74 protein-coding genes (1 of these 74 only partly in view) are annotated in these 96,238 nt (G+C 69.1%); 54 read left to right on the top strand and 20 right to left on the bottom strand.

Translation table 11 applies throughout. From position 1 onward, the window contains the following. Positions 1–801 precede the first annotated feature (801 nt). From ACWESM_RS23675 to ACWESM_RS23635, 9 genes are all read left to right on the top strand, one after another. Positions 802–1,350 carry a hypothetical protein gene (locus ACWESM_RS23675; RefSeq protein ID WP_452493697.1) on the top strand — a complete coding sequence of 183 codons (549 nt, stop codon included), beginning with the start codon at positions 802–804 and terminating at the stop codon, positions 1,348–1,350. A gap of 11 nt (positions 1,351–1,361) precedes the next feature. Beyond that, positions 1,362–2,987 (top strand): hypothetical protein, encoded by a 1,626-nt coding sequence (locus ACWESM_RS23670; protein WP_412806608.1) that lies wholly within the window; start codon positions 1,362–1,364, stop codon positions 2,985–2,987. A gap of 39 nt (positions 2,988–3,026) precedes the next feature. Next, entirely contained in the window at positions 3,027–4,493 is a 1,467-nt protein-coding gene (locus tag ACWESM_RS23665; protein ID WP_452493695.1) for a PPE domain-containing protein, read from the top strand. A gap of 22 nt (positions 4,494–4,515) precedes the next feature. Then, positions 4,516–4,851 (top strand): YbaB/EbfC family nucleoid-associated protein, encoded by a 336-nt coding sequence (locus ACWESM_RS23660; protein ID WP_355072163.1) that lies wholly within the window; start codon positions 4,516–4,518, stop codon positions 4,849–4,851. Further along, positions 4,851–5,576 (top strand): hypothetical protein, encoded by a 726-nt coding sequence (locus ACWESM_RS23655; RefSeq protein ID WP_355072165.1) that lies wholly within the window; start codon positions 4,851–4,853, stop codon positions 5,574–5,576. The genes ACWESM_RS23660 and ACWESM_RS23655 overlap by 1 nt, the downstream gene beginning before the upstream one ends. After that, on the top strand, positions 5,573–5,956 hold the full coding sequence (locus tag ACWESM_RS23650; protein ID WP_355072167.1) for a hypothetical protein: 384 nt from the start codon (positions 5,573–5,575) through the stop codon (positions 5,954–5,956). Before ACWESM_RS23655 ends, ACWESM_RS23650 begins: the two co-directional genes overlap by 4 nt. A gap of 36 nt (positions 5,957–5,992) precedes the next feature. Beyond that, positions 5,993–6,313, top strand: a complete 321-nt coding sequence (locus ACWESM_RS23645) for a hypothetical protein (protein WP_355072169.1) — start codon at positions 5,993–5,995, stop codon at positions 6,311–6,313. 7 nt (positions 6,314–6,320) lie between these two features. After that, positions 6,321–8,882, top strand: a complete 2,562-nt coding sequence (locus ACWESM_RS23640; protein ID WP_452493692.1) for a hypothetical protein — start codon at positions 6,321–6,323, stop codon at positions 8,880–8,882. Positions 8,883–9,029: 147 nt separating this feature from the next. Beyond that, positions 9,030–10,964: a type VII secretion target gene (locus ACWESM_RS23635; RefSeq protein ID WP_452493690.1), complete on the top strand. Its 1,935-nt coding sequence runs from the start codon at positions 9,030–9,032 to the stop codon at positions 10,962–10,964. Positions 10,965–11,417: 453 nt separating this feature from the next. Here the strand turns inward: ACWESM_RS23635 and ACWESM_RS23630 are convergent, their stop codons facing one another. Continuing rightward, the gene (locus ACWESM_RS23630; RefSeq protein WP_452493688.1) at positions 11,418–12,536 is read right to left on the bottom strand and encodes a hypothetical protein; all 1,119 of its coding nucleotides are present in this window, start codon (positions 12,534–12,536) and stop codon (positions 11,418–11,420) included. A gap of 176 nt (positions 12,537–12,712) precedes the next feature. Between ACWESM_RS23630 and ACWESM_RS23625 the strand changes: the two genes are divergently transcribed. The 18 genes from ACWESM_RS23625 to ACWESM_RS23540 all read left to right on the top strand — a co-directional run bounded on the left by ACWESM_RS23625 (position 12,713) and on the right by ACWESM_RS23540 (position 40,888). After that, on the top strand, positions 12,713–13,660 hold the full coding sequence (locus ACWESM_RS23625) for a C40 family peptidase (protein WP_452493686.1): 948 nt from the start codon (positions 12,713–12,715) through the stop codon (positions 13,658–13,660). Between the two features lie 24 nt (positions 13,661–13,684). After that, positions 13,685–15,355 carry a WXG100-like domain-containing protein gene (locus tag ACWESM_RS23620; protein ID WP_452493684.1) on the top strand — a complete coding sequence of 557 codons (1,671 nt, stop codon included), beginning with the start codon at positions 13,685–13,687 and terminating at the stop codon, positions 15,353–15,355. Between the two features lie 543 nt (positions 15,356–15,898). Further along, positions 15,899–17,659 (top strand): type VII secretion AAA-ATPase EccA, encoded by a 1,761-nt coding sequence (eccA, locus tag ACWESM_RS23615; RefSeq protein ID WP_355072181.1) that lies wholly within the window; start codon positions 15,899–15,901, stop codon positions 17,657–17,659. A 103-nt stretch (positions 17,660–17,762) separates the two neighbouring features. Beyond that, the gene (eccB, locus tag ACWESM_RS23610) at positions 17,763–19,319 is read left to right on the top strand and encodes a type VII secretion protein EccB (RefSeq protein ID WP_355072183.1); all 1,557 of its coding nucleotides are present in this window, start codon (positions 17,763–17,765) and stop codon (positions 19,317–19,319) included. Then, positions 19,316–23,320: a type VII secretion protein EccCa gene (gene eccCa / locus ACWESM_RS23605; protein WP_452493682.1), complete on the top strand. Its 4,005-nt coding sequence runs from the start codon at positions 19,316–19,318 to the stop codon at positions 23,318–23,320. Before eccB ends, eccCa begins: the two co-directional genes overlap by 4 nt. A 454-nt stretch (positions 23,321–23,774) precedes the next feature. Then, entirely contained in the window at positions 23,775–24,083 is a 309-nt protein-coding gene (locus tag ACWESM_RS23600; protein ID WP_355072187.1) for a WXG100 family type VII secretion target, read from the top strand. 43 nt (positions 24,084–24,126) lie between these two features. Further along, complete coding sequence (locus ACWESM_RS23595) at positions 24,127–24,444, top strand: hypothetical protein (RefSeq protein WP_412806615.1); 318 nt, start codon at positions 24,127–24,129, stop codon at positions 24,442–24,444. A 368-nt stretch (positions 24,445–24,812) separates the two neighbouring features. Continuing rightward, positions 24,813–25,124 carry a hypothetical protein gene (locus tag ACWESM_RS23590; RefSeq protein WP_355072191.1) on the top strand — a complete coding sequence of 104 codons (312 nt, stop codon included), beginning with the start codon at positions 24,813–24,815 and terminating at the stop codon, positions 25,122–25,124. Between the two features lie 30 nt (positions 25,125–25,154). Continuing rightward, positions 25,155–26,519, top strand: coding sequence for a PPE domain-containing protein (locus tag ACWESM_RS23585; protein ID WP_452493679.1), 1,365 nt, complete (start codon positions 25,155–25,157; stop codon positions 26,517–26,519). 56 nt (positions 26,520–26,575) lie between these two features. Then, on the top strand, positions 26,576–27,406 hold the full coding sequence (locus ACWESM_RS23580; protein ID WP_452493678.1) for an ESX secretion-associated protein EspG: 831 nt from the start codon (positions 26,576–26,578) through the stop codon (positions 27,404–27,406). Between the two features lie 34 nt (positions 27,407–27,440). Beyond that, positions 27,441–29,003 carry an AAA family ATPase gene (locus ACWESM_RS23575; RefSeq protein ID WP_452493676.1) on the top strand — a complete coding sequence of 521 codons (1,563 nt, stop codon included), beginning with the start codon at positions 27,441–27,443 and terminating at the stop codon, positions 29,001–29,003. Further along, positions 29,000–30,523 carry a type VII secretion integral membrane protein EccD gene (gene eccD, locus ACWESM_RS23570; protein ID WP_412806617.1) on the top strand — a complete coding sequence of 508 codons (1,524 nt, stop codon included), beginning with the start codon at positions 29,000–29,002 and terminating at the stop codon, positions 30,521–30,523. Before ACWESM_RS23575 ends, eccD begins: the two co-directional genes overlap by 4 nt. Beyond that, a complete protein-coding gene (gene mycP / locus ACWESM_RS23565) occupies positions 30,523–31,881 on the top strand; it encodes a type VII secretion-associated serine protease mycosin (RefSeq protein WP_452493674.1) in 1,359 nt (452 codons plus the stop codon). The genes eccD and mycP overlap by 1 nt, the downstream gene beginning before the upstream one ends. Next, positions 31,878–33,599 carry a type VII secretion protein EccE gene (gene eccE / locus ACWESM_RS23560; RefSeq protein ID WP_412806618.1) on the top strand — a complete coding sequence of 574 codons (1,722 nt, stop codon included), beginning with the start codon at positions 31,878–31,880 and terminating at the stop codon, positions 33,597–33,599. The genes mycP and eccE overlap by 4 nt, the downstream gene beginning before the upstream one ends. Positions 33,600–33,615: 16 nt before the next feature. Then, positions 33,616–33,969: a helix-turn-helix domain-containing protein gene (locus ACWESM_RS23555; RefSeq protein ID WP_039804933.1), complete on the top strand. Its 354-nt coding sequence runs from the start codon at positions 33,616–33,618 to the stop codon at positions 33,967–33,969. A gap of 77 nt (positions 33,970–34,046) precedes the next feature. After that, positions 34,047–35,096, top strand: coding sequence for a discoidin domain-containing protein (locus ACWESM_RS23550; protein WP_355072205.1), 1,050 nt, complete (start codon positions 34,047–34,049; stop codon positions 35,094–35,096). Position 35,097: 1 nt separating this feature from the next. After that, positions 35,098–35,778: a hypothetical protein gene (locus tag ACWESM_RS23545; protein WP_355072207.1), complete on the top strand. Its 681-nt coding sequence runs from the start codon at positions 35,098–35,100 to the stop codon at positions 35,776–35,778. Between the two features lie 169 nt (positions 35,779–35,947). Beyond that, a complete protein-coding gene (locus tag ACWESM_RS23540) occupies positions 35,948–40,888 on the top strand; it encodes an NAD-glutamate dehydrogenase (protein WP_452493704.1) in 4,941 nt (1,646 codons plus the stop codon). A gap of 35 nt (positions 40,889–40,923) precedes the next feature. Here ACWESM_RS23540 and ACWESM_RS23535 read toward each other — a convergent pair whose 3' ends face one another. After that, a complete protein-coding gene (locus tag ACWESM_RS23535) occupies positions 40,924–41,988 on the bottom strand; it encodes an SPFH domain-containing protein (protein WP_355072211.1) in 1,065 nt (354 codons plus the stop codon). 212 nt (positions 41,989–42,200) lie between these two features. Here ACWESM_RS23535 and ACWESM_RS23530 point away from each other — a divergent pair, with 212 nt between their 5' ends. Together ACWESM_RS23530 and ACWESM_RS23525 are read left to right on the top strand one after the other, a co-directional pair. Then, entirely contained in the window at positions 42,201–43,733 is a 1,533-nt protein-coding gene (locus ACWESM_RS23530; protein WP_364431886.1) for an amino acid permease, read from the top strand. A gap of 258 nt (positions 43,734–43,991) precedes the next feature. Next, entirely contained in the window at positions 43,992–46,295 is a 2,304-nt protein-coding gene (locus ACWESM_RS23525; RefSeq protein WP_379254592.1) for a serine/threonine-protein kinase, read from the top strand. A 6-nt stretch (positions 46,296–46,301) separates the two neighbouring features. On the opposite strand, the gene ACWESM_RS23520 is transcribed toward ACWESM_RS23525, so the two are convergent. Next, positions 46,302–46,658 (bottom strand): DUF1707 SHOCT-like domain-containing protein, encoded by a 357-nt coding sequence (locus ACWESM_RS23520; protein WP_356966539.1) that lies wholly within the window; start codon positions 46,656–46,658, stop codon positions 46,302–46,304. Positions 46,659–46,862: 204 nt separating this feature from the next. Between ACWESM_RS23520 and ACWESM_RS23515 the strand changes: the two genes are divergently transcribed. The 4 genes from ACWESM_RS23515 (at position 46,863) to ACWESM_RS23500 (ending at position 53,718) form a co-directional block, all read left to right on the top strand. After that, positions 46,863–47,597: a MerR family transcriptional regulator gene (locus ACWESM_RS23515; protein WP_355072219.1), complete on the top strand. Its 735-nt coding sequence runs from the start codon at positions 46,863–46,865 to the stop codon at positions 47,595–47,597. Positions 47,598–47,838: 241 nt separating this feature from the next. Beyond that, positions 47,839–48,414 carry a dihydrofolate reductase family protein gene (locus ACWESM_RS23510; RefSeq protein WP_355072221.1) on the top strand — a complete coding sequence of 192 codons (576 nt, stop codon included), beginning with the start codon at positions 47,839–47,841 and terminating at the stop codon, positions 48,412–48,414. Positions 48,415–48,529: 115 nt separating this feature from the next. Next, on the top strand, positions 48,530–51,058 hold the full coding sequence (locus tag ACWESM_RS23505; protein ID WP_452493670.1) for an ATP-binding protein: 2,529 nt from the start codon (positions 48,530–48,532) through the stop codon (positions 51,056–51,058). Between the two features lie 107 nt (positions 51,059–51,165). Then, a complete protein-coding gene (locus ACWESM_RS23500; protein WP_452493668.1) occupies positions 51,166–53,718 on the top strand; it encodes an ATP-binding protein in 2,553 nt (850 codons plus the stop codon). Between the two features lie 45 nt (positions 53,719–53,763). On the opposite strand, the gene ACWESM_RS23495 is transcribed toward ACWESM_RS23500, so the two are convergent. The 5 genes from ACWESM_RS23495 to ACWESM_RS23475 all read right to left on the bottom strand — a co-directional run bounded on the left by ACWESM_RS23495 (position 53,764) and on the right by ACWESM_RS23475 (position 59,826). Beyond that, a complete protein-coding gene (locus tag ACWESM_RS23495) occupies positions 53,764–54,306 on the bottom strand; it encodes a hypothetical protein (RefSeq protein ID WP_355072227.1) in 543 nt (180 codons plus the stop codon). Between the two features lie 149 nt (positions 54,307–54,455). Further along, positions 54,456–54,830, bottom strand: coding sequence for a hypothetical protein (locus tag ACWESM_RS23490; protein WP_364431897.1), 375 nt, complete (start codon positions 54,828–54,830; stop codon positions 54,456–54,458). Positions 54,831–55,767: 937 nt separating this feature from the next. Next, the gene (locus ACWESM_RS23485; protein WP_364431900.1) at positions 55,768–56,517 is read right to left on the bottom strand and encodes a DUF6008 family protein; all 750 of its coding nucleotides are present in this window, start codon (positions 56,515–56,517) and stop codon (positions 55,768–55,770) included. A gap of 181 nt (positions 56,518–56,698) precedes the next feature. Next, complete coding sequence (locus ACWESM_RS23480) at positions 56,699–57,319, bottom strand: TetR/AcrR family transcriptional regulator (RefSeq protein WP_364431903.1); 621 nt, start codon at positions 57,317–57,319, stop codon at positions 56,699–56,701. Positions 57,320–57,357: 38 nt separating this feature from the next. After that, complete coding sequence (locus ACWESM_RS23475) at positions 57,358–59,826, bottom strand: phosphoketolase family protein (RefSeq protein ID WP_452493665.1); 2,469 nt, start codon at positions 59,824–59,826, stop codon at positions 57,358–57,360. 208 nt (positions 59,827–60,034) lie between these two features. Between ACWESM_RS23475 and ACWESM_RS23470 the strand changes: the two genes are divergently transcribed. The 7 genes from ACWESM_RS23470 to ACWESM_RS23440 all read left to right on the top strand — a co-directional run bounded on the left by ACWESM_RS23470 (position 60,035) and on the right by ACWESM_RS23440 (position 66,377). Continuing rightward, on the top strand, positions 60,035–60,610 hold the full coding sequence (locus ACWESM_RS23470; protein ID WP_355072237.1) for an FKBP-type peptidyl-prolyl cis-trans isomerase: 576 nt from the start codon (positions 60,035–60,037) through the stop codon (positions 60,608–60,610). 263 nt (positions 60,611–60,873) lie between these two features. Further along, entirely contained in the window at positions 60,874–62,250 is a 1,377-nt protein-coding gene (gene tig / locus ACWESM_RS23465; RefSeq protein ID WP_355072239.1) for a trigger factor, read from the top strand. Between the two features lie 235 nt (positions 62,251–62,485). Beyond that, on the top strand, positions 62,486–63,073 hold the full coding sequence (locus ACWESM_RS23460) for an ATP-dependent Clp protease proteolytic subunit (RefSeq protein WP_355072241.1): 588 nt from the start codon (positions 62,486–62,488) through the stop codon (positions 63,071–63,073). A gap of 70 nt (positions 63,074–63,143) precedes the next feature. Next, positions 63,144–63,812, top strand: coding sequence for an ATP-dependent Clp protease proteolytic subunit (locus tag ACWESM_RS23455; RefSeq protein WP_355072243.1), 669 nt, complete (start codon positions 63,144–63,146; stop codon positions 63,810–63,812). Positions 63,813–64,242: 430 nt separating this feature from the next. Further along, positions 64,243–65,523, top strand: a complete 1,281-nt coding sequence (gene clpX / locus ACWESM_RS23450) for an ATP-dependent Clp protease ATP-binding subunit ClpX (protein WP_195131826.1) — start codon at positions 64,243–64,245, stop codon at positions 65,521–65,523. A gap of 149 nt (positions 65,524–65,672) precedes the next feature. Next, positions 65,673–66,083, top strand: coding sequence for an STAS domain-containing protein (locus tag ACWESM_RS23445; RefSeq protein WP_364431915.1), 411 nt, complete (start codon positions 65,673–65,675; stop codon positions 66,081–66,083). Positions 66,084–66,110: 27 nt separating this feature from the next. Continuing rightward, positions 66,111–66,377, top strand: a complete 267-nt coding sequence (locus tag ACWESM_RS23440) for a ribosomal protein L7/L12 (RefSeq protein ID WP_355072247.1) — start codon at positions 66,111–66,113, stop codon at positions 66,375–66,377. A 99-nt stretch (positions 66,378–66,476) separates the two neighbouring features. On the opposite strand, the gene ACWESM_RS23435 is transcribed toward ACWESM_RS23440, so the two are convergent. From ACWESM_RS23435 to ACWESM_RS23420, 4 genes are all read right to left on the bottom strand, one after another. After that, positions 66,477–67,358, bottom strand: a complete 882-nt coding sequence (locus ACWESM_RS23435; protein WP_364431919.1) for a hypothetical protein — start codon at positions 67,356–67,358, stop codon at positions 66,477–66,479. Between the two features lie 218 nt (positions 67,359–67,576). Beyond that, the gene (locus ACWESM_RS23430) at positions 67,577–68,146 is read right to left on the bottom strand and encodes a carboxymuconolactone decarboxylase family protein (protein WP_355072251.1); all 570 of its coding nucleotides are present in this window, start codon (positions 68,144–68,146) and stop codon (positions 67,577–67,579) included. 108 nt (positions 68,147–68,254) lie between these two features. Continuing rightward, positions 68,255–68,632 (bottom strand): nuclear transport factor 2 family protein, encoded by a 378-nt coding sequence (locus ACWESM_RS23425; RefSeq protein WP_356966518.1) that lies wholly within the window; start codon positions 68,630–68,632, stop codon positions 68,255–68,257. A gap of 39 nt (positions 68,633–68,671) precedes the next feature. Continuing rightward, entirely contained in the window at positions 68,672–69,466 is a 795-nt protein-coding gene (locus ACWESM_RS23420; protein WP_355072255.1) for an AraC family transcriptional regulator, read from the bottom strand. A 484-nt stretch (positions 69,467–69,950) separates the two neighbouring features. On the opposite strand from ACWESM_RS23420, the gene mihF reads away from it, so the two are divergent. Further along, positions 69,951–70,265, top strand: a complete 315-nt coding sequence (gene mihF / locus ACWESM_RS23415; RefSeq protein ID WP_039796616.1) for an integration host factor, actinobacterial type — start codon at positions 69,951–69,953, stop codon at positions 70,263–70,265. Between the two features lie 104 nt (positions 70,266–70,369). Here mihF and ACWESM_RS23410 read toward each other — a convergent pair whose 3' ends face one another. From ACWESM_RS23410 to ACWESM_RS23395, 4 genes are all read right to left on the bottom strand, one after another. Beyond that, on the bottom strand, positions 70,370–70,909 hold the full coding sequence (locus ACWESM_RS23410) for a hypothetical protein (RefSeq protein ID WP_412806626.1): 540 nt from the start codon (positions 70,907–70,909) through the stop codon (positions 70,370–70,372). A gap of 80 nt (positions 70,910–70,989) precedes the next feature. Then, positions 70,990–71,829 (bottom strand): formate dehydrogenase accessory sulfurtransferase FdhD, encoded by an 840-nt coding sequence (fdhD, locus tag ACWESM_RS23405; protein ID WP_355072260.1) that lies wholly within the window; start codon positions 71,827–71,829, stop codon positions 70,990–70,992. A gap of 49 nt (positions 71,830–71,878) precedes the next feature. Then, positions 71,879–74,176, bottom strand: a complete 2,298-nt coding sequence (locus ACWESM_RS23400; protein WP_412806628.1) for an FdhF/YdeP family oxidoreductase — start codon at positions 74,174–74,176, stop codon at positions 71,879–71,881. Positions 74,177–74,578: 402 nt separating this feature from the next. Beyond that, positions 74,579–75,835: an FHA domain-containing protein gene (locus ACWESM_RS23395; protein ID WP_356966507.1), complete on the bottom strand. Its 1,257-nt coding sequence runs from the start codon at positions 75,833–75,835 to the stop codon at positions 74,579–74,581. Positions 75,836–76,172: 337 nt separating this feature from the next. On the opposite strand from ACWESM_RS23395, the gene ACWESM_RS23390 reads away from it, so the two are divergent. Continuing rightward, complete coding sequence (locus ACWESM_RS23390; RefSeq protein ID WP_364431939.1) at positions 76,173–76,844, top strand: TetR/AcrR family transcriptional regulator; 672 nt, start codon at positions 76,173–76,175, stop codon at positions 76,842–76,844. Positions 76,845–76,887: 43 nt separating this feature from the next. Further along, positions 76,888–77,406 carry a GNAT family N-acetyltransferase gene (locus tag ACWESM_RS23385; protein WP_364431942.1) on the top strand — a complete coding sequence of 173 codons (519 nt, stop codon included), beginning with the start codon at positions 76,888–76,890 and terminating at the stop codon, positions 77,404–77,406. Positions 77,407–77,428: 22 nt separating this feature from the next. On the opposite strand, the gene ACWESM_RS23380 is transcribed toward ACWESM_RS23385, so the two are convergent. Beyond that, positions 77,429–78,970, bottom strand: coding sequence for a glycerol-3-phosphate dehydrogenase/oxidase (locus tag ACWESM_RS23380; protein ID WP_452493659.1), 1,542 nt, complete (start codon positions 78,968–78,970; stop codon positions 77,429–77,431). 42 nt (positions 78,971–79,012) lie between these two features. Next, a complete protein-coding gene (locus tag ACWESM_RS23375) occupies positions 79,013–79,648 on the bottom strand; it encodes a TetR/AcrR family transcriptional regulator (RefSeq protein ID WP_364431948.1) in 636 nt (211 codons plus the stop codon). A 178-nt stretch (positions 79,649–79,826) separates the two neighbouring features. On the opposite strand from ACWESM_RS23375, the gene ACWESM_RS23370 reads away from it, so the two are divergent. Together ACWESM_RS23370 and ACWESM_RS23365 are read left to right on the top strand one after the other, a co-directional pair. Beyond that, complete coding sequence (locus tag ACWESM_RS23370; protein ID WP_364432099.1) at positions 79,827–81,404, top strand: FAD-binding oxidoreductase; 1,578 nt, start codon at positions 79,827–79,829, stop codon at positions 81,402–81,404. Continuing rightward, the gene (locus ACWESM_RS23365) at positions 81,401–82,345 is read left to right on the top strand and encodes a diacylglycerol kinase (RefSeq protein ID WP_364431951.1); all 945 of its coding nucleotides are present in this window, start codon (positions 81,401–81,403) and stop codon (positions 82,343–82,345) included. Before ACWESM_RS23370 ends, ACWESM_RS23365 begins: the two co-directional genes overlap by 4 nt. Before the next feature lie 27 nt (positions 82,346–82,372). Here ACWESM_RS23365 and ACWESM_RS23360 read toward each other — a convergent pair whose 3' ends face one another. Together ACWESM_RS23360 and ACWESM_RS23355 are read right to left on the bottom strand one after the other, a co-directional pair. Further along, positions 82,373–83,071, bottom strand: coding sequence for an AAA family ATPase (locus ACWESM_RS23360; RefSeq protein WP_452493656.1), 699 nt, complete (start codon positions 83,069–83,071; stop codon positions 82,373–82,375). A gap of 122 nt (positions 83,072–83,193) precedes the next feature. Then, positions 83,194–83,787, bottom strand: a complete 594-nt coding sequence (locus ACWESM_RS23355; protein WP_355072278.1) for a helix-turn-helix domain-containing protein — start codon at positions 83,785–83,787, stop codon at positions 83,194–83,196. A gap of 91 nt (positions 83,788–83,878) precedes the next feature. Here ACWESM_RS23355 and ACWESM_RS23350 point away from each other — a divergent pair, with 91 nt between their 5' ends. The 9 genes from ACWESM_RS23350 to obgE form a co-directional block, all read left to right on the top strand. Further along, positions 83,879–84,805 (top strand): NAD(P)/FAD-dependent oxidoreductase, encoded by a 927-nt coding sequence (locus tag ACWESM_RS23350; RefSeq protein ID WP_452493654.1) that lies wholly within the window; start codon positions 83,879–83,881, stop codon positions 84,803–84,805. A gap of 300 nt (positions 84,806–85,105) precedes the next feature. Beyond that, positions 85,106–87,784 carry a valine--tRNA ligase gene (locus tag ACWESM_RS23345; protein ID WP_452493652.1) on the top strand — a complete coding sequence of 893 codons (2,679 nt, stop codon included), beginning with the start codon at positions 85,106–85,108 and terminating at the stop codon, positions 87,782–87,784. Positions 87,785–87,861: 77 nt separating this feature from the next. Then, positions 87,862–89,247 (top strand): bifunctional tetrahydrofolate synthase/dihydrofolate synthase, encoded by a 1,386-nt coding sequence (gene folC / locus ACWESM_RS23340; protein ID WP_452493701.1) that lies wholly within the window; start codon positions 87,862–87,864, stop codon positions 89,245–89,247. A gap of 106 nt (positions 89,248–89,353) precedes the next feature. Beyond that, positions 89,354–89,770, top strand: coding sequence for a DUF4233 domain-containing protein (locus ACWESM_RS23335; RefSeq protein ID WP_355072284.1), 417 nt, complete (start codon positions 89,354–89,356; stop codon positions 89,768–89,770). Positions 89,771–89,898: 128 nt separating this feature from the next. Continuing rightward, on the top strand, positions 89,899–90,315 hold the full coding sequence (gene ndk / locus ACWESM_RS23330) for a nucleoside-diphosphate kinase (protein ID WP_355072286.1): 417 nt from the start codon (positions 89,899–89,901) through the stop codon (positions 90,313–90,315). Between the two features lie 470 nt (positions 90,316–90,785). Next, the gene (locus ACWESM_RS23325; RefSeq protein ID WP_452493650.1) at positions 90,786–94,022 is read left to right on the top strand and encodes a translation initiation factor IF-2 N-terminal domain-containing protein; all 3,237 of its coding nucleotides are present in this window, start codon (positions 90,786–90,788) and stop codon (positions 94,020–94,022) included. A 332-nt stretch (positions 94,023–94,354) separates the two neighbouring features. Beyond that, entirely contained in the window at positions 94,355–94,666 is a 312-nt protein-coding gene (rplU, locus tag ACWESM_RS23320; RefSeq protein WP_039796660.1) for a 50S ribosomal protein L21, read from the top strand. Between the two features lie 22 nt (positions 94,667–94,688). Further along, a complete protein-coding gene (rpmA, locus tag ACWESM_RS23315) occupies positions 94,689–94,955 on the top strand; it encodes a 50S ribosomal protein L27 (protein WP_355072289.1) in 267 nt (88 codons plus the stop codon). A 121-nt stretch (positions 94,956–95,076) separates the two neighbouring features. Beyond that, a protein-coding gene (gene obgE / locus ACWESM_RS23310; RefSeq protein ID WP_397277264.1) for a GTPase ObgE crosses the window boundary here: on the top strand, positions 95,077–96,238 show its 5' portion. It continues 293 nt past the right edge of the window; 1,162 of the gene's 1,455 nt are visible here — the first part of the coding sequence; its start codon is at positions 95,077–95,079; the stop codon falls past the right edge of the window.

Here is a 96,238-nt window from a genome sequence, read left to right as displayed (position 1 = left end):
ACCACGCCCCGGCGCCGACTCCACCCGCGGAGCCACCACCCCACCCGGCTGCCCAGGCACACCCGCCTGACCAGGCACACCCGCCTGACCAGGCAGCCCCGCCTGACCAGGCACAGACGGACCCGAAACACCCGGCGAGTTGGACACATTCGGTTGTCCGGCGCTAGCGGATCGACCGGGTGCCGGAGCGCCAGCTTGCCCCGGCGGAGGAAAAACGCTCGGTTGTCCCGGTACGGCCGTGCCCGGCCGTGACCGCTGCTGATCCGGCCGACTCGACCATGGCGTCGCCGGGCCGGTCTGCTGATCTTCCGCCGTCTCCGGCTCTTGCGCTGCCACCTCGACCCCGGCGGGCCAGATTTCAGCAGAGGTCATGATCGTCCCCCGGTTGTAGGTGCCATCGGCAGGTGGAGGATGCCCGAACGATAGGTTCGAGCGGTGGGTCGCAGACGTTCATCCAACCCATCCTCACAAGTCGCTGTGAACTCATCTGGCAGCCTGGACAATTCGCGCATGTCAGTGTAGACGGATTCGGACCGGCCTCCCGGTTCTGCCAGCGCGCTGCTTCCCGTAGTTGGGAAGCCTCGACAATGAAGACGTCGAAAGTAGGTCTCACTCATGGTCGGTCACCGCGTACGCCGCTCCGGTCGACGATGGGGAGTTCGATCGAAAGGCGGACTTTGCCGTGGTGAGGCACGAGCCTTGCGAGCCTCTGACCCAGGTCGGGTCGGCCGCGATGGACGCACGTGAAGACCAGCAAGCCGCCGTGCACCGGCGCTCCGCCTAGCATCTCGAGGTGATCCCATGCCCTTCGGTGTTTCATGGTCGTCTATCGGTAAATTCGCACTGACCACCGGTGTCACCTTTGCCGGTGGTGCGCTCGGGTCGGTTGTCCCGGGTGTCGGCACGGCGATCGGCGTTGCGGCGGGCAGTGCCCTGGCCGGCTTCGCGGCGGAGACGCTCTGGGACAAAACTGTCGAAGGCAAAAGTTGGGGCGAGTCCTTGGATAATGGCGTCGAAACCGGCGCCTTGTCATTGCTCGGAGGCGGTGCCGGTGGGGCCATGCGGGCCATGGCGAACGCGGGGGGACGAAATCTGCTAGCACGGGCGGCTACAGGCGCATTCAACCCTGCCATCCGTAACCCGGCTGCGAATATCGGAGCCGCGTGGACTGGACGAGGCGTGTCCTTGAATGCGGCCCGCGGTTGGTTGACCGGCGCCAGCGTGACTGCCGGGATTTCGGGCGTCGGGCATCAAGGGGGGCCGGGCTCGGCTCCGGGACAAGGGCAGTCATATCCGGCGATGCTGCCGACCAAGCCGCTCAATGCATCAACGACATTCAGCACTAGCTGAGGGGCGGTTCCATGACGGACATGCACCCGATGTTGATGCCCGACCGGAAGAAGATCCAGGAGGGCAATTATCCGGCCGAATGGGTCTTCTCGGTCTTCACCGATTCCTGCTTCAAGAGCCTGTATCAAAACTTCGACGGGATCTGGAAGAGCCTCGGAAAAGATTCGAAGAGTGATCCACCCAAAGCTCCGGATGTGCCACAGGTCGCCCCTGCGAATATCGGCAGTTTTACGAACTACGCGGAAGTGGCGGTGCAACTGAAGCGGTCGTACAGCGACCTGAACGGCAACGTCACCGAATTGGTGAACTCGATACGCGAATCCGGAAAATGGTCCGAGGCGGGGCAGCAAGCGACCAACAAGGTAATCGACGAGAAGGTCGTGGCGATGGCGCCTACCACGCCACCCCAGGGCATACAAATCGACAGTTATATCTTGACCTGGGTGACGGCCGCCAACGATTCCCTTGCCACCGAGATCGATACCGTCAGGCAGGGGCAGAGCGGCGTGGCCAAGGACATCGATGATCAGACCAAGATGATCAAGGAACTGCAAGATCAGATAAAGAAGCTGGAGGCGGCGGCGAACAACCCGGCAGGCACTCCGCCTCCCGTCGACACATCGAACTGGCCGACGACCCCCGGTGTCAACGACCCGACGATCCCCCCGGCCGTGGACAACAGTACCTTTCCCCCCGGCCTGGACGGCCTCGACGACCCGACCACTCCCAGCACGACGTTGCCCGATCTGGACACCCCCGGCAGCCCCGGCTCGACCGGTCAGACGCCGAGCAGCCTGGACCCGACCGGGACCACTACGCCGGGCGTGACGACACCCACCACGCCGAGTGTGCCGCAGACCCCCGTCAGTTCGCCGATGGGCTCCGGCATGGACCTGATGAGTTCCATGCTGCCGATGATGATGCAGCAGGCGATGATGCGGAACATGGCCGACCAGGACTTGAACAGCCGTCGCAGGGATCTGGATCCGAGCCGCTACGACGACGAGCTCGATGCGGTGGCTCCGCCGCCGGTCGCACCGCCGGTCACGGCCCAGCCCGCGGTCGCGCAGCCGTCCACGACGGCCCCGGCGACGCAGCACAGCGGGGCGCCCACCGGCACGACATCCACCCAGCCGACGGTCGCGCCCGGACGAACTCCGGATGCGGACGGCAGCGTGACCTACACCTTCCCCGACGGACGTACGCAGAAGGTGTCCGCTATGGTCGCCCAGGTCCTCGACGCGGCGTTCGGCAACCACGCGGACACCTCCGCGCAGAAGGCATACGAGAAGACGCCGGCGAAGTGGTCGGACAAGAAGCAGATCGGCAAACGTGTGGGTGACTTCGAGCTGATGACCGGCGACGTCGCCACATGGACGAACTCGACCGCGGTCCTCGTTGTGTTCCCCGCCGATCAAGGTGGCACATTGGAGGTCATCGTCAAGGGCGAGCTGAAGCCTTTCGACCCGAAGATGCCCGAGATCGCCTCGGAAACGAACACTTTCGAGGGCTTCGCGCATCCGAGCGGCATCGAAGTGACCGCGCCGGCGGACGGGGGCGCGCCCTCGGGTACGCCGGGCTCGGCCGATCAGTCCGCGGCCGCGGCAATGCCGGTTGCCGCGGCACCCGCGGGCTGATCGCGCGAGCAGAGCGGCAGATGAGGAGAGGAGGTCGCGATGGCGCTGAAGGTGGATCCGCAGGAACTTGTCGCTGCGGCGTCGAAACTCGCCGCGATGGCGCGCGATACCGGTGCGGCGATGCCAGGGGGATGGGTCGTGCCCGCGGGCGCTGACCCGATTTCCGCCGCGGCGGTACCGCAACTCAACGCGCAGGCCGCCTCGTTGTTCAACGGAATGGCGGGTGTCCTCACCGATATCCAGCGGACCGCGTACAACATCGGCGCGGCCGCCGCCGATTACACCGCGGCCGACGACGACGGCGCTCGCAGGATCAACGGCAGCGGCGGTGAGTTGCTCGCCAATCCGGTCGGCGAAGTACAGGAGATCGGCCAACGGCGCCCGCCGGGTCTGCGGTTCCCCGCCGCGGGCGGAGCGGTCGACCCGTTGACTTTCGCTCAGCAGTTGCACTCGGGCCCCGGGCCCGGTGCGGCGAAGGGATTCGCGGACGCGCTGCGTAAATTCGCCGGCGGTCCGCATCTCGCGGCGATCGAGGGCGTGACCTCGGCGGCGAAGTCGATGCAGAACTGGGAACCGGTCGGCTCCGCGGCCGCCGCGGAGCTCGGCCAGCGCCGGGGGTGGCTGGACCAGCTCGGCCTCGGCCTCGGGATGCTGGCCGACGGAATCGACACCTACAGCGACGCGTTCCGGACCGCGAAAGCCAAACACCCCACGCCGGAGGAGATCATCGCCGCGCGCAAGGAGCTCATCGCGGCGATGCGCTCCAAGAACGAGCTCGGCATCCAGGCCGCCCTGGCGAAGTTCAACGAGCAGAACGCGCGTTCGGCGGAGACGATCACCGGCTACTCCACCGAGGTCGGCTCGAAGGTGGGCGCGAGCGAGGGAACCAGCGAAAGCGCCGGAAAGGGCAGCGGCAGCGGCGACAGCAGCGCGTTGACCCAGATGCTGCCCGCCCTGATGAGCGCGATGGCCTCGGCCGGCACGCCGTTGAGTCAACTCGGACAGTCGGATACCTCGGACGCCTACGACGACTACGGCCTCGACGACTACGGTTACGACGACCTCGGCATCCCCAGCGGGCTCGGTACGGGCAGCCCGAGCGGGATGCCCGTCGGCAGTTCCGGCCTCGGCATCCCGGATGTCGAAGCGGAAACCGTTACGGCGAGCGCCTTGCCGGTGGCCGCCGCGGCCAGCCTGGGTTCGGGCATGCCGCGCACACCGGTGATCGAACCTCTCGGTACGTCGTCGGCGGCCACCGCTGCCGCCGCGCGCGGTGGATCGCCGATGATGCCGTACATGCCGATGGCGCCCGGCATGGGCAACTCGGGTGGCAACAACGACCGAAACCGCGTCGTGGCGTGGCACCCCGACCGCTTGATGTACGTGGACGACACACCGCACACCGAAGCGGTGATCGGGGAACGGCCGACCATTGCCCCGACCGTGACTCCGCCGACGCCGGCGCCGAGCAACCAAACCCCTTCCCAACCCGGAGGTAACGCATGAGTGAGCGCAGCGAGGTGGCGTCGTGAGTTCCATCCACCCGGACGTGCAGGCGGCCTTGGACGCCGCCCGGGATCTGCGGCACCGGATCGCCGAGATGCGGGAGAAGATCGACAACATTCGCGCCCGCAGGCCCTCGCCCGGCGGCGCGGTCATCCCGGAGGTCGACGCGATGGGCAGGCTGACCGATCTCTACCTCGCGCCGGGCACGGCCGACCGGCTCACCTGCCCCGAACTGGTCACCGAGATCATGGCCGCGATCCGGGAGAGCACCGCCGACGCGGCGCGGCAGTACCAGAGCGTGATGGAGCGCCCCATCGACGCAGACGAGCCGGTCACCACCGCTTCCGGGCAGGCCTGATGACCGAACCCGCACCAGAGGTCACCGTCGCGGATACGGTGCGGTGGCTGCACGACGAGGGGCTGGTCCGGCTCGCCGGGGTAGCGGACGGCATCTCGGACCTAATCGTCGCCTACACGATCGATGTCGCCACCGGAACCGTCTCCGCGCATCCCGCCACAGGTGGCGGTGTCGGCGCGGACGTGGTGTCCCTGGCTGCCGACGACCTGCCGTATCCGACGGGAACGGCCCGCCGTCTGGTGGTCGCCGGTGTCACAACTACCGACGCGGTCCTGGTGATCGACCTGGCCGCGACCTTGACGATCGCGATCAACGCCGACCGTCCCGAGCAGACGGCCCGATCGTGGGTCCTGCAACTTCTGTTGAATCCGGAGGTCACCGTCACCACCAACAGCGCCGACGTCGCGATCGGCAGCAGTGCCAGGCTGCGGCAGAGTTTCATTCCCGGCGGCGGCGCGACGCTGGTGAACGTCGACGACACCCGTCCGCCGGTGACGGCGGTGACGTTGAACCCGGCCACCGAAGGTCCCGACCATCTCGACGTGGCCCCGGACGGCACCGGCGAGTTGTATCTCGGGGCCCGGTTCTGGCAGATGCGCCAAGTCATGCGCATCGAGGACGCCGCCTGGTCCGCGCTGGCCGCGCGCCTGGAGTCGATGACCGACGACGCCGACTACTTGATCAATCCGCAGCCCGGTGAACGATTCTCGGAGAGCAGCCGATGACCGACATACATTCGATCCACATGGACGATTACGACGTCGACGATGTCGATGATCTCGACGAGCGGGAAGCCGCCGCACCGGACTGGCGGAAGATGACCTACGAGGTGTTCAACCCCGACCACACCGTCGGCGTCGGATGCGACCGGGACGGCGAGATCATCGGCTTGTACATCACCGATGACGCCCGCGAGAACGGCGACGAGTGGTTGGCCTCGCAGATCGTCAAGCTGGCGCGGCTGGCGCACGCGAAGTCGCGCGTCGGGCTGCGGGCGGAGATGGAGTACAAGGGCACCCGCTCCTACACGATCGATTCGTTCGACCTTCCGACCGAGGCGTCTTATCGCGCTATGGAGGAAGCCGAGTTCCGACGCGACACCTGAGTGCCGACCGCCGCAACGGCGAGACAGGACAGCGACATGACCGACAAATTCGATACCGACGATCCGCACGAGGTCGTCGCCGCCGCGCAGAAGTTCCACACCGCGATCACCACGGTCGGCGGCCAAGTTCAGCAGATCAGTAGTGGTTTCGTCGCGCCGAGGCGTCCCGAATCGGAGATCGATCGGCGACTGGTTGCGCACACACAGTGGATCAAGACCACGTTCGAGCGTGCGGTGCGCGCCAACGGCCGCCGTGTGGACGCGACGACAGCGGTCACCGCCCAAGTGTCGTACACCCATGGTGACGCCGATCGCGCGGGCGCCGCCGCGGTGCGCAGCCGTACCGAGTTCGTCTGACTCGCTGATGGAACCGGAGCGCGACAGTCCGTACTGGGACGCCATCGTCGGCGACAACTGGCCGGCGATCTCGCCGGGGGACTGGAGTGCGCTGGAACGCCTCGCGCGGGACGGCGCGGGGGCGTTGGACCTGCTCGACGCCGACCGCAGACGGCGTGACTTCGACGAACGGGTCCGCTCCAGTGCCGGTCTGCAACCGGTCAAGGACGACATGGCGCGCCAGCGGATGAACCCGCAGGCGTTCGCCGACGCGCTGGAGGCCGCGGCGGACACCTTCCGGGACTTCTCCGACCTGGTGTATCGGACCCGCAACAAGATCCTCGACATCGTCGAGGAGGCCACGGCGAGGGTCAACGCGACCAAGCGCGCGGCCGCGGCGGAAGACGACGAATCCGACGCCCAGGCCATCCGTAGCCGGATTCCCGGAATGATTGCCGCCGCACGGGAAGACGTGGAGGATGTCGTCCGGGCGGCGCTCAGCTCGATCAGCCCCCAGGGGCTGCCCAGTTTGGGCTTGATCGCCGACGCGCTGGGGCAGCCGGGCCCCTGGGACCCGGGCCATCGCAACGCGGACGACCACAGCGGCGGCGACCACCGGGCAGGCGACCGGGAACAGCACCGGCCCGCGACCGACCACTCCGGCGATCCACGGCACAACGGATCCCCCCGGACCGATCGGCCGAAGGACGATACGCCCGTTGTGGTGTTCCCGGAGAACGCGGACGAGCAGCCGGTCGTGGCTACCGTGGACCCGTCGGCGCCCGGAGACGAGGTCGGCAGGCAGCCGGATCCTCGCACCACCCAGGACACTTCGACCGAATCTCCGGTCACGGACCCGGTGCCCGGCCAGTATCCGCCCGGGGGAACGACGGCCGTCCCCGTCGGTCATACGCCCGGCGGGGCATCCGACGGCGGACCCGGCCTGACCGCCGCGGGCGGCCCGCCTCGCGGACAGCTCACGGACACCGAGCCCATGACTTCGGATCGGGAAGTGCCTGCGGACGGCGGCGACCACGATGCGCCCGGCTCGGACGCGCACGATCCGCACGGAAGGGGTTCGGATGTCTCGGTCGACGAGGCCGAATCCGGGACCCATGACCGCTCCACCACCGTTTCGGCGGCGGAAACGCACGACGCCGCCGCACCCGACCAGACCGGCGATGTCGCTGTGTCCGCGGGCGGCCCGGCGGCGGCGGTGGCACCGCCATTGGTCCTTCCGCCACCCGTGGTGACGCCGGGTTCCCTGGCAGCATCGGCACCGGCCGCCTCGGCAGTCTCCAGCGGCCCGTCCGGACCGGCGGTCTCCGCTCCAGCGGCACAGGCCGGCTCGGGTCCGCCGCAAGTGCAGGCGAAGCAGACCACGGCTCCACCCGGCGAATCGCGCGGACCGGCCGCCGCGCCCAAGGTCACGGCGGTGAGCGCGGGACCGCCCCCCGGTGCGGGCGCGGTGGGGAAGACACAGCCGCCCGAGCGGACCGAGCAGCGCGCGGACGCGGGCAAGGACGAGGCGGACGACAGCGACGATTCGATGCGCAATGTTGTCGGCGCTGCCATGACCTCGGCGGCGGCCCCCGCGTTCGTCCTGGGCGCACGAGTGGACGGAGACCTGGTGCTGGCCCGCACACTGCTCGCGGGCGTCCTTGCCGCGGGCGGCGAGGCGGTCCTCGGACTCGGGTGGGCGGTTTCGGTGATGCGCCACCAGAGCGGGATCACCGCGTTCGTCACCTCGAACGAGGGGCGCGGCTGGATACCCGCCGGGCTGTACCTGCCGCGTGAGATGTCCACGCCGTGGGTGTGGGAGGTGGCCGAGAGCGCGTGGGAGGGCGTCGCGGATCCCGCGCGCGTGCTGGCGGAGTTCGGGATCGCCTGGGGGCGCAAGTCCGGTGCGCGGTTGACCGCCGTCGTCTCCTCCGAAGAGGTCGACGCCGAACTGCGACGGCAGTTGGGCGAGGTGCCGATCGAAGGGGAAGTGGCCGCCTCGTCGGCGATGGACTTCAGCGCGCCGCGGCCCAGTCTGGTCGACCGCCTCGAACTCGTCGCGGCCCCGGCGCTGGTGCAGCGCGCCGCGGCCACGCCGGAGTCGGAGATCGGGCTGCGCTGCTGGGAGTTGGCCTCCGACGCACACGTTCGGGTCTACAGCGCCGGCCTGGGTTCCCCGGCCGCGCTGGGAGCGCCCGCGGCACGCGAACGGATCCTCGGCGCGCTGCGGCAGCGCCGCGAAGTGCGGCAGGAGTGGTGGGAGGAGCTCCGGGATGCCGACGATCTGCTCACGGCGACGATGTTGTCGCGGCGCGCCGATGTCTCGCGGGTCGCGTTGGGTGAGTTGCGCGCCGACCGAGCCGACGGCCGATACGCGTCGGAGATGAGCGGCCTGCGGGCCATGGTCTTCGAACGGCGTTGCGACGAACTCGTGCTGCTGCTGGCGGAGGCGGCGACACGACAGGTTCTGCGCGACGCGATATACGCGCACACGCAGATCGTGGGTCATCCGGCCTTCATAGCACCGGCTCCCGCGCCCGCCGCGGCTGCGCCTCGCCGCCCGACCATCACCGCGGGGCCAGGCCGCTGATCAGTAGCTGGATACCTTCGATCGTCGAAAAGCGTTGCCGCCCAACGCCGCTGCGCAAGTGCCGGAACGAGTGACGGCTGCGTACTTCCCACTCATGGGAAGGATTGACAATAGGGGGACGTGTGGTGGGAAAGGATCTGATCGAGCATGCCGAACAGCATGGAAATCGACCCTGCGGTTTTGCGTCAGCTGGCCGACCAACACAGTCGGGTGGCCGCCGATACCAGGGAATGGGCCAAGCCGCCGGTGGATTGGCTCGCGAGCTTCCTGCCCACCTATGGCAAGATCGCCTACCCGGTCTATGAAGCGCTGGAGCGATACTACGACGCACGGCAGCGCGCGGGCGAGGCGCTGGCCAGCGAACACGATCGCACCGCCGCATCGTTGCGTGCGTCCGCGGACGCCTACGAGCAATCCGACGACGAGTTCGCCCAGCACATCCGGCAGGTGGCCGGCCTCACCGATCAGCCGTCCCCGGTGCCGGGAAGCTCCGCCGCTCCGTTCGGTACGGACCGCCCCACGACGCCGTCCGTGTCGACGCCCGGTGCATCGCCCGATGCCGACCCCGTGACGGCCGGTCCCGGTTCCGCCGGTCGGGATTCGGCCGCCCCCGACGGCACTCAGACCGACCCGCTCGGCACTTCGCAGGGCAAACCCGGCGAGGCGTCCCCGGCCGGAGCGGGCGTGCCCGGCGCGGCCGCCGCGTCGACGGACCCGGTGAGCGCCAACGGCACCGGCACGCCGAACGCGACGGGAACGACTACACCCGGTGGCCCGTCGAGCACCGGCGTGACAGCGCCCTCGACCGCGGGCATGCCGCCCGCCGGGGTCGGCCCGCTCAACGGAGCCCCGGACGATCGAGGCGCTACGCAACCGCCCACCGGCGCGACGGGCCGGTCGGATCTGCCGCCCATGCCGGTGCCGGTGGGGAGCCCGTTCGCGGCCGCCGTCGCCTCGGCGAAGGACAAGGAGGCCGAACCCGCGTACGTGGTTGGCAGCCAGGTGAACGACGATCTCGTGCTGGCCAGGACGCTGCTCGGCAGCGTGCTCGCCGCGGTGGACTCCCCGGTGGGCATGGCCTGGGCCGTCTCGGTGATGCGGGGTCCCGGTGGAACGGGTGTCTTCATCACGTCGAACGAAGGACGTGGGTGGTTGCCCGCCGGATTGTTCCTGCCGCGTGAGGTTTCCACGCCGTGGAACTGGGACGAGTTGCTCGCCGCCGACGACGGCGCCGGATCGCCGTGGGAAGGAGTCACCGATCCGGCCCGGGTCCTGGCGGAGTTTGGGTTGGCCTGGGGTGCGAAGGCGAACGCGAGTCTGTCCGCCCTCGTGTCCTCCGGTCCGATCGATCCGGGGTTGCGCAACCGCTTCGGTGAAGCGGCGATGGAGGGGCTCGTCGCTCCGTCCTATGACGTCGACTTGCGCGAGTTCACCCCGGATACGGCCGACCGCCTCGGCCTCGCCGGTTCGATCTCCGGCCTGGAACAAGTCTCGTCGGTGCCCGATGCGCAGGTGCGATCGCGGTGCGTGGAACTGGCGGCCGACGCCCACGGGCAGGTCGGACGCTCCGGACCGGCGCCCGTGGAAGCCGCGACTTCGCGCCGGGTTCGGGAGCGAATTCTCGCCGAGCTGCAAGCCGGGAGGCCGGTGCCGCGCGAGCTGTGGGACGAACTGCGGGATGCCGACGATCTGCTGGCGGCCTCGATGCTGGGGCAGCGGGTCGACGTGGGCCGGGTGGAGATCGGGCAGCTTCGGCTGGACGCCGGGGCATCCCCGCTGCGCAGCATGGTTTTCGAGCGGCGCTGCAACGAATTGGTGCTGCTGCTGGCGGACGAGACGAGCAGACAGACCCTGCGCGATGCCGTCTACGCCCACGAACAGGTCACGCTGCATCCACAGTTCGTCTCGACACCGGCGCCGGTCTCCACCGCCGTGCAGCCCGAGCGTGTCGCCCCGCCCACAGTGGTTCCTTCGGTCACCGCACCGGCGGTCACCGCACCCGCGGTCGCCGGAGGGCCGCCGCCAACCGTCGTGGCCGCGCCTTCGACCCCGCCGCCGGTGGCGCCTCCGGAGCAGTCGTGAAAGCTCCGCGAGCGTAGGTCGATTCATTGGTCCGGGCGTGGCGTGGTGGGTGCGATCCCGCCGTGCCACGAGCCGGGCGTCGGTACGTCTGTCGCTGAGGGTCCTTCCGTGGAGTCCGGCCATACCGGCATCCGGATGGCAACGTGGTGACGCCCGTGCGGATCGCCGCTCCATCCGCGCTGCCGAATCGGCATCGGTGACCGTGCACACGATGTGCGCTCTCGTACGCAATTGCGGCACTGCCAGTAGCCGTCCGGAACCGGAATCCCGCTTCTCCCGGTGTCGTACGACCGCCGCACTGCGGTCAACCAGCCCGAGGCGCTGTGTGGGCCACAGGAAAGCCGACTGGGGGATCAATGCACGCCGCGAACACGGGAGCCGGAACCGGCGCATGCCGAACCCGCCGACGGACTCGAGATGTTCGAACGCCTTCCGAAAGGCGGCTCGACGCGGCTACGCCTCGATGACGGGACTTTCTTCCGGAGTCGGTTCGCCCTCGGCCTCCGCGTCCTGGGCGGTCTCGCTGCCCGTCCGGGCGGGCGCGGACCTGTCTCTGGTCCGCCGAGCCGGGATCACGCTGGGTGACGGGGTGGCGGCAGGAGCTCCATCCTGCTCGGCGGGCGGCGCGGTATCGGCAGCAGGCGCCGCGGTGATGCCGCCGGGCTGTGCGGTTTCCGGCTGCGCGGCGGCGGGTTGGGCATTCGGATCGCCCTGCGGCGGCGCGGCCGCGGGCTGGCCTTGATTGCCGGGCGGCGGCGCCTGCCCCGGCTTACCCGGCGCGCCGTTGTTCTGGTTCTCCTCGGCCTTCTTCGCCTTGTCCTCTTCGGCCTTGTGCAGCATCTCAGGTATCTGGGAGACCAGCGGCATAGCTGCCATCGGCAGCATCGCGAGCATCGGCAGCAGCGAGGAGAGGCCACCGTCACCGCCGCCGCTGGTACCACCGGCCGTGCCGCCACCGCTGTTCTGGCCGCCGCCTTTCGAGTTGCCGTTGCCGTTGCCGCTGCCGTTGGCCATATCCTCGTTGAGGTCGGCGATCGCGGTGACCTTGTCGTACACCGCCTCCACGGCGGCGGCGACCGCCTTGAGCAACGGAAGCTCTTGGGCGGGCTTCAGTTTGGCGGTTCCCGCGGCCTTCAGCTTGGTGTTGAGGTCGGCCACGATGGTTTTGATGGACCGCAGCGCCTGCACTTGCTCGGCGGCCACAGTGACGGAGGTCTTGACGACCTTGTCGTCCATCTGCAGCAATTGCAGTTGCCTGGCCTCTACCTTGTCGATCGTCTTGCGGTACTCGTCGTCCGCTTCCCCTTTGCCGAGCGCCTTGTAGAAGGCGGGCTCGAGCAGGTCGGCGACTTTCGGCGGGGGAGTGGTCATGCCGCGCCCGAGCAGGTCTACGGCGGTTTGAATGGCGGTGTCCGCCATCGCGATGTAGGCGCGCAGCCCTTCCGAGGCCCCGGGCGGGCAATGCAGGTCGACCAACCAAAAATGTTTGACCTCGGAGGCCACGCTGGCCAGAGGGGTGGACGCGAGCGCCGATGCTTTTTTGGCTTTGGTCTCCGCCGCCGTTGTCGCCATACCGTCGCCACCGCCTTCCAGAAGTCACACCCATTGTCTCGGCTTCCCGATTATGGGAAGTGGCGCATAGTTCGATTACCCACCCACGAATGGGAATACGACCGATTCGGTTCGGGCGACACAATAGCTGGAGAGTGTGAGAGGCGGTCGGTGATGAGCGATGGCGAGTCGGTCGAATGGCACCGGCACTGACGAACGACCTGGACGGAGTGCTCCGATCGCTGCTTGCGCTGTACGGCGACGGCCAGCCCGCCGGCCAGGCGGCGACCACGACCCAAGCTCTCGCCGCCGATCTGCGTCCCCAGTCCGGAGCGGTGGCGCTGCGGTACGGCGAGGCGCACGGCATGCAGATGTCGATCGCGGAATCCCATGCGAGCAAGGACAGCATCGTCGGCAAGGCCGTGGGCGAGTCCGGTGACGGAACGGTCAACGGTCGCGGCCGCCTGAACAACCACATCGCGGATTTCCAGAGCCGGATACAGGCCATCGCTTCGGTGGGCGACACTCGCTTCAGCGGGCCCGCGCTGCTGGATGCCGCACAGACCACCATCTCGAATGCCACCAAGCAGGTCGACGCCGATGTCGCCGCCGCACGGCAGCAGGCCGCGCAGATCATGCCGCCCGCCACGCCGGCGACCCGGCAGACCAGGCACGGTCCGGCGCCGCGCAGGCGGCGCCGGACGCGCTCGAGGTCCAGTTCCTCGTCCCGGCTGCGCCGCAAGAGCACAGTCCGCTCGGACGGAACCAGAGGCGGAAACGCGGTGCTGGCCGCCAGCAGCTGGCTCGGCACCCCTTACGTGTGGGGCGGTGGCGGCGCGGGCGGTCCGAGCGGCGGTGGATTCGACTGCTCGGGTCTCACGCAATACGCCATCGCCCAGGCGAGCAACGGCGAAGTCGTGCTGCCCCGTACCACCTACGAGCAGATCTACAGCGGGGTCCGGGTGCACCCCGAGGATGTGCGTCCGGGTGACCTGGTGTTTCCCGGCTCCTCCTTCAGCACGCGAGGCCCGGAGCACGTGCAGCTGGCCGCGGGCAACGGCATGGTCATCGAGGCGCCCTACACGGGCTCGACGGTGAAGTGGTCACGCATGGACAGCAACTCCGTCGTCGTGCGGGTGCTGTGACGCGGTGACCATGGGGAGGATCGCGTGGCCATAAACATCCCCAGCGAGGTCGCGCTGTTCCTGAACATCTGCGGCATCCCCTACCCGGATATCAACGAGGACGACGTCCGGGCCCTCGCCGGGCATGTGCGCACCTTCGCTGCCCAGGTGCGGGACACGCACGACTCGGCGACCGGCGTGATCGATCAGATGGGCGCCTTCTACTCGGGTGAGTCGTATCAGCAACTTGTCGCCACCTGGGCGGGCATGAGCGCGTCTCACATGCGGCAACTCGACAGCGCGTGCAAGATCGTCGGTCAGGCCCTCGAGGTCGCGGCGACGGTGATCACCGCGGTGAAGATCGCCGTGCTGGCCGAACTCGCCGCCCTGGCCGCCACCTATGCCTCGATGATGATCACGCCGCCGCTGGCGCCTTCCGCGCCGCTGATCGCCGCAGCGGCGCGCAGGCTGTGTGAGGAGATGGCGCAGTACCTGATCGGCTATATCGTCGCCGAAGTCATCGGCAAGGCGATCGAACCGCTCGAACAGGCCATCGACGACATGGTCAAGGGGATCGTCTACGACGCGACCCGCGACGCGCTCGACGTCCCGTCGTCGGGCAAGCCGGCCCCGCTGCGCATCGATCCCGACGCGGTGCAACACTTCGCGAAGGTGCTCGACGATCACGCCGACGACATCATGCGACACGCGGCGACATTCGCCGAGAACGTCTCCACACTCGATTTCACGACATCGACACCGTTCGACGACGCGGCGCAGCCCACCGAGGGGGATGCGGGCGCTCGGCGTGGTCCCGCCGCGACGGAGCGGGGAATCCCGTTCCAGCACGGCGAACAGCCGCAGTCGCGCTTCGGCCAGAACGTATCGGCGGCGACCACCGGTCTCCACGGACTCGGAGACGACGCGCGCGTCCCCGTCGCGCCGCGCGACGCCTCGGAGGCGATCGGCGCCGCGGAACGGCCGGTCGATCGAAACGTATCCCAAGGTGGCACAGAGACGCCGATCCCGACCGGCGAGCGATCTTTCTCGCCGGCTGGGTCGGAACCTTTCGAATCGGCCCGGGAGTTCGCGAACAAGACTGCGCCAGTGGGGGCCGCGCCGAGCGGTGTGGGCATGGACGCGGCGGACCGACCGGCAGGAGTCGAAAGCCCTTCCGCGATGTCCGCGCAGGCGGGAGCGGATGCCGGGCCGGTGGCTGCCCGCGAAGCGGCGCCCGAGGTCGGGGGGCGACCGGCGGTCGAGCCCGACGCTGGCCGGTCTGGCTGGGCCACCGAAGCGGGCGGACCCGCCGACCATGTGCTCGCAGAGAACGCAGTCGCGGGCTCCGTCTCGGGTGATTCGCTGGGAGCTGCGCCCCTCGCACGGCAGAGTCCAGGTGCGGCGTCCACGCCTTGGGGCCGAGCCATGCCGGGGCCGGGCGCGCCGGACCCCGCGCCGCCGAAATCCGAACGTCCGGCGAAGGCCACGCCCAAAGTGCGCAAGCCCGCGGTCACTCCGTGGACCAAAACCCGTCGTACCCGGGATGTCCCGGCCGTGGTGCACGCTCCGGCCACGCGGCCGCCACTGCGGTTGGTCCGGGAGAAGGGCTCCGAAGCGAACAGCGCCGACCTCGCCGACGCGATGCCCGCGCCCGCGCCGGCGCGGGCGACGGCTCCGGCATCCGATCGCACGGACTCGCCGCCTTCGCGCGCCTGACGGGGCGATCGGGCGAATACAGGCTTCCGACAAGAAAACCCATTCCCAGGCGCGGGAATGGGTTGCTGAGTGGAGGTGGCGGGAATGGTAGACGTAGACGAACCGCGCTACCGCACAGGGTGTCGTTCCCCTCGCAACGGCCGGTGGCCTGCCGGTGCCACCGGCCGTTGCTTTTGGGTTCAGATCGTCAGGATGAGGGACTGACGATCTGTGTTCAGACAGTACCCTCTTCTGTCGGAACGTTCAATAGTGTGCACCTAAATAGCGGCAAGAATTTCGAATCAAGCGTGCGACCTGCTGCGCGGCGGCTGGGTGGACCGGATCGCGGCTGGCCAGCCGCCGCCGAAGGGGCCATCTGCAGGCGGATGATTGCCGACCCCGAGGTAAACATACCGTTAACTGACGGCACGTTCAAAATTGGCATGTCGCGGAAGCGGCGTCGTCTCCGTCTCGACTTCCCAATGTTGGGAAGAACCCGAGTCCTGGGCGTGATCCCCGGAATCTATCGTTCGAGCAGGCTTGATCGGCGGAAGGGAAGTCCGAGTGTCAGCGGCCGAGGACGCGTTCTACACGGGTGTTCAGAATCTTGGGTTGGTCGCGGGTGGCGTGCGCAACGACCAGCACGCGGCGGCGGCGTTTCGGGCCGCTACCGATCTCGACCCGGACATGTGCGATGCCTGGCTCGGGCGTGCCATGGCCGGGGAGGTCACCTCGGAGGTGATCTACGGGGCCTACCGCTCGGTGCACAACCTCTACCGCGACCAGCAGCGGGCGGGTCTGGTCGATCGCGCCCTGTGGTGCCAGGTCGAGATCGGCATGTACGGCCTGCGCGTCGCGATGGCCGATCGCGATCAGATCGCCATCGCGCAGGCGTGCTCGTATGCCGAAGGCGGTGAATGGCAGGAAGCCGCGGCGATCCTCGACGAGGTCCCGCGCGACGACGTGTCCGACTTCGTGCGCATGTCGCTGTACTTCCGGACGAAGCAGTGGCCGGAGGTGCTCACGTTGCGCAACGCGCGGCCGGTGCTGGAGGACGGCCTGCTGGACATCGCCGCCGAGCTGATGACCGCGCAGTCGCTGGCGCACCTGGGCCGCTTCGGTGAAGCCATGCCGCGCGCGCAGCGAATCGTGGAGGACAGCTCCTCCGGTAGCCTGTCCTACATCTGGGCCGACGCGCACTTCCTGCTCGGCATGCTGATGCGGCACAACGGCGATCACGACGCCGCCGACAAGGTCCTCAAAGGGCTGCAGGGCTCGGCCCTCTGGCCGGACCGCGAGGAATGGCAGCGCGCGGTGCGCGACAAGTCGTACCGATTCGAGGTCGCCACCGCGGAACTCATCGCGTCCAGGACGAACAGGTGGGATCCCAAGACGGGCGACGACCCGCGCGAAGCGGCCGCCAGCGCAGCGCGCGCGGAACGGGAGAGTCTCCTCGCGGAGGCCTCCGACCTGCTGCAAGCGCAGATCGGCATGGATTCGGTCAAGGAGCAGGTCGACCGGCTCAAATCCGGCGTGCTGATGGATCAGGTGCGCGCCAAGCGTGGACTCGCCGTGGATTCGAAGTCGCAGCACCTGATCTTCTCCGGCCCGCCCGGTACCGGTAAGACGACCATCGCCCGGGTGATCGCCAAGATCTTCGCCGGCCTGGGTGTCGTGGAGAACGCCGAGGTCATCGAGGTCTCCCGCAACGACATGGTCGGCACCCACCTGGGCCACACGGCGCCCAAGACCAACGCGCTGATCGACTCGGCGCTCGGCGGGGTGCTGTTCATCGACGAGGCGTACACCCTTATCCAGGAAGGTCTTTCCGGCGGGGACGCGTTCGGCAAGGAGGCGGTCGACACGCTGCTGGCTCGCATGGAGAACGATCGCGACAAGCTCGTCGTGATCATCGCGGGCTACGAGGACCAGATCGACCGGTTCCTGGCCTCGAACGACGGCCTTGCCTCTCGTTTCACCAAGCGGATCCGCTTCGCCAGTTACGACGCCGACGAACTGGTGCAGATCGCCGAACACATCGCGCGGAAGAAGGATTCGATCCTGTCCGAGCAGGCTCGCGAGGTGCTGCGCCTGAGGTGTGAGGAGCTGGCGGGACAGACCAAGAACGGCAGGCGGCTGATCGATCTGGCCGGTAACGGCCGTTTCGTGCGCAATGTCGTCGAGGCCGCCGAAGCCGAGCGTGATTATCGCTTCACCAGAGAGAACGCCGATATCGCCGCGATGACCGACGAGGAGCTCATGACGATCGACGCGTTCGACGTCACCGCGGCGCTGGAGGGCTTGGCGCCGAGCACGCGGGTGTGAGGCGTCCGCTGATCCGCTATCCCCAACGCTGGGTATAGCGGTCGTATTCATGCTGTGACCGCTGGTTACGGTTTGGTGAGGGCGGCGGAAGGAACGAGAACCGGTGGCGCGCTTCCGGGTTGTGACCAAACACCAGATTTCCGGCTGGCGTTTCCTGCTGCGCCGGATCGAGCACGCGCTGGTCCGTCGCGACGCGTCGATGATCGATGACCCGCAGCGCGGCCGCTCGACCGCGCTGACCATCGGCATCGCGCTCGCGTGCGTGCTCATCGCAGGCAGCGCCGTGCTGGCGTTCTTCAAGCCCGCCAAAAAGGTGGGGGACTCCAAGATCGTCGCCGAGAAGGACACCGGGGCGCTGTTCGTACGCGTCAACAACCGGCTGTTCCCGGCGCTCAATCTCACCTCGGCCCGGCTGATCGTCGGCTCTCCCGACAATCCGGTGCAGGTGTCCCGGGACGAGTTGTCGAAATACCCGCGTGGACCATGGGTCGGCATTCCCGGTGCACCCGGCAGCATCGTCGACAGCAACGAGAAGGATTCCTCGTGGACGGTGTGCGATACGACGCGCACCGGTGCGGCCGCGCCGGTGAACCCGGCGACCGGCCTGCCGACCGTCAGCCGGTCCGCGGTGCGAACGACGGCGATCGGCGGCCCGCTCGCCATCGACGGCGACGCCAACCGCCCGCTGGGTGACGGCGAGGCCCGCCTGCTGCGCGACGACACCACGACCTGGCTGGTGTACGCGGATGCCGAGAAAGGCGTGGTGCGCGCCGCGATCGACCTCGCGAACACCGCGGTGGCCATGGCGCTCGGCATCGACTCGACCGCTCCGGTGATGGCGGCCTCCAAGGGCTTGGTCAACGCGATTCCCGAAGCACCGCCGCTGCGGGTCCCCGACGTGCCGGGCAAGGGCGAGACCATCTCGCTCAACAATGGATTCACCACGCCGGTCGGGTCGGTGCTCACCGTGTCGACACCGGATCAAGGCGTCTCGTACTACCTCGTCTCCCAGTCCGGGCTGGTGCGGGTCAGTTCGGTGCTGGCGGCGATGGTCCGCAATGCGGACGCCCAAGGCTCGGTGACCACTCGCACCGTGGGACCCAACGTGATCGCGGCGAATCTGCGCCCTGGACAGTGGCCGGGCACCGCGACCTACCCGACCCGTCCCGTTCGCCTGGTCGACCCGGAACGTTCCGGCGTCACGTGCCTGCACTGGTCGCGCTCCGGGAGCGATCCGAACGCGATCACCGAACTACTGGTGGGCAGGCAGTTGCCGCTCACGCAGGACGAGCAGGGCCGCGCGGTCGACCTGGTGACATCCTCCGCTTCGCGCGGCACCACCGCGGATGCGGCGTACCTGCCGAGGGACACCGGGCGATTCGTACAGGTGACCGGTACCGAACCGGGATCGCCACTGCGTGAGTCGCTCTACTGGGTCTCCGACAGCGGGGTGCGCTACGGCATCATCACCGAACCGAACAGCGCCGGCGGCACCGACCCCACCTTGCTCGCGCTCGCGCTACGAGCTCCGGTCCCCGCGCCGTGGAGCATCATCTCGCTGTTCGCGGTTGGTCCCGCTCTATCCCAGAAGGAAGCTCGCATCCAACACGACGGAATCCCGAACAACAATGTCGTCGCCGGGCTCGGGGGTACGCAGTGACCAGCACTCGCCGATTCGTCCGGCCCGCCCGCATGGTGCGCGGTCCCAAAGCGCCCGCCGTGACCGAGTTGCGGCTGCAACCGCCGACCGAGCTGCCCAAGCCGGTTCCGCCGTCGCGACTGCGGATGATCATGCCCGTGGTCATGGTGGCGGCCATGTGCGGGATGATGGTCATGATGTTCCGCGGGGGCGGAGCCGTGAACCCGATGATGCTGATGTTCCCGGCCATGATGCTGGTGTCGATGTTCGGCATGATGGGCGGCGCGCTCGGGGGCAACGCCGGCGGCGCGGCGAGCCTGAACGAGGAACGCAAGGACTACCTGCGCAGCATCACCGACAACCGCAAGACGGTGCACGCGGCGGAAGCCGAACTCCACGCCTACCTGCGCTACACCCATCCGGGTCCCGATGAGATCGCCCGGCTGATCGGGGGCAAGCGGATGTGGGAGGTGCAGGTCGCCAGTCCGCAGTTCCTGCGCGTGCGGGTGGGCCGCGGACGCATCGCCAACCAAGTGCGCGTGATCGTCCCGGAAGCCGCGCCCACGTCGGATCTGGACCCGGTCGGCGTCGTCGAGCTGACTCGATTCGCCAAGGCCTATTCCACGGTCGGCGGCATGCCGGTCGCGATCAATCTGCTGTCGGCGCCGCAAGTCGGCATCGACGGCGATCCGGAGCTCGTGGCCGGGTTGGTCCGCGCGATGATCGGCGAGGTGGCGGTGCTGCACGGGCCGGACCAGGTGGCGGTCGCCGCGGTGCTGTCCGATCCGGACGCGCCGGAGTGGTCCTGGCTGAAGTGGCTGCCGCACGCACAGCATCCGAGCGACAACGACGCGATCGGCTCGAGCCGCATGGTCTACCGCACCGTGGCCGAGTTGCGCACCAAGGTGCTCGCCGGACTCAACCGCGGTCCGTTCTCGGCGAATTCGCAGCCCACCCTGGATCGCACCCACTTCCTGCTCATCGTGGACGTCGAGGGCCCTGCCAGCGACCGCGACATCTCCGGCATCGACGGCTGCACCTGGCTGCGGTTGGGTCCCGCGGAGCAGAATCTGCCGAGGGCGTTGCGCTTCACCGTCACCGAGGACCGGTCGCTGAACGAGGTGACCCCGCGCGGGCTGCGTCGCGTGGGTGTGGCCGATTCGCTGTCCACGGCGGCGATCACGGCCATGGCGCGCAACCTTTCGCCGTACCGGCTGTCCACGGTGGTGGAGGCGGTGGCCGCCGAGCAGGCCAGCGGTGGTACATCCTGGGAGGAGATGGTCGGCATCGACGACCCGGGCGTCATCCGGGTCGAGCAAGCGTGGATCCGGCGTCGCGATCAGGACCGGGCACGGCTGAACATTCCGTTCGGCCATGACCCGGCCGGTGGTGTCGTCTATCTCGACATCAAGGAATCGGCCGAGGAAGGCATGGGCCCGCACGGCATGTGCATCGGCGCGACCGGATCGGGTAAGTCGGAATTCCTGCGCACTCTGGTGCTCTCGGCGGTGGCGACACATTCGCCGGATGTCCTGAACCTGCTGCTCGTCGACTTCAAAGGTGGCGCGACCTTCCTCGGTTTCGACCGGCTGTCGCATGTGACGGCCATCGTGACGAACATGGAGGAAGAAGCCGACCTCGTCACCCGTATGGAAGACGTCATCAACGGTGAAATGGCGCGTCGGCAGCGGATTCTGCGTGACGCGGGCAATTTCGCCAGCGTCGCCGATTACGAACGTGCCCGGGAGCAGGGCGCGGACCTGCGACCGCTGCCGACGCTGCTGATCATTCTCGACGAGTTCGCCGAGCTGCTCGAGCAGCATCCGAACTTCTCGAAACTCTTCGTGGCCATCGGCAGGCTCGGCCGATCATTGCGCATCCACCTGCTGCTCGCCTCACAGAAGGTGCCCGCCAACCGGATGGGCGAGTTGGAAGCCCACCTTTCCTACCGAGTGGCGTTGCGTACCAACCAGACCAGCGACTCGCGCGACGCGATCGGCACCGCGGATGCCTACCACCTGCCGAAGAAGCCCGGTTCGGGGTATCTGCGGGTCGGCTCGGGTGACCTCCAGCGTTTCCAGGCCGCGTACGTGGGCGAGAAGTACTCGGCCCCCGCGCAGGTGTCCGCGTCCTCCGCGCAGCGCGCGCGACGGCCCGGTGGCGGGTACCGGCCGCCGCAGCGCTTCATCGCCGGCCATATCGCCGACACCAGGCCCGCGGTGGTCGAGCCGGTGGTGGTCCAAGATGCGCCGGAAACGGCCGACGGCGAGTCGATCACGGTGATGGAAGCGGTGTTGCAGCAGTTGGCTCGGCACGGCCAGCCCGCGCACAAGATGTGGCTGCCGCCGCTGGGCGCGCCGCCGACTCTCGATCGGATGATCCGCGCCGTGCCACAAGGCGTCTTGCAGATGCCGTTGGCGCTGGTCGACAAGCCTCGGCAGCAGCGTCAGGACGTCTGGTGGGTCGACATGTCGGGCGCGGGTGGGCACATGGCCATCGTCGGCGGCACGCAGGCGGGCAAATCGACCGCGCTGCAGACGTTCATCATGTCCGCCGCGCTGACCCACACCCCGGAACAGGTGCAGTTCTACTGCCTGGACTTCTCCGGTGGCGGCTTGGCGGCGCTGACGAACCTTCCGCACGTGGGATCGGTCGCCGCGGCCAGGGACGGCGATCGCATCCGCCGCACGATCGCGTTGGTGACGAACCTGCTCGAGAGCAGGCAGTCGATGTTCACCGAGTTCGGTATCGATTCGATCCGAAAGTTCCGCACGCTGCGGGACGGCGGGGGCAGGCCGCCGTGGCACGACCGCGATCCCTACGGTGACGTCTTCCTGGTCATCGATGGATGGGATGTCGGATTCGGTACGAACGGCCCGTACTACGACGAATACACCCCGGTGATGGAGTCCATCGCCCTGCAGGGCTTGAACTACGGCATCCACCTGGTGGTCAGCAGTTCGCGCTGGATCGCGATTCGTCCCGCGATCAAGGACCTGATGCAGACACGCGTCGAGATGCGGCTGGGTGACCTGGCCGATACGACCTTCAACACCCACCGCAATGTCGTCGCGGCGATCCCCGCCAATCGACCGGGCCGCTGCATCTCGACCGACGGTCTGCACATGCTCACGGCGTTGCCTCGCATCGATGGTGTGGGCGATCCGAATTCGGCCGCCGAAGGCCTCGCCGCCGCGGCCGCCGAGATCACGCAGCGCTACCCGGGAAGGCGTGCGCCGCAGGTGAAATTGCTGCCGCCACAGGTGGGCATCGATGAGGTGCGGGCCGGATGGCCGGTGCCGCAAACGCTCGCGCAGCGTCTTGTCGTACCGTTCGGCGTCCGGGAATCCGATCTGAGCCCGGCGACGATCGATTTCGGTGTGTCGACCCATTTCATCGTGCTCGGCTCGACCGGATCGGGGAAATCGACCACCCTGGCCGCGCTGCTGGAATCCATCAAACGCCAGTACGACCCGTCACAGGCGCGCGTGTTGCTGATCGACTATCGGCGCAGGCATTTGGAGACGGTGCCGCAGGAGATGCTCATCGGGCATGTGACCAGCGAGCGGGATGTGCGGGAGGCGCTGCCGGCGCTGGTGGAGAAGATGCGCTCGCGGCGCCCACCGGACAACGTGACGACCAGGCAGCTCGCGGAGCGCTCCTGGTGGTCCGGGCCCGAGGTATTCGTCGTGATCGACGACTACCACATGGTGGTGCAGCGTGGCGGGATGAATCCGCTGGAACCGTTGAAGGACATCATCGTCGACGGTCGCGACACCGGCTTGCACGTCGTCGCGGCGCGCAATATCGCCCAAGCGGACACGGCGTTGTACGACAACGTGATCGGTCAGATGAAGAACCTCAATTCCTCGGGTCTGATCATGGACGGTTCGAAGCTCGACGGCATCCTGATCGGCGATGTGCGACCCACCAAGCAGCCGCCGGGCCGTGGAATCTTTGTGGAGCCCATGTCTTCTCGCCGAGATCTCGTCCAGGTGGCCTGGGTGCCCCAGCAGATGTGACTTCGGCGCCCATCCCAAGGTTGGGAATAAATTACCGTTTTCCTTAGCAGCCGCTCGATCCGAGCTGGTAGTCACGCTCGATTGGAGTCTCACCATGGCACTCCCCGATGTCGGCATCGCCCCGCCGGGCATGCGGGAGGCCGTGACCGACCCATTCTGGATGCCACTGGAAGTCGGTGAGGGCGCCGCCGTTCTGCCGGGAGGCCACGGCCCGCACGGTGCTATCGCCCCGCCTCGGGACGTCACCGATACGACGGGTATCCGAGATCCGGCGGCGGCAGTCGTTCCCGGAGAAACCCAGGAGGTGCCGGTACTGGAGAAAGCCCCGGTAATCGGTGTGACCGAGGCAGTCGATGGCCTGAGTCGCGCATCGACGCTTCCGACACACACGCTGTCAACGTCCTCGGCGAATCCGTCCGAGGCAAGGTAAACGCCTTACAGGATAGGAATAGATATGGCAACCGGATACACCGGCGACCCGACCGAGATCACCGCAGCCGCCAAGAAGTTCTTCACGCACGCCGACACCTTCCGGAACCACTTGGGTATTCTCGAGGGCATCAAGATGGAGTATGCGCCCGCCGTTCAGGGTGCAACCGGAAACGCCATTCAGACGGCCATGCAGGGTGCTCTCGACAAGGGTGGCAAGCTGCATCAGACCTTCATGGAGATCGTCGACGTGCTGAATTCCGCCGGCGCGAACTTCGATAGCAAAGACCAAGAGAACGCGGCGCAGGTCAACAAATACAACATGAATTTCTGATGCGCGGTTAACGCCAGAATGCAATCGGGAAAGGTTTCGAAAAATGGCTTTGAAGAATGATTACGATGCGGTTGAGGGCCTGGTCATCCGGACCGACAAGGTGCTCAGCGACATGACCGTCGACGCGGGCGAGCGGGACACGCTCGCCAAGCTGCTCGCGGAGAACTTTCAGGGTGACGCCGGTAGTGAGAACTACGCCCTGCAGGTTCGCATCATGAAGTTGATCGAACAGTACAATCAGGCACTGACCGATCTCAAGGCGGCCACAAAGGTCGTGTCCGGCATCGACGGTGAGTTCCGCGTCGTCGATACGGGGCAGGCCATGCGGTTCTCGCAGATCGGAACCGGCGGGGCTATGTAGTAGCCGAGATCGCCATCTCCGGTTCGGAGATGGCCGATCGAACACGGACGCGGCGCTCGCGTTGTGCCGGTGCCGCGGCCGGTCGGAATCGAATGCAATCGCCCTCGACGAATTCGTTCACGAACATCGTCGAGGGCGATCGCATGTCCTGGATGCCGGTCGGCGGGGTGGGCGGACGACTCGTGTCACGTGACGCGTCCGTTCGGGTTTCAAGGGTCTTCTGAGGGCGGCGAGGGGGTGGCCGGTAGGGATGAATGCGAGCTCCGTGCCGAATCCCCATCTCTGGGAATAGCTTAACGTTCTGATTGCACCGCTCGATGTCGATGTACTACTCGCCAAGAGTGGGTACTGGTCGTTAGGAGACTTCCATGCATCTCGCTGTCGATTGGGATCATCTCCCGGTTATCGCTTCGCAACTGGGCGTCAGCGCGGAGGATCTGATGCTGATGCTGGGGGCGGCCGCTCCCGCCGCTGTCCCGGCCCCGCCGGGTCTCGATGACGTGAGCGCGCTCATCCCCGTCGCGTGCGCCAAGCAGGCGGGGCTGTTCTTCCCCACCACGGCAAACGGAATCGCCCTTGGCACCGATGGTGCGGGCGCTCTACCGGAAGTGGGCGCCGCCTTCGCTGCCGGCGACATCGTCGGCCATGGCCAGGTGCTCAGCAGAGCAGCCGCGTTCTAGGCGCGGACAGCGCGAGCGAAAGCTGACGAGATGCTTGCTGTGGTACTCGGCGCGCTGGGGCCGGAGGGGATCATCGCCCCGGTGCTCGCCGGCGATGGGGTCGCCACGACGCGGGCGACCGCCAAGGTTTATACGGCAATGGCCGCGCGATTGAATGCCGCCGCGGCCAACACCGACAGTTCGATGCTCCAGATGAGTGCGACGTTCCAAGCGCTCACCGCGGACCAGGCACAGGCGGCATTCCGCAAACATGCGGCATGGTTGCGTGAGCAGGCGACCGTGGCCGAGGCAACCGGCCAGTTGCTGGACCGAGCGGCTGACATCTCCACTGCGGCGAAGGCCGCCATGGGGGTCCTCGCCGCCAAGGCCGCTCAGGTCCGGGCCCAAGAGGGTATCGCGCTCGGCGGCGGCTTCGGACCGTTGAGCGGGGCGGCCCTCCTCGAAGCCGAAGCCGAGTTGCTCGCGCTCAGAGGGGCCGCCCTCGGCGTCATGGGCGCTTATGCCAACGCGCTGGTGCCCACGCTCGCCGCATTGCCGCCACCGCTCGAGGCGCCCCCGATTGTGACGGGCGGGCCAGGGCCGGGCCCGCAGACGCAAAACGTGTCTTACGACAACCCGACCGACTACACCGGTAGCGACTTCACCAAGACGGACCTATCGTCGACGTCTACGGGCGATGGGCCGACCGGAACGGACAACAACACCGGATCGGGCGGTGATCAGAACCCCACCGACACCACACAGCCCACCGACACCACCCAGCCAACTGATCCCACTCAGCCCGCGGATCCGACCCAGCCGACGGATCCGATGGACCCGGCCACGAATCCCGAGCAATTGTCGCCGGACCCGAACGCCAATGGCTGGTCCGGGGATTCGGGAATGAACGGCATGGGAGACGGAGCCACGAACGATTCCTGGCTCTACGGCACGTCGCAGAACTCGCCGACGTTGGCCACATTGAGCGGTGGGGCCGGGAGTCTCGTCGCGCTCAATATGGCCCGCGGCGGCCTCGGATCGATGCCAGGAGCCGCGACCGGTTTCCGGATGCCGACCAACTGGAATCCAGGAGCCGGGCGGGCCTTCGGCGCCATGCCGCAGCAAGCGGCGTCCGGACCGATGGCCAGGAAGGGCCCGCCGCGCGGTGCGGTTGCGCCCAAGGCGCGAATGCGACGACGCCGCGACGACGAGAAGAGGTCGTCGAAGGTGTTCGTCCCTGGCGAACCGCAGGATGTTCCGGTACTCGAGCAACCTCCTGTCATCGGGGTCATCGAGTACGAGGACCGGGACGGCCGAGACGAGCCGATGCTCGAATCGGTGCTGGCGGTCGGCGTCATCGAGCGAAACGACAACGAAGACGAAGCGGTGCTCGCCTCCCCAGAACGTCCTCGGTGAAGCGCGCCGAGGCCGATCCAGCCGAAGGAGATGATCACAATACATTCGAGGAAGGTGTGGAAGACGATCCGGTCGCAATCGACCTGAATGTCGATGCGGCCCTGCTGTTACAGCATCTGGTCGACATCGAGTCCTATCCGCCGGTATTGGCGCTGCTGCCGAACATCTACCGCATCGAGGATCGGGATCGGGTACATGCCGTAGTCGCCGCGCAGCTCACCGAAGTGGGCGTGCTCGAGGACGGGCGCGTGCACCCGGTCGTCGAGCATTGGCTGCGGTGCCTGTACCGGCCGGACGTGGAAATGGCGGTACGGATCCTGGACACCGGCTTGGATGGCCAGCCGAAAGGAATGCTGCGGATGTCACTGGTGCGCGCGGGCGAGACCCATGTACTCGCGGTGCGCTCCGACGACCATGTCGTCATCCAGTCGGTGTTCCAGCAGGACGACCAGCTCGACACCTTGCCGGCGGCCGTTCTCGCCGCTCTCGGTCCGGCGCCGGTGTTGCAGTTCGAGCCGGTCGCCGCGACGGTGGAGCAATTCGGCGAGATTCCCGATGAACAGGACGAACGGCGGCGCGCCCTGGTAGAACTCGGGGCGGAACCGCATGCCGCCGCGGTGCTGAGCCGGGTGCTGGACGAGGTGGTCCGACGGGCCGAAGTGGTGATCATCGAGCACCACGACGGCAGCTCCGCGCAATCCGTATCCAGCGTGAACGTGGTGGATACGCTGTCGGGGCGATTCATCGTGACTCCGAGCGTCGCGATGGACGGACGGAAGTGGGCAAGATATGCGCCGGGCGATGACGCGGCCCTACGGTCGGGTATCGGGGCGTTGATCGACCTGCTGCCCGGTCGAAGTTGGTTCGACACCAGCAGAACGAGCTGAACGTCGGACCGTGTTTGTCGAGAGGACGACGGAAATGAACCGAGCACCGAGCAGAAACGGTCATGAGGCCGAGTCCGCGCGCGCTCGCGGCGGTTACGACGCGTACTTCGCACCGACGAACGAGCTGACCGACGCGGCTGTCGCACCGGGCCCCGCCGCCGAGAAGAACCAGGACGCCGACAAGTTCACCCACGTCGAACCACCGATCGGTGCGCCGCGCGAGCCGCAGGCGTCCGCCGGGGAACCCGATCCCCGCTCCCCACAGGCGGCGGTGACGCCTCCTGCCGCCGCAGGCCCGCCACCCCGGCAGGCGAATGCGCCTATACCACAGGCGAGTACGCCACCAGTACAGACCAATGTCGCTCGGCCGCAGGCGAGCACTCCCTCGCCGGGCTATTCGGCCGCCTCTCCCATGGCCGGGCAGCGAACTGCGCAACAGCATTCGGCGCAGCAGCAGTCGGCCGAGCAGTACCGGGCCGACCATTCCGCCGCTACGCCGTCCCAGGCGATCGCGCGCACCGAAGCGGCATCCGCCGACCAGGAGTGGTCGTCGGGCTCGGCGACCCCCTGGGTCCCCGAGCGTGTCGACCGCACCGCCTATGAGCCGACGCCGCGGATCGAGGTGCTGCCCGCCGCGCTCAGTTCGATCGAACTGCTCGCCGACATCTCCGCCGCGAAACGCGCGCAGCTGCGCTCCTCCTCCGGAATGCGGGGTGCGCTCAACAAAGTCGGTTTCAACCTCGGGCTCTCGCCCGCTGAACAGCGCGCCGAGGACCGCAAAGCGCGAATCCGGACCCAGCTGACCACGACCTATCAGATCGCGGTGATCAGCGTGAAGGGCGGCGTCGGCCGCACCACCACCGCGGCGACGCTCGGCTCGACTTTCGCGGGCCTGCGCCCGGACCGGGTGGTCGCGATCGACGCGAACCCGGACTTCGGCGACCTCTCGACCCGTACCTGCAGGCACCCGTACGGCTTGACCCTGCGCGATCTGGCGCAGTCGCAGAATCTCGACGCGTTCTCCGCGGTGCAGTCGTTCACCTCGATCAACTCCTCCGACCTCGCGGTGATCGCCTCGCCGTGGAGCACGGAGGCCACCGAGGCGTTGTCCGGCCGGGAGTACAGCACCGCCGTGGAAGTCCTGCGCAAGCACTTCAATCTGCTGGTGGTCGACTGCGGGACCGGCGTACTGGATTCGGTGACGTCGACGGTGCTGCAGACCAGCGACGCCGTCGTGGTCGTCACCCCGGCCACCGTCGGCGGCGTCACGGGCGCGGTGGCCACCTTGAACTGGCTGAGCTCCCATGGCCTGCAACACCTGATCGCGAAGTCGATCGTCGGCATCGTGCACCACCAGCCGCTGAAGCCGACCGTCGACGTGGACGCGATCGAGAAGCTGTTCGAAACCGCGCAGCGCCCCACCTGCGTGCTGCCCTACGATGCGCACCTGGCCGAAGGCGGCGAGATCGACCTGCGGTTGTTGGAAAAGGAGACCGTGCTCGCGTTCGAGGAGCTGGCCGCCTGGCTGGCCGATGGATTCCCTGGATACCTCTCCAGCGGCGCCGACAACTCCGGTGACCGCGGAGGGTGGCGATGAGTACTGCCGTCGCGCCCGCGCCTGCCGGGACGCAGCCGTCGGCGGAGGTCGCACGGGCTCGGATCGCCGTGATGATCTCCACGTATCAGGTCGATGTGGTGGTGCCGACCAAGTTCACCATCGAGACGTTCATCGACGACCTGCTGGTCGTGCTGGCCTCGGCGATCGACGACGAGAACGTCGATTTCACGCCGCCCCAGGGGCAGTGGAGCCTGGCCCGCCCGGGCGAGCCGCCGATTCCGCGCTGGCGCAGCCTCGCCGACCACGACGTCACCGACGGCACGGTGCTGATGCTGTCGGTGGTCGAGTCGGCGGAGGTGTTCACGCCGGTGGTGGAGGACATCACCGACGCCCTCGCTCTGATCAACGAGCGCGAGTTCGCCGAGTTCGACACGAACACCGCCGCGATCGTCGGTCTGGCCGTGCTCGGGATCGGGGCCTCGGCGGTGGCCGCCATGCTGGCCTGGTCGTGGACCATGACCGGTTCGACCTTGTGGTGCGGCCTGCCCGCCCTGTTGCTCGGCGGGCTGTGCTGGGCGGGCGCCGCGCTGTCGCGCAGGCGCAACACTCCGGCGATGATCACCCTCGGCTTGACGCTGGCGGCGACGCCGCTGCTGTTCGCCGGAGGTGCCATGCTGGTCCCGCCCGCCTACGGTCAGCCGGGCCCGCTCGCCGCGGCCAATCTGGCCGCTGGAGCGGTGGTCGCCGCGGTGGCCGCCGCCACCATGATGCGGTTGAGCAGGATGGGTATCGCGACCCTGATGGCGGTCACGGTGCTCGGGATCGCGTTGACCGTCGCCGCCTTGCCGCTGACCTATGTGGAGCTGTCCGTCGGGCAGGTCGCGGGTGGAGTGGTGTTCGTCGGAATCGTGCTGCTGACCATGGCGCCGCGTTTGGCCGTGGTCATCGCGCGCATCCGGCCGCCGGATCTGCCCGACCCGGGCAACGAGGTCTCGCCGACGACGCTGACCGACATCTTCGACGCGGAGACGGTGCGCGAAGGGGACGAGCACACCGCGGTCGGCGAACGGCAGCGCACCGCGGAGGAGGCCGGTATCGAGGGCCGCGCGCGGCTCGCGGTGACCAGCCTGCGCGGCCTGATCGCCGCGATCTCCACGGTGCTGGCCCTCTCTTCGGTGATCTCGGCCGCGGTCAGCCCCGGTGGCATCCGCGAGATCGTCATGGGGGCCGCGATCGGCGGCCTGCTCGCGATGCGCGCGCGCTGGCACCCCGACCGGGTCCAGGCGATCGCGCTGATCGCCGGGTCCGTCGTCACCGTGTGCGGGATCGGTTTCGTCGAGGTGGGCGCCTACGAGACCCCGATCGCGCGTCTCGTGGTCGGACTCGTGGTGGCGTTGGCGGCGTGCGCGGCGTGTGTCGCCGCGCTGCGGCTGCCGGGCAAGCGGCTGTCCCCGGTCACCCGCCGTGTCATCGACTTGGTGGAATACGCCCTGATCCTGGTGGTTCCGGTGATCGCCTTCTGGATCATGGGCGTTTACACCGCTATGCGAGGAATCTGATGAAGGTCGGCAGTGCCGCGGTCGCGGTTCTCGCCGGGGTGATGCTGGCGATCACCGCCGCCCCCGCTGTCGCGCTGGAGCCGCCGCAGGTCGTGGTCGGCTCGCCGCCCGCGGACGACCCGCCGGGCCCCGAGGAGCCGATGAAGCAGCAGAAGGGCTGCCTTGCCTCGGGCGTGCTGCCCGACAGCGACCTCAGTCGCACCCCACCGGCGGAACTCGCGCTGGATCTGCGCCGCGCCAAGGCGCTGAGCCGGGGCGCCGGAGTGACTGTCGCCGTCATCGATACGGGGGTGCAGCCTCACCCGCGTCTGCCCAACCTGGTCGGTGGTGGCGACTACCTCGCCGCCGGCGGCGACGGACTGTCCGACTGCGACGCGCACGGCACGCTGGTCGCCGGAATCGTCGGCGCCACAGCGGATCCCACGGACGGATTCTCCGGTGTGGCGCCGGACGCGCGGATCATCTCCATCCGCACCCGTTCCGGCGCGTTCAGCCCCGAGCGCCCGAGCTCCGATCCGAGCCAGCGGATCGCCGTCGAGATCCGGACCCTGGCCAGGGCGATCACTCGCGCCGCTAACCAAGGCGCCGGTGTGATCGTCGTGTCGCTGCCGATCTGCATGCCGGTGGACGCGCAGGCGGATCAGTCCATGCTCTCGGCTGCCATCGGCTATGCCGTTCATGTGCGCGGAGCGCTCATCGTGACCGGCGCGGGCAACGCCGGGGGTGGCGCCAATTGCGCGCAGAACCCTGACATCGATTCGACGCGCCCCGCCGACCCTCGCAACTGGCGCGACGTGAAGACGATCTCCACACCGGGGTGGTTCGGCGCCGACGTGCTCACGGTGGGATTCACCACCGCGACCGGCGCGCCCATGCCGGATTCCCTCACCGGACCGTGGGTTTCGGTCGCCGCACCCGGCACCGGCATCGAGTCGCTCGGCCCGAGCGGCGGGGGCCTGATCAATGGCGTCGGCGAACCGGACAAGCTGGTGCCGGTCGGCGGCGCGTCGTTCGCCGCGGCTTATGTGGGCGGTGTGGCCGCGCTGTTGCGCTCGCGGTTCCCCAACGAGACTCCGCGAGAGATCGCCTCCCGCCTGCAAGCCAGCGCGCACGCTCCGGCGCGCGGCATCGACAACATGGTGGGCGCTGGGATGATCGACCCGCTGGCCGCCCTCAGCTACCGCACACCGCCCCAGCAACCCGCGGGCCTGTTCCGGTCCTCGGAACTGCCGATTCCTCCTCCGCCGCGGGCCAAGGATCTGCGTCCCGCCGTCACCGCGACCGTCGTCATCCTCGCTGCCGTGCTGCTCGGGTTGGCGGGAAGCCACCTGAGTTCCGCGATGCGGAGGCGCCGGTGAGTTTTCCGAGCGTACGGGTCGCCGGCGTCGAGCGTGGTCCGTTCGCCGCCTTCGTCGTCGTGGGCAGCCCCCTGTTGGTCGGGCTGTCGGCCAAGACGCCGTGGTGGGTGAGCGCGGTGGTGGTCACGGTCCTGGTCACGACGGTGACCGTCCGGGTGAACGGGCGGACCGCGATGCGCTGGCTGCTGGACTGGGCCGCCTACCGCACCGGCCGGACCGCGCGGGCGCGCGAACGCACACAGTCGGCGAAGATCCAGGACGTACAGGTGGCTGCGGGCGTGTGCGGTGTGAACGAGGCGGGCGACACGCTGATCGCGATGATCCAGCTCGCGCCCAACCTCGATCTGCCCACTGTGATCGCCGAGCGAACCCTCTACACCGAGGACACCATCCCGGTGGACCTGCTGCTACCGATGCTGGACCAGTTCGGCATCGCGGTCGACATCGACATCGTCACGACCGGTCAGCGGGTCCGCTCCACCGGCAGCTACAGCATGCTCTACGACCAGCTGATCGGCTCCCACCCGGTGGTGGGCGACCGGCTGACCTGGCTGGTGGTCCGGCTCGATCAGGAACGCAATCTGGCCGCGCTGAGCAAGCGCGGGCCGTGCTCGGTGGTCGCCCCCAAAGCGCTGGCCAGCGCCACGCATCGGATCGCGGGGCGGCTGCGCGAGCGTGGCATCGCCGCGCAACCGTTGCCCGCCGCCGCCCTGCGGGACGCGACGCGCCTGCTGCACGCCGGAATCGAACTGTCCGACCTTCGGGAGACCTGGAGCAATCTGCAGACATCGGTCCCCGGCCGGTGCGTGACCAGCTTCCTGATCGACTGGTCCCGATTGGGCGGGGTGGGCCTGGACGACTGCTGGACCTGGAACCGCGGCCGCACCACCCTGGTGGTGAGCCTGACCTCCGACACCGATGGGCCACGCGCCCTGGTCCGGTTCATCGGCCCGGCTGTCACCACCGAACCGCCGGACTACCTGCGGCTATTGGGCGGCGACCAGTCGAAGGCCCTGCTGGCGTCGTTGCCGACCGGCGGCTCCATCCGCGCCTTGCGCGGCTTCGAGTCCGGCGCTGACATCGCGCCCGAGGATCTCGCTGCCGAGCTGGCCATCGCGATCGGTCCGAACGGCCAGATCCTCGGCGCGATCAGCGGCCAGCCGCGCCACACCCTGGCGTTGCCGCTGTTCGACCCGGCCCGGTTCAACCCGCGCAGGCGCACCATCGACGTTCACGCCAAGCTGCCCGTCGCTCAGCAGATCATCCTGCGGGCGATGGTGGTCGGCGCGGACGTGGAGATCCATTCGGCGCGGCCGGACAGCTGGCGCCAGCTCGTGACCGCGGTCGGCGACCCGCGCTCCATGCGCTTGGCCGACCCTGGCGACGAGCACACCGGCGCAGCGAATGCGGAGGCGGAGATCCCGGCCACCATCGCGGTCTTCGACCATCTGCCGCCGCGTGCGTCCAACGCGCACACGACGGTCACCATCAGCGAGCCCGGCGGTCCGCGCAGGCGTGCCGTCGATCTCGCGATCAACCAGGTCAGCGCGACCGCGGTGGACGTGAGCATTCCGATGCGCACGGTGCGGGTTGACCTCATCGAGCCGAGAGGCGAAACCCGATATTTCGATACTGTCGACGGCCCGCCCGCGCATCCCGCGGGGGCATCCGGACCCGTGGTTGCACCTCCGCAACCCGGTGGCCGTCGCGTGAGCTGATGGGAGCGGTCGGTTAATGTCTATCACCGTGGTAGCGGACACCCATTCCGATGGTGGCGAACTCCCTCATCAGGACGCCGGGGACGCTCTGACCCCGAGACAGGCAGCTGCGGCGATCTTCTCCAGCCGGTTATCGGAGCTGATCGCGGAATCCGTCGTCTCGACCGAGGACGGATCGACGCGGTCGCTGACGCTCTACTCGCTGGCGCAGCACCTGGAACTGGCCTACCCGGACGTGCCGGTGTCGCAGTCCGGCCTGTACCGGCTGATCCACGGTGACGCGATCCCGCGCCTGGATTTGGTGATCGCGCTGGCCCGGGTCTTCGACGTGCCGCCGGAGTACTTCGTGACCGAGGAGAAGAAGCGCTGACCCGGACGGTCGGCTGTTCTCTCCACCGGGAATAGCGTCGGCTCGGCGGGCGGCTCCGTCCGGTTACGATCCGGACCATGCCCGCCGAGGACCCGGGAGACGTTTTTCTCCGTCATCGAGGTGCGGTCCTCGACACGCTGCTCGCCGATCCTTCGCTCGGGTCCTCTGCCGCGTCGTCCGGCGCCGGCGTCGACTTCGACGGCGGGGCGGAGCTGGGCGGTGCGGAGAACAGCGTCGCGTCGCTGGGATTGCCCGATCTCGACTCGGAGCCGCGTGACGTCGCGCCGCGGCGTCGCACCGGCGATGGGCCGAAGGCGAGCGAACGAATTCTCGCACTGCTGAACGGGCAGGCGCAGGATTCGACCCCGGCGATGGATCTCGCCAACGACTACTCCTCGGTCGCCGCCCGAACGAACGCGCCGTCCGAGCCGGAGCCGGAGCCGGAACGCACGTCCACCGCCACGGCCAACCGGCTCCCGCCCGCCCAGCAGATCGCCAAGGATGCGCTGGTCCAGCTGCGCAAGCCCAAAGTCGCGTTGATCGTCGCCGCGGTGGTCGCCGTGCTGCTGTTGCTGTTGCTGATCACCACCGGTGGCGGGGAGAAGAACACGGCGCAGAACCAGCTTCTGGTGGTCACGCCGCCGCCGACCTCTGCCGCGTCCTCGGCCTCGCCCGCGCCGCCGTCGAGCTCGATCATCCAGCCGAAGTCCGCGGAGTCGAAGTGCCCGCCCGGGAGTACCTCCGGGATGGACGCTTTCGGCGGGCAGACGGGCAAGGCCTGGTCCTGTGTGCGCGCGTACAAGGTCGATGGTCAGGTCATCACCATCGATCTGGGCAAGACCTATCAGATCGACTCGATCGGCATCGTGCCCGGCTGGGATCACATCAGTGCGGACGGCACCGACCAGTGGGCGAAGTATCGGACCGTCAGCCGGGTTTCGTACCAGTTCGACGACGGCAACAAGACCGTCTACACGCAGCCGACCCTCGATCAGCGGACGTTGGTGGTGACCAAGATGGAGCCGGCGGTGAGCGCCTCGAAGATCGTGCTGACCGTGCTGGAGTCCAAGGGCGACGCATCGATCAACACCACTGCCATCGCGTCCATCGTCATCACGGGGCACTGAGGTGTCTGCGCTGCCCGAACTCGCCTGCCAGTACTGCGGCCACCGCAACACCGGCGCCGATTCCCGCTGTGCGCATTGCGGAGCGCCGCTGCGCGCGGCCGTGGACGCGGTGCGATCCGCTGCGGAGAAGCTGCCCGCCCAGGCCGCCGAAGTCGCCGAGAAGGTCGGCGGCGAGGCGAAAAGGTTTGTCGACAAGGCATATCCGCGCTGGCAGTGGCGGGCGGTCGGGGTGCTCGGGTTGCTGATGGTCGTGGCCGTCGTCTGGGGTCTGCGCTCCTGTTCGCCGTCGCTGCCGTCGCTTGCGCAGGGGAGCGCGCCGGTCCGGGCCATGCCGGATCTGCTGCGCACGGCGGCGACCTGTCAACCGCTGGATTCCGGCGGGCAGCGGGAGAAGTGCGTCATCGCCGCCACCGACCCGATGTTGTTCGGCAATATCGCGGGCGGCCGGGACCTGACCTTCTACGCCGAACTCCTACCGCAGGATCGTCTGGCCGACAGCATCTCTCGATGGCGCGGCGCGGGCGGGACGGCGCTGGTCGACGGTCCCGTCTACGCGGCGATCGGCCCGTCGGCAACCGTCTGGTACGCGGACACCCGGACCGGCTTCCGGTTGGAGACAAGCAACTTCGCCGGTCGAACGGGCGCGCAGACCTTCCTGTCGCGTGCGGGGCTGGTCCGCTGACGTAGCAGCCCCGCGTCAGCCGGGCTCGGAAAATCCCTGATCCGGACGCCGTAACCCATGTCCGCGAGGGAAAATTATTGTTACACTGTTGATTGTGCCGTTATCCAGCGGTACGTTATGTGAAGTACGAAACACGTACGAGCGCAGTTCTCGGGAAGGCAACGGATCGATGGTGGCAACCACCCAGCAGACGATTTCATCGAAGCGGTTCCGCGATGATCCGACCGATCTGGAAGCGGCGTACTTCCGGTGGATCCAGCCGGGGTCCTCGACGTCGGCGATCACGGATCGGGCCGAGCGGATCTTCCGTCAGCATCTGGAACTGGCGGCCACGCGCGCGCCCGGTTCGGCGACCACCCACGTCTACCGGCCGGACGACAGCGCCGGGGTCGGCGCCGCGATCCAGATCGTCAACGACGACATGCCGTTGCTGGTCGACTCGGTGACCGCCGCGCTGCGCCGCCTGGGCGCCACGGTCACCGAGGTCGTGCATCCGGTGTTCGACGTGTCGCGCGACGCCGACGGCCGGGCGCTGTCCATCGCACCCCGCGACGGTGTGGCCGAACCGGCGGCGGAGACCGACGGTCGGGCGTTGCGCGAGTCGTGGATCCACGTGCAGCTGGGCGCGGGTCTGTCCGACGAACTGGTCGACCGGATCGAACAGGCCCTGCCGCCGCTGCTGGCCGACCTGCGCCGCGTGGCCGACGACACGCCGACCATGGTCGAAGTGCTCAATACCGTTGCCGACCAGCTCGATCAGGCGGCGCAATGGGCGGGCGACGCGGAGATCCCGCAGACCGCCGGTCTGCTGCGTTGGCTGTCGGACGGGCACTTCACCCCGCTCGGCTACGGCTACTACCACTTCCGCCGCTCCGCGCCGAGCGCCGACGCCCCCTTCGAGCCGTGGCAGCTGCCCGGCACCGGGCTCGGCATCCTCGGCAACGGCGCCACCGCGGACATCAGCGTGCCCGTGGTCGGCGCGAAGCGCACCGTGCTGCGGATGGCCAACGGCTCCGTGGACTCGCTGCTGCCTGGCTCCCGCGATCTGTACTTCATCAGCGTGGCCGATTACGGCGCGAGCGACCCGAGCGGCCGTGCGGCCTGGGGCGATACCGTGAAGATGGTCAAGGGCGAACACGTCTTCGTCGGCACCTTCACCGTCGCGGGCCTGCACGAGAACATTCTCGACATCCCCGTCATCTCCCGGCGCGTGCTGCAGGTCATCGAATGGGCGGGCTTCGGCCTGGACTCGTTCTCCGGGCAGGCCATGCTGGAGATGATGCAGTCGTTCCCGCGGGTCGAGCTGTTCTCCACCGACGCGCGCAGGCTGTTCGAAACCGTCTCCGCGGTCATGAATCTGGGTCTGCGGCGGCAGGTGCGGCTGTTCATCCGGCGCGATTCGCGCAGCGACACCATCTACTGCCTGGTCTACATGCCGCGCGACCGCTACTCCACCGAGGTCCGCGTGCGCATGGGCGAGATCCTGCGCGAGCAGTTCGACGCCGAACAGATCGCGTACTCGGCGCGGGCCACCGAATCGGAGCTGGCCGTCGTCTACTTCACGGTGCACCGCAAGCCGGGCGCCGACGCCGCCGACATCTCCGAGGAGAATCGCGAGCGGATCCAGGAGCTGCTGCTGGCGACGACGTGGACCTGGGGCGACCGGCTGGTCGCCGAGGCCGCGGGCGCGTCCGACGTACCGCAGGCGCTGGCCACCGACTACGCGGCGGCCTTCCCCACCGGCTACCAGCAGGAGCACGAGCCCGCGCACGCGCTCACCGATCTGCGCCGCCTCGAGCGGCTGTCCGATGGGGAGATCGACACCGATCTCTACCGCCAGGGCGACTCCGCCGCACCGGAATGGCGTTTCACGCTCTACGTCGCGGGCGAGGGCATCTCGTTGAGCCGCGTGCTGCCGGTGCTGCACAGCCTCGGTGTGGAGGTGGTCGACGAGCGGCCCTACCGTGTCGTGCTGGCGGACCGGCCGGACCGCTGGATCTACGACTTCGGGCTGCGGGTGACCGCGGCGCCGTTGCGGGAAGCGCTCGCCGTCGAGCCGCTCGCGCAGCTGGCGCACTCCGTCGAGGCCGCGTCGCTGCCGGAAACCAGTGTGCGACGGCGTTTCCCGGATGCCGTGACCGCGATGTGGTTCGGCCGCGCCGAAGTCGACGGCCTCAACGAACTGGTCCTGCGCGCCGGCCTGCACTGGCGTGAGGTCGCCCTGCTGCGGGCCTACGCGAAGTACCTGCAGCAAGCCGGATTCGCCTACACCTTCGGCAACATCACCCGCGTGCTGCTCACCCATCCGGCGACGGCGCGGTCGTGCATCGAGTTGTTCGCGGCGTACTTCGACCCGGACGGCGTCGAGGCGGAGGCCGCGGGCCGGGCCGCGGAGATCGCCGAGCGGGTGCAGGCCGAGATCGACGCGGTGGTCAGCCTGGACACCGACCGCATCCTGCGCGCGCTGTTCGGTCTGATCGAGGCGACCCTGCGCACCAACTACTACCGGCGCGACGCGGCCGGAGCCGCGCTGGATTACCTGTCGCTCAAGCTCAATCCGCACGCGATCGCCGAACTGCCCAAGCCGAAGCCGCAGTTCGAGATCTTCGTGTACTCGCCGCGGGTGGAAGGCGTGCACCTGCGCTTCGGTTCGGTCGCGCGTGGCGGTCTGCGGTGGTCGGACCGGTTGGAGGACTTCCGCACCGAGATTCTCGGTCTGGTCAAAGCGCAAGCGGTGAAGAACGCGGTGATCGTGCCGGTCGGCGCCAAGGGCGGTTTCGTGGTCAAGCAGCCACCGGCGGCCACCGGCGATCCGGCGGCCGACCGGCAGGCCTTCGGCGCGGAAGGCGTCGCCTGCTATCGCACGTTCATCTCCGGCCTGCTGGACATCACCGACAACGTCGATCGCGCGACCGGCGAAGTGCTTCCGCCCGCGCAGGTGGTGCGTCGGGACGGTGACGACACCTATCTCGTGGTGGCTGCCGACAAGGGCACCGCGACGTTCTCCGATATCGCCAACGATGTGGCGCAGAGTTACGGTTTCTGGTTGGGTGACGCGTTCGCTTCCGGTGGTTCGGCGGGTTATGACCACAAGGCGATGGGCATCACCGCCAAGGGTGCGTGGGAGAGTGTCAAGCGGCATTTCCGTGAGATGGAGATCGACACTCAGACCCAGGACTTCACGGTGGTCGGTGTGGGTGACATGAGTGGTGATGTGTTCGGCAACGGCATGTTGTTGTCCGAGCACATTCGTCTGGTGGCCGCTTTCGACCACCGCCACATCTTCCTCGACCCGATTCCCGACGCGGCGCGGTCGTACCGGGAGCGGCAGCGGTTGTTCGCGTTGCCGAGGTCGTCGTGGGCGGATTACGACACGTCGCTGATCAGCCCCGGCGGCGGCGTCTACGATCGCTCAGCCAAGGCGATCCCGGTGACGCCCGAGGTGCGCGCGGCGCTCGACCTGCCCGCGAGCGTCACCACCCTGTCGCCGCCGGAGATGATCAAAGCCATTCTCCTGGCTCCGGTGGATCTGTTGTGGAACGGCGGTATCGGCACCTACATCAAGGCGAGCACCGAGACCAACGCCGAGGTGGGCGACAAGTCCAACGACGCGGTCCGGGTGAATGCCGACCAGCTCCGGGTCAAAGTGATCGGCGAGGGCGGCAACCTGGGCGCGACGGCGCTGGGCCGGATCGAGTTCTCGCGCAACGGCGGACGGATGAACACCGACGCGCTGGACAACTCGGCGGGCGTGGACTGCTCCGACCACGAGGTCAACATCAAGATCCTGCTCGACGCCGTGGTCTCCAGCGGTGAACTCGCCGTCGACGAGCGCAACCCGTTGCTGGCCTCGATGACCGACGAGGTCTCCGAACTCGTGCTGCGCGACAACATCTCGCAGAACTTCCGGCTCGGGATGTCGCGGGCCGACGCGGCGGGCATGTCCGGGGTGCACGGCAGGCTGATCAACGACCTGGAGCAGCGCCGCGGTCTGGACCGCGAACTCGAGGCACTGCCGACCGAGGTGGAACTGGCTCGCCGCGCCGCCGAGGGGTTCGGGCTCAGCTCGCCCGAGCTGGCGAATCTGATGGCGCACGTCAAACTCTCGCTCAAGGCCGACCTGCTGGCCGGCGATCTGCTCGACAGCGCGGCGTTCGCGTCGGTGCTGCCCGCCTACTTCCCCGCGCCGCTGCGGGAGCGGTTCGCCACGGCGATCGGCAGGCACCCGCTGCGGCGCGAGATCGTGGCCACCGTCGTGATCAACGAGATGGTGGACTACGGCGGCATCACCTACGCCTTCCGGCTCGCGGAAGAGGCCGGGGCGACCACCGACGACGCGGTGCGCGCGTACAAGGCGGCGGTGGAGATCTTCGATCTGCACGCGCTGTGGGAGCGGATCAGGCAGACGCCGATGTCCACGGCGGCGCGCAACGAGCTGGAGCTGGAGACCAAGCGCACGCTGGATCGGGCCGCGCGCTGGCTGCTGTCCAACCGGCCGCAGCCGATCGCGATCGGCGCGGACATCGCCAGGTACCGCGACGGCGTGCGCGCCCTCTCCGGCCAGGTCCCCGGGTGGCTGACCGGCTACCTCAGCGACGACCTCGCCGAGCGTTCGCGGCGGTCGATCACCCGCGGCGCGCCGCGGGAACTCGCCGAGGAAGCGTTCGGCTTGATCCACCGCTTCCCGCTCCTGGACGTGATCGACCTGTCCGACATCGCCGATCGCGATCCCGCCGAGGTCGCGGCGCTGTACTACGCGCTCAACGAGCACTTCCAGATCGAACGGCTGGTGACCGCGGTGGGCGAGCTGGAGCGCGGCGGGCGCTGGCGGGCGCTGGCCCGGCTGGCGGTCCGCGAGGATCTCTACGATTCGCTGCGGTCGCTGACCCGCGACGTACTGACCGCGACCGAACCGCAGGACAGCACCGCGGAGAAGATCGCGTACTGGGAATCGACCAACCGGTCCCGGCTGGCCCGTGCCGGCGCGGCGCTGGCGCAGATCTTCGCGTCCGAGACGCACGATCTCGCGGCGCTCTCGGTGGCGGCGCGGCAGGTGCGCGGCATGGTCAGCGGCGGTGAGTCGACCGTCGCACCGACGGTCGCGGGCTGATCTTCCACCCGATGCCCGGAGGCAGGCGCTCGGCGTCAGCCTCCGGGCATCGGCGTTCCGCAGTTGCCGCAGAACTTGGCGCCGGGCGTCGCTTCCGAACCGCAGTTCGGGCAGTGCCGCGGTTGCGGGGCGAGACGCGCCCCGCAGTTCATGCAGAACTTCGCGCCCGCGGGATTCGCGGACTGGCAAGCGGCGCACGACGTCTGGGCCGTCTCGGGCGCGGCGGCGGGCAATTGCGGCGCGGGGGAGGGGCTGCCGACGTGATGGCCGATCGCGTTCAAACTCAGCGCCGCGCCGAGGAATCCGCCTTCGACGCCGTGGTGGTGCCCGCGCGCGAAGCCTTGGCTCGCGCCGAGTGCGAGCTCGCCCGCGGCATAGCGCTGGAAATCGCCGGTGAGGTTGATGTACTTGACGTCTTTGGCCAGCCGCTTCAGCCGGTCGGCGTCCTCCGGCGCGAGGCTGATGTCGAAGTTACCCATCCGCGGGATGCGCAGCCCGTATTCGTAGAGCGCGGTGTTGGTCTGGCGCAACACGGCCTGCTCGATGGGTTGCAGCTGTGCCGAGAGGCCCAGCACCGGCCAGTCGCCGCCTGCGACCCCCCGGGTCACCGCCATCTTCATGGATTTGAGCAGCAGGTCGGCGCACCAGTTCTGCACCCGTTCCTGGTCGGTGAGATCGGCCGTGCCCGCGAGCGCGGTGAGCAGTTCGGCCGGATCGCGGACGCTCACGGCGAATTCGCCGAAGACGCGCAGCGTCACCACCTGCTCGCTGACCGGGTCGAGGATGTCGTCCAGTCGGCCGCCGAAGCGAATCCCCGGAAACTCGCGCGTGGAGACGAAATACAGTTCGGCGCGGTAGTAGTTGCCGCCGGTGAGGGTGTCGACGAGCGCGCCGAGCACCGGTAGCTCGTCGGCGTCGATGCGGTGGCGTCCCGGGCCCATCGCGCCCACCACACGCCCGGACTTCAGGAAGAGGGCGATCTGGTCGGCGTTGACCATCGCGCGGCTGTACCGGCGGATGTTGACGTCCGGCCACTTGTAGACCAATTGGTTCTTGCGGTCCTCGGGGACCGCGATGAATTCCCGCTCGAACCAGGCCATCTGCGCTCCCTCATCCGATTCGTCTCATCTAGCGTACCGATACGCGGTGGCACGATCAACGAATGTCGCGGCGATCGTCGCTGATCGGACGCCCTTTTTTCAAAGACTTTGATGTCCAGCGTGTTACAAGTCGCGACTCGCTATTGAACGTGCCGCTACATAACGGTACATTGAGCGAAGTTATGATCGCCGTCACGTGAAAGGCCACCGCCATGACCACAGTTCGACCACCCGCGGATGCGCCCGCGCAGGCTGCCGCGCTCGAAGACGAGGACTCGGGCTATCACAAGTCGCTGCGCCCGCGTCAGCTGCAGATGATCGCGATCGGTGGGGCGATCGGCACCGGCCTGTTCCTCGGCGCGGGTGGCCGGCTGGCCAGCGCGGGCCCCGGCCTGTTCATCGTGTACGCCATCTGCGGCGTGTTCGTGTTCTTCATCCTGCGGGCGCTCGGTGAGCTGGTGCTGCATCGCCCCTCCTCGGGATCGTTCGTCTCCTACGCCCGCGAGTTCTACGGCGAGAAGCTGGCGTTCGCGGTCGGGTGGATGTACTTCTTCCACTGGTGCATGACCGGGATCGTAGACATCACCGCCATCGCGACGTATGTCCATTACTGGGGAGCGTTCGAGGCGATACCGCAGTGGACGATCGCCCTGGTCTCGCTCGCGATCGTGGTCAGCATCAACCTGGTCTCGGTGAAGTGGTTCGGCGAGCTCGAGTTCTGGGCCGCGCTGATCAAGGTGGTCGCGCTGGTGACCTTCCTGATCGTCGGCACGGTGTTCCTCGCGGGTCGCTTCAAGATCGACGGCCAGACCACCGGTCCGAGCGTGATCGCCGACCACGGCGGGCTGTTCCCGACCGGGATCCTCCCGCTGGTCCTGGTCACCACCGGTGTCGTATTCGCCTACGCCGCAGTGGAACTGGTCGGCACCGCGGCCGGTGAGGCGGAGAACCCGGAGAAGATCATGCCGCGCGCGATCAATTCGGTGATCGCCCGGATCGCGCTGTTCTACGTGGGTTCGCTGGTCCTGCTCGCGTTGCTGCTGCCCTACACCGCGTTCAAGAACGGCGAGAGCCCCTTCGTCACCTTCTTCTCGCGGCTCGGCGTGGAGGGTGCGGGCTCCGTGATGAACCTGGTCGTGCTGACCGCGGCGTTCTCCAGCCTGAACGCCGGTCTCTACTCGACCGGCCGCATCCTGCGCTCGATGTCGATGAACGGCAGCGCGCCCACCATCGCGGCGCGGATGTCCAGTGGCGGCGTGCCCTACGTCGGCATCCTCGCCACCGGCGCGGTCGCGCTCATCGGCGTCGGCCTGAACGCGGTGGTGCCGGATCAGGCCTTCGAGATCGTGCTGAACATGTCGGCGCTGGGCACCATCTTCGCGTGGACCGCCATCGTGGTCTGCCAGCTGCAGCTGTGGCGCTGGTCGCGCACCGGCCGCGCGCAGCGTCCGTCGTTCCGGCTGATCGGCGCGCCGTACACGAGCTTCGCGACGCTGGTGTTCCTCGCCGTCGTGGTCGGGCTGATGGCCTTCAGCGACGACCACGTGCAGCGCGGTGCGGTGATCGCGATGGTCGTCATCATGGCCCCCGCGCTGGTGGGCGGCTGGTTCCTCGCCCGAAAGCGGGTGCTGCAGATCGCGGAGATCCGCCAGGGCATCACCGGTCAGTTCCCGGTCCTGGCCGAGCGCCCGCGCCGCGAATCGGGCGATCCGGTGGTGATCCTCGACAAGCCCGACGAAGAGTAAGGCAGTATCCGCCCCGGGCCGTTCGTCCGGGGCGGATCTATTCCCAATGTCGGGAACAAAACCAGCGCGCATCGACAGGCGACGGACCAGAATGAAACCGCGATCACACGGCGGGTCTGAGAGGTTCGTATGCCGGAGCACCCCAGCGCATCCGACCGTCCACTTGCGCACCCTTGGGCGAATCGGCGCATGCGCGGTACCGACGTGCCCCGGCGAACTGCTCACCCCTGGGCAACTCGGCACCTGCTCAAGACCGAAGTGCCTCCGCTACCACCCAATCCGTGGTCGACTCCACGGTATGTCGAGAAACCACGTGCCGTGGCAGTCGACTCGGTTCCGAGCGCCGTCGAACCGGCCGACCGGGACGGCGACGAGCACACCATCGGGACCGCCGAGTTGTTGCTCGGCGCACTCGAGTCCGACCCCGGTTCCGGGCGCAGCGCGCGCTCGCGGCCGAGCGGGCGCAGACTGGGCGGCGGCCTGGTGTCCATGCCCAAGGTGAGCCCCCTCGACCCGCGCACCGCGGTGATGCAGAACCCGGAAGTGCCCGAGCACAAACGGTTTTGCTGGAAATGCCAGCAGCCGGTCGGCCGCACCACCGAAGCGCGGCCCGGCGCCGTAGAAGGCGAATGCGGAAGATGCGCTTCGCCGTTCAACTTCCGGCCCCTGCTCCAGCCGGGGGAGATGGTCGCCGACCAGTACGAAGTGCAGGGCTGCCTGGCCCACGGCGGGCTCGGATGGATCTACCTTGCGATCGATCGCAATGTGAGCGACCGCTGGGTGGTGTTGAAGGGGTTGCAGAACCCGCTCGACTTCGAGGCGCACGTGGTGGCCCTCGCCGAACGCCAATTCCTTTCCGAGGTGGCCTATCCCGGCATCGTCAAGATCCACAACTTCGTCAAGCACCGTTCCGGGCGCGACGTGGCCGACGGCTACATCGTCATGGAGTACGTCGGCGGACGCTCGCTGAAGAAAATGCTGGATCTGCGTGCGCCGGAACGTATTCCGGCGTCCGAGGCGATCGCATTCATGATGGAGATCCTGCCCGCGCTGGACTATCTGCACTCGTTCGGCCTGGCCTACAACGATCTCAAGCCCGACAACATCATGGTCAGCGAGGACGAGGTCAAGCTGATCGACCTCGGCGCGGTGGCCGCGATGGAGTCCTACGGCAGCATCTACGGCACCCCGGGCTATCAGGCGCCCGAGATCACCGAGACCGGCCCGACGGTCGCCTCGGACATCTACACCGTGGGGCGGACGCTGGCCGCGCTGGTGCTGGACATGCCCAAGAACGCCGACGGACACCAACTGCCCGGCGTCCCTTCGCCGGACGATCAGCCGCTGCTGCGGGAATATCCGGCGTTGCGCAGGCTGCTGTGCCGGGCGACCGATCCGGATCCGCGGCGCCGCTTCCCGACCGCCTACGCGATGTACGGCCAGCTCGCCGGCGTGCTGCGGATGGTGCTGGCCTACGACACCGGGAAGGAACATCCGCAGGCGTCGCTGGAATTCGGCGCGATGCGCGGCGATTTCGGGATCGAGACGTTGATCGGCCAGACCGACGGCATGACCGACGGGCGGCATCGCCTGCCCGCGCTGGACGCGCCGAGCGTCGTCGCCGCCCTGCCGGTGCCGCTGATCGACAGCGAGGATCCCAGCGCCGATCTGCTGTCCACACTGCTGCACGGCGATCCGAGGCACGCCCTGGACGCGTTGCGCCGCACCGCCGACCGGATCGTCTCCGGGACCATCCCGGAGCCGGAGACGTTCGAATTGGAGGGCACGCTCACCGCGGTGCGCGCGCACCTGGACCTGGGCGAGGTGGTGCCCGCCTGCGACCGGCTCGCCGATCTGCGGCCGGACTACGGCACGGACTGGCGCATCGAGTGGTACTCGGCCGTCGCCGCCTTGCTGGACGGGCAGTACGAGCGCGCCTACGAGTACTTCGACCTGGTGCACGGCATGCTGCCCGGTGAGATCGCCCCCGCGCTGGCGCTGGCGGCCACCGCCGAGCTCACCCTCCAGCATCTCGGGGATGCCGCGGGCGACCACTGGCATCGGCTCGCCGAGGAGTACTACCGCACGGTCTGGCGGACCAATCACGGCGTGGTGAGCGCGGCGTTCGGCCTGGCCCGCAGGCTCGCCGCCGACGGCGGCCTGCTGGAAGCCGTCGAGGTGCTCGATCAGGTGCCGGAGGCGTCGCGGTATCAGAACGTGGCGCGCATGACCGGGTGTCTGCTGCTGGTCTCGCAACCGATTCCGGAGACCACCGAGGCCGACCTGCTGGAGGCGGCCGCGCGGCTGGACGCCGCGCCGGACGAACCGCGGGCGCTGCAGCTGCAGGTGATCGTGGTGGGCGCGGCGCTGGAGTGGGTGCGCGCGGGCGGTCAGGCCGCCACTGCGGAGGCCACCCTGCTCGGTTTCCCGTTCACCCCGCTGGGGCTGCAACGCGGGCTCGAGTCGAGCCTCCGGGCGCTGGCCCGGATCGCCCCGCACCGGCTGCACCGTTACCGCCTTGTCGACCTGGCCAACTACGTGCGGCCGAAGTCGAGGTGGTGAGCGGTCTCAGGTGGTGCGCGCGGTGAGCATGAAAAGCGCTGGCGCGGCCAATATCATCAGCAGCCACAGCCAGTTGCCCGTGGTCACCGCGAGCACCACCGAGAAGACCACGGCCGCCCCGGCCAGCACCACCAGGCGCGGCAGCGGGTTAACCGGGGTGACCTCGGCCGGGGGCGGTGTGCTGCCCGGCAGGTCGGCGAACAGTTCGGCCAGTTGACTCTTGCTGGTCGCGGCCGCGACGGCCGCGCTGAGTTCGTCGAACTCGGCCAGGCTCAACCGTCCGGTGCCCAGGTGGTGGGTCAGCTCGCGCATCGCGCGCTCGCGGTCGGCGAGACTGGCCGGAAGACCCGCGGATTCACCCATGCCGGAAGGATAGGCGCAGCGGCGGAACCGGGCGTCGGATGGATTTCCAGAGGCGGGAAGAACGGCTGGTGGGCGCGCCCTCGGGAGGCCGCGTCGCAGCACGCCAGTGATGTTTGCTGAAATGTCGCCAGAGACCGGTCGGTCGTCCCGGCAATGGCCGCGCACCGGCGGTCGTCACGTGTTGCGATGTGGTTTCCTTGAGGTATGACTGCGGGTGTGGAATACACGATCGACGAGCTGGCGCGGGAGGCCGGTACGACCGTGCGCAGCCTGCGCGTTTACCACGAACGCGGTGTGCTGCCGCCCCCGCAGGTCAAGGGGCGTACCGGGTTCTACGGTGCCGACCACCTCAATCGGGTGCGCACCATCAGCAGGTTGCTCGATCGTGGGATCAAGCTCAACGGCATCAAGGAATTGCTCAACGCCTGGGACCGTGGCGACGACCTGGGGGACATTCTCGGTGTCGGCGAGCCCGGCGCGACCGAGCCGCTCGTCGTGGACGCCGGGGAAACGATCGCGGCGACCGAACTGGCGGAGCGCTATCGCGACGTGCCCAACGGTCTGGCCCGGGTCGTCGCCGCGGGTCTGTACGAGCCCGTCGACGCCGCGACCTACCGGATCGCGGACCGCCGTCTGACCCAGAGCCTCGACCAGATGGCGGCCGCGGGCATCCCGGCCGACGAGGTCCTCGGCGAGTTGGAGAAGCTGCGTGCCGACGCGGAGCGGATCGCCCGCCGCTACGTGGACCTGTTCCGGCGCACCGCGTGGGCGTCGTTCCAGGACTCCGAACGCGGTCCGGCGCAGGTCGCCGAGCTCGCCCAGCGCCTGGCGGCGACCAGGCCGGTCCCGGCGGAGACCACCGCCGAACTCGTGAACCGGCTCGTCGCAAGGTATCTCGACCAGGACGCCGAGCTGGCCGAGGCGCTGCCGGAAGCCTGATCCGACCGCCTGGCGTCGCCGACCGAAGAATTTCTGTTTCAGATTCCCATCATTGGCGATACGTGGCGGTAACGTGCCGTTGATCAACGGTATATTGGGACCATCCGGCGCGCGATCGCGGCGCCGAGTCGCCTGACATCCCCTACTTAGGTATGTCTGCGGGCAACCTACCGATGCGCCGAAGTGTCGCTCCCCCCGACAATCTGAATGTCGCACAAGGGCAGCAGATGGGTGTGGGCACATGGGAAGCGTGACACTGTGGATGCAGATGTCGCTCGACGGCTTCGCGGAAGGGCCGGATCAGGAGGTCCACTGGCCGGTGGTGGACGAGGAACTGTGCGAGTCGTTCCTGGACGAATTGCGCTCGGCCGACTTGTTCCTCTACGGCCGCAAGACCTACGAGATCATGGCGTCGTTCTGGCCGACCGCCGACGTGGATCCGGCGATCTCGGAGTTCTACGTGGACTTCGCGCGGTGCTGGAAAGAGACGCCGAAACTGGTCTTCTCGCGCACCATGGCCTGCGCGGGGTGGAACACCCGCGTGGTCAGGGAGGACCTCGTCGAGGAGGTCACGGCGTTGCGCGCGCAGCCGGGATGCGACATGGTCCTGTTCGGCGGCGCGGAGACGGCGTCGGCGTTCATGAAGCACGACCTGATCGACGAGTACCGGTTGTTCGTGCATCCCATCCTGCTCGGTGGCGGGATTCCGCTGTTCCCGACGCCCGCGGTGGTGTCGGGCTTGCAGCTGGTGGACGTGATGACCTTCGACAGCGCGGTGGTCCAGATGCACTACCAGCAGATGGCCTCCGCCAGGTAGGAACCGGCGCGGGAAGCGCGTACCGGACCGGCGACCGCGCGAGCGGACGGCTTCACCGTCGACGTAACCTCTGATTGTCGAGCGCTTTGCCGCGTCGTCGGCTAACTTTCGTTTTATGTCCCTGGTTCAGGCACGTGGCGACGTGCTGCCTGCATCCACCAGTGAATTCGTCGGCCGGGAAACGGAATTGGACCGGCTGGGCACGCTGCTGGACGGCGGCGCCCGCCTGATCACCCTGGTCGGCCCGGGCGGGATCGGCAAAACCCGATTAGCCGCGGAGGCCCTGCGCCGTGGCGCCCGCGTGCGGGGCAGGCCGGTGTACTGGGCGCGATTGGCCGGGCTGGAGGCCGACAGCACCGCCACCGCGCAGGACGTGATGCAGTCGGCCGTGTGCGCCGATGCCGGTTCGCCGCCGGCCCGCGACGCGCTGGTGCGCACCTTCACCAGCGGAGACCGTCGCACCGAGCGCGCCGTGCTAGTTCTGGACAACTGCGAACACCTGCTCGGCGCGGTGGCGGCGATGATCGCCGAGTTGCTGGAAGGCACACCGGGACTGACCATCCTGGCCACCAGCCGCGAACCGATCGGCTGGGCCGACGAGTACATCCTGCCCGTACCGCCGCTGTCGCCGCGGCAGTCGCTCGAATTGTTCCGGCAGCGGGCCGAACTCATCGGACGCGCGATCCCGGACGAGCGCGAGGCGACGGCCGTTGCCGCGCGGATCTGCCGCCGGGTCGACCACAACCCGCTGTTCATCCGACTTGCCGCGGCGCGCCTGCGGCATCAACCGCCGATCATGGTGCTGCACGAACTCACCGGCGACGCGGATGACAAGCGGTTGCACTGGACCCACGGAGCACGTGCGGGCGCCGAGCGGCGCCACCGCGGCGTCTACGACGTGATCGCGTGGTCGTTCGCGCTGTGCGGGGCCTCCGAGCAGTTGCTGCTCGAGCGGCTGTCGGTCTTCGCCGCCGGATACGAGACCGACGACGAGTCGCTGCGCGGGGGCATCGACCTCGACGCCGCGATCGCGGTATGCGCCGATGACGACCTGCCCGCCGGTGAGATCGAACATCTGCTGGAGCGGCTCACCGAACAGTCGCTGTTGTCCGCGCACCTCACCGCGACCACGGTCAGCTGGTACCTGGTGGGCAGCGTCCGGGTGTTCGCCAGGGAGCGGCTGTGCCGCCGGGGCCGCGCCGAGCTCGACCGGCTCGCCGGACGGCACCGCCGGTATCTGCGGGACAAGGTGGTCGCCGGACAGGCCCTCTGGCTCGGTCCGCAGGATCAGACCTGGCTGGCATGGGCGCGGTCGGCGTGGAACGACATCGTGCTCGGCATCGAATCCGGGTTGGCGGACCCGGCCGAAGCCGTGGTCGCCCTCGAGATCGCCACCGTCCTGCTCTCGATGAAGGTGCCGTACGTCAAGTCCGGCGCCGGCGCGCTGACCCGGTTGACCGAACGCGCGCTGGAGGCCACCCGCGGCTCCGGCCCCGGCACCTCCGGGCTCGCCGACCTGGCCACCGCTCTGCTCGGCTGGAACTCGCTGTGGCAGGGGCGGACCGATCACATCCCGCGACTGCTCGCCGACCGCGCGGCCCTGCCGTCGGATGCGGGCCCGCGATACACCGACACAGATTTCGGGCTGCCCGCGCCGGTCGAGTGGATGTGGGGCCTCGAACTGATGCTCGTGCGCGGCGACCGGCGCGCGATCACCATCCTCACCCGGGCCCGCCACAAGTTCGCCGAACAGGGCGATCGCATCGGCGCGGAGCGCAGTGACGTGTTCGTGGTGTTCTGCGCCGCTCTCGTCGGCGACCGGACGCAGGCGCTGGAGCACACCGCGCGGTTCCTGGCGCGGTCGGCATCGTCGGGCTCGACGTTGTCGCGAGCCTGGGCCGAGATCGCGCGCGCGGTGGCGCTGGCCAAGCACGGGTCCGCCGCCGAGGCGCTGACGCTGACCCATGGTGTGCTCACTCGGCACCGCGGTGAGCAGGACACTTGGACGGCGAGCTGGGCGGTGGGCGCGCACATCGTCGCGCTGGCCCAGGTCCTGCTCGCGCAGCGCGCCGAGGGCCGCGATCGTGCCGCGTGCGCCGACACCGCGACGGAGATCGCGTATCTGGTCGGCAGTTTCAAGACGCGGCAGCGTTCGATGGGCATCTCCGTCGAACGCGTTCCATTGATCGCCGCCGAACTCCGCGGCGCGGCGGAGGCCGCCCGCGCGGTGCTCGGCGACCGGGCCTATGCCGCCGCCGAGCGCAGAACGCGACTGCGGCCCGAACTGGACGCACTGTGGTGTTCCACCGCGGATCCGGTCCCGGCCTCCCGGCGCCCGGATCGCCCGGCGGCCTCCCGGCCGGTGTCGCGGCGGCCCGCTTCCCGCTGGAACGATCTGTCGGACGCCGAGCGCGATGTCGCCGTCTTCGCGGCGGCCGGCTGGCCCAACAGCGCCATCGCCGGGCGGCGGCGCAGCTCCATCCGCACGGTCGACGCGCAGGTCGCCGCCATCCGGCAGAAGCTGGAGATCGCCTCGCGCGCCGACATCGCGGCCCACATCCCCGACGAGCTCGCCGATCGGGTGCGCTACGAATCCGAGCGGCGGCCCAGCCGGCGCCGTCGAGGGGGGAGCCGGGATCGATAGACGACTGCCTCCCCGGCGACCGGGCCGGAGGCGTGCGAAACCCTTCCCCCGGCCGCGCCCATTAGGCTGCTCGAGCGGTGATTGTCTGGATCGGTAGGTGCGTCGGCATGTCGGAGGTGAACAGCGGTGGTGACAACAGTCCCGCCGCGCCCGTCGAGTTCGTGGGCAGGCATGCCGAACTGCGGCGGATAGAAGCCCTGCTGAGCTCGTCCAGCGCCCGGTTGATCACCCTGGTCGGGCCCGGCGGCATCGGCAAGACGACGTTGGCGGTGGAAGCCGTACGGCGCTATCGCGGCGCGGCGCGGCACCCGGTGTATTGGACGCGCCTGGCCCGGCTGGTGCCCGGCGCGGAGACCGGGGCGGTCGCCGAGGAGGTGCTGCTGTCCGTCGCGAAGAACGGCATCGCGGGCCGCTCCGCCTGGGACGGCTTGGTGGAGATCTTCGCCGACGGTCTCGCCGATGGCGAGACGCACCGGACCATCCTGGTGCTGGACAACTGCGAACACGTGCTGGCCGGAGTCGGCCCGCTGATCATCGGACTGCTCCAGGCGGCCCCCGGCTTGACCATCGTCGCGACCAGCCGGGAGCCGATCGGCTGGATCGACGAGCAGCTGGTGGCCGTGCCCCCGCTGTCCAGCGTGCACGCCCTCGAACTGTTCCGGCGGCGAGCCGAGCGCACCGGGCGGCCGATCTCCGAGGATCCGGGCCAGCTCGCCATCGCCACCCGCATCTGCGGGCACGTCGACAACAATCCGCTGTTCATCCGCCTGGCTGCGGCGCGGCTGCTGCACCGGCCACCGGCGATCCTGTTGCGCGAGTTGTCCGGTGACACCGACGATCGCCGCCTGCAGTGGACGCACGGGGCCAGGGGCGGCATCGGCGAACGGCACCGCAGCGTGCGTGACGTGATCGCCTGGTCCTACGGCCTGTGTACCGCGTCGGAGCAGTTGCTGCTGGACCGCTTGTCCGTGTTCGCCACCGGTTGCGACGCCGAGGACGACGAGACGCCGTGCGGCGGGGCCGACGTGGACGCGATCGTCGCGGTGTGCGCGGACGCGACGTTGCCCGCGGAGCGAATCGAGGGGCTGCTCGAGCGCCTGGTGGAACGCTCGCTGCTGTCGGCCCGTATCACCACCTCGACGGTGCGCTACTACCTGTTGGAAAGCGTTCGGGTGTTCGTGCGCGACCGGCTGTCGGCCCGCGGCGATCACCTGGACGAGGCGCGGCTGTTCGCCCGGCATCGGCGGCACTATCGCGACCGCGTGGCGGCGGGCCCGGCCACCTGGTACGGCCCGCGGGAGCAGGAGTGGATCGCCTGGGCCCGGGCGGCCTGGGACAACATCCTCATCGCCGTCGAGACCAGTCTCGCCGATCCGGAGGAGGCCGTGGTCGGGCTGGAGACCGCCGCGACGCTGATGGCGTTGCGCGTGCCGTTCATCACCGGGTCCAACCGCGCCATCACCAGCCTGACCGAACAGGCGCTGGAAGTCACCGCGCAGGTGGAGCCGCCGCCGACCCGGCTGCGGATCAACGCGACCGCGCTGGTGGGCTGGATCGCCATCTGGCAGGGCAGACACGCCTATACCGCGCAGTTGTTGGACGAATGCGCCGCGGAGTGCCTGTCCGACGCGGAACTTCGGCGCGGCTGGCGGGAGACGACGGCGACCGATGTCGGCCTGCCCGCCGCGGTGGAGTTCACCTGGGGACTCGAACTGCTGCTGATCCATCTCGACATCCGGGCGGTGGACGTGCTGGCCAGGGCGCGCAGGAAATTCGCCACCTTGGGCGACCGGGCCGGAGAGCAGCGCAGCGAATTGTTCGAGGCGCTCACGTACGCGAACCTCGGTGACGCGGACGTCGCGCTCGGGGCCGCGCGCAGGCATCTGGACCGGGCCGTCGCTTCCGACGCGGGCTGGGCGACCTCATGGGCGGAGCTGGCCTGGATGATCGCGGTGTCCCGGCACGGCGATCCGCGAGAGGCGGTCACGCTCGGGCGGTCCACCCTGGAACGCCTGCTGATCACGGGGGACACCTGGACGGCGGGCTGGGTCGCGCATTTCATGATGATGGCGCTGACCTACCTGCTGTCCGCCCGGATCGAGGCGGGGGACACCGACAGCGCCGAAGCGATCGCCGCCGCCACCGAGATCGCCCATCTGCAAGGCGGGATCGCTACGCTGCACCGCTCCATGGGCATCGTCGCAGACCGGGTGACCCTGGTGGCCAGGGGCACCGCTCAGGCGGTCGCGGCGGTCACCGCGGTCCTCGGCGCTGAGGCGCACGAAGCGGCGGTTCAGCGCGGCGCCCGCCTGCGTCCCGAACGCGACGAACTGCAATTACTGCTGCTGGGCAGGTTGCCCGCCGATCGGCTGCTGCCTGCGCGGCGGTCGCAGGCCAGGTCGACGGCCTCGCGCTGGGACGAGTTGACGCCCGCGGAACGCGAGGTCGCCGTGCTGGCCGCCGCGGGCTGGGCCAACAGCGCCATCGCCGCGCGCAGGGGCAGCTCGATCCGGACGGTCGATGCACAGGTGGCGACCGTACGCAGAAAGCTGATGGCGGCTACCAGGGCCGACATCAGCTGGCACGTACCGGATCACCTCGAGGAGCGGATCCGGCTGGAATCGGAGCGAAGGCCCGCGCGAACGCGAACACGCCCGTAACCGCGCGGCGGTCACGGGCGTGCCGGTAGGAAGGTCGGTCAGGCGTCAGGTCAGCGAGCCGTCGTAGCACAGGCTCGACGACCGCCAGGAATGCTGCGGCCCGGTGCCGGGATCGAAGGCCCACTGGTCGATCGATCCCGCGGCCTTCCACCACACGGAGCCGCGTCCGTCCGAGACGACCTGGTAGACGTCCTCGGAACCCTCGATGAGCTGGCTTCCGACGCAGTAGTCGTTGTATTCCGTGCCGTACTGGCGGGCGCCGGGGCTGAACAGGCCCGCTGGGTGGGTGTACGCGCCCGGGTTGGGCACGGTGCTGGCCTGCCGCACATTGTGTCCGCGGTGCCAGTAGGGCGCGCCGACCCCATCGGTGCCGCAGGTGAAGGTCGAGCCCCCCGCGACGACGGTGGTGCCCTGGCCGTAGGCGCCACCGGCCCAGAGGCAGGCAGCGCCCTGAGCCTCGGCGGTGCCCGCGCCGAGGCTCAGGCCGCCCGCCGCCACCGCTGCCGCCGCCAGCAGGGTGAGCGTCCGTGCCGTGCCGCGCTTGTCGTTACACGCGGTCGTCCGGCGAAGCCCGTTAATGTTGATCATTGGTGTTTCTCTTTCGTGCGCTATCCCGGCCGGAGTGGATTTCCGGGATTGGTGATACTTCAAGTAATGTGCCGCTAGACAGCGGTACGATCAGTCCAGAAGGACGTCGCGGAAGATTGTGGGTGCGAGTGAGTGAGCCGGTCCGGCGATCACTGGCACCAGCGGGCCTGCGGGCGGCAGACGGTGTAGCCGCTGCCGTCCGGGCGGGCGACGCGCGACCAGCTGGGGCTGACGGAATTGTTGCCCGTGGTGGTGTCGGCCGGCGCAGGGGTGCTCTGGCGCTGGTGGTAGTCGCGGATGGCGTCGTCGTGCTCGTCCGCGCGGAGCGGGTCGTTGTCGCGGTGGTTGTAGCCCATCGGGTCGATCTGGTGCCAGCCGTTGGTGTCGCCGGTGCCGTTGCGCGGGTCGGAGGGGCCCGAGTGCGACTCGGCGCCCGCGATGCCGACGGCGCCGGCGGTGAGGATGCCGACGATCGCGGTACAGGCGAGCAGTCGCCGTGCGGCGGAGTTGGTCGTGGCGGTCATCGTAAGTCTCCGTTCGGAATTCGAGCCGTGCGCGGCGACACGGTTCGAGCGGCGGCGGTGCGGCGAACGTCGATGGTCGGGGTTGCCGCGCGAGGTGGGGGCGGGGAAGGGATCGGGGCGGCATCCGTCGCGGACGTCTGGTCCGCGGGCCGGTGCCGGTCGGCTCGGTCCCGGTTGTCGGGATGGGAAGAGCCCGGCCTGTCGTCTCCGTGGCGGCCCGGGTCTGCGGGGCGCGGTGCCGCGACGATCGCGTCGGGCCCGGCCAGCGCTTCGGCCGGCGCCGGGGTTTCCGGCGTGGCCGCTATCGCGCTCACGATCAGCGGGCGGACGAGCCAGGTCTGTGTCCGTCGCTGGTGCGGCGTGATGCCGGTCATCGTTCGCGTCCGTTCATCTCGCCACCTCGGGATCGGAGATCGGCCCGGTGTGGTCCGATCGGCGGGTCCCTATCTATCGTGCCGTTGGATAACGTCACATTAATCGACGGGTCGATGCCTTGTCGAGTGCTTTCCCATACTTGGGAAGAATTGCGGAGTTTCCGGCGTGGGTCGGCGTCTTGACCAGGGGTGATGGGGACCGCCTGTAACCCGGGGGCTTTGCGAAACTTGCTCGACGCGATGCTTTTTCGGGACGGTGCGGCCTTCCGGCGGGCCGGGTAGGGGGCGCGGCAGTGATGCGGCGCTCTCGCCGAAAGTGACGTGGGTAGCACGACCGGCCGGGGCACGGGGCTGTGTCTTCGTTGCACTCACCACGCCAGGGCCGTGCTGACCGCGGAGGTGGAGCCGGCATGCGCGCGGGATGTGGGGGCGAATGAAGGGCAGCGGCAGTGCCGCGCGGTTCGCCGCTGTGGGCTGATGAACGGGCTGCGACGGAAAGCCCTTCGCGCATACACGAAAAGGGCGCCTGCCGCGATGGCAGACGCCCTTTTAGGGTTGCTGGATCAGGCCTCGGTGACCGCCGCGTATGCCGGGGCCCCTGAACCCGTGGCCGCCGCGGGCGCGCGGCTCGGCTTCGCGGCGGCGGGGTCGCGGAACGGGGCTTCGATCACGGCGCGCTCCTGCCACAGGTAGTACAGCGCCATGGCGAAGATGCTCGTGCCGATCACGTTGGCCAGGAAATGCCACCAGATGCGGTAGGTCGACGCACCGGCTCCCGGGTCGAGCAGGCCGAAGAAGGTCGACAGGCCGATCGCTTTGGTGCCGAAGGCGACCGTCAGGGTGAGCGCGAGATGCTCGAGTCCGTGGATGCCCTGCATCAGTACGCCCATGCGGCCCCACTTGCGCGCCTTGCTCTCCAGGGCGTGGTGGGTGACCAGTGCGACACCGACCAGTCCGGCGAGGAAGTGGAAATTGCCGACCAAGTGCAAGATTTCCATCCCGAGCGACGGCTTCATATGGTTGACCTGGCCGAATCCCTTGGCCAAGCCGGTGCCCCACGGCGTCATCCACGCCGGTGAGTTCGGGTGCTGGATCCAGTATCCGACCTGTGCCACGTGCTCCTGGAAGTGACCTATCTGGGCGATGACGCCCAACGCGATCACACCGAGCGCGGTGCGGAACATCCATGGTCGCAACGGTTTGCGCATCGCGATGGCGAGCACGCCGACGGCCGCCCACATGACGACCATCCAGGCCACCATCAAGATCGCACCTAGGATTTCGAACCCGGTCGCCTCGGCTGTGTGGTTCATGGGAACCGCCCTTCTGCGCGCCCTCCGGCAACGGCGACGGATGGGGGGAGTTGCTTCGGAAACGCGCGGAACGCGTTGTTCGCAAGATACAAGGTCGTGCGGGCTCGTGTCCGAGATTTCCGAATGTCCTGGTACCTGCGACAATTCGATTCGAGTCATACTCAACGCGTATAGCGCGAGTTCACGATGGTCGCAGAAAGCCTTCGACGATGCGGTGGGCGCGGTCGGCGGCCTCCGGATCACCGATCCGCAGCGCGGTATTCGTCGCGCAGAGCACCGCATCGATCTGGAAGGCGACCAGATCGGCGTCCAGTTGAGGGATCTCACCGGCGGACGCCGCCGCGCGCAGCTCCCGCGCCAGCAGCCGAACCCACGCTCCCTGATCGCGGAGCAGGGCGTCGCGCACCGGGCCCGGCTTGCTGTCGTGCTCGGCCATGGTCGCGACGCGGAAGCATCCGCCCGCGAACAGCGGCGTCGTGGCATAGACCATCCAGTGCTCCACCAAGGCCCGCAGACGGGCGACGCCGTGCGGCGCGGACCGTGCGGGTTCGACGACCGCTTCCACGAAGCGGTCGCGTGCGTGATCGATGGTGGCCAGTTGGAGTGCTTCCTTGGTGCGGAAGAGGGTCTGGATTCCGGCCTTGCTCAGACCGGTGTCTTCGGCCAGCCTGCCGAAACTCAGGCCGTCCAATCCGTCGAGCGAGGCGATGTCGACCGCATGCCGCAGCACCGTGGCACGCGTCTTCGCACCGCGCAACAGGCGCTTGTCGGTGATCTCGGCGGTTCGCTGACCACTTTCCATACGGTCGATCGTACTTTCTGCCGCCGGGTTCGTGGGGCTCAGTTCCGCTGGTAAGGCCAGTTCCAGTCGGCGACCTCGGGGAGGTCCTCGCCGTGTTCCCTGGTCCACGCACGGGCCGTCCACCGCGCGTCGACCATCTCTTGCCGCAGCCCCGCGGCCCGCTCGCGCAGGGACGGCACCCGATCGATCACGTCCATCACCAAGTGGTAGCGGTCCAGATCGTTCAGCATCACCATGTCGAACGGCGTGGTCGTGGTGCCGCGCTCCCGATAGCCGCGCACGTGCAGTTCGTCGTGGTTGGTGCGCCGATAGGTCAGCCGGTGGATCAGCCACGGATAGCCGTGGAAAGCGAAGATCACCGGCCGGTCCTGGGTGAAGAGCGTGTCGAACTCACTGTCCGGCAGGCCGTGCGGGTGCTCGTCCTGCGTTTGCAGCCGCATCAGGTCGACTACGTTCACCACCCGGACGCGCAGGTCGGGCAGACGTTCGCGCAGGATCGCGGCCGCGGCGAGGGTCTCCAGCGTCGGTATGTCTCCCGCGCAGGCGAGCACCACGTCCGGCATGGTGCCCACCTCGTCGCCGTGGCCCGCCCACGGCCAGATCCCGATCCCGCGTGCGCAGTGCTCGGCGGCCTCGGTCACCGACAACCAGTCGGCCTGCGGCTGCTTGCCCGCGACCACCACGTTCACGTAGTGGCGGGAGCGCAGGCAGTGGTCGTAGGTGGACAGCAGCGTGTTCGCGTCCGGCGGCAGGTACACCCGCACGATCGAGGCCTTCTTGTTCAGCACCACGTCCAGGAATCCGGGGTCCTGGTGGGTGAAGCCGTTGTGGTCCTGGCGCCACACGTGCGAGGACAACAGGTAGTTCAGGCTGGGGATCGGACGCCGCCACGGCACCGCCGAACTGGCGTCGAGCCATTTGGCGTGCTGGTTGAACATGGCGTCCACGATGTGGATGAACGCCTCGTAGCAGGTGAACACGCCGTGCCTGCCGGTCAGTAGATAGCCCTCCAGCAGTCCCTGGCACATGTGTTCGGACAGCACCTCGATCACCCGGCCGCCGCGGTCGAGTTTCTGGTCGCGGCGGTCGATCTCCGCCTGCCAGTTGCGGCCGGTGACCTCGAGGATGTCCTGCAAGCGGTTGCTGGCCAGCTCGTCCGGCGCGAAGGTGAGGAAGTTGTCCGGATTGTGCCTGGTGACCTCACGCAGCCAGCCACCGAGCACCCTGGTGGCCTCGTGCCGGGTCGCGCCCGGCGCGGTGACCTCGACGCCGAAGTCGCGCCAGTCCGGCAGGTACAGATCGCGCAGCAGCGTACCGCCGTTGGCGACCGGGTTGGCGCTCATCCGCCGTTCGCCGACGGGTACCTGAGCGGTCAGCTCCGGCACCGGCTTGCCGTAGTCGTCGAACAGTTCCTCCGGACGGTAGGAACGCAGCCACTGTTCCAGCACCGCGCGGTGGTCCGCGTCGGTGCGCGCGCCCGGCAACGGCACCTGGTGCGCGCGGAAGGTGCCCTCGACCTGGTCGCCGTCCACCACCGGCGGACAGGTCCAGCCCTTCGGTGTGCGCAGCACGATCATCGGCCAGCTGGGCCGTGCCCCATCGGCGCCGTCGCGTGCGGCGCCCTGGATCCGCCCGATGCGTTCCATGCTCGTGTCCACCGCCGTGGCCATCGCCTGGTGGACGGCCGCGGGATCGTCGCCGGCGACGACGATCGGCTCGTAACCGTAGCCACGCAGCAGCGACAGCAACTCCGGCTCCGGGATGCGCGCCAGGATGGTCGGATTGGCGATCTTGTACTCGTTCAGCGCCAGGATCGGCAGCACCGCGCCGTCGCGCGCCGGATTGAGGAACTTGTTCGCATGCCAGCTCGTGGCCAGCGGACCCGTTTCCGCTTCGCCGTCGCCGACCACGCAGAACACGGTGAGATCGGGGTTGTCCAGGGCGGCGCCGAACGCGTGCAGCAGCGAATAGCCGAGTTCGCCGCCCTCGTGGAAGGAGCCCGGCGTCTCCGGTGCGCAGTGACTCGGCACCCCGCCGGGAAAGGAGAACTGGCGGAACAGCGCGCCCATCCCCGCGGCGTCCTGCGGAATGTGGCTGTAGACCTCGGAGTACGTCCCCTCCAGCCAGCCGCACGCGTTCGGGCCCGGACCGCCGTGCCCGGGGCCCGCGACGAAGACGGCGTTCAGGCCGCGTTGCCGGATCGCGCGATTGGCATGCACCCACACGAGATTCAGGCCGGGCACCGTGCCGAAGTGCCCGAGCAGCCTGGGTTTGACGTGCTCGGCGCGCAGCGGTTCGCGCAGCAGCGGATTAGCCGTCAGGTAGATCTGGCCGACCGCGAGATAGTTCGCGGCGCGCCACCACGCGTCGATCGCCGCCAGCTCGTCGCGTGCCAGTGGCCCCGGCACGTCCGCCAGCCGGTAGGGACGCGGTGCGACGGTCCGGCCGCCGGTGCTGCCGACGTTGTCCGCCGAAGTATCGCCACCCGCACTCGCCATGTGGGTCATGTGCCGACTCTCCTCACGCTCATGGCATCGGGGACGGCGGCGCCACGACCGGCCGCCGTCGCGGTCCTGCGAAGGTTGCCGATCGGAATCGACAACGCCGGATGGAGAATTCACCGCCAGCCTAGCCGCAGCGGGCCGCGCGGCGGTCCGAGCGTGTCGCGGGAAGCTCGTCCCACCCGGGGCCCGTTCGTGGTCTAGGGTCCGCGGCATGCACATTCTCGGCAGGATCATCGGTATCGGCGCCGTCGCCGCGACCACCATCGTGCTGGCGGCCTGCGGCTCGGACGACGAGTCCGCTCCCGCCGTCTCCACGACGCGGACCACCGCGGCGGCTGGGCCTTCCGCGCAGCGCCCGGCTACCCAGAGCAAGGGCCGCGAGTGCACCGCCGACGACATCCGCGTCACCGGAGATTTCGGCGCCGCGCCGAAGATCACCCTCCCCGACAACTGCGACCCGCCCAAGCAGCTGATCGTCAAGGATCTGAAGGAGGGCAGCGGGCCCGGCGCCGCGCCCGGCCAGCAGCTGACCATGAATTACGCGCTGGTCACCTGGTCGGACAAGAAGACGCTGGACAGCTCGTTCCAGCGCGGCAAGCCGTTCCAGCTCACCCTCGGCGGGGGACAGGTCATCCCCGGCTGGGATCAGGGACTCGTCGGCGTCAAGGAGGGCGCGCGCCGCTTGCTGATCGTGCCGCCGGAGCTGGGCTACGGCGCGGGCGGGCGTGGCATCGCCCCGTACGAGACGCTGGTCTTCGTCACCGACGCGGTCTCGGTGGGGAAGTAGCCCGGCCGCTCGCGTCGCCCGCCGGGCACCGCCGGATGCAGGTCCGCTCGGCCGGTCAACTAACCTGGTCGGGATGCGTGGCGTACGCCGCACCCCTCGTCGTCTCGGCCGAGGCCGGGACTCCGGTTCGGATCGGCGCCGGTGGGGGAATGCGGCAGCCGGCGTAGGGCCGCCTCGCCCGCCGTTCCGATCCCGGAATGCCGGGGGCGGGGCGCCGCAAGACGAACGTCAACCAGTACGAACAACGAACAAGGAGCATGTCCGTGAAGAGCACCGTCGAGCAGCTGAGCCCGACCCGGGTCCGGATCAACGTCGAGGTGCCCTTCGAGGAGCTGAAGCCGGATTTCGACCGCGCGTACAAGGCACTGGCCAAGCAGGTCCGCATCCCCGGCTTCCGTCCCGGTAAGGCGCCAGCGAAGCTGCTCGAGGCCCGTCTCGGCCGTGGCGCGATCCTGGAGCAGGTCGTCAACGACGCGCTGCCCGGTCGCTACAGCGAGGCCGTCACCACCTCCGAGGTGAAGGTCATCGGTCAGCCCGAGATCGAGATCACCAAGATCGAGGACGGCCAGGAGCTGGCCTTCACCGCCGAGGTCGACGTGCGGCCGGAGATCACGCTGCCGGACTACGCGAGCATCGCGGTCACCGTCGACGCGTTCACCGTCGGCGACGAGGACATCGAGGAGCAGTTGCAGTCGCTGCGCCAGCGCTTCGGCACCCTGACCGGGGTGGAGCGTCCGGTGCAGGACGGCGACTTCGTCTCGATCGACCTGTCGGCGACCGTGGACGGCCAGGAGGTGGCCGAGGCCGCCACGACCGGCCTGTCCCACGAGGTCGGTTCCGGTCAGCTCATCGAGGGCCTGGACGAGGCGCTGGTCGGATTGTCGGCGGGCGAGTCGAAGGAGTTCACCTCGAAGCTGGTCGCGGGCGAGCACGCGGGCAAGGACGCGGTCATCACCGTGACCGTGCAGACCGTCAAGGAACGTGAGCTGCCCGAGGCCGACGACGAGTTCGCGCAGCTGGCCAGCGAATTCGACACGCTGGAGGAGCTGAAGGACGATCTGCGCGGCCGCGTCGAGCGGGTCAAGAAGGTGCAGCAGGCGGGCGAGATCCGCGACAAGGTGCTGGACACCCTGCTCGAGCAGGTCGAGGTGCCGCTGCCCGAGGCCGTGGTGAAGGCCGAGATCGACGCGGTGACCCACGACGCGGTGCACGGCTTCGACCACGACGAGGCCAAGTTCGCCGAGGCGCTCGAGGCGCAGGGCAGCACCCGCGAGGAGTTCGACGCCGACACCAAGCAGGCCGCCGAGAAGTCGGTCAAGACCCAGCTGCTGCTGGACGCGATCGCCGAGGCGGAGGGCACCCAGGTCGGCCAGGAGGAGCTCACCGAGCGGATCCTGTTCCAGTCGCAGCGCTACGGCCTGTCGCCGGAGCAGTTCATCCAGCAGGTGCAGCAGGCGGGGCAGCTGGGCGCGATCTTCGCCGACGTGCGGCGCGGCAAGGCGCTGGCGGGCGTGGTCGGCCAGGTGACCGTCACCGACTCCGCGGGCAACTCGGTGGACACCACCGAAATGTTCGGCGCCCCCGCCGATTCCGCCGACGAGGACGCGGCCGTCGAGACGGCCCCGGCGGACGCCGAATAATTCCATGGAATGTCGGCGTGATCGACGCCCGCGAGGTGCGCTGATTGCGCTGTGAGCGAAGAAAGGGCGGTACCGGGAGTTCGGTGCCGCCCTGCTTCGTTAATGTTTGTGACGACAAGTTGGATGGCCATGTCCGACCGGGTGCGGCATATCCAACCAGTGATGGCTATGTGGCAATCCGCAACGAGCCGGCGAGAGAAGGCAGGTATCCGTGACAATCAACCAGGCAGGGGTCATGACAACCGCGACTGCTGGTCTCAACCTCAGTGATTCGGTGTACGAGCGCCTGCTGCGTGAGCGCATCATCTTCCTCGGCACACAGGTCGACGACGACATCGCGAACAAGCTGTGCGCGCAGATCCTGCTGCTCTCGGCGGAGGATCCCACCAAGGACATCTCGCTCTACATCAACTCGCCGGGCGGCTCGGTGACCGCGGGCATGGCCATCTACGACACGATGCAGTTCGCCGAGTGCGACATCGCCACCTACGGCATGGGCCTGGCCGCGTCCATGGGGCAGTTCCTGCTCACCGCGGGCACCAAGGGCAAGCGCTACGCGCTGCCGCACGCGCGGATCATGATGCACCAGCCCTCGGCGGGGATCGGCGGCTCGGCGGCCGACATCGCGATCATGGCCGAGCAGTTCGCGCACACGAAGCGTGAGCTGAACGAACTGCAGGCGCAGCACACCGGCAAGTCGGTCGAGCAGGTCACCGCCGATGCCGACCGCGACCGCTGGTTCACCGCGGCCGAAGCCCTGGAATACGGCTTCATCGACCACGTGATCAGCCACGCGAATCAGGCCAACGGCGCCAAGAAGTAACGCACCGGATCACCCACAGGCCCCCGGACACCTCGAACGTCCGGCCGCCGCACCGACTTTGGAGACGAAGATGGCCAATTCGATCGACCCGCGCGCCGGCCTGTCCGGCATGGCACCGCAGAGCCCGCAGGCGCGCTACATCCTGCCGTCGTTCATCGAGCACTCGAGCTTCGGCGTCAAGGAGTCCAACCCGTACAACAAGCTGTTCGAAGAGCGCATCATCTTCCTCGGCGTGCAGGTGGACGACGCCTCGGCGAACGACATCATGGCGCAGCTGCTGGTGCTGGAGTCGCTGGACCCCGACCGCGACATCACCATGTACATCAACTCGCCGGGTGGCTCGTTCACCTCGCTGATGGCCATCTACGACACCATGCAGTACGTGCGCGCCGACGTCGCCACCGTCTGCCTGGGCCAGGCCGCCTCGGCCGCCGCCGTGCTGCTGGCCGCGGGCACGCCGGGCAAGCGCGCCTGCTTGCCCAACGCGCGCGTGCTGATCCACCAGCCCTCGCTGGAGGGCGGCATCCAGGGCCAGGTGTCGGATCTGGAGATCCAGGCCGCCGAGATCGAGCGCATGCGTCGCCTGATGGAGAGCACGCTCGCGCGGCACACCGGCAAGGACGCCGACACCATCCGCAAGGACACCGACCGCGACAAGATCCTGACGGCCGAGGAGGCCAAGGAGTACGGGATCATCGACACGGTGTTCGACTACCGGAAGCTGAGCGCGCAGAAATAAGGCGCGAATCGTCGTTTCCGGCCGGGGCCGGGACGGCGGGGGCGAATTGCCGATCCCGGGGCTGTTCGCTCTAAATTGCTTTGTGACAGGGAATTCCGGCCGGGAAGTACGCAATGGGGCATACCGCCCGGCCGGGCCGCCCTCGCGCCGCCGCGGTTCGAGAATTTGTTCGAACCGACGGCGCCGCGCGGCGGGCGGTGCGGAGGTATGGCTCGTGACGACTCGCACAACCCGCGCGAGAAACATGCGCGAGTTGTCGACCTCCATCCCGAACACCGGGTACGGTCAACCTAGGGACCTTTGCTCCCGGTTGACGGCACTGCCCCACCGGCCACGAAATCAGCCGATGCGTTTGCGGCTGCGAAAGTGGTGGACAGCTGGCAACCTGGACGGACGGTTGCACGCGGACAAGGAAGTAGGGACCCACGAGATGGCGCGCATCGGAGATGGCGGCGATCTGCTGAAGTGCTCGTTCTGCGGAAAGAGCCAGAAGCAGGTCAAGAAGCTCATTGCGGGACCAGGGGTGTACATCTGCGACGAGTGCATCGATCTCTGCAACGAGATCATCGAGGAGGAACTCGCCGAGTCCAGCGAGGTCAAGCTCGATGAGCTGCCCAAGCCCGCCGAGATCCGGGATTTCCTGGAAAACTACGTGATCGGCCAGGACACCGCCAAGCGCACTCTCGCGGTGGCCGTCTACAACCACTACAAGCGCATCCAGGCCGGTGACAAGGGGCGGGACAGCCGCGGCGAGACCGTCGAGCTGGCCAAGTCCAACATCCTGATGCTCGGTCCCACCGGTTGCGGCAAGACCTACCTCGCCCAGACCCTGGCGAAGATGCTGAACGTCCCGTTCGCCATCGCCGACGCCACCGCGCTGACCGAGGCCGGGTACGTCGGCGAGGACGTCGAGAACATCCTGCTGAAGCTGATCCAGGCGGCCGACTACGACGTCAAGCGCGCCGAGACCGGCATCATCTACATCGACGAGGTCGACAAGATCGCCCGCAAGAGCGAGAACCCGTCGATCACCCGTGACGTGTCCGGCGAGGGCGTGCAGCAGGCCCTGCTGAAGATCCTGGAGGGCACTCAGGCGAGCGTGCCGCCGCAGGGCGGGCGCAAGCACCCGCACCAGGAGTTCATCCAGATCGACACCACCAACGTGCTGTTCATCGTGGCGGGCGCCTTCGCCGGTCTGGAGAAGATCATCTCCGACCGCACCGGCCACCGCGGCATCGGTTTCGGCGCCGAGGTGCGGTCGAAGGCCGAGATCGACACCACCGATCACTTCGCGGAGGTCATGCCAGAGGACTTGATCAAGTTCGGCCTGATCCCGGAGTTCATCGGCCGCCTGCCCGTGGTCGCGTCGGTGACGAACCTGGACAAGGAATCGCTGGTCAAGATCCTCTCCGAACCGAAGAACGCGCTGGTCAAGCAGTACGTCCGGCTGTTCGAGATGGACGGGGTCGACCTCGAGTTCACCGACGACGCGCTGGAGGCGGTCGCCGACCAGGCGATTCTGCGCGGCACCGGCGCGCGTGGCCTGCGGGCGATCATGGAGGAAGTCCTGCAGCCCGCGATGTACGACATCCCCAGCCGCGACGACGTCGCCAAGGTCGTCGTCAACGCGGATACGGTCAACGACAACGTCCTGCCCACCATCGTGCCGCGCAAGGCGCAGCGGCCGGAGCGCCGGGAGAAGTCGGCGTAATTCGGGTGTGGCGACCCGTCGCGGGGGGTACTCCTCGGTGAGGGTTGAGCAGACAGCCTAGTTCCGGCGTTTTTCTCCGGGGCGCATCATTGAACCCGCGAGCAAGCCCGTTTCCGAGATTGCTCGCGGGCGACTGGACCGAGGTCCTCATGTCGACAGGCTTGGCCAACCCCACGTACGTTCTCACCGCCGCTCGCAATGCCGATCACCCCGCCGAGCGGCTCAAGATTTCGGTCACAGTGCCGAGCGACTCGGTCACGCTGTGCGCGCTCGCGGGCGAAGTCGATCATTACACCGTCGAAGTGTTTCGACGCAGGCTGATCGGCTCGCTGGGCACGGCGGCGCCTTTGGTGGTCGTAGATCTGTCGAAGATCACGTTTTTCGGCGTCGCCGGGTTGCACGTCCTGGTCGACGCGCGGTCCATGCTGGCCCAGACCGGCCGTAGGATGCGCCTGGTGACCGGACCCCGGTGTGTGGACCGGCTGCTGGAGCTGGCGGGAGATCTGGCGCGCTTCGAGACGATGTCGAGTCTCGCCGACGCCGTGCTCGACGCGGCCTGACGCGGCCGGGGTCGATACCATCGGGGCATGTTCGCCAACCGGCGCTTGGAGCGCAAGGTCGACGCCCTGCACGCCAAGCTCGACCTGATCATGACCCATCTGGGCATCGAGGCGCAGGCAGCGGCCGTGCCGCCGCGTGCCGTGCCGGCGGTCCCGCGCGGCGACGGCATGGCCGAGATCGATGCGCTTCTGGCGCAGGGCAAGAAGATTCACGCGATCAAGCGGTATCGCGAACTCACCGGGTGCGGCCTGAAAGAGGCCAAGGAAGCGGTCGAACGCCGGTATCCGTACTGATCACCGGGGCGCGAGCACAGGGCCCGACGGCTCGCGCGCCGACGCGGAAGTAGAGCGGGCATTCTTCGACGACTTGCCCCGCACCGCAGGCTGATAGGTCTAGCTGTGTGCGCCCTGCACCACGGGGGTGTGCAGATCCACTGGGAAGTCGGCGTCCGCGCTGGACAGGCTGTCCGCCGCGGAGCGTTCCGGCAAGGGGTCGCGCCCGGTCGGGTCGGGCAAGCTCCGCACCTGCTCGGTGGCATAGCCGATCGCGCGTCCGTATCGCGCGCTCGCGGCATCGTGGATGAGCAGGGCGACGCCGATCATCACCGGGGCGACACCGTGCACGGCGGCGTCGAACCATCGCCCGGCGCTCACGTATGGGTAGGTGTTCAGTCCGACGGTGAGCGCGAGCAGGGCCATTTCCGCCGCCGCCACTTGGCTCCGGTTGTCCAGCACGCCCCATTCGGTGACCTTGTTCGTGCCGATCATGATGATGATCAGCGACACGCTGATCATCGCCTCGAGCAGGTAGCTGAACCAGTACAGTGGATCGTCCGGGCCACCTGGGGCGATGTTGTGCTGAACGTTGACCGCCGACCACAGCATTCCGGCGGCGACCACGCCGGCCAGCGCGCCGAGCGACCAGGAGCGGTGCCGGTACAGCGACGCCAACCTGGCGTGCGGGCTGGACGCGCGCCGCTGCGCGGCAATCGCCTTGCGCGCCAAAAGCAGGTCCCTGATCTCGGCCTTCTCGATGGCCTCCGCGGTGTGCCGCGCCCGGTCGGAGGCCGCGGCGCCCGCCTCGGCGTGCTTCCAGCGCTGTTCGCGGTCCTGGGTCCGGATCCGTTCGGCCAGTTCGCGTTCAGCGAGCAGTTCCTCCTCCGACAGCGCGCCGGTCAGAGCCGGGTCGAACTGGTAGGCGAGACGGCCGCGGGCCTTCTCGACTCGTCTCGCCAGCCGTGCGACGTCGTCGTCCGGGGTCTGTTCGTCGAGCATGCGGCTCCAAACGGTCGGGCGGAGGGGAACTCGAGAAACCGAAGACGCCGTTACCCCGCACCGAAACTCGCGAAGGTAGCCCGCCGGCCGCGGCACGGCCAGGCGACGTCAACACCTCTTATTCTTAGTGCATTCCGGGCCGTAACGACAGCCCCGGGTGAACGCGGCGCCGAAGTACCAGGTCGGATCGCACCATTCCCGCAGCGCCGCGGCCCTTTTCACGACCAGGGCACCCGGCACGAATCGGTGCTGAAACCCTGCGCCGTGATCCCGAGCGCCGAATTGAACCGGGCGCGTGAGTTTTCCAGCGCGATCTGATAGCTGAGCTCCACCACACCCGCTCGGCCGAAGCGCCGCTCCAGGTCGGCGACCTGTTCGTCGGTGACCGTGGTCGGCGTTGCGGTCATCGCGTCGGCGTAGGCGATGGCGGCGCGCTCGTCGTCGGAGTACAGCGGCGAGGTCGCGTAGTCGGCGATGTGTTCCAGCCGCGCGACGTCCAGCTCGCCCAGGCGCATGAGCATGGCTCCGAAGTCGACGCACCACGAACAGCCGATCGTCCACGCCGTGCGATACACCGCGATCTCGCGGATGACGGCGGGCAGGGCGGTGCTGGCCTTGCCGACCATGGTCTCGTGGACCGCGCTGGCCCTCAGCAATTTCGGATGGTTGGCGGTGACGGCGAAGGGCTCCGGCACTTCGCGGAAGCGGCGCTTGGCCAGCCGGTAGAGCAGCTTGGTCGTCGGTCCCGCGTGTTGCGGGGTGACGGCGGCGATACGGGTGGCGCTCATGTCGATCTCCTTCGATCAGCGGATGTGGTTCCTACTTCTCGGACGAGAGACCGTGCCGGAATGTGATGGGGCCGCGATGTGACCTGGCGCACCCGGCCGCCGCGCGCGCTACTCGGGCTCGACCCGCATGTCCTCCTGGCTCCAGTAGGCGCGCATCCCGGTGATCCGGCCTTCTTCGTCGAACTCCATCACATCGATCGGTGACAGGACGAAGCGCTGTCCGCCGACCTTGGTGACGATGGTGAATGGGAACGCGGCCTGATTGCCCGCGATTCTCACGTCCTCCGGCCGCAGCTCGGTCTCCCGATCCAGTGCGGCGATCACCTCGTAGAACTCGCGGATGGCCTCGTGGCCGCGCTTGGGTGGAGTGCCGACGGGGTCCTCCACGATCGCGTCGGGCGCGTACAGGGCGACGATGTCCTCGGTCGGCCCCGAGCCGACCAGCTTGACGTATTGCTCCACCACGTCGCGAATCTGTTTGGCCATCGAGTCTCCTCCGAAATGAAACGTGTTCTAATTTGTAGCCTAGCGCGTTCGGACGCCCGATTCGATCCCTTCCGCTTCGTCCAGCACGACGATCCGTACTCCGGTGGCGAGCAGTGTGGTGGCCGACAAGCCGAACAGGGTGCGGAAAGCGTCGCTGAAGTGTGAGGGGCTGGCGAAGCCCGCGTCGGCCGACGCGGCGGTGAGGTTCGCGCCCTCGGCGAGCGCGCGGCCGACGCCGAGCATCCTGGCCCACAGCCGGTACCGCCGGAACGAGGTGCCCGCCTGGGCGGCGAACAGATGCAGGAAGCGCGACTCCGACAGGTGCGCGGCCGCGGCGAACCGGGCGGCGGTGAACTCCCGCGCGGGATGGGCGAGGAGGGTCGCCATCGCCTCGGCTACCCGGTCGTCCGGCGTGGGGACCGGCCCGGCGCCGATGAGTTCGGCCAGCGAGCGCGGATCGGGGCACGTGCCGCTCGCAGCCGTGGCGAGCGCGGCTTCCGCCCGATGGCCGAGTCCGAATTCAGCGTGCCACCGGATCATCCGATCCCGGCAGGCTCGGGCGCCCCGCGACCCCGGATCCAGATAACAGAACATCATCTGGTCGCCGCCCGCGACGACGCGGTGCACCCGGCGCGGCGGGATCAGCGCGCTGCGCACGGTGTGCGTGACGGCATCGGTCGCGAGTGTGAACGGCGCGTCCAACCCAACGGCCAGACAGTTCACGGCGGTGGAATGCGCGTCCGGACGCAGGGACGGTCCGCGATAGATCGCCTGCCCAGGCCATAGCCACAGAATCGCGGACGCAGTCGTCCCCGGCGGAGTGCTCGGCTCCATGCCGTCATGCTGTCACGGGCCGTGCGAACCGCGATATTTTCTGTTGTCCGGGGTGAAGGCTCCGCTCGGTGTGACCCGAGCGGGCCCGGGGGATCGCCGTTGATCCCCCTTGGTTCGCCGTTGAACCAGACCCGCGTTCGGTATTTGCTGACTCTGTCGGTAACGGCTCATCCCGCGTTACCGTGCGGCGACGGCCGCTTCGGAGTAGTCGCCGTCCCGGCGCACCGCTTCTGCTCGGGGTTCTCGGTACGTGTCGTCCGACGCGACGATCCGTGCGAGGGACAACTCCGTGACGTGGTGTTCCTTTCGTCCTATTCGTCTGTAGCCCGTCGGCCGTCCACTGATTCCGACGGCGCGAACCGGGGAAATTCATCGTCATTTCCGCAGTTCGTGCCCGGTGTGTCGAGCTTGCGCTCCCGGTGCCGTGCTGTTTACTCGGTCCGGTCAACCAGATGTTCGAGTGACGAGTGGAAGCGGAGGAGACATGGCACTGCCTACCATGACCGCAGAGCAGCGCACCGAGGCCTTGGCCAAGGCGGCTGCGGTCCGCAAGGCACGCTCCGAACTGATCGGCAAGGTGAAGGCGGGCAAGGTTTCGGTCGCGGATCTGCTGAAGAAGGCAGACTCCGACGAGCTGGTGAAGAAGACCAAGGTGGCCGCGGTGATCAAGGCCCTGCCCGGTGTCGGGCCGGTGAAGGCCGCGAAGTTGATGGACCAGGCGGAGATCCCGGAGGATCGCCGGATCGGCGGGCTCGGTGCGCGTCAGCGCGCGGCACTGCTCGAAGCGCTGAAGGACTGACGGTCGGGGAATTCGCCAAGTCGCGGCGTCATCCGCGGATCCACCGGATCACGCCCGTGGTGATCTCCCACGGGCGTCCCGGACTCTGCTGCCGGGTTCGCCGATCAGCGGACGGCGCGCGGACGGCGGCGCGGGAAACGCAGCGTCACCGGTTGCGGGTCCGAGAGGGGCAACTCGCCTCGCGGCGGCAGGAAGAGGCAGGCCGCTCCGCCGATCACGAGCAGCAACGCCGCGATCAGGCTGGCCGTGAAGCTCGCCGCGCCCATGTCCGCGGGCTTGTGGAAGAGGTGGTAAAGGGAATGGGGGACACCGAAGGTGAGCCAGCCGACGCCCGCGATCCGGGCCGCCGTGGTTCGGTTGACCACGAGCGCCGCGATCGTCACCGCTGTCAGCGCCAGGAAGAAGGCACCCACGTCGGCCGCCAGATGGTGGTTGTAAGGGCCGTCCGCCGCCACCCACTTGGCGCCGAACCCCGGAAAACTGGTGTACCAGGAATGCGGCGCGAACGTGGCCCAAAGGCCGACGATCGCTCCTTGTACCGCCAAGACGGCCAGCACGATCCGCGTCAGCAGCAGGCGGCGGTACTGCTCGAACCGCATCCGCACCCGCAGGCCCTCGGAGTTCCCCTCCACCGATATCCGCATCGGCCGCTCCGTTCTCGCCGAATCCGTTCCGGCTCCGTGCAGTCACGGTAGAACGGGCGTCCGGCGCGGGCAATAGTGAGTCAGGCCAACAACGAGTCGGCGCCCGGATCGGTGCGCAGCCGCTCGGGGACGGTGTAGACGTTCATCGTGTCGCCGCGGAGGAAGCCGATCAGACTCAGTCCGGCGTCGGCAGCGAGATCGACGGCCAGCGAACTCGGCGCCGAGACCGCGCCGAGCATCGGGATTCCGCCCATGACGGCTTTCTGCACCAGTTCGAACGACGCGCGCCCGCTCACGATCAGCACCAGATCATGGGCGGGCACCCTGGATTCGCGCAGTGCCCAGCCGATCACCTTGTCCACCGCGTTGTGCCTGCCGATGTCCTCGCGCACCGCCAGCGCTTGCCCGTCGGTGGTGAACAGGCCCGCCGCATGCAAGCCGCCGGTGGCTTCGAACACCGATTGGCGGTCACGCAGCATGCCGGGCATCGCGGCCAGTACCCGGGTGTCCACCACCGGGCCTGCGGCGGGCAGAGGGAATCGGGTGCGCTTGCGGACCTCGTCCAGGGCGGTCTTTCCGCACAGTCCGCAGGCTCCGGTGGTGAGGAACGAGCGGGTCGACACCGGCACGGGGGTGCGCAGGGTGACGTCGAGGACGTTATACGTGTTGCGGCCCTGGTCGTCGGTGCCCGCGCAGTAGCGGGCCGCCACGATGTCCTCGGCGGAACCGATGACGTCTTCGCTCAGCAGGAATCCGTGCACCAGGTCGATGTCGTTGCCGGGGGTGCGCATGGTGACCGTCAGCGACTGCCCGTCGATGCGGATCTCGAGCGGTTCTTCGACGGCCAAGGTGTCCGGGCGCTGGATCTGCCCGCTGGGCGAGATCCGGCGCATCCGGCGGCGAGCGGTGACGCGGCTCATGCCGTGTTCCCTTCGGCGCGAGCACTGTCCTGCGGCCGGACCCGGCTGGTCATGCCTTGCTCGCCTCGAAACGAATGGTGACCGCTTTGGAGACTGGCGTGTTCGATCGTTTCGCGACGTGGTCCAGTGGCACCAGGGGATTGGTCTCGGGGTAGTAGGCGGCGGCGTTGCCGCGCGGTGTGGGGTAGGAGACCAGGCGGAAGCCTTCGACGCGGCGCTCGGTGCCGTCGGTCCACTCGGAGACGATGTCGACCAGATCGCCGTCGCGGAAACCGAACGCGGTGATGTCCTCGGGGTGGACCAGCACCACTTTGCGGCCGTTGTGGATGCCGCGGTAGCGGTCGTCCAGGCCGTAGATGGTGGTGTTGTACTGGTCGTGACTGCGCAGGGTTTGCAGGATCAGTCTGCCCGCGGGGACCGGCAGCCAGGTCAGCTCGTTGACCGCGAAGTTGGCCTTGCCGGTGGCGGTGCGGAATTCGCGGGCGTCGCGCGGCGGATGCGGTAGCTGGAAGCCGCCCCGGCCGCGAACTTTCGCGTTGTAGTCGGCGCAGCCGGGCACGACGCGGGCGATGGCGTCGCGGATGCTGTCGTAGTCACGGGCGAAGCGCGCCCACGGCACCGGGTGGTCGGGGCCAAGGACTGCCCGGGCGAGTTCGCAGACGATGGCGACTTCACTGCGCAGCTGGTCGCTGACCGGCCGCAACCGTCCGGTGGACAGGTGCACCATCGACATCGAGTCCTCCACGGAGACTTGATTCTTGGCGCCGTCCGGGGCCAGGTCGAGGTCGGTGCGCCCGAGCGTCGGCAGGATGAGCGCGGTACGGCCGTGCACGACGTGGCTGCGGTTGAGTTTGGTGGAGACCTGCACGGTGAGCGCGCAGTCGCGCAGCGCGGCTTCGGTCACGGCGGTGTCGGGGGTGGCGGAGACGAAGTTGCCGCCCATGCCGATGAATACTTTCGCCTGTCCGTCGCGCATGGCGCGGATGGCGGCGACGGTGTCGAGGCCGTGCTCGCGCGGGCTGCTGATGCCGAATTCGCGGTCGAGGGCGTCGAGGAAGGTGTCGGGCATCTTCTCCCAGATGCCCATGGTGCGGTCGCCCTGCACATTCGAGTGACCGCGCACGGGGCACACACCCGCGCCCGGTTTGCCGATCATGCCGCGCAACAGCAGCAGATTGGTGGCCTCCTCGATGGTGGCCACCGCATGGGCCTGCTGGGTCAGGCCCATGGCCCAGCACAGGATGATGTTGCGCGAGCGGGCGAACAGCTCGGCGGTGTGCTCGAGTTCGGCCGCGGTGAGACCCGTCGCTTCCAGTACGGTGTCGAGATCGACCGTGCGCGCGTGCTTTTCGTATTCGGCGTAGCCCGCGCAGTGGGCGTCGACGAACGCCCGGTCGACCACCGTGCCCGGTGCGCGGTCCTCCGCTTCCAGCAGCAGGCGGCCGAGCGCCTGGAACAGGGCCAGGTCACCGCCGAGGCGGATCTGCAGGAAGTCGTCGGCGATCGGCACGCCGGTGGTGACGCCCTTGATCGTCTGCGGGTCGCGGAAGCCGAGCAGCCCGGTCTCGGGCAGGGGGTTCACCGCGACGATCCGGGTGCCGTTCGCCTTGGCCGCGGCCAGCGCGCTGAGCATCCGGGGATGATTGGTGCCCGGATTCTGTCCCGCGACGATGATCAGGTCGGCCTTGGCGAAGTCGTCGATGGAGACCGAGCCCTTGCCGATCCCGATCGAGCTCGACAGCGCCGCGCCGGAGGACTCGTGGCACATGTTGGAGCAGTCCGGCAGATTGTTGGTGCCGTAGCTGCGCACCAGCAGCTGATACAAGAACGCGGTCTCGTTGCTGGTGCGGCCGGAGGTGTAGAACACCGCCTCGTCCGGGGAGTCCAGCCCGCGTAGCGTGTCGGCGATCAAACGGTAGGCGTCGTCCCAGGCGATCGGCCGGTAGTGGGTGTCTCCGGGACGCAGCACCATCGGGTGGGTCAGCCTGCCCTGCTGCCCGAGCCAATAGCCGGATTTGTCGCTCAGGTCCGCCACCGAGTGGGTGGCGAAGAACTCGGGAGTCACCGTGCGCAGCGTGGCTTCCTCGGCGACGGCCTTCGCGCCGTTCTCGCAGAACTCGGCGGGCCTGCGATGGCCGCTCGGCTCCGGCCAGGCGCAGCCCGGGCAGTCGAAGCCGTGCACCTGATTGACCCGGGCCAGGGTGCGCGCCGTGCGGATGACGCCCATCTCCTCGATCGAGCGTTTCAACGCCACCGCCACGGCGGTGACGCCCGCGGCCTGCTCTTCGGGCGGGGTCACCGTCAGCTCGGACTCGTCGATGTCGCGGCTCGGTCCGTTTCGGTGCATGTCGCCATTGTGCTCCCCGCGCGATCCGGGCTCGACTCGACCGGTTGATCGGCCGTCCCCGGCGCGAGGCCGGTGAGCCGGGCGCGAAGCCGTCCGGTACACGGCCATGGTGCGGCCTGGCCTCGGCCGTGCGAGGGGCCGACCCGGAGCCCGGTTCCGCGAGCGCGGCGGCTCGGCGAGCCGTTCACGCTGTGCGGCGCCCTGGTGCGAGGCAGCCGCGAGCGCCCAGCGTCATGACATGCTCGAACGGAGTCCACCTCGCACTGCGGCTCGGTGGTCGGCGCCGGTCCGGGTGCCCGATGCCGTGCGTGTGCGGGCGCGGCGACGCTGTTCGAGTACGCGGGCGCCGGTGCTGGCAGGCGAACTCGTCACCGCGGCCACTTTGCCAGGCGCCCTCGGCGGCTACGAACGGCGGCGCGCTCCCGCGATATCCGCCGTGCCCGTGCGCTGCTCGTCGCCTCGGTAGGTGAGGACCCGCTCGCTGATGCGGACCCGCCAGCCGGGCGGGAGCTCGGTCGGGGACGTGCTGATCCTGGTCCACTGGTCGGTGCCGGGACCGGCGATGAAGGTGCCGGAGGTAGCGGCGGCGTCCCGGATGTACACCTTGCCGCCGTCCACCGACACATAGGCGTGGACCCGCGAGACATGGCGATCGCGCTGGATGACGATCGGAGTGGCGGCGGCGGTGCGGACCGCCTCGTCCACCTGCGGTCCGCGCCCGATGACGTAGGCGCGGTCCAACGGGTAGGCCGCCCCCTCTTCGGTGACCAGCGCACCGACGGCGTCTCCGGACAGTGCCGCCGGGCTCATGGCTCGCGTTCCGCCGTTCTCGGGCGCTTTGCGCAGGGCGACCGGTTCGCGCGCGGGCTGCACCTGGGACCACGCCGGCGGTCGGTCCGGGACCGGCCGGGGCGGACGCGGTTTGGCGAAGGGGCGGACCGACTCGTTCGGCCTGGGTGTCGCTGGTGCGAGGGCGTCGGCGGCGCTGGTCTGCCGAGGGATCGGCGTTGCCTGTGCGGCGGCGTCGGACGCGCCGGTCGGTCGCGGAGCGGGCGATGCTTGCGCGACGGCGTCGGACGCGCCGGTCGGTTCCGGCATCGCCGCGAAACCGGCCGCCGCCGTCGCCTCGGGCTCGGCCTGTGCGGAAGGCTCGGACGTGCGTGGTTCGGCGGCTTTTCCGGTGCGTCGTACCGCGGCGTGCAGCACGAAGCCGCCGCCGGGGACCACGCCGGCGCGCAGGTCGGTGCGGGGCAAGGCGGTCGGCGGCTCGCCGGTGTCCGCGCCGATCGTGATGCGGCGCACCGGTTCGCGCACGATCTCGTCCACCCAAGTGAACGCACGCCCGCCGTCGAGGCGGCGGGTGCCCTCGGCGCCTTGGATCTCCGCGGTGACCGGTCCGCGCAACAGGATCAGCACGCCGTCCGCGGTGGGGGCGACCACACCGAACGGCGGCGGTTGGACGGTGCTGCCGAAGATCACCGCGGCCAAGCGTTGCGCCAGCGCGGCGCCGGGATGCTCGCCTTCGGCCACGGCTTCGATGGTGCCGAGTATTCGGTCCGTGGAGGTCGTTTCGGCCCCGAGGTAGGCGACGACCGCACCGAAACGGGCGACGAGTCCGTCGCCCGGTGCGACACCCACGGTGGACGGTTTTCTGCGCACCCGCGCCCTCCTTCCCGGCGCACTACCGGCATACCGAAGCCAGCATAGAGCGTCGGCGACAACCGAACCGGGGTCTGCGCGCATCGCGAAGCGGACAGTGCGAACGTCTCGCCGTGTCATCGGATTCTCGAATCACGCTCTGTCGGGCGGGTTCTCGTGAGCGGTCGCCGCCAACCTTCGCAAAGGCTGTGAGCTGCATGTTGTGGTGTTTTCCGCAGCAAGCGGCGTTCGGCGGCCTGCTCCGTCCCGCCGGATCGGCCTCTTCGCGGCAGCTCCGGACGCGCATGGACTTGCGCCGCTCACCCGAACGGCGTTCGTCCCTCGTTATGCTCGGCTCATGAGCGCAGCAGCCGTCAGCCGCAGGGCCCGCCCGGCCAAAGCTCCGCTGAGCCGCGAGGTGATCGTCGAGACCGGCCTGCGCATCCTGGACCGGGATGGAGCGGCGGCGCTGACCATGCGCCGGGTCGCACAGGACTTGGACACCGGCGCCGCCTCGCTGTACGTATACGTCGCCAATCGCGACGATCTGATGGCCGCCATGCTCGACCATGTCCTCGGTTCCGTCCCCGAGCCCGCCGGGGCGAGCTGGCGCGAGCGGCTCACCGAGCTGGTCGATGCCACGGTGGCGGCGATGAGCAGGCACGAAGGGCTGGCGCTCGTCGCGCTCGGTGTGATTCCGAGCAGTCCGAACGCCCTGCGGCTGGTGGAGCTGATGCTCGGTGCGCTCACCGAGGCGGGACTGGACGAGCTGACCGCGTCGTGGGCGGTGGACCTGCTGTTCCTGCACATCACCGCGTCGGCGTCCGAACAGAGTGCGCACCGCATCGGGGGCGGCAGCGAGCAGGAGTACCTCGCCGCGATCGAGCGTCGCTTCGCCGAACTGCCCGCCGACCGCTATCCGACCGTCGTGGCCATGCGGGAGGCTCTGCTGGCGGGCGGCGGTGCGGCGCGCGCGGCCTGGGCCGTGCAAGTGCTGCTCAACGGCATCCTCGCCACGCGGGCGCAGTGAAATTCGCTGGCTCATGTCGTGGGGGCGGACCGACAATGGGCCGGTGATCCGACCCGCGACATTCCGAGACCTCCCCGTGCTCCAGGACATCGAGCGCGCGACGGGTGAGCCGTTCGCGCGAATCGGGATGACGACCGTGGCCGACGACGAACCGCCCTCGCTGGCGACTCTGCGACAGTTCCAGCAGGCCGGGCGGGCCTGGGTGTGGACCGACGACGACCTGCCGATCGGCTACCTCGTCGCAGCAGTGGTCGACGGGAACGCCCACATCGAGCAGGTCTCGGTGCGCCCGGATCACGCCCGGCGCCGGATCGGCAAGCGCTTGCTCGACCAGGCCGCCCGATGGGCCGCCGTCGCGGGCCTACCCGCGATGACGCTGACGACGTTCACCGAGGTGCCGTGGAACGGGCCGTATTACGAGCGGCTCGGCTTCCGGTACCTGTCGGCGGGGGAGGAGACGCCGGGGCTGGTCGCGCTGCGCGCCGCCGAGCAGGCCCACGGCCTCGACCGCTGGCCGCGCGCGTGCATGCGCGCGGAACTGTCCGCATGGTCGATGGACTGAGCCGCCCGGACGCGTCGTGCCGTCAGGCGAGGGCGCGTACGGCCGCGGGCGCCGCGGCGGCCCGATCTTCGGCGATCAGGCCGATGCGCGTGCGCCGATCCAGCAGGTCGTCGGCCTCCAGCGCGCCCTCGTGGGACACCGCGAACGCGAATTCGGCTCCGAGTACGTCGATTCCGGGCGCGACCGGCTCGGCGAGGGCAGGATCACGGCGCGCGGCGGCCAGCACGGCGTCCGCCTCACCGCCGTAGCGTTCGATCAGCACCGGCGGCGCGTCGATGCGGTCGCTCGCCGCTCCGGAGACCGCGCCTACCAGTGGTAGCCGCCGGGTGCGGCACGGTGCCGCGGCGAGACCGTTGTGCGTGACGGCGGCGTCGATCACGTCCTCGGCCATCTTGCGGTAGGTGGTGAGTTTGCCTCCCACGATGGTGACGATCCCGCTCGGGGAACGCAGCACCGCGTGTTTGCGCGAGATGTCGGCGGTGCTGTCGTCGGCGGTCTCCAGCAGTGGGCGCAACCCGGCGTAGGAGCCGCGAATATCGGCGCGGGTCAGCGGCTCGCGCAGGGCGGGATTGATGGTCTCGAGCAGGAAATCGATCTCGCCGTCGGTGGCCTTCGGCTCGTCGGGAACCGGGCCCGGCGCGTCCTCGTCGGTCAACCCCAGGTACACCCGGCCGTGCGCGGCGGGGAAGGCGAAGACGAAGCGGCCGATGCTGCCGGGCACCGGTACGGTGAGCGCCGCGGACAGGCCGCCGAAGGACGCGGCGGAGAACACCAGGTGGGTGCCGCGGCTCGGGCGCAGCCGGATGCTCGGATCCACCTGATCGGCCCAGACTCCGGTGGCGTTCACCACGGCGCGCGGCCGCACCGCCAGGGTCTCGCCGGTGCGTGTGTCACGCAGGGTCGCCGAATTCCCGGTCACGTCGATCGCTTCGACGCGGGTCAGAATGCGCGCGCCGTTGGCCGCCGCGGTGCGCGCCAGCGCGACGACCAAGCGCGCGTCGTCGACCAGCTGTCCGTCCCATGCCTGCAGCCCGCCGCGCAGGTCCGCGCGGCGCACGGTCGGTGCGAGCCGTACCGCCTCCGCGGCGGCGACGTGCCGGGACCGGGGCAGCAGCGCCGCGGGGGTGCCCGCACCACGCCGCAACAGATCACCCGCCAGGAAACCGGCGCGCACCAGTGCGGCTTGCGTCGTGCCGATATTCGGCAGCAGCGGGACCAGTTGGGGCAGCGGGCGCACCAGATGTGGCGCCGTGGTGCGCATGAGAATGCCGCGCTCCGAGGCGCTTTCGTGGGCGATGCCGACGCGGCCGCTCGCGAGATAGCGCAGGCCGCCGTGCACCAGCTTGGAACTCCAGCGGCTGGTGCCGAAGGCCAGGTCGTGGCGTTCCACCAGCACGGTGCTCAGCCCGCGGGCCGCGGCGTCCAGCGCCGCGCCCGCGCCGGTGACGCCACCGCCGATCACCAGCACGTCGACCTCGGCGCCGTCGCCGAGCCGCGACAGATCCGCCGCACGGCGGGCGGCGTTCAACGCGGAGTCCCCGGTGTGCCCCGGATCAGTGCTCATCACAATGCCTTTCGGTTACGGCGAGAAGGGTGCGAAGACGGCTCATCGCGCTTGTCTCCGGTCGGTGTCCTCGGTCGTCTCCCGGGCGTGGTCGTCCAGGTACCCGTCGATCGCGCGACGGAGTTCGGCGTCGAGATGCTCGCCCGCCAGCAGCGGCGCGACGGTGCCCGCCGATTGCACCGCGGATTGGGCGATCAGCAGCAGCATCGTGGCCATCCCTTCCGGGTCGCCCCCGCGGATGGAGCCGTCCCGCTGGCCGTCGCGGATACCCGCGGCGAACAGCTCGATCAGAGCGCGCTGGTTGCGCCCCAGCCTGCCGAAGACGTAGGTGAGCATCAGATCGGTGTCGGTACGGAAGATCTTGCCGAACAAGGGATTCGACCGGACCGTCGCCGCTCCCGCGACCACGCCCTCGACCAGCCTGACGCGCGCGCTGCCCGCCGACGGCATGGTCGCCGCCACGATCCCGCGCAGCTCGCGGACCAGCAGCTCGGCCACCAGCGCGCCGGTGTCCGGCCAGCGGCGGTAGACGGTCGGCCTGCTGACGCCCGCTCGCCGCGCCACTTCGGTGAGGGTGGTGCGGCGCACGCCGAATTCCTCCACGCACGCGCGAGCGGCGTCGAGGATCGCCAGGTCGGTCGCCGAGAGGCGCTCGGCGGAGTCGTCAGGAGCGGTCAAGGTGTCACCACCGGGGGTTGATCGGCCGACGGCTGGCGTCGACCAGGGGAATGGTCCGAACCTTCGTTACTGCTTGACAGTCTATGTCAAACTGTAACGCATGGTGGAGACACGGCAGCACTCCGCGGGCGATTCGGCTTCCGCGGCAAAGACCGGCGTGAGCGGGTCGGCGGCGAGTATGGTCTGGGATGCCTGGGGAATCCCGGCTGGGCACCAGCCACTTTCGGAGCGGATCCGTGGTCTGCTGACGCAGGTGTTCGGGGTGTCCGGCGATCCGGTGGCGCGCCGCGATGAGGGCGACGTGCCACTGCGCGAATCGGCGTTGACGCCCGCGCGGCGAGCCGGGTTGGTCGAGGTGGTCGGTTCCGGGAACGTGTCGGCCGACCACCGCGATCGGTTGCGACACGCAGGGGGGAAGAGCACACCCGATCTACTGCGCCGCCGGGCCGAGGGCCCGCAGGACGCGCCGGACGCCGTCGTCTTCCCCGCCGACCACGACGAGGTGCTCGCCGTGCTCGCCTACTGCGCGGCGAACGCCGTCGCGGTGGTGCCGTTCGGCGGCGGCACCAGCGTGGTCGGCGGCGTCGAACCCGTGCGCGGTCGCTTCGACGCCGTGATCGCCCTGGATCTGCGCAGGCTGGACACGATCACCGCGATCGATCCGATCAGCGGCACCGCCACACTGGGCGCGGGACTCACCGGCCCGCGCGCGGAGGAACTGCTCGGCGGGCACGGCTTCTCCCTCGGGCACTTCCCGCAGAGCTTCGAGTTCGCCACCATCGGCGGCTTCGCGGCGACGCGATCCTCTGGCCAGGCTTCGGCGGGCTACGGCCGTTTCGATGACATGGTGCAGCGGCTCGAGATCGCCACGCCCAGTGGCACGCTCGTCCTCGGGCGCGCCCCCGCCTCGGCGGCGGGGCCGGATCTGCGTGAGCTGTTCGTCGGATCGGAGGGCACGCTCGGCGTGATCACCGCGGTCACCTTGCGCGTGCACCCGGTCCCGGAAACCGTCGCCTATCAGGCGTGGTCGTTTCCCGATTTCGCGACCGGCGCCGCAGCGTTGCGCGCGGTGGTGCAGGAGGGTGCGGCGCCGACCGTGCTCCGGCTGTCCGACGAGGCGGAGACCGGGATCAACCTCGCCCGCTCCGGCGATATCGGCGGCAACCCGGTGGCCGGATGTCTGGCCGTCACCACCTACGAGGGCAGTGCCGCGCACGTCGCCGCGCGCAGCGCCGAAGCGGGTGCGCTGCTGGCCGCGGCGGGCGGCTCGGCCCTGGGCGAGGCAGCGGCCAGGGAATGGGAGCACGGTCGTTTCGCCGCGCCGTACCTGCGCGACGCGCTCCTGGATGTCGGGGTGCTCTGTGAAACGCTGGAAACCGCCACCACTTGGTCGAATCTGAGCGCGCTGAAGGAGAAGGTGACCGGGGCGCTGACCGATTCGCTCAGTGCGCAGGGGACGCCCCCGCTGGTCATGTGCCACATCTCGCACACCTACCCGACCGGTGCGTCGCTGTACTTCACCGTCGTCGCCAAGCAGTTGGACGACCCGCTGGCGCAGTGGCAGGCCGCCAAACGCGCCGCGGGCGACGCCATCGTCGCGGCGGGCGGCACCATCACCCACCACCACGCGGTGGGCACCGACCACCGCCCCTGGTTGCCGGACGAAGTGGGTGACCTCGGCGTGCGCGTCCTGCGCGCGGTGAAGGCCGAACTCGATCCGGCCGGCATCCTCAATCCGGGAAAGCTGGTGCCGTGACCGAATATTCGCCGGTACGCAAGGTCACCGTGGTGACCAACCCGCGGTCCGGGCACGGTAAGAGCGGCGCGGCGGCGAGCGCCGCGATCGCCCGTCTCCGCGCGGGCGGCGCCGAGGTCGCCGAGGTGTGCGCGCCCTCGGCCGCCGAAACGGTTCGGCAGGTGCGAGATGTCATCGCGGGCGACGCGCCGCCCGATGCCGTGGTCTGCGTCGGCGGCGACGGCTTGATCAACCTGACCCTTCAGGCCGTCGCGGAGACCGGCGTCCCGCTCGGCATGGTTCCCGCGGGCACCGGCAACGACCTGGCCAGGGAACTCGGTGTGCCGACCGACGACCCGCTCGCCGCCGCCGCGCTCGTGCTGCGCGGGCGGACCAGGACGATCGATCTCGGCCGGATCGAGTCGCCCGGCGCGCCGATGTGGTTCGCCACGGTGACCGGCACCGGATTCGACGCGCGAGTCACGCTGCGCGCCAATGAGATGCGCTGGCCGAAAGGCAGGCTGCGCTATACCGTCGCCGCGCTGGCCGAGATCTCCGGGCGCTTCACCGTTCCTTACCGCGTCGAGTTGGTGGACGCGGTGACCGACGGGCTCACCAACCCCGGCATGGGCTCGCTGCTGGAGACCGAGGCGGTCATGGTCGCGGTCGGCAACACCCGCACCTACGGCGGCGGCATGTTGATCTGCCCGGACGCGATCATGGACGACGGACTGCTCGACTTGACCGTGGTCGGCGCGCTGTCGCGGCGGGAGATGCTGCGCTTGCTGCCCGCGCTGTCGGCGGGGAAACGCCAGAATCACCCGGAGGTCAAGCAGTTCCGCGCCGCGGCCGTCACGTTGACCGCCGCGGGCGCGCCCGCCACGGCCGACGGCGAACCGGCGGGCACCCTGCCGCTCACCATCAGGGCCGTCCCGGCGGCACTGACCGTCCTGGTGCCCTGAGGCGCACCGAGGCGGCGGTTTCGCCGGTCAGGCGAAGGTCACGCACCCAAGGCGGTCGACGGCCGCGCGGTCGACGATGACGACCGACCGGGAACCGCGGGCCGCGGGTTCCGTCGCCACCACGCTCATCAATCGCCGCCAGCCGCGCACGTGCAGCCGGAAGGCCACGTGATTGATCCGTCGTCCGCGGCTGTGCTGGCCCGCCCTGGCCACCGGCGCGGGCACATCGAGCAGGAGCAGGTGCAATTCACGTCCCACCGCCCAGCGCGCGATCAGAACGCGCGCCCACCGGAAGGTGGCGCAGTCGTGGATGACGACCGGGCCGTCGACCTCACGCAGCGCGGCGCGAACAGCGACGAAGTGCGCCACGTGCACCACCGGACGCCACAGCAGGTAGGGCAGCCACCAGAGTCTGGGCCGCCAGCGATTGCGCGCCTGCATCGAGTCGAGCACCAGCACCCCGGCGGGACTGTGCGACGGTGCGGTGGCCGCCGCGTCGGCGCCGAAGAATTTGCGCAAGGCGGTGCTCTTACCCGCGCCGGGGACGCCCGCGACGATCAGCGCCGCCGCGGCGGGGTATCGAATCTCCGCGACCGCGCGACCGCGTAGATCGTGCAGCGCATCCGGGACCAGGATCGGCGGTCGCGGTTCGGGGGCGTGCCCGGGCACGGCTTCCAGCGGGGGGTTCACCTCTCCCAGCGTCCGCAGCCGAGACGGGTTCGGCATCCGGGAAAACCCCCGTTTTTCTTGGTGATTCGCCGAGTGAGATGCGCGTGGGGTGTTCACCCTTCCCAGAGTCCCGAGGTTTCGTCCTTTCGGCAATACTGGACATTTCGGACACTATCGGTTCATGTGGGTTTCCGGCCCGCCGACCGCGCGCGAAGATGCATTCGTTCACCCTGGGACCCGAAAAGGCTGAGAATTTCCACCGGTCCCCGGCCCGCGCTGCCGAACCAATGCGGTTGGCGGGTGTCGAATTCCGCGGCCTCGCCGGGGCCGAGCACCAGATCGTGTTCGCCCAGCACCAGCCGGAGTCGTCCGGACAGGACGTAGAGCCACTCGAAACCCTCGTGCACCTTCGGGTCGGGCTCACCACGCTCGGGCGGGATGATGATCTTGAACGCCTGCAACGGCCCCGGCTGCCGGGTCAGCGGAAGAATGCTGAGCCCGTTCATCTTCCGTGCCGTCGTGTGGACCCGAGGGTCGGCGATCCGCGGTGCGGCCACCAGTTCGTCCAACGGCACCTGGTGGGCCATCGCGATCGGCAGCAGCAGTTCCAGGCTGGCTTTTCGCTGGCCGGACTCGAGCCGCGACAGCGTGCTCTTGGAGATCCCGGTGCTTTCCGCCAGCGCGGTGAGCGTGACGTTGCGTCGAGTCCGCAGCGCTTTGAGTCGCGGACCGATGTCGGCGAGGGCTTGGGCGACGCCTGGTGGTGTGGACATGTCACCAGTGCACCGCGTCGTCCCGGATTTGGCAACAATAGTTGCTGATATGCGCCGAGCCACGGCACTGTGTCGGTGGAGGTGATCGCGGATGAGCGAGACATATGACGTGGTGATCGTGGGTGGCGGTGCGGCGGGGTTGTCCGCGGCGTTGGTCCTGGCCCGGGCGCGGCGGCGGGTCGCGGTGGTCGGAGGCGGCGCGCCGCGCAACGCGCCCGCCGAGCACATGCACGGGTTCCTGTCCCGGGACGGGATGCCACCCGCGCAGTTGCTGGCGGCCGGAGCCGAGGAGGCGGCGGGCTACGGCGCAAAGGTGATCTCCGATGTCGTCGTCGGCGCGGAACGGGTGGGTGAGTCGGAGTTCGTGCTGCGGCCGCGGGGCGGTGCGACGCTGCGGGCGCGCCGCCTGCTGGTCGCGACCGGGCTGCGCGACGAACTGCCGCGGCTGCCCGGAGTGCGCGAACGATGGGGGCGCGACGTGCTGCACTGCCCTTATTGCCACGGCTACGAGGTGCGTGACCAGCCGCTCGGCGCGCTCGGCGGGCGGGAACCCGGCGCATCGGCGCGGGCGGTGCACTTGGCCCTGCTGCTGCCGCAGTGGTCGGACGACGTCATTTTCTTCCCGAACACGATGCCACTGTCAGACGACGACCGCGCTCGCTTGGACGCGCGCGGCGTGCGGGTGCTCGACGGCGAGGTCGCCCGGTTCGTGGTGCAGGACCGGCTGCGCGGTGTGGAGCTGGCCGACGGGCGAGCGGTGCCGAGGACGGCGATGTTCGTCGCGCCGACCTTCCGCGCCAACGACGACGTGCTGGTGGCGCTCGGGTGTGCGTTCGACGACAGCGGCTGGGTGGTGACGGACGCCACCGGGCGCACCAGCGTGGCGGGCGTATGGGCCGCCGGTAATGTGAGCGATCCGGCTGCGCAGGTGATCTCCGCGGCGGGCGCGGGCTCGACCGCCGCGATCGCGATCAACGGCGACTTGGTGTCGGCCGACGTCACCGTGCCGGCCCGATAAGGGGAATATCCGGGGTAGAAAATGCCGGAAGCTGAGAATTGCTTATGGATTCCGAGTCCGGCCTCGGATCGCCGGTAAGCTACTGGCATAGGCGGAGTGTTCGGTGTCCCTCATCCACCGAAGACTCCGCCTTTCTTTGTCTCCGTCGCGAAATACCGCTCCGCGCGATTCGTCCGGAGCGCCCGCGGGCCGATATCCCGCCCGATTTCCACAGCGCTGCCGCCCGGCGGATCCGCGGGTAGCGGCGAGCCGGGTCGACCGACCCGAAGTCGGCGCGGCGACGCGCTCTAGAATCGCGGGGTGACCAGCGCAGCCCCTGACAACACGCGTAATCGTGCCGATGCCCTCCCCAAGAGCTGGACTCCCAGCGAGGTGGAGGCCGAGATGTACGAGCGCTGGGTAGCCGCTGGCTATTTCACCGCCGACACCGGCAGCGGCAAGCCGCCCTACTCGATCGTGCTGCCGCCGCCGAACGTCACCGGCACGCTGCACATGGGCCACGCGCTCGACCACACCCTGATGGACACGCTGTCGCGCCGCAAGCGGATGCAGGGGTACGAGGTGCTCTGGCTGCCCGGCATGGACCACGCGGGCATCGCCACCCAGACCGTGGTGGAGAAGCAGCTCGCGGTGGACGGCAAGACGAAGGAAGACTTCGGCCGCGAACTGTTCGTGCAGAAGGTCTGGGATTGGAAGCGGGAATCCGGCGGCGCCATCCAGTGGCAGATGCGCGCGCTCGGTGACGGCGTCGACTGGAGCCGGGACCGCTTCACGATGGACGAAGGCCTGTCGCGCGCCGTGCAGACGATGTTCAAGCGGCTCTACGACGCGGGCCTGATCTACCGCGCCGAGCGGCTGGTGAACTGGTCGCCCGAATTGCGCACCGCGATCTCCGACATCGAGGTCAAGTACGAGGACGTGGAAGGCGAGCTGGTCTCGCTGCGCTACGGCTCGCTCCGCGACGACGAACCGCACGTCGTCGTCGCCACCACCCGGGTGGAGACCATGCTCGGCGACACGGCGGTGGCCGTGCATCCGGAGGACCCGCGCTACCGGGCGCTGATCGGCACGACCCTGGAGCATCCGATCACCGGACGGCAGATCCCGATCATCGCCGACGACTACGTCGATCCCGAATTCGGCTCCGGCGCGGTGAAGATCACACCGGCGCACGACCCCAACGACTTCGAGATGGGTCTGCGGCACGCGCTGCCGATGCCGACGATCATGGACGAGCGCGGCCGGATCACCGGCACCGGAACCGAATTCGACGGCATGGACCGCTTCGAGGCCCGCGTCAAGGTGCGCGAGCGGCTCACGCGAGAAGGCCGCGTGGTCGCCGAGAAGCGGCCGTACCTGCACTCCGTGGGGCACTCCGAGCGCACCGGCGAGCCGATCGAGCCGCGCCTGTCCATGCAGTGGTGGGTGAAGGTCGAGTCGCTGGCCAAGGCCGCAGGCGACGCCGTGCGCAGCGGCGACACCGTGATCCACCCCAAGAGCCAGGAGCCGCGCTGGTTCGGCTGGGTCGACGACATGCACGACTGGTGCATCTCGCGTCAGCTGTGGTGGGGCCACCGCATCCCGATCTGGTACGGCCCCGAGGGCGAAGTGGTGTGCGTCGGGCCCGACGAGCAGGCGCCCGAGGGCTGGGTGCAGGACCCGGACGTCCTCGACACCTGGTTCTCCTCCGGCCTGTGGCCGTTCTCCACGATGGGCTGGCCGCACGCCACCGCCGAACTCGAGAAGTTCTATCCCACAAGCGTGCTCGTCACCGGCTACGACATCCTGTTCTTCTGGGTGGCGCGGATGATGATGTTCGGCACCTACGTCGCCGAGGACGCCGTGCTGACCACGGGCAAGGGCGGCGCGCGGCAGGTGCCGTTCAAGGACGTGTTCCTGCACGGCCTGATCCGCGACCAGTTCGGCAAGAAGATGTCCAAGTCGCGCGGCAACGGCATCGACCCGCTGGACTGGATCAACGCCTTCGGCGCCGACGCCACGCGCTTCACCCTCGCACGCGGCGCGCAGCCCGGCGGCGACCTCTCGGTCGGCGAGCCGCATGTGCTCGCCTCGCGCAGTTTCGTGACCAAGGTGTTCAATGCGACGAAGTTCGCGCTGATGAACGGCGCGCGGGTGGGCGACCTGCCCGATCGCGCACAGCTCACCGACGCCGATCGCTGGATCCTGGACCGGCTGGACGCGGTGCGCGCCGAAGCGGACGCCGCGTTCGACGCCTACGAGTTCGGCAAGGCGTGCGAGGCGCTCTACCACTTCGCCTGGGACGAGCTGTGCGACTGGTACCTCGAGCTGGCCAAGGTGCAGTTCGCCGCCGACGGCGCGCGGGCGGAAGCGACCCGGTTGGTGCTCGGTACCGTGCTCGACGCGGTGCTGCGCCTGCTGCACCCCGTCGTGCCGTTCGTCACCGAGGCGTTGTGGCAGGCGCTGACCGGCGGCGAGTCGATCGTGATCGCGCCGTGGCCGCAGGCCTCCGGGGTGCCCGTTGACCAGGAGGCGGCGCAACGTATCTCCGACACTCAGCGGTTGATCACGGAGATCCGGCGGTTCCGCAGCGACCAGGGCTTGGCGGACAAGCAGAAGGTCGCGGCCAAGCTGATCGGGGTCGGCGAGGCGGGGCTCGGCGAGCAGGCGGCGTCGGTCGCCAACCTGGCGCGGCTCACCGAGCCGGACGCGGGCTTCGCCGCGACCGCGTCGGTGGAGGTCCGCCTGAGCGCCGGGACGGTCACCGTGGAGCTGGACACCTCGGGCGCGGTCGACCTGGACGCCGAGCGCCGCAGGCTGGAGAAGGATCTGGCCGCCGCGCAGAAGGAACTCCATGGCACCGCCGCCAAGCTCGGCAACGAGGCGTTCTTGGCCAAGGCGCCCGACCACGTGGTCGAGAAGATCCGCGGCAGGCAGCAGGTCGCCGCGGACGAGGTGGCGCGCATCGGGGCCCGACTGGCGGAGTTGAGCGGCAAGTGAACCACGAGCCGGAACCGCAATACGGCGACGACGAGGGCCGTGGCGGCGGAGCGCGGCTCGGCTCCGGTCCGTCGCCGGTGGAACTGGCCGAGATGGCGCTGGTCGAGGCGGAACTCGACCAGCGCTGGCCGGAGACCAAGATCGAACCGTCGCTCACCAGGATCGCCACGCTGATGGATCTGCTCGGCTCGCCGCAGCAGAACTATCCGGCGATCCACATCGCGGGCACCAACGGCAAGACCTCGGTGACCAGGATGATCGACGCGCTGCTCACCGCACTGCATCGGCGCACCGGCCGGATCACCAGTCCGCATCTGCAGCTGGCCACCGAGCGGATCAGCATCGACAACGCGCCGATCACCCCGGCGAGGTATGTGGAGATCTATCGCGAACTGCTGCCGTTCGTCGAGATGATCGACAAGCAGTCGGCGGCCGCGGGCGGGCCCGCGATGAGCAAGTTCGAGGTGCTCACCGGCATGGCCTACGCCGCCTTCGCCGAGGCGCCGGTCGATGTCGCGGTCGTCGAGACGGGAATGGGCGGCACCTGGGACGCCACCAACGTCATCGACGGGCAGGTGGCGGTGATCACGCCGATCGGCCTGGACCACACCGATTACCTGGGTCCGGACCTGGCCTCGATCGCGGGGGAGAAGGCCGGGATCATCAAGCGCGCCCCGGAGAGCCTGGTGCCGCGCGACAACGTCGCGGTGATCGCGCAGCAGGAACCCGAGGCGATGGAGGTGCTGCTGCGCCGTGCCGTCGAGGTGGACGCCGCGGTCGCGCGCGAGGGCTCGGAGTTCCGCGTGCTCGCCCGGCAGATCGCGGTGGGCGGGCAGCAACTCGAGTTGCAGGGCCTGGGCGGGGTGTACGACGAGATCTTCCTGCCGTTGCACGGCGAGCATCAAGCGCGCAACGCGGTGCTCGCGCTCGCGGCGGTGGAGGCTTTCTTCGGTGCGGGCGCGCAGCGCAGGCTCGACATCGACGCCGTGCGCGCGGGCTTCGCGAGCGTCACCAGTCCCGGGCGGATGGAGCGGATGCGCAGCGCGCCCACCATCTTCATCGACGCCGCGCACAATCCGGCGGGCGCGCGGGCGCTGGCCGCGGCGCTGACCGACGAATTCGACTTCCGCAAGTTGGTCGGCGTGGTCGCGGTGCTCGGTGACAAGGACGCCGACGGCATCCTCACCGCGCTGGAGCCGGTGTTCGACGAGATCGTCGTCACCAGCAACGGGTCGCCCCGCGCGCTGGACGTGGAGACCCTCGCCGACCTCGCGGTCCAGCGGTTCGGCGACGAGCGCGTGGTATCCGCCGCCACCCTGCCCGACGCGCTGGAGACCGCGATCGCGATCGCCGAGGAAGTGGGCGACGCGGGCGAGATGGTGTCCGGCGCGGGAGTGATCATCACCGGATCGGTCGTCACGGCGGGCGCGGCTCGCGCGCTGTTCGGAAAGGACCCGGCGTGAGCGCCAGATGCGTGCACCGCCGCCCACTCGACCATCCTGGGACCGGGAACCACCGCATGGGCGCCGGTCACCGCACGAGCCCGGCGGATGCCGAGGAGGGCACAGCATGAGCGAACCGGCCGAACGAGACGAGCAGTCGGTGCCCGCGCCGGCGACCGACCCGTGGAAGGGCTTTCGTGGGGTGATGGCGGGCACGCTGGTGCTCGAGGCGATCGTGGTGTTGCTCGCGTTGCCGGTGGTTGCCGACGTCGGCGGCGGCGTGACCTGGTTGTCCGGCACCTATCTCGTGGTGCTCGCGGTGGTGATGTTCCTCGGGGCCGGGTTGCAGCGGCGGTCCTGGGCGCTGCCGTTCAACCTCGGGTTGCAGGTCCTGGTGCTGCTCGGCGCGTTCATCCATGTGTCCATCGGCGTCATCGGTGTGGTGTTCGCCGTGGTCTGGGGCTTCATCCTGGTGCTGCGCGCCGACGTGCGCGGCCGGATGGAGAAAGGGCTGCTGCCGAGCCAGCGCATCCAGCGGTCGTAGCCGCAGGGCCGCCAAGGACGCTGCCGGTCGCACTTTTTCCGGCGGAGGTCTCCCTGCCGAGCGCCCGGGAAGCCGATCAGCCGACCGCTGGTGCGGTGCCCGGAAGTATGCCGGATAGGCTGTGCGCCGTGACTGAGCAGACGTTGGTACTCATCAAGCCGGACGGTGTGGCCCGTGGCCTTGTCGGCGAGGTGCTGGCACGGATCGAGCGCAAGGGCCTGAAGATCGTCGCCCTGGAGCTGAAGCACGTGTCGGAGGAACTGGCCAAGGGCCACTACGCCGAGCACGCCGAGAAGCCGTTCTTCGGGTCCCTGATCGAGTTCATCACCTCGGGCCCGGTCGTCGCGGCCATCTTGGAGGGCCCGCGCGCCATCGCCGCGTTCCGCCAGATCGCCGGCGGCACCGACCCGGTCGAAAAGGCCGTGCCCGGCAGCATTCGCGGAGACTTCGCTCTGGAGACCCAGGAGAACCTGGTCCACGGCTCCGATTCACCCGAATCGGCCAAGCGGGAGATCGCCCTCTGGTTCCCCGAACTGCCCGCCTGACCGAGTCTCGATCGTCGTGCCCGCGCCGCCGCGAGACCCGCGTTCGCGCCGCGGGCGGGACCGAGTCGAGCGCCGATGGCGAACGCCCGGCGCGCGGTATGGGATACTGGCATCGGCTGCTTTCGACGCCGACTGTTCGTGCAGGTGCGCGAACGAAACGTGACGAGGGCAGCCGGATGACACCACGGTTCGATGCCGATCATCGCTGCCATGGACAAACGGCCTGGTCACCGGGTCCGCTGTTCGTGTAGGCACGCTGGATGAGCGCTCGCGCCGCGGAGTTCAGCCATACAGCCAGGCGCCGCGTGACCAGTTAGCCCGACCGACGCACAACCGAGGAGATAACCGGGCACGCGGGGCGAGACCACTTGATCTCGCGCCCACCGGGTGCGAGTCGAACGGACAGCGCCCCCGCGTCGGCCGCGTCACTCCCGCCGGGAGGGACGCGCCCGGGGGCCCGAGGAGACTTCGTGGCCGATCAAGAGCCGCTGGAAACAACATCACAGGATGCCGAACAATTGCCGGAGCGAATCCGAGTTCACGCACTCGCCAAGCTGCTGGGGGTGACGAGCAAGCGCATCCTGGCCAAGCTCACCGAGATGGGGGCGGACGCGCGCAGCGCCCAGTCGAACGTCGACCGAGCCGTCGCGGAGTCCGTGCGCGACGCCTTGGTGACGGTCGAGGCGGACGCCGCGGCCGAGCAGCCCGCCGCCGGGCCGGGAGACGCCTCCGTACCGGCGCAGCCGGAGGAAGGCGCGCCCACTCGGGCGCCCGTGGCCGAGCAACCGGCGCCGGAACAGCCGACGCCCGCGGCCGAACGACCCGCGCCTGCCACGGAACCACCGGCACCCGCCGGTGACGTTCCGTTCTCCGGTGCGGGCGTCATCTTCTCCGCGCCGGACACGGTGTCCACCGCGCAGCCGCCGCTCAGCGCGCCGGCCAACCACACGCACCTGTTCACGCACTCGGTGCGGCCGGAACCGGAGCCGGTGACTCCCGCGGTGTTCGAGGCCGCCGCCGTCGTGCAGGCGCCGCTGTTCCTGTCGCCGGACGCCGCGGCCGCCGAGGAGGCGCGCAAACAGCGCCGCGCCGAGCGTGCGGGCCGCCGCGCCGACGAGCAGGCACCCGAGCCCGTCGAGGACGAGACCGAGGTCACCGAGGACGAGCGCGAGTCGTCCGATCAGCACGGCGACGCCGACCAGCCGCGGCGCCGTCGCCGTGGCCGCCGGGGGCGCGGTCGCGGCCGGGGCGAGCAGCAGTCCGATGGCGACGGCGAGGGCGAGGACACCGAGACCGACGACGAGTCGGCTCCCGCAGCCGCCGAGTCCGCCGAAGCCACCGACGCGGCGGAATCCGCCGAGACCGCCGAGGGCGAGGGTGAGGACGAGGACGGCGTGCCGGAAGGCTCGAGCCGCCGTCGCCGTCGCCGCCGTCGGCGCAAGGTGGCCGGTGACTCGGGCGAGAACGAACCCGCCGACGACGATCCGCCGAACACGGTCGTGCACGAGCGCGAGCCGCGCAACAAGAGCCGCGGCCGCGTCGCGGTCGACGAGGTCCAGGGCATCACCGGCTCCACCCGGCTGGAAGCCAAGCGGCAGCGCCGTCGCGACGGGCGCGAGGCGGGCCGTCGCCGCCCGCCGATCCTGACCGAGTCGGAGTTCCTGGCCCGGCGCGAAGCGGTGGACCGCGTGATGGTCGTGCGCGAGAAGTCCTTCCCGGATCACCCCACCGCGACGCAGGTGGCCGTGCTCGAGGACAACGTCCTGGTCGAGCACTTCGTGACGAGCACAGGTTCCGCGTCCATGGTGGGCAACGTCTACCTGGGCAAGGTGCAGAACGTGCTGCCCAGCATGGAGGCCGCGTTCGTCGACATCGGCCGCGGCCGCAACGGCGTGCTGTACGCCGGTGAGGTCAACTGGGAGGCCGCTGGGCTCGGCGGCAAGGAGCGCAAGATCGAGCAGGCGCTCAAGCCGGGCGACCAGGTGCTGGTCCAAGTGAGCAAGGACCCGGTCGGCCACAAGGGCGCCCGGCTGACCACACAGATCAGCCTGGCCGGGCGCTTCCTGGTGTACGTGCCCGGCGGCACCTCCACCGGGATCAGCCGCAAGCTGCCGGACACCGAGCGCAAGCGCCTCAAGGAGATCCTGCGCGACATCGTGCCCGCCGACGCCGGTGTCATCATCCGCACCGCCTCCGAAGGCGTCAGCGAGACCGAACTGGCCCGCGACGTGGAGCGGCTGCAGGCGACCTGGCGCACCATCCAGGAGCAGACCGGCAAGGACGGCAACGCGCCCAAGACGCTCTACGAAGAGCCCGACCTGTTGGTCAAGGTCATCCGCGACCTGTTCAACGAGGACTTCTCCAAGCTGGTCATCGAGGGTGACCGGGCCTGGAGCACAGTGGAGAAGTACATCGGCACCGTCGCGCCGGACCTGCTCGCCAGGGTCTCCCGGCACGAGAACAACGGCGTCGACGTGTTCGAGACCTACCGGATCGACGAACAGCTGTCCAAGGCGCTCGATCGCAAGGTGTGGCTGCCGTCGGGCGGCACCCTGGTGATCGACCGCACCGAGGCCATGACGGTGATCGACGTGAACACCGGCAAGTTCACCGGCGCGGGCGGCAGCAACCTGGAGGAGACGGTCACCAGGAACAACCTGGAGGCGGCCGAGGAGATCGTGCGCCAGATGCGGCTGCGCGACATCGGCGGCATGATCGTCGTCGACTTCATCGACATGGTGCTGGAGTCCAACCGCGATCTGGTGCTGCGCCGCCTGACCGAGGCGCTGGGCCGGGACCGCACCCGCCACCAGGTCTCCGAGGTCACCTCGCTGGGCCTGGTCCAGATGACCCGCAAGAAGCTGGGCACCGGCCTGGTCGAGGCGTTCTCCACCACCTGCGAGCACTGCCACGGACGCGGCATCCTCGTGCACAGCTACCCGGTGGAGCCCGGCTCCGGTGAAGAGCCGGCCGCGCGCACCCGCGAGAGCGGTTCGCGCAGGCGTCGAGGCCGGGACAAGGCTGCCGCGGCGGCTCCCCAGCCTGCCAACGGGTCCGGTCCCGCGGCCGAACCCACCGAGGACGACGCGGCCGTCAAACGGGCGCATCCGGTGGCGCTGGCGATGGCCGCGCACCAGTCCGAGGAGGCGCCGGAAGCGACCGCGGACACGTTCGCCGAGCCGCGGGTCGCGGACACGGCCGAGGCCGCCGTCGCGGACGAGGCCGCCGAAGAGCGCGTCGTCACGGAGACCGTCGAGGCCGCGGTCGCGGTGCCCGCCGAGGAGCCGGAGACCGAGCCCGCCGAAGTGGTCGAGGTCGTCGAGCAAGTCGAAAAGGTCGAGTCGGCACCGGCGGAAGAGCCCGTCTCCGAGCCCGTCGGTGCGTCCGTCTCGGATGCCGCGCCGCAGCCGGTCGCCGACACCGTCGCGGCTGCCGATCCCGTCGCGACGACCGAGAACGGTGCCGCCGCCAACGGGGTCGCCGAGCCGGGCCCGAGCCGTCCGGCTCGTCGCCGGCGGGTTGCCCGTTCGGCCGCCGCGCCCGCCGCGGACAGCTCCGGAGCGGTGTTCGTGCTGCCCACCGGAGACCAGGCGCCCGCGCCCGCGGTCGACTACTCCCAGCCCGAGCCGGTCGAGGTGCCGCAGCGCAACCGGCCGCGCAGGCGGTCGGTCGGCCGCCCGGCAGGCGCGCCGGACGCCGCGAACTGAGTCCTCGCCGACACCACTGTGGCCCCCGCCGGTCCTTCCGGTCGGGGGCCACAGGCGTTCCCGCAGCGAACGCGTGGCAGGGCCGCGGTGCGCGGGTGAACGCCGGTTTGGTCGTCGCGGTAGCCGTCCTGTAATCTTGGACAGTCGCTGCCCGGTGACAACATGTTTTGTCTTCGTGGCCCGGTTCTCGACAGTTCGATACCGAGAGCCACCAGGTGCCGAGGCGGTGGCGATTACCAGACCAGTCGTGTGGCGGTTTCCGGTGGATTCAGACCGGAGGTGTCGCCGCGTGAACGAGTGCCGAGCACTATAGGAAGAAGGGCAGCCGACCGATGGCAACGTACGCGATCGTCAAGACCGGCGGAAAGCAGTACAAGGTCGCGGTCGGTGACCTGGTGAAGGTCGAGAAGATCGAGGGTGCGCCGGGTACCGCCGTGGCGCTGGATCCGGTTCTCGTCGTCGATGGCGCCGAGCTGACCACCGACGCCGACAAGCTGGCCAAGGTTTCCGTGGCCGCCGAGGTGGTCGAGCAGACCAAGGGCCCGAAGATCCGCATCCACAAGTTCAAGAACAAGACCGGCTACCACAAGCGCCAGGGACACCGTCAGCCGCTGACGGTCCTGAAGGTCACCGGCATCAAGTAAGACATCCCGAGGAGAACCAGCTATGGCACACAAGAAGGGTGCGTCCAGCTCCCGGAACGGACGCGATTCCAACGCCCAGCGACTCGGCGTCAAGCGCTTCGGCGGCCAGTCGGTCAAGGCGGGCGAGATCCTGGTGCGTCAGCGCGGCACCCACTTCCACCCCGGCGTGAACGTCGGCCGTGGCGGTGACGACACCCTGTTCGCCCTGGCGGCGGGCGCGGTGGAGTTCGGCACCAAGCGTGGACGCAAGACCGTCAACATCGTGACCCCGGAGCCGGTTCAGGCCTGACCGCCGAACCACTTCCGGATAACAGCGAGCGGGTCAGGGTCTCGGAACCCTGGCCCGTTTTTCGTGTTCGCGAACGAGCAGCCCTCAGTACGACCAGTCCCGAAGGAGGATGATTCGGCGTATGTCCAAGTTCATCGACCGTGTCGTACTGCATGTGCGTGCGGGTAAAGGCGGCCACGGATGCGCCTCGGTGCACCGCGAGAAGTTCAAGCCGCTCGGCGGGCCGGACGGCGGTAACGGCGGCAACGGCGGAGACGTCATCCTCGAGGTCGACTCCAACGTGCACACCCTGCTGGACTTCCACTTCCACCCGCACGCGAAGGCGGGCAACGGCAAGCCGGGCGAAGGCGGCAACCGCGACGGCAAGCAGGGCGTCGACCTGGTGCTGAAGGTGCCCGACGGCACCGTGGTGCTCGACGACGACGGCAAAGTGCTCGTCGACCTGGTCGGTACCGGCAACCGCTTCATCGTCGCCCGCGGCGGCCGCGGCGGACTCGGCAACGCCTCGCTGGCGTCGAAGGCCCGCAAAGCGCCGGGTTTCGCGCTGCTCGGCGAGGACGGCGAAGAACTCGACTTGGTGCTCGAACTGAAGTCGGTCGCCGACGTCGGGCTCGTCGGCTTCCCTTCGGCGGGCAAGTCCTCGCTGGTCTCGGTGCTCTCGGCGGCCAAGCCGAAGATCGCCGACTATCCGTTCACCACGCTGGTACCCAATCTCGGCGTCGTCGCCAGCGGTGAGACCACCTTCACGATCGCCGATGTGCCCGGACTGATCCCGGGCGCGAGCGAGGGCCGCGGACTCGGGCTGGACTTCCTGCGGCACCTGGAGCGCTGCGCGGTGCTCGCCCATGTGGTGGACTGCGCCACGCTGGAGCCGGGCCGCGACCCCGTGTCCGATGTCGACGCGCTCGAAGCCGAACTCGCCGCCTACCAGCCGGCGCTGAGCGCGGACGCCGGGCTCGGCGATCTGGCCGACCGCCCACGCGTGGTGATCTTGAACAAGATCGATGTACCCGATGCGGCCGAACTGGCCGAGATGGTGACCGCGGAGTTCACCGAACGCGGCTGGCCGGTGTTCGAGATCTCCGCCGTGAGCCACGTGGGCCTGCGTCCGTTGACCTTCGCCCTCGCGGATCTGGTGCGCCGGTACCGCGAGGAGCATCCGCGGGCAGCGCCGAAGCGCCCGGTCATCCGCCCGATCGCGGTCGACGAGACCGGATTCAGCGTGCTCGCCGACCCGGAGGAGCCGGGCGGCTTCATCGTGCGCGGTACCCGGCCGGAGCGCT

The organism is Nocardia sp. NPDC003999 (genome assembly GCF_053604885.1).
This window is presented reverse-complemented; position numbering and strand designations above follow the sequence as displayed.

Bases quoted from the DNA above. Each gene is read 5' to 3' on its own strand.
- ACWESM_RS23510 (WP_355072221.1), top strand. From the start codon at position 47,839: ATGGGAAGCGTGACACTGTGGATGCAGATGTCGCTCGACGGCTTCGCG.
- ACWESM_RS23495 (WP_355072227.1), bottom strand. From the start codon at position 54,306: ATGATCAACATTAACGGGCTTCGCCGGACGACCGCGTGTAACGACAAG.
- ACWESM_RS23390 (WP_364431939.1), top strand. From the start codon at position 76,173: ATGAGCGCAGCAGCCGTCAGCCGCAGGGCCCGCCCGGCCAAAGCTCCG.
- ACWESM_RS23335 (WP_355072284.1), top strand. From the start codon at position 89,354: ATGAGCGAACCGGCCGAACGAGACGAGCAGTCGGTGCCCGCGCCGGCG.
- ACWESM_RS23520 (WP_356966539.1), bottom strand. From the start codon at position 46,658: ATGGGTGAATCCGCGGGTCTTCCGGCCAGTCTCGCCGACCGCGAGCGC.
- clpX (WP_195131826.1), top strand. From the start codon at position 64,243: ATGGCGCGCATCGGAGATGGCGGCGATCTGCTGAAGTGCTCGTTCTGC.
- ACWESM_RS23360 (WP_452493656.1), bottom strand. From the start codon at position 83,071: ATGCCGAACCCGTCTCGGCTGCGGACGCTGGGAGAGGTGAACCCCCCG.
- ACWESM_RS23535 (WP_355072211.1), bottom strand. From the start codon at position 41,988: ATGGCCTGGTTCGAGCGGGAATTCATCGCGGTCCCCGAGGACCGCAAG.
- ACWESM_RS23380 (WP_452493659.1), bottom strand. From the start codon at position 78,970: ATGAGCACTGATCCGGGGCACACCGGGGACTCCGCGTTGAACGCCGCC.
- ACWESM_RS23500 (WP_452493668.1), top strand. From the start codon at position 51,166: ATGTCGGAGGTGAACAGCGGTGGTGACAACAGTCCCGCCGCGCCCGTC.
- ACWESM_RS23675 (WP_452493697.1), top strand. From the start codon at position 802: ATGCCCTTCGGTGTTTCATGGTCGTCTATCGGTAAATTCGCACTGACC.
- ACWESM_RS23350 (WP_452493654.1), top strand. From the start codon at position 83,879: ATGAGCGAGACATATGACGTGGTGATCGTGGGTGGCGGTGCGGCGGGG.
- ACWESM_RS23455 (WP_355072243.1), top strand. From the start codon at position 63,144: ATGGCCAATTCGATCGACCCGCGCGCCGGCCTGTCCGGCATGGCACCG.
- rpmA (WP_355072289.1), top strand. From the start codon at position 94,689: ATGGCACACAAGAAGGGTGCGTCCAGCTCCCGGAACGGACGCGATTCC.
- ACWESM_RS23475 (WP_452493665.1), bottom strand. From the start codon at position 59,826: ATGACCCACATGGCGAGTGCGGGTGGCGATACTTCGGCGGACAACGTC.
- ACWESM_RS23540 (WP_452493704.1), top strand. From the start codon at position 35,948: ATGGTGGCAACCACCCAGCAGACGATTTCATCGAAGCGGTTCCGCGAT.
- ACWESM_RS23485 (WP_364431900.1), bottom strand. From the start codon at position 56,517: ATGAACCACACAGCCGAGGCGACCGGGTTCGAAATCCTAGGTGCGATC.
- ACWESM_RS23595 (WP_412806615.1), top strand. From the start codon at position 24,127: ATGGCTTTGAAGAATGATTACGATGCGGTTGAGGGCCTGGTCATCCGG.
- ACWESM_RS23435 (WP_364431919.1), bottom strand. From the start codon at position 67,358: ATGCTCGACGAACAGACCCCGGACGACGACGTCGCACGGCTGGCGAGA.
- mycP (WP_452493674.1), top strand. From the start codon at position 30,523: ATGAAGGTCGGCAGTGCCGCGGTCGCGGTTCTCGCCGGGGTGATGCTG.
- ACWESM_RS23420 (WP_355072255.1), bottom strand. From the start codon at position 69,466: ATGGAGCCGAGCACTCCGCCGGGGACGACTGCGTCCGCGATTCTGTGG.
- ACWESM_RS23480 (WP_364431903.1), bottom strand. From the start codon at position 57,319: ATGGAAAGTGGTCAGCGAACCGCCGAGATCACCGACAAGCGCCTGTTG.
- ACWESM_RS23505 (WP_452493670.1), top strand. From the start codon at position 48,530: ATGTCCCTGGTTCAGGCACGTGGCGACGTGCTGCCTGCATCCACCAGT.
- ACWESM_RS23355 (WP_355072278.1), bottom strand. From the start codon at position 83,787: ATGTCCACACCACCAGGCGTCGCCCAAGCCCTCGCCGACATCGGTCCG.
- ACWESM_RS23515 (WP_355072219.1), top strand. From the start codon at position 46,863: ATGACTGCGGGTGTGGAATACACGATCGACGAGCTGGCGCGGGAGGCC.
- ACWESM_RS23670 (WP_412806608.1), top strand. From the start codon at position 1,362: ATGACGGACATGCACCCGATGTTGATGCCCGACCGGAAGAAGATCCAG.
- ACWESM_RS23625 (WP_452493686.1), top strand. From the start codon at position 12,713: ATGGCACCGGCACTGACGAACGACCTGGACGGAGTGCTCCGATCGCTG.
- ACWESM_RS23655 (WP_355072165.1), top strand. From the start codon at position 4,851: ATGACCGAACCCGCACCAGAGGTCACCGTCGCGGATACGGTGCGGTGG.
- ACWESM_RS23410 (WP_412806626.1), bottom strand. From the start codon at position 70,909: ATGCGGATATCGGTGGAGGGGAACTCCGAGGGCCTGCGGGTGCGGATG.
- ACWESM_RS23640 (WP_452493692.1), top strand. From the start codon at position 6,321: ATGGAACCGGAGCGCGACAGTCCGTACTGGGACGCCATCGTCGGCGAC.
- ACWESM_RS23555 (WP_039804933.1), top strand. From the start codon at position 33,616: ATGTCTATCACCGTGGTAGCGGACACCCATTCCGATGGTGGCGAACTC.
- ACWESM_RS23430 (WP_355072251.1), bottom strand. From the start codon at position 68,146: ATGAGCGCCACCCGTATCGCCGCCGTCACCCCGCAACACGCGGGACCG.
- ACWESM_RS23445 (WP_364431915.1), top strand. From the start codon at position 65,673: ATGTCGACAGGCTTGGCCAACCCCACGTACGTTCTCACCGCCGCTCGC.
- ACWESM_RS23490 (WP_364431897.1), bottom strand. From the start codon at position 54,830: ATGACCGCCACGACCAACTCCGCCGCACGGCGACTGCTCGCCTGTACC.
- ACWESM_RS23650 (WP_355072167.1), top strand. From the start codon at position 5,573: ATGACCGACATACATTCGATCCACATGGACGATTACGACGTCGACGAT.
- ACWESM_RS23400 (WP_412806628.1), bottom strand. From the start codon at position 74,176: ATGCACCGAAACGGACCGAGCCGCGACATCGACGAGTCCGAGCTGACG.
- ACWESM_RS23425 (WP_356966518.1), bottom strand. From the start codon at position 68,632: ATGGCCAAACAGATTCGCGACGTGGTGGAGCAATACGTCAAGCTGGTC.
- ACWESM_RS23530 (WP_364431886.1), top strand. From the start codon at position 42,201: ATGACCACAGTTCGACCACCCGCGGATGCGCCCGCGCAGGCTGCCGCG.
- fdhD (WP_355072260.1), bottom strand. From the start codon at position 71,829: ATGAGCCGCGTCACCGCTCGCCGCCGGATGCGCCGGATCTCGCCCAGC.
- ACWESM_RS23550 (WP_355072205.1), top strand. From the start codon at position 34,047: ATGCCCGCCGAGGACCCGGGAGACGTTTTTCTCCGTCATCGAGGTGCG.
- ACWESM_RS23575 (WP_452493676.1), top strand. From the start codon at position 27,441: ATGAACCGAGCACCGAGCAGAAACGGTCATGAGGCCGAGTCCGCGCGC.
- ACWESM_RS23630 (WP_452493688.1), bottom strand. From the start codon at position 12,536: ATGGCGACAACGGCGGCGGAGACCAAAGCCAAAAAAGCATCGGCGCTC.
- ACWESM_RS23590 (WP_355072191.1), top strand. From the start codon at position 24,813: ATGCATCTCGCTGTCGATTGGGATCATCTCCCGGTTATCGCTTCGCAA.
- ACWESM_RS23460 (WP_355072241.1), top strand. From the start codon at position 62,486: ATGACAACCGCGACTGCTGGTCTCAACCTCAGTGATTCGGTGTACGAG.
- rplU (WP_039796660.1), top strand. From the start codon at position 94,355: ATGGCAACGTACGCGATCGTCAAGACCGGCGGAAAGCAGTACAAGGTC.
- ACWESM_RS23645 (WP_355072169.1), top strand. From the start codon at position 5,993: ATGACCGACAAATTCGATACCGACGATCCGCACGAGGTCGTCGCCGCC.
- eccD (WP_412806617.1), top strand. From the start codon at position 29,000: ATGAGTACTGCCGTCGCGCCCGCGCCTGCCGGGACGCAGCCGTCGGCG.
- ACWESM_RS23585 (WP_452493679.1), top strand. From the start codon at position 25,155: ATGCTTGCTGTGGTACTCGGCGCGCTGGGGCCGGAGGGGATCATCGCC.
- ACWESM_RS23440 (WP_355072247.1), top strand. From the start codon at position 66,111: ATGTTCGCCAACCGGCGCTTGGAGCGCAAGGTCGACGCCCTGCACGCC.
- ACWESM_RS23635 (WP_452493690.1), top strand. From the start codon at position 9,030: ATGCCGAACAGCATGGAAATCGACCCTGCGGTTTTGCGTCAGCTGGCC.
- mihF (WP_039796616.1), top strand. From the start codon at position 69,951: ATGGCACTGCCTACCATGACCGCAGAGCAGCGCACCGAGGCCTTGGCC.
- ACWESM_RS23665 (WP_452493695.1), top strand. From the start codon at position 3,027: ATGGCGCTGAAGGTGGATCCGCAGGAACTTGTCGCTGCGGCGTCGAAA.
- ACWESM_RS23600 (WP_355072187.1), top strand. From the start codon at position 23,775: ATGGCAACCGGATACACCGGCGACCCGACCGAGATCACCGCAGCCGCC.
- ACWESM_RS23470 (WP_355072237.1), top strand. From the start codon at position 60,035: ATGCACATTCTCGGCAGGATCATCGGTATCGGCGCCGTCGCCGCGACC.
- ACWESM_RS23370 (WP_364432099.1), top strand. From the start codon at position 79,827: ATGGTCTGGGATGCCTGGGGAATCCCGGCTGGGCACCAGCCACTTTCG.